Origin of the sequence: Loigolactobacillus backii, assembly GCF_001663675.1 — a bacterium.
Taxonomy (GTDB): Bacteria; Bacillota; Bacilli; order Lactobacillales; family Lactobacillaceae; genus Loigolactobacillus; species Loigolactobacillus backii.
In genome coordinates, this window is record NZ_CP014873.1 from 1,614,805 (window position 1) to 1,730,147 (window position 115,343).

Consider the following 115,343-nt stretch of genomic DNA (forward strand, 5'->3'; position numbering starts at 1 on the left):
TGCGCCAATTGTTGCCTGTACAACATCAGCGATTACAGGTTACAACCTTGCGCTTATGGCTGTTTAAAGTAGCGGGTAAGCTGGTGACCAGCGGCCGGCAACTTTATCTAAAATTAAGCCGCCACCACGTCTATCAGGATTTGTTTTATCAACTGTTAGCTCGAATCCAAGCGCTACAGTGGGGCTAAACTGGTGCAAAAAATCAAAAAAAGTCGGTTCGGCCAAGGGGCAAGTATGCTCAAAATTGAGGATCAAAAATTTATCCAGCCCCATAATTTGGTAGCCTTTAGCAAAAACAGTACATCTTGGTTTGACTACGCCATAGCAGCACGAGAATTGGTCCAAAATTGTGCGGTATGCCGATATTAAACCTCGTATGAATAATTCGGGCTAAAATGTCGTAATTATTTGTTGATAATGTGTTTTCATAAATTACAAGTTTATTCATAATACTTTTTTTACAGAATTGGCTAAATTAGTAATAAAACTGAAACATGATTGCCATTTTAAAATGTTATAGTTAAATCATTGAATTAACAGTAATGGACTAAAGGTATATTTGGAGGAGTCATTTTGATGATTAGTCACCCAACAGTAAAACAAAGTAAGTCGAGGTATTTGACGACTAAGGGAATTATATTATTTTCCTTTGGATTAGGGATCCTGTCTTTTAATCCACAGCGTGTGAATGCTGCGGAAACAACACAAAAACCTGATCAAACTACGCAATCTTCTATTACAGCAGATACACCTTCACAAATTAACGAGGTTACTCTACAGACAAATAATGGCACCACGGCAATAACATCTGATTCTAATGTAACTGCAACAAAGGCTAATAGTGTGGCAGTTGCATCTCAATCCGCAGCCAGTGAGGGTAGTTTAGCGGCTGGTGGAAGTGTTACGGCCCAAAATAGTAGCACTGCTGCTCAAGTTGTAACAAATACCAGTAGTTACGCAGGCATACCTCAAGCCGCTCCGGCCAGCGCCGCTAATGAAAGTAGTTTGTCGGCCGAAAGTGGGAGTGTTACTAGTCAAACTGGTAGTACAACTGCCCAAATCACAACAAATAATAGCAGTTCTACAGATGGTGTTACAGCACCTCAATCTACCGTGGCTACGGGTAACGAAGTGTCCAGCACTGCCTCTCAGGCCGCAACTTCGGCAACTAATGTATCCGACTCAACTACGCAAGTGGCCAATGATAATACAATGACAACTGAACAAAAAGATTTGTCCGATGGCGTTGAAAATAGTGCTAAGGGTACTTCTTTTGAAACTGAGCAAACGGCAGATGAAACTACGAATGATTTGAGTTCGGCCGATACGGCAAATATCCAAAATTTCAATGGTGATGATGATACGGCTTTTGTCAATGCAAAATCTGCCGCTCAGGCCAATTACATAGAAACGGGTAGGCCGCAAGTGTTATCGCGCACAGATGCTACTGCAACAAATGTATCAGCGGTTAAGACAGGATGGGCAAAAGAACAAAATAACTGGGTATTTAAAGATAATCAGGGGAAAAATAAAACTGGCTGGTTTAAACAAGAAGCCACTTGGTATTATTTTAATAAGTCAGGTATTATGCAGACTGGTTGGAAGAATATTGACACCGCCTGGTATCACTTAGCAAATTGGGGTGGTATGAATACTGGCTGGTATAAGGAAAACCAAACTTGGTATCACTTAGCAAATTGGGGTGGTATGAATACTGGCTGGTATAAGGAAAACCAAACTTGGTATCACTTAGCAAATTGGGGTGGTATGAATACTGGCTGGTATAAGGAAAACCAAACTTGGTATCACTTAGCAAATTGGGGTGGTATGAATACTGGCTGGTATAAGGAAAACCAAACTTGGTATCACTTAGCGAATTGGGGCGGTATGAATACTGGCTGGTTACAGCAAGGTACAACTTGGTATCACTTAGCAAATTGGGGTGGTATGAATACGAGCTGGTTTAAGTCAGGAAATTATTGGTATTATGCTAATAATTCAGGCGCAATGCAAAGGGGCTGGATTAATAACAATGGTACTTGGTATCATACTGATGGTACAGGTGCCATGCAAACCGGCTGGATTCAAGACAATGGAAATTGGTATTATTTGACCAATTCAGGTGCTATGCAAAAGGGTACGATTCAGGTCGGAGGTCAAGTGTGGGCCGCTGACAGTACAGGTGCTATGCATTTGAGTGTATCTGGGGCACAAATTGTTACTTTAACAAAACAACAATTAGGGAAACCTTATGTTTTAGGTGCGGCTGGTCCCAATGCATTTGACTGTTCTGGCCTAGTCCAGTATGTTTATAAACAATTGGGAATTAATTTACCTCGTACTACCTACCAACAAGAGTATTGTGGTATTCCAGTGAGCCTAAACAACCTGCAACTGGGCGATTTATTATTTTGGGGTAGTCAAGGTAGTTCTTACCATGTTGCCATTTATACAGGTAATGGAAACGTTATTATGGCACCACAACCATCAGAGACGGTTAAAGAGCAGCCAATGTCTTGGTGGATGCCACAGTTTGCACGTAGAATTTTGTAAATTAAACTATTCTGGGTAGGCAAAGAAGTTCGTCTGAACTTAATAATAGAGGTTCAAGTAGAATGTTTTTTACCTACTTTGAATAAGTATCAATGAGGCTAATTATGGAGATCAATTTATTTAGGCTCTTCGTCAACTGTTGTTGGTGAATCCATATTTCGAGTTCTAATCACTTCGTGATTAGGGCTCTTTTTGTTTTGATTTTGAAAACGTATAGTACTCGAGTTCTAAACCTCCAGAAGCTGCGATAGCCAAAACTGGCTCGTTTGATCGCCTTGATTTTATTATTAGAACCTTCCAAAGGACCATTTGAATAGTGTGTGGTAAAGGTGTTACGAATCTCATCATGATGGCTTTCAAGTGTTTTAATCGTGTTCTTCATTTCTTCAGAATACGTTTTGTTATTCCAAAATGCCGCATTGTAGTTATGCCAATCTTGATGTTGGACAGCTGACCGGACGCTGTTTAAGACTTGATAAGTTTGTTCTAGTTCTGAATCCAACGATAACAGCTGATGGACAACATCGGTGGCAGCCATCCAGTAAGGAAAATTAGTCCACTTTTTGAATTGTTCAAAGTTAAGCTGTTCAGTTGGTACTAACAACAGCTTCCAGTAGCGCTTAAGGGCGTGAAATTCGCGAGAAGACGGGGTAAACTTCTTCATCACCTTGATTCTGGTTTTGTTAAACGCCCGATTTAGGGCGTTGATAATATGAAACTTGTCCATGACCACCATGGCATTGGGGAACACGGTCTGCACAAGCTTGGGGTAGGTATAATTCATATCAGTCACAATAATTTTGACGTTTTCTCGGGCAGCTTGATCGAAGCGGTAAAAATACTTCTCTAGTTTATTGATGGTTCGATAAGGGAGTAAGTCGATTAATTCATGGGTTTCGCCATTCATGAACTCAAAGCTCATGGCACCAGTAGCGCTCTTGGTACTCTTCACCTCATCCATTAAGATGATCTCTGGTAAATAGTGCCAATTGGTTTGAAAGTCTCGTTCAGCGCGCATTAACTGGCGGCCCACAAATGAATCTGATGCCGATACTTCATTGGCAATGTGCTTCAAAGAGACCGGTTCACCGAGCTTCTCTAGGCATTCTTTGCGGCTGGTGTTTGAAATTGTACAGTGTTTCGGAACTGCCAATGTTTGTGCAAGAAAGTTGCCGTGACATTCTTTACAGTGGAAATAGCGGCGCTTTAAGGCTAAGATGACGGTGTTGCTCAGAACCTTCGAGAATCTGATAGTGGTATTGCGCCAGCCGTAGTTAATAATCTTTTGATCATTGATAATCCCGCACTTGGGACAAGCCTTCGGCGTGTAATCCAAGTGGCCAGTTAAGCGAATAACCCCGTCTTCTCCAGTTTCACCGTCAGTAATTTTTAGGTTCTCGTCAGCTATTCCTAATAATAATTTTGTAGTATCATGACACATAGGGCATTTCCTTCTTTCTGAAAAATCTTCGTGGTGGTTGACTTGGATGAACGGACAGGAAATGTCCGCTTTTTTATTCTAGCCATAAATAAAAAATCTGTCATCAGTAATAGATGAAAATCTATTACCAACAACAGATATTGTAGAACCTTTATTTATGAATTGATCTTTTTTTGTATCAAAATTTAATTTGAATACCTGTAGAGAAGCAAATGTAGTTGAAAAAATATTGTATTGTTTGTTTAATGCAAATCTGCCATTTTAAAAAAATATTAATTATGTTATTTTGTGTTAATAATTATTATTATATTATTAGAACGCGTGGTGCTAGTTCGTCATAAAATCAAAAAAGCCTAAATTGTATACCAATATCGTCAATTCAATCTTTAATTGAAAACCAAATAGACTACGGGTGAGATTGGTTTCAATCCCAAATTGCTGGGCTAAAATTGAAAAGCGTGACTCTATTGTCCGCCGTAACGCCTTGAGTTGACGCTTATTATGCTGTTTAGCACCTTTCATATTAGAACGATAAGGCGTCCATAAGTTATAGCCTAGGGCCCTAAAACTGGTCTTGAGTTTTTTCCCAACATAACCAACATCGGCCAAAATATTGGGACAAGGACAACCGCTAATTAGCTCAGGCGCTACCTTAGCATCATGAACTGAGGCTGCCGTGATCACATAATTCAGAATATAGCCATTAGCCGTGACGACCATGTGGGTTTTAAACCCATAAAATGGCATTTTCTTGGTGGCATTATAGCCAATGTTGGCCTTCCCAGCAAAAATTCTAACTCTGAAATTACGAACTTTGGCACATAGTGGGTTGGGTAAACTGTCGATAATCGCTAGGTCGCCCGAATGAGTATAATCCTTAGTGATACCTGAGCGAATGGCATTGACTACTGCCAGTAATTGTTGCGCGCGGCGGTTGAAACGTGAACGTGATACCACCATTTGCCGCGGCATAAACGCTGCCATCAGATAATAGAAGCGGCGTTGCGATTGAATTCCCAGTGTGACTTGTAAGCACAGTAAAGCTAAAAGTTTAATATCAGTAATTTTAGTATGTTCAACGTTGCGCCGCTCAATGACGCTACGCGGACAATAACGCTGATAAAGCAATGAACATAACTGGTAAAAGTAATGGAAACTAACTTGTAATTCGTGACGATTTTGCTTAAACTTGAGGTGGTTCAACACAGTTATTACTCCTTTTAAGTTTTGTCACTTATGAGTCTAACTGGGTTGGACTTTTTTGTTAAATTTCTAAATGTTACAAACTAGCACCACACGTATTAACTATTTGTTTGAGGAGGAGTTAGTTGTGAAAATGTTTTATAAGCAAACATTATTTATAGGTTTGGCGACGGTGATCGTCGGTATGGGTTTAGCCGTAGGTCCGGAAATTAAAGGTGGTACTGTAGGAGCTACTTATAATGTTCAAGCTGCAGTACAAAACGGCTATGATAGTAATGGTATTTTTTACCAGTCAGGAAAAAAGGCTAGTGGCTACTTAAATGATGGTAAAAATTGGTATCTATTTAAGAACGGAGTTAAACAATCACAAATTCAAAAATGGTCAGGCTATTATTACTATTTTGATCCCACATCTCATCTTCGATCAGATAATGTTTTTCGCAATGAATGGGGTAATACTTACTATTTTGGCAGTAATGGGCAAGCCGTTTCAGGTTTACAGAAAATTAATGGAAAAGAGTATTATTTCGGTGAAGATGGTACGTTTAATTTAAGAAAGAATACCTTTTTTAAGACCAAATCAGGTAAGACCTATTATGCTGGTGCGGATGGAGCATTATTAACGGATGTTCAAAAAATTAATGGTACTTATTATTATTTCGATCATTCTAATTATCAGATGCATACTAATAGTTATGATAAATCTAATTGGGGCGACTGGTATATGTTTGGTTCAGACGGGAAAATTAAGACTGGCTGGCAAAATTGGGCCGGAAGCACATACTATTTTAGTCCTACAACTTATTTAAAAGTGACAGGAGTACAGGTTATTAGTGGTGTTGCTTATAAGTTTGATAGTACAGGTAAATACCTTGGAAATAATAATGCTCTAAAAGTTGTCAATTTAGCCAAACAATTGACTCAGCAACATATACCATATGTTTGGGGTGGCGCATCGCTTTCAGGTATGGATTGTTCGGGTTTAGTTGCCTATGTTTTTCAGCATGCTATTGGTAAGACGTTACCTCACTACACTGTTTCTTTAGAAAGTGCGGTAAATCAAAAATCAGTTGCTCAGGCACAACCAGGGGACCTATTATTTTGGGGAAATCATGGGCAAACGTATCATGTTGCTATTTATATTGGTAATCATCAATTTGTAGCTGCTCCACAAAGTGGTGAAGATGTTCAAGTACAGACAATTAGCTCATACTTTATGCCTTCATTTGCAGGAACAGTTAAATAGTTTTTATTTATAGGGAGATATTAAATTAGATGGGGTATTTTAATCGAACAACAATTGAACATTACAAAATGTATAAGAAGGGTAAAATTTGGGTATCCGCGTTACTTATTAGCGTTAGTTTATTAGGAGGAATTTGTTCATTAAATATTGGAAATGTACATGCGGCAATTACTGATAAATCGGCTTTATTTTCATCACAACAGGATAAACGGCCACAGGATAAATCTGTTAATGGAGAAGTCCAGTCAAGTAAGATTAATACTAATATGGCTACTACGAGTGGGGCCAATATGGGAACAACAAGTACGGCGGCTGCTACGAGTACGGCTAATACGGGAACAACAAGTACGGCGGCTACTACGAGTGGGGCCAATATGGGAACAACAAGTACGGCGGCTGCTACGAGTACGGCTAATACGGGAACAACAAGTACGGCGGCTGCTACGAGTACGGCTAATACGGGAACAACAAGTACGGCGGCTGCTACGAGTGTGGTCAATACGGGAACAACAAGTACGGCGGCTATTACGAGTACTGTTGATACAGGATATGGAATCCAATCTAATACAACACAAAAAGATGTGAATACGGCCGCTGAAACGTTCTCTAAAGATACACTTATGACTGCACGAACAAGATCGACTATTATTAATGGTTATCAAAATAATACTTATTATCAGAATGGTAAGCTGGCTAATGGGTATTTGAATGATGGTAAAAATTGGTATTTATTTAAAAATGGTATTAAACAGTCACAAATTCAAAAATGGGCTGGATATTATTATTATTTTGATCCCAAGACTAATCTTAGAGTTGATAATGTATTTCGTGATGAGTGGAGTAATACGTATTACTTTGGGAATAATGGGCAAGCCGTTTCTGGTCTGCAGAAAATTGATGGAAAAGAATATTATTTTGGTGATGATAATACGTATACTTTACGAAAAAAAGTATTATTCTCTTCTAACGCCCAAAAATATTATGCTGGTGTAGATGGTGCTTTGTTAACTGGTGTGCAAAAGATTAATGGTACTTATTATTATTTTGATTCTTCTAATTACCGTATGCAAGTTGACAGTTATGATCAAGCCAGCTGGGGTGATTGGTATATGTTTGGTTCGGATGGAAAAGTTGTGACTGGTTGGAAAAAGTGGGCTGGAGGTACTTACTATTTTGATCCAGCAACTTATTTAAAAGTAACAGGCACACAAAATATAAATGGAAAAATTTATTATTTTGGGACTAACGGCGTCATGGAAACGGGGTGGCGTAAAGTTAATAGAACTTCTACTTTTTATACAAGTGACGGTTCTGCTGCTAATGGTTATGTAAATGATGGTAATCATTATTATTTATTTAAGAATGGTGTACCTCAATCTGGAGTACAGTCTTGGGCAGGTACTTATTATTATTTTGATCCTAAAACTTATTTGCGCGTTGATAACGCATATGTACAGTCGCAATGGGGCGATTGGTATATGTTTGGTTCGGATGGAAAAATTGTAACGAGTTGGTATACTTGGAATGGTGCAACTTATTATTTTGATCCTAAAACTTATCTTAAAGTGACAGGCACAAAAGTTATAGCCGGAGTTACTCAACATTTTAGCAACACAGGTAAATTAATTGGCGCTAGAGAAATGAATATTGATCAGGCGGGATTAGGTATTATTGAACGATTTGAAGGTTTGAGTCTTAATGCTTATCGGGACGCTGTTGGTGTCGTTACTATTGGTTATGGGCATACTAATAACGCACCATCTGGAGGCCAATATCCCGTTCACATAGGTGATAAATGGACGCAGACTCATGCGAATGATGTTCTAAAGGCCGATGTACAGTCAGTTGTAAAAGCTGTTAATAAGCTTTTACACGTCAGTGTTTCACAGAATGCCTTTGATGCATTGATTTCATTCACTTATAATTTGGGAATTGGTACTTTAACAGGAAGCACGTTACTCGCATATATTAATAAGAAGGATATGGCGGATGCCGCTAATCAATTTTTGTTATATGTTCATTCTAGTGGGGGAGTTGTGCTTACAGGTTTAGTAAATAGAAGGAATGCAGAGAAAAAATTATTCTTAAGTTAATGTAGTATTACTGTAAGCAGTAAATAACTGACCGACTTCAAAAATAATTTAATTCAAGTTATGATTGCCTCATCAAATAATTGGTGAGGTGATTTTTATTGGATAAACCGGATATTGTTCAAATTAAAATGGATCATTCTGGTTCTCAATCGCGATCTACTATGGCAACAAAAGCCCTGCAAATTAGAGTTGATGCTAATAAATCGGTCGTAGTTTACAATCGAATTAACAACTATATTTTAGAGGCAGTTTTAAAGGCGGTGTTCGCTGGTGATAATTGATCAACGACAGATTCAACAGGTCTTTTTAGTTTGTGGAAAAACCGATTTACGTCGGGGAATCGATGGTTTAGCTGGTGTTATCCAAGATCAATTTGATTTAGATCCATACAATCGCGCCTTATATTTATTCTGTGGAACCAGAAAAGACCGTTTTAAGGCCTTATTTTGGGACGGTGATGGTTTTTTATTACTTTATAAGCGGATCGAAAACGGTCGACTTCAATGGCCGACTGATCAGAATGCACTCCGTAAATTAAATTCTAAACAGTTGACACGATTACTCAGTGGTTGGTCATTAGACGCGACAATTCATCAAACATGTCCGCCTGGACATGAAAGAAGAAAAAATAACTATCCAAATTAGTGTAAGACATGGTAAACTCAATTCAACAAATACGGATTGAGTGGATAAAGCTAATGACACCCGAAGAAGAAATTATAGCGCTACGTAAGCAAGTCGCGGAACTAACTGAAATGGTTGCCTACTTGACTAAAAAAATTTACGGTCAAAAATCAGAACAAATTGATCCTAACCAACTGTCACTACTAGAAGGTAATGACGGTGTTTTTATCACGCCAGAGCAACCTGGCCAACAAAGCGACGCAGATCAAGTACCGGCAAAGAAAAAGCGCAAAAAGACACGGCAAGAAACTCTAAGTCGTGATTTACCAGTAAGAGAAACTGTTATTGATCTACCAACGCAACAATGTGCCTATGGGCACGAGTTGACACCGGTTGGGAAAAAGTTTGTTCGTGAAGAGGTGCATTTCATTCCGGCCAAACTTTATCGAGAACATATTTATACGCAAACCTATAAGTGTTCTGAATGTGAGCTTGAAGCTGGCAGCGCTCATTTGGTGCAAGCCCAAACGCCAGTCGCTTTAATTCCGCATAGTCTCGCCTCGGCTTCGTTAGTCGCGGAGATCATTCATAAAAAGTTTCTATTGGCAACACCACTATACCGACAGTTAGCAGATTGGCAGCGCTTGGGTATTGCGTTATCAGAGGCAACAATCTCAAACTGGATTATCAAAACGAGTCAGTTGGTCGAACCAATTTATAATTTATTACAGCAGCGACTCAGCAACCAACGTTATTTACAGGGTGACGAAACACCGATGCAGGTGTTACGTGAGCCTGGTAAAACAGCAGCCGCTAAATCATATATGTGGGTGGCTAGAACAGTAAAACAAAGTCCGCAGCAAATCATTTTTTATGCTTATGGCAGTACGCGTTCAGGAACCTTTGCGCAAAAGTTATATCGGAACTTTACCGGCATCCTGCAGTGTGATGGCTATACCGGCTATAATCTGTTAGAAAATAGTGTTACGCGTATCGGTTGTTGGGCGCATGTGCGCCGTAAGTTTTACGATGCCACCCAAGCTAATGGTAAGCCAATTAGCAGTGTTCCCTTAGCGCTAATTGACGAGATGTTTGCCTTGGAGCGTCAATGGCAACATTTTTCGCCCCGGGTACGTCGTCGAAGACGCCGTAGTAAAGTGCGTAAATTATTGAAGCGATTCTGGCAGTGGATCGATTCGGCCGACGTATTACCTAAATCACGTTTGGGTAAAGCCGTCACTTACGCGATCGATCAACGATCTACACTAGAGCGGCTAGTCAACGTTGGTATCATGGACTGGAGTAATAATGCGGCGGAGCGCAATATGAAGAGCCTGGTGATTGGTCGAAAGAACTGGCTCTTCAGTACCAGCCAAGCAGGCGCAAGATCAACGGCTATTTGGTTAACTTTAGTGGAAAGTGCTAAAGCTAACGGGCTTGATCCGCGAGGCTATATCACCTATTTATTAAAAACAATGCCCCAACACCCTAGTTTCACCGATTTGGCCCAGCTAGAGGGTTATTTACCATGGAATTATTCTGGGGCAAGACATCAAGATAGAAATAAAGCGTCAAATGAATAGAAGCCAGAAATAGTGGCGTAATGTAAAAGACAAACCGATTTCTCAATTTCGAGAAGCCGGTTTGCCTTTTTTAAACGGTCGATTATTTACTGCTTACGTATTACTAGGGTGTGTCTTCAAATTAAAAAATGTTCGTTACTTGCAGAAAAATCATCTTTTTTCAAAGTTAAGTGGTCCATTTTTCTTGAATTAACTTAATAATGAACACCAAAATTCTAAGAATAGAACTGATTTATCGATTTTGAAGACACGCCCTAGTTTATATTAATTATTTTCAAGTAAATAGCAAAACACTCAAACGAATACTTCATTTTTGAAGTTTTTGTTTGAGTGTTTTATTGTTTCTGTCGATGTAATTTAAATGATAGATTAGATCTTTTGTGCTTTTTAGGTCACTGAGGACGTTTTATTTATTGTTTAGTTAATTGAGTTTTATTAATTATTTGGTTTAAAAATATAGAATTTACTAAAGAAATAATTGGCAATAACAACGATGATATTATCAACGACTTTTGTTAGTAAGGGATTAATATGCCATAAAGAAATGCCAAACCACATAATTATAATATCTAAAATTAGAGATAGACCACGAAAAAAGAAAAATGAGCCCATTTCTTTTAGTAATTCTTTAAAAGAATTAGTTTTTGAAGTAAATACCCAGCGCTTGTTTGTTGTGTAAGCAAATAAAATTGATAAAAACCAAGCAATGATATTAGCAATTTGGTAATTTAAAGTTGTTTTTGAATTCAATAGCCCAAATACAATTATGTTAATTAAAGTGGTTAATCCACCAAAAATTAGATAAGCAATAATATTTTTATACCTATTTAAAATATTGAGACTGAATTGAATTATTCTTTTCATGTATTTACTCCAATAAGTTATTGATTAAAGTTTTTTAGATGTTACTGCTAATAGTATTAACAGAGAAATATTTAAAGTCACTTTATTAGTCCAAATGTTTTTTTATTGTACTGAATTAATTTAAAAACATGTGGCAATTATTTCTGTTTTTAGTTAATCTGGTGAATAGTTGGTCTTTTTGATCACTAAATTAATATTTAATACTTAGGTTAGTCGGCCCGCTACCATGTGTTCATTATTAAAAATAATGGTGCACCTATCCGGTGGGAGTATAGCGTAGTTTTACTACATTTTAATTATATGCGTAACAGTTCATAGGAAAAAATCAGTCATGCTAAAAGCGACTTAGGATCGTTTAAAAGTAAAATAATTATTTACCACTTTGAAAAATTATGAATTATAGTTAAGTTAAATTAATTAGAAAATAACCAGTAAAAAATAAGTTTCAAATGTATTAATAATGCATTAATATAGAAGAAAATATTAGGGCTCTCTTAAATCATTATCTAAGATCACTTGTTCAATTATTTATCTTTAATAAATTTACAGTAATCATGGTCAATTTAGCAATTATGTCATGTATTGTACTGTACTAAAAAGCTATCACAAATTTTGCCGTGCCTTGGTTCTGTATCTAATGCAGTGATTATTTACCAGCGTTTGGATCATTATTAACTTTGTTATTATTGCTGTCAGTAGGGCTATTTTGCATATTGTTTCGTGATTGAGTATCACTACTACTGCTACTCGTGGATTGCGTGCCGGCATTAGAGTTATTATTGACTTTATTATTATTACTATCGCTGGGATTATTCTGCATATCATTGTTACTATTTTGAGTTGAGTGGTCAGACTTGGCAGCCGTTTGGTCTGATTGACTAGCCTGTGATTGTGTACCTGCCGAATTTGTTGCAGCGCTGGAAGAAGTGTCTTCACTTGCTGTATTATGTTGCTGGTCATTCATCGAAGTGCTTTCCGAGGTCTTAGAAACTTGTTCAGAATGACTTTTTTTTGAAAACGTCGATGATTCGTTTTTTGAGCCAGTGGTACTACAAGCTGCTAGGCCAGAGACTGTCAATAAGAGAATCATTAATTTAAGTGCTTTTTTCATTAATTTACCTCCATATTAAAAAATACTCAAATGTTTTAAATATGTTATTTTAGATCATTTAACAACATAGCGGTTAGAGCCGACCAGTCTTGATTACTGTCAGATTGAAGTCTAATTGTTAGCCTGACTACTGCTCTGGTTCGATTGTGATTGCTGATTATAATAGTTAGCGTCGCTGCCACCAATTGAAGGGTACTGTTTCAATAATGGGTAATAAACACCACCAATATCAGCACCTTTCTTCACAGCTTGGTTATAAATGCTAGTGATTGTGTCGTCGGGAATCGTTGCAAGTACATTGCTGTTAGCATGCATTTGTGTTACTAACATTTGTCGAATTTGGTTGGCCGAAAGGTTGTTTGACTGAGATACTGATTGACTATTAGATGTTGCTGATTGGGCAATGTTCTGCTTACTAGTTTGATCTTCGGTTTGACTAGCACTACTGTTAATCACTTGTTGACTTGATGTATTAGATTGTTTTTGTTCAGAAGAAATAGTCGCCGTACTACTAGTATTTGTACTAGCAGTACCGGTACTAGATTTTTGTACGTTCTGTTTATTTTGTGGGTTAGTCTTTTTAATCTTATGCTTATTACTATCGGAAGATTGATTGTTTGCAGGTTCAGTGGTCGTTTGTTTGCTACCGGATTGGGTGCCACAAGCACTTAACGCTAATGTTGCCGTTAAAACAATCCCTAAACTAAAAATTTTTTTCATGAGTAAGCTCCTAAATTAAATTGTAATGCCACACTAATATTTGCTAATAGAATGATATCACTCAAATATACGCTATTTTCGGTGATTTTTCTAGAATACATCTTTAAACAATTTTTTTGTATAAAATAGTGAAAAATTAGTTTTAAACGTGCCTAAAAAGAAGGGGAAAAACCATTCCTGAACATATTAATGGTTATATGATCTTGGATTACAGCCGAAGAAAATTAAGTTGTTTAATCCCTCAATTTCTTTTTCTTTACTTCATTAATATTAGCATATAGTTCTGCCGTTGAATTGTAAAAGTAAAATTATATTTTTTAAATTAAAATTTGTTAAAAATTATAGCGGATAAATTTCTATTAAACATGTCAAAATTGAAATATTTAGAAATATAAATAAAAAGCGTGCGCTAAATAGAAACTTTGGCTCTATACTTTTTCCTGTTGATAGTTTACAAAGTGGTAAACTATTAACAGGATTTTTTGGGCCCTTGAATTTACAATTTAAGGACAGAAAAAGAGCTCACAGCTCTCATCCAAAAAATCCACCCACTACAGTATCATTTGAAAGGATATGAGAAAACCATGAACCCTCTAGACAATCATATAAAATTTGCGCTCAGTATTAAAGACCTAAATGTCATTTTTTTTGATTATGGTTACGAATACAAACAAAACAGACGAATTAAAGTCTATCGCGCAACTGTCAAGACCGGCCTTGAACGTTGCCCCCAGTGTGGCTTTGATCAGTTCAATCATAATGGTCACTACCTTTCCCGGGTGACCTACCTAGCCGCCAACGCCAGTGAGCCGGTTTATCTAGAACTGCATAAAGAGCGCCTGCTTTGTAAAGGCTGTGGGACTAGTGTGATGGCAACAACTGAGCTAGTTGATAAATATTGCAATATCTCTCGGGCGACTCGCCAAAAGATCTTTATGCACTTACAAGATGATCGGACCCAAAAGAGTATTGCTTGTGACAATAATGTCTCACCCAGTACTGTTTGTCGCTACCTAGATAAATATGATGATCTCTTTCGACGGAATTACAACTATCTGCCAGAACATTTAGCGATGGATGAAGTACGCGGTGTTGGCGGTGTCCTACACTTTATTTGTATTAACGGTGCTGGTGATCATGAAATTCAACAGCTTCTACCGGATCGGTTGAAACAAAACATTATCGCTTACTTTAAGCAGTTTCCGCTCAGCGTGCGTCAGCGCGTTAAAACCGTGACCTTAGACCTTAATAGTTACTACCAAGACATTGTTAAAGCCGTATTTCCCAACGCTAAGATCATCGTTGATCGGTTTCACATTGTCGCCATGATGACCAGAGCGTTCAACCAAAGTCGCGTGCAGCTTATGAAACAATATTCTAAACGGACCAAAGAATATCGGATCCTAAAATTCGCTTGGAAACTGTCCTTAAAACATTGTGATGACCTGGAGGCTAAATAATTATTTTATGACCGCCATCTGCGCCAACAAGTAACCCAGCAAGAACGCGTTCAGTTGGGTCTTGAGCTGGATGAAACGTTAGCGAACACCTACACCATCATGCAAGGCATCATGACTTGTCTAAAAAATCACGATAAAGATGGGCTCGTGAACTATTTATATCATAATGAGCAACCCAGCCCCAAAATGAAGGCCACACTAATTACCTTCAAGAAGAACCTAGAGATCATCCTCAATGCCAGTGAATCAAAGTATTCGAACGGTCCCATTGAAGGCATCAATCGCATGATCAAACAGATCCAGCGAACGGCTTTTGGGTTTCGCAACTATCACCATCTAGTTTCACGGATCAAACTACAACAAATGCGCACCAAACCAAACAAAAAAACAGTGTTAGAAGTTGCTTAGCTTCTAACACTGTAAAATTGGCTATCAACAGGATTTGACAGAGAGCCGAAACTTTTAGCACACGCCCAATAAATAGTCGCTTAGTTGACCACACTGCTTGATTGTCCAGCAGTAGGGTTATTATTGACTTTATTGTTTGTACTGTCATTGGCATTATTCTGCATCATGTTAGTCGGCCGTTTAGTCACAGACTGGCCAGCACTGGAATTGTTATTGACCTTATTGTCGTAGCTATCACTGGCACTATTTTGCATCATGTTGCTAGATTGCTTAGTCGCCGCTGGACTAGCACTTGAGTTATTATTAACCTTATTATTGTAACTATCACTAGCATTATTTTGCATCATGTTAGTCGATTGCGAAGTTGCCGCTTGGCCAGCATTTGAATTGTTATTAACCTTGTTATTGTAGCTATCGCCGGTACCATTTTGCATCATATTACTTGGTTGCGAAGTTGTACTGCTACTTTGGGCCTGAGTTGCTGCAGGTTGTGCTGTTTGTGTGGCCGTGCTAGCTTGACTAGCCTGGCTGGTTTTGGTCGATGCAGCTTTAGTTGCGGCCTGATCACTATTTACTGAAGAACTAACGGCTGAATGATCAGCGACTTTAGCCTTTTGCGACCGTTTAGTTGCCGATTGAGTTGTTGAACTAGTTGACTGCCGGCTAGTAACACGACTGATTTTTGTAGCCGGTGCCGATTGCTTAGTTGACGATGCAGTAGAATCACTGCAAGCTGCAAGGGATAAACTCATTAAAATTAGGGCACTTAATTGGATCATTTTTCGCATGATCAACGCCTTCTTTCAATGGTACTATTTAGCGGCTCCTTACAGCTTCACAATAGCTTGTACCGCTCGAAAAGTAAAGCAAATTAACCTAAATTTAACCTGTTTTTTTAGTTCAAAAAACGCCCGCTTTTAGACGGGCATTTCCGGTAAATTTAAGCAGAATTTATGCCAAAAAAATGGTTTAATTTCGGGCGAAGTTTAACAAATCGTTTTTAACTAAATTGGGAATAATTTGCGGAAATAATCAGAAAGGTTTTCAAGCGCGGCTATACCAGATTAATCAAAAAAGAGGCCAACGAAAATATTTTTGGCCACGTTTAGATAGGTTTATGTTTGAAAAACACCTTTATTAGTATTTTCCGGCCTGATTTGGTGTAAACGTATTTGGAAAAGTAGCTTGGAATCTAATATGAATACTTGCTTAAAGAATCGGTAACTATTTTAATAGTATTATTTTTCCGGCCTAATTTGATGAAAAGATATTTAAAAAGTAAGTATCTGAGTTCTTTTCAAATATACGCTAGCCTAAAAAGTAGCCAGAAAGTTGGCGGCAATCCTTTCATAATCATTTGCTTCATTAATTGTGTTGATATTTTCCACGGTATAGGCGTAACGGCCTTCCCGCAAAATAGTTGCGTAAAGCTCATAATAGGGCATTTTTCGCTCACGGGCAATTTTGAGTTCAGCTTCAACGTCATAACTGACTTGGCGAAAATCAATATCGCTAACGCCATGTTCATCAAGGTCCAGTAAGGCATACTGGGCGCGATTGTTATAAAATCTTGGGTTGCTAGGGGCTGCTAAGCCAACTGTACCAGCGTTTAAGATTAGGCGGCCATCACTGCTATACCGAAAAACTTGCCGGTGGGTGTGACCATATAGTGCAATATCACTGTTACTACCAGCAAAAATTGCGTCAAAATTTTCTTGTGGCTTAGTTGGTTGTGTACTCGAGCCGTAAGTTTGTTTAGGCAAAGAATGAAGGACATCGATTTTAAAGCCAGCTACCGTGATTGTTTGCCGCAAGGGTAGGTCGGCCAGCCAGTGATAAGTCTTTGGTTCAAGATGCTGCTGGTCATACTGCGCAAAGATTAGGGCCATCGTTTTCTTGGGACCATGAATTGGCGTATCGCCAGTCGTCAATAAGTCGCGGTAAGTTTGTTCGTGATTGCCTAGTACCCAAGTTTTTGTATTAACCGCGCGTAGTTGATCAACACATTCTTGTGGCGAAGGGCCTCGCATCGTGATGTCGCCAACGGAACAATAGATATCCGCGGCGTGCTTCTTGGCATCGGCGATAACGGCGGCCAGAGCGGTGGCATTGCCGTGACTGTCAGAAATAATTGCAATTTTAGTCAAATAATCAAGTCCTTTGGTTGAATTAACTTTAGCTTAACACAGCTGGTGGTCAGTAGACTTCTGGACTAGAGTAGTTAAAAAGTAGCTGGTCGGCATGGCAGAGGGCTGAGCTTAGTGTATTTGGTCATAGTAAAGCCCCCGGGATTAGATTTTAGTCCAATACCGGGGGTTCACTTCACGGACAAAGGTCCTAGCCTATTATTATTTCTGAGCAATACGCTAGAACGTGTGCCGAAAATTTAGGTCGTGCTTATTTGCCATACTTCAATTGACGCACTTTTCCAAACACGCCTTAATTTAATAGTTAACTAGCGCCCAGTAATTTTTGTTGGGCGGTTATGGAAGAGATTACCCGCCGGCACAATCTTGCTACTGTTCTTGTGGTCCCTGTTGTGGTTGGATTGTTCCCGTAACCACGTCTTCCAAAAACTTGTAAGTACTAGCAACGGTTTCTGGCGCAATCTTGTGTTGGTCATCTTGGTTATTGAATTGGGCAAGCCAAGCCTTAGTGAGGTCCGCCGCAATTTGTTTTTCGTTTGTATCAGCCATTTAGCATCCTTCTTTCAAGTGAGTTTTACGTTCAGGCCAAGTATGAAAATTGTGATAAAATGGCAGAACGTACTTTATCACTTTCTAGTATACCGAAAATAGCAATAATTTGTTTAAAAAAGTGCGTGTTATACTAAAATCAAAAAAAGGAAGCGGCACAATTGACAGTTCAGCTCGGTTTGAAGGCCAGTACTGCGGCAAGCCAAATTAATGATCGGCTCCAGTACCGGCCGGAAGTTTTTGAATTTTTTTTACAAGCAAGTGATTTTACACTAGAAGGTTTAAAACAATTAGCGGCGGCCATTGACCAGGTCAAAGCAGTAACCGGCAAAATTGTTCTGCACCAACCAATGCGTTACCAAGGCAACTATACTGAATTGATTGCGCCAGAAGAACAAATGCCCGAACTTTACCGCTTCATTCAAACCAGTACAGAGGCCATGTTAGCTATTGCAACACAAAAGCGTGTTCAGGTGTTACTGCACGGTTCTTATTTTCGGCAAACGCCCCATTTTATTGCAATGTACGATGATTTTGCGGCGGCCGAGAAGGCAATGTTTGGCCGGCTAGACTACTTTGCCAAAATCGGTGGTGAACGAATTATGTTTGAAAACTCGATTTCACCACTATATTTTTACGGTGATCCAGCAATGGATGACAAAATTTACGCGAAAAACTACCGCTTAGCTTTTGACACTAGTCACTGTTTTATCAAGGCTCACGGCGATAATGCGGTTCTAATGGCGGCGTTAGATCGGTTACACGATCATATTGTCCATTACCATATTGTGGATTCCATGGGCCTAACTCACGATAGTTTACAAGTTGGCAAAGGCGCAATTAACTGGGCGCAGGTTTTGCCCCGCCTTAATCCACGGGCAACTAATATTTATGAAATCAATTTGGCCGATCCCAACGATGCTAAGGAACAAGTGGCGAGTCACGCCTATTTAACGGCCTTAGAAAAAAGTAGTAAATAAGCATGTTAGGTTTCTAACATTTTCATGTTAGGTAAGTGGCACAATAGAATTAAATTAAATCAAAGTAAGAGTCTCCTAAGAATGCCCTCATAGCAACCTAAATCAGTTGCCTTTAAATATGGCTATGTTATGGTGATGCCATAGCCGAATTACTTACGGACATTTTAAAGGAGAGAACGTTATGTTAGCAACGAAGACGGTTTCAGATTATGACCTGTTTCAACAATTTAAGAGTTTTTTAGGGGAACGTCAATCACAAATTAGCCACTACCCCAATCTGACGACTTACGTAAAAAAGGAAAGAACTGCTTTTTCATTCCCACTGCGTCGTAGTCACATGATTCCTAGTCGCTATAATCGGGTTATTCGCCAATTGACTTCCGAAGATATTCACCAAATTGAGCAACAGTTACGTCTTTAATTAGGAAGTGTCTTTAAGCACCTGCTGAGTTATTAAGCAAAATAACTTTTGACACTTTGCTAGGCTGACATTTCGTTAAGCTAAATTATTAAATCAACTTAAGATTAGTCTTGGGAGGCAGTTTACTTCCTGAGGCTGATCTTTTTTCGTTACTTAGTAGGGCAACTTCCAGCTAACATTAAATGTTAATTAGATTAAGATCAGGAAGCAACAAACTGCTGTTAACTAAGCGATTGTAGTGCCCAGCACAGTGGCCTTATTTGAAAATGATGATGTTTGCATAAGTCAAAATGAGGATTCCCTATGAATGATAGCAAAATGGTTGTCAAAAGACCGTAACGGCGTTATTGTAACTCTTGGTAAGAGAAGTTATTTAATTTTAATAAGGAAGTGCGCAGGATGTTTACAGCAACTAAAGTCGTTAATGATTACGAGTTATTACAGCAGTTCAAGAGTTTTTTGGTGGATCATAAGCAACAAATCACTGCTTATCCTGATTTACAAACATACGTTGAAAATGCTCGTAGCAGTTTTTTGTTTACTCCGATTGGAACTGAAAAGATTCCAGCTCATTACAATCACGTGTTAAAGCAACTAACTAGTGACGATTATAAGCAACTTGCAAAAAGATTAAGTCTCTAGTTAGGTGATGGAAACGAACCAAAAGAACGGTAATTTTGATCTAGTTTATTAAATAACTTAGATCATGGCCATTCTTTAGTTCGTTTTTTGTTTAGGGTTGGTTTGAAGAAATTAAGTGGAAAATAGAAAGACGTTTTTGATTTAGTCCAGCCAAGTTGATCAATTAGTAGGCTAGGTGCAAATATTTTTATACTTTGGTCTATACCAAAAATGGCAACGATGGCGTGGTTTTAGTGACTTAATTTGAAATCGGTTTCGCTAGCGACTTGATTTGTCGGTTCATCCCTGGCAAAATACGGTATAATGGGAGCAAATCTTTTATTGGAGGAATTTACATGCGAGTACATAAAGCAGTTATCCCGGCAGCGGGACTTGGAACACGATTTTTACCGGCCACTAAAGCGATGGCAAAGGAAATGTTACCAATCGTTGATAAACCAACCATTCAGTTTATTGTTGAAGAGGCCCAGGCGTCCGGAATTGACGATATCCTAATTATTACTGGTAAGGGCAAGCGGCCAATTGAAGACCACTTTGATTCAGCACCAGAATTGGAACAGAATTTAATTAAAAAGCAAAAAACAGCGATGTTAAAGGCCGTTCAAGAAACGACCAACATGAAGGTTAATTTATTCTTCATTCGCCAGTCGCACCCAAATGGCTTAGGCGACGCCGTGCGTTTGGCTAAATCATTTATTGCTAATGAACCCTTTGTTGTTATGTTAGGCGACGATTTAATGCACGATAAAGTGCCCTTGACAAAACAGCTGATTGACGATTACGAAAAAACACACGCTTCAACTTTGGCCGTTAAACGTGTGCCCCATGAGGACGTTTCGGCTTACGGTGTGATTGATCCGCAAATTGAAGAATTTCCTGGTCTGTACAACGTTAAACGCTTTGTTGAAAAGCCGGCTGTTGATAAAGCTCCCAGCGATTTGGCCATTATTGGCCGCTATTTGTTAACTCCAGAGATTTTTGACATCTTGGATCAGCAAAAACCTGGTGCCGGTGGTGAAATCCAGTTAACCGATGCGATTGACACCTTGAATACAACTCAGCGCGTGTTTGCTCGCGAATTCAAGGGTGAGCGTTATGATGTTGGAAACAAGCTTGGTTACGTTGAAACCAATATTGAGTATGGTTTGCAACATCCTGAGGTCAAAGATGAATTGAAAAAGTATATTATCGCGCTTTCTAAGAAGTTAGAAGCTGAAAAGCAAGCAAAGAAATAAACTAAAAATACCGCACCACCAATTTCATTTTTAAGTGAAATTAGGGGTGCGGTATTTTATGACTTAATTTTACGTTTAGGTTGTTTTTCGGCAGCCGCAGTGACGGCCAGAAGGAAGCCATCAAATTTTTGTCGCTGTTTTGGCGTCATATTTTTAACCTTAGCTGCATAAACAGTTTTTAAATGCTGTTTTCCGTTCATAATCTTCACCTCAAAAAACAGTTTACGCCGTTGAAGGCGAAATTTAAATTAAAGGGACCTATAAATTAAGAAATGGCGTCTTGCATATAAGTGGCTAATTGTTGGCCGTTTTTACCGGCTGATAGGCCAACTAGTAATTTAATACGTGCTTTTTGACCATTGAGGCCTTGGCAAAAAATAACCCCCATTTTTTGTAGTTGCTGGCCACCACCCTCATAGCCGTAGACAGGTTCCGCAACGCCGTTGAAACAGCGGGACACTAAAATAATGGGAATCTTATGGGCAATGAGTTTAGCAAGGGCAGGCAAGGTTTGTGGTGGCAGGTTGCCAGCACCAGTTGCTTCGATCACTAAACCATTGGTACTAGGCAGATCTAACATTGTTAGTAAGTGATCATCCATACCGGCGTATGCCTTTAATAGGTAAACGTGATCAATGACGTGGGTAATTGGGCAAGCCTGTTGTTCCGTTAGTTCTTGAAAAAATTTAACGCCATTTTTCTCCATAATACCAATTGGGCCAAAAGTAGGGGTACGGAAGGTCGCAACGTTAGTAGTGTGCGTTTTCGTCACAAAACGGGCGGTGTGAACTTCATCGTTCATTACGACGAGAACGCCTTTACCCCGGGCATCGTCATCGGCGGCCGTTTTTACCGCGCTTTCCAAATTATAAAGACCATCGGAACCGATTTCGTTGGAGGAACGCATGGCACCGGTGATCACCACGGGAATGGTACTGGGCAAGGTCAGATCCAAAAAATAGGCCGTTTCTTCTAAAGTATCTGTGCCATGAGTGACGACAACACCATCAACCCCGGCCTGTTCGGCCTGATTAATGCGTTGACTCAGCAGTAACATTTCTTTAGGTGTAATGTGGGGCGAAGGAAGGTTGAATAGCTCTTCAGAACTAACATCATATTGACCAGCAAATAATTGATTGTAGGCCATTAGTGGGTTGGAAGCCCCTGGAATGATGGTGCCACTTTCATTTTCGGACATGGCAATGGTGCCGCCGGTGTGTAAAATTAGAATTTTTTTCATTGTAACCTCCTAGAGCGTTTATTTAATCTAAATGATAACTTTATTTTGCATTTAAAAAAAGGGAGTGTGACAAAAGTCGGTTTTGGGTTTACTGCGTAACGTAAGCTAATCCAATAACCGTACTATGGTTATTGGATTAGCTGTAGTTAGGCACGTAAATCCAGACTTTTGGCGCACATTCTAGAGCAATGTTCAGAAACAGTAAGAGGCTAGGACTTTTGTCCCAGCCTCATTTAAAAAAAGACCATCTTCGGGGAAGAAGATGGTCTGGGGAGAGTCTCTTTTCAGTTACGAAAAAGAGTCGAAAAATGAAAAAGGTTTGGTTTGTTTTGGTTACATTCTTGATAATAAGGAACGAAAATGAAATTAAACCGTGATTTTAATCAGAGTTCGCCAAGCTTTTTCTCATTTTTTTTTAACAATAATTAAAAAACTTCGCCTAACTAGTTGGCCTGGTGAATTTGAAGCAGTATAATGAAAAATGTACAAAAAAATAACGGAGTAGGCTAGGAGCGTTAAGTGCTGACGGAACGGAATGTGAACGTCACCCGAAAACCGATATTGGTTGCGATTTCTTTGCCGCATTCGCCGCATATTTTGGGGGAGGTTTCTCAAGGTGTGCGTGAGGGACGCCTCACGTGACGGTTTGCTGAACTAGACACTTGGCTACAAAGCTAAATGCACGATCTCATATTTGTGGCACTCCAAGAGGAGATGTCCAGTTTGAAAGTAGCTTTAACAGGTAAACGGCTCAGTGCGCGCAGTATTGCGATTCTGGGTCTACTAATGGCACTGCAATTAGTGCTTGGTAAGTTTCCCGTGTTTGGAATTTGGTCAGTCCGGGTGGATTTTGTTTTTCTGGCCACGTTTATTATGGGTTGGTGGTTTGGACCCTGGTGGGCAGGACTAGCAGCGGTGATTTGTGATTTAGTTAATACCTTAATACTTGGCGGTTCGGGGACCTATTTTGTCGGTTTTACTATTTCGGCATTCTTAGGCGGCGTCATTTATGGGGTGTTCTTTTACCGGCAAAACATGAGTTGGTGGCGGGTTATTATGGCTACCTTAATTATTATGCTTGTCGTTAACGTCTTTTTAAATACATTGTGGCTAACAATTCTTTATAAAACGCCATTTTGGGGGATTTTACCCATCCGAATTTTAAAGGACTTAATATTAACGCCAATTCAAGTTCTGTTGGTGTATTGGCTGGGAACAAACCGCAATATGTTAAGTTTGCGGGATAGATTGTAAAAAATAAGTGGACCAAAAGGCAATGAAATTCTGAGGATTGGCCTAAGAGAGTGGCTTGGTCGTGAAACGGCCGAAACACTTTTGGTGGTCACCAGCAGTAATTGGCTTTTGGTCCACTTTTGTGATCAAAAAGGACTAGTGAGTATCAAAAAAGACACTTCTCAATTATGAAATTGAGTCTGGCCGCCTTTCAAATCTGCACTAGGCTATATTTAAAAATGCAAAATAGACATATTTTTTTAAGAGCCTTTAGGTAACAACTAATGAAAAAAAGGCTAATTTGTGCTACGATACCAACAAATACTAAAAAGGAAGTTCGAGATGTTAGTTTTAGCAATTGATACATCTAACCGCGCAATGAGTGTTGCACTTGTCCGCGACCAAACTGTTTTAGGTGAAACAACCATTAACGTTCGTAAGACGCACAGTGAAAGTTTAATGCCGGCAGTTGCCCAACTATTTAAGAGTACAAGTCTATTACCAGCGGCCGTTGATCGCTTTGTTGTTGCTCAGGGTCCTGGTTCCTATACTGGAATTCGAATTGCCGTGACTACGGCCAAAACGTTTGCTTGGACATTGCATAAAGAATTAGTCGGAATTTCTAGTTTAGCGGCTTTGGCAGCCAACGTGACAACTTCGGCCGGTTTAATTATTCCGGTCTTTAATGCTCGCCGGGATGCGGCCTTTACTGGGGCTTATCGGTGGCAGAATGGTGAATTAGTTTCAGTTTTGGCCGACCGTCACACACCGATGGCTAGTTGGCTTGCCGAATTGGCTACGCAAACGGCACCGTTGCAGTTTATTGGCGATGACGTTGAGTCGTTTCGGCCACAAATTACGGCTAAGTTAGGGCAACAAGCACAGTTTGTTAGTGGGATTGATAATTTACCACACGCTAGTAAATTGGCGTTACTTGGCCAAACTGCCCAACCAGTGGCGAATATTCATCGGTTTGCACCAAATTATTTACGGATTACCGAGGCAGAGGCGAATTGGTTGAAGCAGCATCCCACAAATGAGGGGCACGAACCGTATGTGGAAGAGATTTAAGGATTGGTACCAACATTCGAATACAAAGCCAACATTGAATTTTCTCGATCAGGCAGTGAACCTTGGTGGGCAAAATTTTAGCATGCGCCGAGCTCAACAAGATGATGTCGACGACTTGTTGGAAGTTGAACGGCAATGTTATGCTGGCACAACGCCTTGGGACCGGGCGGCTTTTTTAAGTGAGTTGAAAAAGACAACCCAGTCACTTTACGTTGTCCTTATTTTTGAGGGCGAAATTGTGGCCTTTATTGGTTGCTGGTTTACTAAAACTGAATCACACGTGACCAATATTGCTGTCGTACCTAAATTTCAAAATTTTGGGATTGGTCGTTTTTTGATGTTAAGTATGATCCAACGGGCGGCGGATCTTCCGTCTGCTAGGTTAACACTAGAAGTACGAGTTTCAAACGAGCCCGCTAAGCATTTATACCATCAGCTGGGTTTTTTGGATCAGAATATCAAACGTTCTTACTACGTTGTTAATCATGAAGATGCGTTGAATATGATGTTGCCTTTAGGCGAGGAGAATTAAGACTGTGGTGTTTTATTTTCCGACAAAGACGGACCTTGTGGCACACGCCGCGAAATTGAGTAAGGCCTGTTTTCAATTGTGTGAAGCAAGTTATCAATTTGGTTCACCGTGGAGTCAAACTAGTTTTCAAGAAAATATGCAAACCGATTATCAATTTTACGGTTTTTTAAAGTTGAATGGGCGGCTAGTGGGGTTTGTTAGTTACACAAAATTATTTGCGGAACTTGAGATCACGAACCTTGCTATTCACCGTGATTTTCAGCGACAAGGTTTGGCCTGGGCATTATGGCAGCGGCTATTAGCGCGGCAGACTGAAGCGTGCCGTTTTTTGTTGGAGGTTCGCGGAACAAATTTGGCGGCGCAGCAGTTATATCAAAAGTTGGGGTTTCAACTTTTGACGCAGCGAAAGGCGTATTACGCTAATCCAACTGAAGATGCGTTGGTTATGGAGAAGTACTGGCAAGGAAGGTAGGAGACAAGACGGTGACTGAAAAGAAACCAGAATTAATTTTAGCGTTTGAATCAAGTTGTGACGAAACCAGTGTGGCGGTGGTTGAAGATGGCGTCAAAATTCGTAGTAATGTGATCGCTTCACAGATTAACAGCCAAAAGCGTTTTGGCGGTGTGGTTCCGGAAGTTGCCAGTCGCCATCACGTTGAACAGGTGACCTTGTGTGCCGAAGAGGCAATGACGCAGGCTGGCGTAACCTACGGGGATTTAACAGCGGTTGCGGTCACTTACGGTCCAGGACTAGTTGGCGCACTGTTGATTGGCGTTTCTGCGGCCAAGGCAGTTGCCTTTGCCCATCAATTACCGTTGATTCCCGTTAACCACATGGCAGGTCATATCTATGCGGCTCGTTTAGTTAAGCCACTGGTTTATCCGCTGATGGCGTTATTAGTGTCAGGCGGCCATACGGAGTTAGTTTACATGCGTGGGGCTGGTGAGTTTGAAATCATTGGTGACACCAGAGATGATGCTGCTGGTGAGGCCTTTGACAAAGTCGGGCGGGTACTCAATTTGGCTTATCCTGCCGGCAAGAAGATTGACGATTTAAGTAAATTAGGGCAGGATACGTTTAACTTTCCTCGGGCAATGATTAAAGACGCTAACTATGATTTTAGTTTTAGTGGCTTGAAGAGTGCTTTTATCAATAAAGTGCACAATGCTGAGCAACGAGGTGAAAAACTATCGAAACCTGATTTGGCGGCTAGCTTTCAGGCTAGTGTGATTGATGTTTTGATCACGAAAACAATGCGAGTTTGTCAAGCCTATGGCGTTGGCCAACTGGTTTTGGCCGGTGGTGTTGCCGCTAATTCGGCTTTACGTAGTGCCTTAACCAGCGCAATCGACCAGGAAGATCCTAACTTGGATTTTGTGGTGCCACCGATTCGTTTGTGTAGCGATAACGGGGCAATGATTGGGGCTGCGGCTCACGTTATGATGGCGCGAGGTGCTCGTGCTGATTTAGATTTAAATGCCGATCCCAGTTTGTCCTTTGCCTACGCTGAAGAAGTGCTAAATTAAAAATAACGACCGCGATTGTGAAGCTTATCCTACTAGCATTTTGCTAGCTTGTGAATAAGCCACCAATAGTGGTCGTTATTTTTGTTGCTGCTTTTTTAAAGATTTTCTAGGGAATACTGGGAAAATACGATTTAGACTAAAAAACGCTAATCACCCGTTAATTCTTCCAAGGCCAAACTTTTTTCTTCCCAATCCGTTTCAACTTGATTTTGTTGTGCAGTGATTGTTTCCAATTGTTGCTGCAATTCAGTTAACTTAGTTGGGGCGGCCAAAACATCAGGTTGCGTCATTGCAACTTGAAGGTCATGACTTTGCTGGTCTAACGTTGTCATTTGTTGCTCCAGTGCCGCAACTTCGCGACTGAGTTTGCGTTCCTTTTTTTGTTGTTCCTTATTGAGCTGATAGTCCTGTTGAGCTGGTGCTGCTGCGTGGCTCACAACTTCAGTTGGGCCCGCATTGGCCATTTTTTCGGCCGTAATTGCCGCTTCCTCGGCCTTTTTATCCACGTAATAATCATAGTTACCAAGATAACGCTTCGTACCTTGGCGGGACAATTCCACCACGTTACTAGCGATGCGGTTCATAAAGTAGCGATCATGTGAAACAAATAAAATAGTCCCATCGTAATGAAGTAATGCCTTTTCTAGAACTTCCTTACTATCAATGTCCAAATGGTTAGTGGGTTCATCGAGAATCAAAAAGTTATTATGGTTCATTGCTAGTTTGACTAACATTAACTGAGCTTTTTCGCCACCAGAAAGGGCAGCAACTGATTTTTCAACATCCTTACCGGTAAAAAGAAAACTGCCCAGAATGCTGCGAATATTGACTTCAGGCATGGTTGAATGCTCATCCCAAATTTCGTTTAGAACGGTTTTATTACGGTGGAGGTTTTCCTGTTCCTGATCGTAATAGCCAATGTCAACGCCTGCACCTAGTTTTGCCTCACCGCGCAAAAACGGAATTTGTTTTAAGATACTTTTTAGCAGTGTTGATTTGCCAACACCATTCGGGCCGGTAATGGCAATTGCTTCATGACGTTTTAGGTGCAGGTCAATGGGGTCCGCCAAAACATGGGTGGCACTGTAACCGATAGCCGCGTTAATGACGTCTAATACTTGGTTACCAGAGGGCTTGTCCTCACTAAAACTAAAGCGGACGGTCTTATTGTCATTTTGCGGTTTTTCCAACCGGACAATTTTGTCTAACTGTTTCCGCCGACTTTGAGCCCGTTTAGTTGTTGAAGCCCGCACAATGTTTTTGTTAACGAAATCTTCGAGCTTGTTAATTTCTGCTTGTTGTTTTTCGTAAGCTTTCCACTCTTGTTCTTGGTAGGCAGCTTTTTCAGCACGGTACTTTGTGTAATTTCCTTTATAGTGGCGGGTGGTATGCTGACTCATGTCGTAGACCTCGTTGGCCACTTTATCAAGAAAGTACTGATCATGGGAAACAATTAACAGGGCACCTGAGTAGCCTTGTAAATAACCTTCTAGCCAAGTTAATGTATCAATGTCCAGATGGTTAGTTGGCTCATCTAAAATCAATAAATCGTGTTTTTCTAAAAGTAGCTTAGCCATGGCCAAACGTGATTTCTGACCACCAGATAACTCATTAATGGGGTGATCATAATAGTCTTCACCAAAGGCAAAGCCGTGTAAAACGGTACGAATTTCGGCCTGATAACCGTAGCCATTTTGGTCGCTAAAGTCGTGTTGCAACTGTTCATAAGATTTTAAGGTAGCTTGGTAAGCTTCCTCGTCGGCTAGTAGTTTGGGATCACCTAATTGTTGTTCTAAAGTGTGCATCCGTTTTTCCATTGCTTGAAGTTTAGCAAAAACGGTTAACATTTCAGCAAAAATCGTTTTGGTTGAGTCAAGGCCGGTATCCTGAGGTAGATAACCAATTGTGACGCCTTTACTTGTGATCACTTGGCCAACATCAGGGGGATTTTGCCCAACTAAGATCTTGAGCAATGTTGATTTGCCGATCCCATTACGGCCAACCAAGGCGACGCGCGCCTGTGATTGAATTTCCAGTTGAACGTGTTCAAACAAAACATCGGCCCCAAAGTGGCGGGCAACGTTTTGTGCTTGCAGTAAGATCAAAGTGGAATCCTTCCTTTCATTTCAGCAATTTATTCAATCTAGTTTACCATATAAGTGGGCGGGACAAAAGGTGGCCGACTTTTACAAAGGAAAAGCAGTACTAGTCATAAGAAAATTAAAGTTGCGGCTTTCACAGACAAAAGAACAAGTTTATGGTGGTTATTAAAGCGTTTTCATGTATTTTCGAGATCTGTTTAGGTTGATAAGTGATCCCTTTCCCAAATAAATTGGTGGTTATTTTAAACAGTCTAATTGCATTTCACAAGTAAATACGGTATTATAACCATTGTCTATTAAGATAAATTCACAAGCTAATTTAAGATGACTAATGGAGGATAAGCAATGGCTGAGGCAAAAATACCAAAGGCAACTGCCAAACGTTTACCGATTTACTATCGCTATTTGAACATTTTGTTCAACGCAGGCACAAACCGAGTTTCATCAACTGAACTTTCAGAAGCAGTACAAGTAGATAGTGCAACAATTCGTCGCGACTTTTCTTACTTTGGGGCGTTAGGAAAACGTGGTTACGGCTATGATGTCGAAGATCTACTCAATTTTTTCAAGAAGACCTTAAATCAAGATCGACTTACCAATGTTGCGTTAGTTGGGGTTGGTAATTTAGGGCACGCATTACTGAACTATAATTTTCAACAAACGAATAGTGTTCGAATCAGTGCAGCCTTCGATATTAATGAAGAGATTGCTAACACAATTCAAAGTGGTGTGCCAGTTTATCCAATGGTAGATATGAAGGAACAATTGCAGATTCAGCAAATCGATGTCGCAATCTTAACCGTGCCAATTAATCACGCGCAGGATGTTGCTGATGAGTTGGTTGCGGCTGGCGTAAAGGGAATCATGAACTTTACGCCAATTCGGCTTTCCGTTCCGGCAACTGTTCGGATCCAAAATGTTGATTTGGCCAACGAGTTACAAACGTTGATCTACTTTTTAGATCATTACGGTAATGAAGGTGGCACTAGCGACACTGCTAAATAAAATAGTTCAAAAAAACAACCAAGATTAGGACTTGGTTGTTTTTTTGCGCAAAATTTAATGAGGCTGGGACAAAAAGTCTTAGCCTCTTACTGTTTCCGAATATTGCTCTAGAACGTGCGCCAAAAGTCTGGATTTACGTGCCTAACTACAGCTAATCCAATAACCATAGTACTGTTATTGGATTAGCTTACGTTACGCAGTAAACCCAAAACCGACTTTTGTCACACTCCCATTAATTTAATTAAAGTAGCCTTAATCTGCGGATATTAACGATAGAGTAACATTAAGATTACAATGCCATTCATCACCATGTGGCTAATCATTGAAGTCGCAATCTTGCCCGTTCGCTGATAGAGGTAACAAAAGACTAGGCCAATGGCTGTGTAAGTTAGTAAATGGTTATCATTGTGAGCGATGGCAAAAAAGACACTGGAGATTAGAGCGGCGCCAAATTTACCAGTGAAGGGAGTAAGGTAGCCAAAAATGGTCCGCCGAAAAACTAGTTCTTCCATAATTGGTGCGGCAACGACGGCCATGATTAGGTAGTAAGGGTAGCTTCGAATAACGGTCAAGATAGCGCTGGTGTTGGCCGAGCTAGTCGTGGTGTGAAAGATAAGCTGATCTAAGTAGCTGGCGGCAAGTTGACCAATCAGAGCCAGAAAAGCACCAAGAATACCCCAGAGAATAATCTGGCTAGTTTTTGTTTGCGCTCCCTTTTCCATTTGCGTTGGTGCAAAAAATTTCTGGTAGATGATGATTAGAATAGCCGCACCCACCACGTAATCAATTGTTTGAAAAAGGTATAAAGCCGTTTTTAAACGAATAATTGAATTAACTAAAGCAGGTAATAAGAAAATAATCAAATAAACGCTAAGGGTACTGACAGCATTTTTTCGTGCGAGCATATAATCCTCCTTTAGAGCGTTGATTTTTGTACGTTAAAATATCTCTTTCTAGCTTAGCGGTTTTAATTAAATTTTTAAAGCTTTTTTGTGCTTAAGACTTGCATTCAAACTAGAACATGTTATTATAAATATTGTGATTAGCACTTAACTGCTAGGAGTGCTAAAGCTCATCAAATGATAAATGGAGGGATTAAACGTGTTAAAACCATTAGGCGATCGCGTCATTGTTTCAGTAGAAGATGAAGAAGAAAAAACAGTTGGTGGTATTGTGTTAGCTTCTAACGCAAAAGAAAAACCAACAACGGGTAAAGTAGTAGCAGCAGGCCCAGGTGCCACAAATCATCATGGTGACGTTGTTCCCTTGACAGTCAAGGTTGACGATAACGTTATGTTTGATAAGTATTCCGGTACCAATGTTTCTTACGACGGCGCCGACTATTTAGTTTTACATGAAAAGGATTTATTAGCAATTGTTGAATAACTTTGCTTAGCGTATTAGTAACTTAGTTAATACGGTTCCTTTAGAATTAAACACAAATATTAAAATTTGTAACTTCCAAAAAACTGCAAAAAATATAGTAGTGAACATAACAAAAACAGATTGTAAGTTCACACTAAATTCATTTATGAGGTGAAAATTAAAATGGCTAAAGAATTAAAATTCTCAGAAGACGCTCGTTCAGCAATGCTTCGTGGCGTTGATAAGTTAGCAGATACCGTTAAAACAACTCTTGGACCAAAAGGCCGGAACGTTGTTTTGGAAAAATCATATGGTTCACCTACAATCACTAACGATGGGGTTACGATTGCAAAGGACATCGAATTAGAAGATCATTTTGAAAATATGGGTGCTAAGTTAGTTTCCGAAGTTGCTTCAAAGACTAACGATAACGCTGGTGATGGTACAACCACCGCAACCGTTTTGACGCAATCAATCGTTCGTGAAGGTATGAAGAACGTCACTGCCGGTGCTAACCCAGTTGGCATTCGTGATGGGATTGAAAAAGCAACCACCGCTGCCGTTAAGGAATTACACAAGATTTCCCATAAAGTTGACGGTAAAAATGATATTGCACAGATTGCTTCTGTTTCTTCATCAAGTAAAACCGTTGGTAAATTAATCGCTGACGCTATGGAAAAAGTCGGTAATGATGGTGTTATCACAATTGAAGAATCAAAAGGGATCGATACTTCCTTAGACGTTGTTGAAGGAATGCAGTTTGACCGTGGCTACTTATCACAGTACATGGTTACCGACAACGATAAAATGGAAGCTGACCTTGATAATCCATACATCTTAGTCACTGATAAGAAAGTTTCTAACATTCAAGAAATCTTACCATTATTACAAAAGATTGTTGAACAAGGCAAGGCTTTATTGATTATTGCTGACGACGTTGATGGCGAAGCATTACCAACACTTGTTTTGAACAAGATTCGTGGTACGTTCAATGTTGTAGCCGTTAAGGCACCTGGTTTTGGTGATCGGCGTAAGGCTCAACTTGAAGATATTGCTACTTTAACTGGTGCTACTTTAATCACATCAGATCTTGGACTTGAATTGAAAGATACAACCATCGATCAATTAGGCCAAGCTGGTAAGGTTACGGTTACTAAAGACAATACAACACTTGTTGAGGGTGCTGGCGACAAAGATGCCTTAGCACAACGTGTTGCTGAAATTAAAACACAGATTGCTGACACAACCTCAGATTTTGATCGTGAAAAATTACAAGAACGCTTAGCTAAATTAGCTGGCGGTGTTGCAGTTGTTCGGGTTGGTGCCGCAACTGAAACTGAATTAAAAGAACAAAAATATCGGATTGAAGATGCTTTAAACGCCACACGTGCCGCCGTTGAAGAAGGCTACGTTGCCGGTGGTGGTACTGCTTTGGTTAACGTTATTAAGGCCGTATCTAGCTTAAAAGCCGAAGGTGATGTTCAAACTGGTATTAATATTGTTCTTCGTGCCCTAGAAGAACCTGTTCGGCAAATTGCTGAAAATGCTGGTGTTGAAGGCTCAGTTATCGTTGAACACCTGAAGCAACAAGATCCAGAAGTTGGTTACAATGCCGCTAATGGCAACTGGGAGAATATGATCGATGCTGGGATTATCGACCCAACAAAGGTAACTCGTTCGGCTCTTCAAAATGCTGCTTCTGTATCATCATTACTATTAACAACCGAAGCAGTTGTTGCTGATAAGCCAGAACCAAAGGCACCTGATGCAGGCGCTGCTGGTGCCGGTGGTGGTATGCCTGGTGGTATGGGCGGCATGATGTAGCCTGATCTGCCAACTTAGGAAGCCATTTTTAAGCACGACTTGGTTCATAACTAATATGGGTCTAGTTTTATAGAATAGACCACGAACTACAAGTAATCGCAGCTAAATTATTCAATTAATGGTTAAACGCCAATCTGAATAAACTGATGAAAACCTTGGTTCTACCATTACGCATTAGGTAATGATCGGAAATAGTAAGAGGCCGCTGACTAAAAAGTCAGTGGCCTCTTTGTTTTGGAATATTCTAAACGTTGATTACGTTCTGAGCTGATTAAAGGTAATAATGACAGAATTGACTTTTGCGCTGTTTTGGGTGCTACTGCCTAGCGTAAAATGTCTAAATCACTAGGAAAAATTAAACAAAATTCGCTGGGGGATATACTTTAATGAATTAACTGGTATTATGAATTAGAACCTAGAAATTATTAGGTTACGACGCGCAATTTTTACCATTAATTTAGCTACGTTGTGCGTGTTGATTCAATTTGTAAATTTAAACAAAATTCGGGCTAGAATACGGAGATTGATAAGCGTACAATAATTCTTGTTTATCATTAGTAAATTAACCTAAATGTAACTATAAATGCCGTTTATGCTGCTTATACGGCTATTGGAAACTGGTAGGACAGGCAGAGCTGGTCTGAGTCATGTTTGGAAATTACTTTAAGTAGTGTTTCCCCGACTAATTCAGTGTAAATGTGTTTGAAAAGACTAGGTTCCTGCGCTTTTTCAAACACTTTCCTAGGCTGAACGCTATGCCTTGTTTTTTTGTTTAGGGAATAACGACAGTGTAGCAAGTTGTTTTACGAGTTGGGATGCGTCTGTGCCGCTCGGAGAATAAGCATTTGATTTATAAAAGGGAGAGCTAAAAGTCATGCAACATATCAAACGATTCTTCATCGGTAAACCATTAAAGTCGTCCGATGAAGGGGGACAACAGCTGAGTAAGGTTAAGGCGTTGGCACTATTGTCTTCTGACGCGTTATCATCAGTTGCTTACGGAACCGAACAGATTGTGACAGTTTTAATCACACTTTCGGCAGCAGCAATTTGGTATTCTTTACCGATTGCGGCCTTTGTACTGATCTTATTAACGTCACTCATTTTATCTTATCGGCAAATTATTCATGCTTATCCACAAGGCGGGGGCGCCTACATTGTTTCTAGTGAAAATTTAGGAACTTATCCCGGCCTGATTGCCGGAGGCTCACTGTTAGTTGATTATATGTTAACCGTGGCTGTTTCCGTTTCTGCTGGGACAGAGGCCATTATCTCGGCGGTGCCGGCGCTCTATGGTAATCAAGTGGGAATTGCAATTATTATTGTGGTGTTAATTACAGCGATGAATTTACGGGGACTGCGTGATTCAGCGTCACTGTTAATGATCCCAGTATATTTATTTGTGGTCGTCATTACCATTATGATTCTTACTGGCTTGGCCAAGATTTCCACTGGTAGTTTGGCCTTTCACGCAACATCATTAGTTGGTGCCGCAGTACCTGGGATCACTGTTGGCCTGATTTTGCGGGCCTTTTCTTCAGGTTCGTCATCCTTGACTGGGGTTGAGGCTATTTCAAATGCGGTTCCGTTTTTCAAAAAGCCTAAGGCCAAAAACGCTGCTGCAACGCTGGCAATTATGGGTATTATTTTAGGTTTCTTCTTTGCCGGAGTAACCTATTTAAACTGGTATTTAGGGATTACCCCCAAATTAAAAGTGACGATTTTATCGCAGGTTGGGGCCGCAATCTTTGGTCATGGCAGTGTCATGTTCTACATTTTACAGTTCTCGACGGCCTTAATTTTGGCGTTGGCGGCCAATACAGGCTTTTCCGCCTTTCCAATTTTGGCCTATAATTTAGCTAAGGATAAATTTATGCCCCACATGTATATGGATCGGGGGGATCGTTTAGGCTATTCAAATGGTATTTTAACGTTGGCGTTAGGTTCAATTGTTTTAATCTTTATTTTCAATGGGAGTACGGAACGTTTGATTCCACTCTACGCAACCGGCGTTTTCGTACCATTTACGTTGAGTCAAACAGGGATGATTCGTAAATGGTGGCACGAACGTTCAAAGGGTTGGATTGGGCGCTCACTGGCCAATTTTGTTGGTGCCTTAATTTCATTTTCAATCTTTATTTTTCTATTGATGTATCACCTAGGCGATGTTTGGCCATACTTTATTATTATGCCAATTGTGTTGTTGGTTTTTTATAAAATTCATGATCATTATCATAAAGTTGCCGCGCAACTCCGGTTGGTGGAACAGGTTAAATTTCATGACTACGCTGGTAGCACAGTGATTGTATTGGTAAGCAATGTGACTCAAGTAACGGTGGGGGCGCTTAATTATGCGCGTTCAATTGGTGATTATGTCATTGCCATGCACGTTTCAATGGACGAAAATCCGGCTAAGGAACACGAGACAGAATCTGAATTCAAAAAAGATTTTCCGGACATTCGTTTCGTTGATATTCATTCGTCTTACCGTTCGGTTTCACGGCCAGTACTGCGTTTTGCGGAAATTATTAGTAAGAACGCCCGGAACCGTAATTACACAATTACAATTTTAGTACCACAATTCATGCCGAAGAAACCCTGGCAGAATATTTTGCATAACCAGACAAGCTTCCGTTTGCGGGCCGCACTGGCCTCCCGGGAAGACATTGTCGTCGCAACCTATAGTTATCATCTAAAACGCTAATGTTTTGCTTAGAATCGACTAAAAAGGGTGCTTTAGCTTTCTGGTAAATTAAAAATGGTACAATGATTGTATGTTGATTGGAAAAGAGGAGTAAGATGCGGATATTATTTGTTGGGGATGTTATGGGATCGCGCGGTCGGGACATGATCAAAGATTACTTACCACAACTAAAAACGAAATTTCGGCCACAAGTGACGATTGTCAATGGTGAAAATGCTGCTGGCGGTCGCGGGATTACGGAGAAAATCTACAAAGGCTTTTTACAGGCCGGTGCGGACGTTGTCACCATGGGTAATCATGTTTGGGATAACCGCGATATTTTTGACTTTATTGACAGTGCCAAAAAAATGGTGCGACCGGCTAATTTCCCTGAAGAAACGACGCCAGGGTTAGGCTTCGTCTACGTACAAGTTAATCAGCTTAAACTAGCTGTGATTAATTTGCAGGGTAACGCGTTAATGGGGCAATCGTTGGCTAATCCATTTCATAAGGCTGATCGATTATTAAAAGAGATTCACCAGCAAACAGATCTAGTGTTTATTGATTTTCACGCGGAGACAACGGCTGAAAAAGAGGCCTTGGCGTGGTATCTAGATGGTCAAATATCCGCGTTAGTTGGAACGCATACTCACGTTCAAACCAATGATGCACGGATCTTGCCAAATGGGACGGCCTATTTGACTGATGCTGGGATGACCGGGGCCTACGATGCTATTTTAGGCGTTAAACCCGCAAAGAGTATCGAACGCTTTTTAACCCAGATGCCAACCCGGTATGAGGTTAAGGAAGATGGTCGCGGTATTTTATCGGGATGCTTTATTGAAATTGATGATACAACTGGTAGGGCAAAACATATTGAACCAGTTTTGATTAATGCAGATCACCCGTTTGGTTTTGAACAATAATGAGGTGAACGTTATGAACTTAACCGACAAAAGCTTGATGGATGATAAAACCCGTCAAGCTTTAGTGCGTTTAACACACTTAATTCAGCAAGAAGAAACAATTAAAAATTATCAATTTGTTGCTAAACAGGTCAACCAAAATGAAAAATTGCGAAAGCTGCAGCAGCAATTAGAAATAGCGCAGAAGAACATTGTTAACGATGCCCATTATGATAAGCCCCAGGCTGCTGCAAAAGCAAAGCAAGAGGCGGATCAATTAAAGCAGGAGTTGGACCAACATCCCTTAACCAAGGCCTATCGGGATGCTTTATTTGAAGCAGATGAGACGTTACGTTTTATTACGGATCATCTGCAGAAAGCAGTTTCAGATTTAACAGAGAAAGAAGGGCATTAATCGTGCCACAGAAAACAAAAGAGACACCAATGATGGAACAATATAATGCCATTAAAAAGGATTATCCAGATGCCTTTTTATTTTATCGAATTGGTGATTTCTACGAATTGTTCAATGACGATGCGATTAAAGGGGCACAACTTTTAGAACTAACTTTAACGGCGCGAAATAAAAGTGCCGCTGATCCGATTCCAATGTGTGGTGTGCCCCACCATGCTGCCCAAAATTACGTTGATATTTTGGTGGATAAAGGTTATAAAGTCGCAATTTGTGAACAGACGGAAGATCCTAGAAAAGCAGTCGGCATGGTCAAACGTGAAGTTATTCAGTTGGTTACGCCAGGAACTAATATGGATCAAAAGGCAGCCACGGCCAAGTCAAATAATTATTTAACGGCCTTAATTGAGGCCAAAAAGGATCACTATGGTTTTGCCTACACTGATCTGTCCACTGGTGAACTCAAAGTTAGCCTCTTAGTTGGCGAAGAAGATGTTGTCAACGAAACAATGAGTTTGCGCACGAAAGAAATTGTGGCCAACCATGAAGTTAGTCCCAAACTTTTGGCTGATCTAACTAAACTAGGAATTCTAATTTCCTATCAGGATAAAATTACGCCGCACGCTGAATTAGCATTTGTGACGCAAAATTTAACGGATATGACGGAAGTTAAAGTTGTAGAACAATTATTGATGTATTTGACGGTGACGCAAAAGCGAACGTTGGCCCATTTACAGGCGGCGGAAGAATATGAGCCGTCACATTTTCTCAAGATGGATCACTACGCCAAGCGCAATTTAGAATTAGTAACTTCAATGCGTAACGAGAACCGCAACGGGACGTTATTGTGGTTATTGGATAGTACTAAAACGGCGATGGGTGGTCGTTTATTAAAGCAGTGGCTTGATCGGCCGTTAATTAATTACGCTGCGATTACCCGCCGCCAAAACAAAGTAGCTAGTTTGCTGGATCATTTTTTTGAACGTTCTAGTTTACAAGAAGAATTAACTAAGGTTTATGATTTAGAACGTTTAGCTGGGCGAGTGGCCTTTGGGAATGTTAACGGGCGTGATTTAATCCAGTTAAAAACATCATTACTGCAAATTCCAAAAGTGAAGGATATTTTGGCGACTATCAATGATGGCACGTTTGATGATGTGATTGATCACTTGGATCCAGTTAGTGACGTAACGGATTTAATCGACCTGGCCATTAACGATGATCCGCCGGTTTCAACGAAGGATGGTAACTTAATTAAGTCCGGCTATAATCAGCAATTAGATGATTATCGTGACGCAATGAAAAATGGTAAACAGTGGATTGCCGAATTGCAGGCCAAAGAGCGAAAAACGACCGGCATCCATAACCTTAAAATTGGCTTTAACCGCATTTTTGGTTATTACATTGAAGTTACCAAGGCCAATTTGGCCACCTTACCAGAAGGTCGTTACGAACGTAAGCAGACGTTGACTAATGCCGAACGATTTAGCACACCGGAGTTAAAGGAAAAGGAAACACTGATTTTGGAGGCGCAAGAAAAATCAACGGCGTTGGAATATGATTTATTTACTGAAGTTCGCGAGAAGGTTAAGGCACAAATCCACCGGCTACAGCAGTTAGCAAAGGGTGTTGCCGAATTAGACGTTTTACAAAGCTTTGCCGTGACCAGCGAAAACTACCATTATGTGCGGCCGACATTAACTAAACAACAACATGACTTGAAAATTGTCGCTGGGCGGCACCCAGTTGTTGAAAAGGTATTGGGCGAACAAAAATATATTCCTAATGACGTGACAATGACGCCGGATAACGCTATTTTATTAATTACCGGGCCAAATATGTCAGGTAAAAGTACTTATATGCGACAATTGGCCTTGATCGTTATCATGGCGCAAATGGGGTGTTTTGTTCCAGCAACCAAGGCAACGTTGCCGATTTTTGACCAGATTTTTACGCGAATTGGGGCGGCTGATGATTTAATTTCAGGGCAAAGTACTTTTATGGTGGAAATGATGGAATCAAATGAGGCTTTGGCCCACGCAACGCAAAATAGCCTGGTTTTATTTGACGAAATTGGCCGGGGAACGGCAACTTATGATGGGATGGCTTTAGCCCAGGCAATTATCGAATATCTGCACGATCACGTTCATGCTAAAACATTATTTTCGACGCATTATCATGAATTGACTGCCTTAGAATCACGTTTACCTGGTTTAAAGAATGTTCACGTTGGTGCCGTTGAAGAAAATGGAACGCTCGTTTTCTTGCATAAAATGTTGCCTGGCGCGGCGGATAAGTCTTACGGGATTCACGTCGCCAAGCTAGCGGGGTTACCTGATAGCCTACTAAAACGGGCGACAACTATTTTAACTAAGCTGGAAAAGCAGCCAACGGTGTTACCCAGCGGTGAACAAACTGATACTGCGGCTGCAGGAACTGATCAGCCTGTTAGTTCTGCGGCGGCCGTTCCTTCAGCGGTTAAGGAAGTTAACGCTGAACAAAAGCCGGGTAGTGCCGTAACTTCTAAGGAGACCGAAAAGCAGTCAGCCGAAGTTGATGAACAATTGGCTTTGTTTAATTACCAAGAGAACAACGTGTCCAAAGCAGAAGGCAAAGTTCTAACTGATTTAAAGGAACTCAATTTAATGGGCATGACACCAATGGACGTCATGAACACGCTTTACAAGTGGCAGCAGAAATTAAAAGATTAGGTGCATAAATTAAGGTTTTGCGTGGTAATGCAAAATGGTCATTAAGTAACTGAGGAGGTAGGATCATGGCCAAAATTCAGGAATTGGCGGAAGTCTTAACCAACCAAATTGCGGCTGGTGAAGTAATTGAACGGCCAGCATCTGTTGTTAAGGAATTAGTGGAAAACGCTTTAGATGCCGGTGGTAATCAAATTGATATTATCGTTGAAGAGGCTGGGCTACGGCGAATTCAGGTCATTGATAATGGGGCCGGCATTCCGGCCGCTGAGGTTACCACGGCGTTTAAGCGCCATGCCACCAGTAAAATTACGTCGCGGGAAGATTTGTTTAAGGTTCGCTCATTAGGTTTTCGTGGTGAGGCCTTACCAAGTATTGCCTCGGTTTCTGACATGACACTGGAAAGCTCGACTGGCGCGGAGATTGGGGAGTACGTTCATTATCGTGGGGGTAAGTTAATTGAGCAAAAACATAGTGCCGTGCGGCAAGGGACAACAGTTAGTGTTAAGGACCTCTTCTTTAATACACCGGCCCGGTTAAAATACGTTAAGTCACCACAAACCGAACTTGCTAATATTGGTGATATTGTTAACCGCTTAGCATTAAGCCACCCCCAAGTTGCTTTTTCGTTAATTCATGAAGGCAACGTCATTTTAAAAACAAGTGGAAGTGGTGGATTACAACGAACGATTGCCGGAATTTATGGTGTCGGGAATGCACGTAAGATGCTAGAAATTTCCGCAAAGGATCTCGATTTTCAATTGACTGGTTTTGTATCACTGCCTGAATTAACCCGATCTTCACGGCGTTATTTGACCGTTTTAATTAATGGTCGGTACATCAAAAATTATCAGTTGAACAAGGCGATCATCGCTGGTTACGGGTCGAAATTAATGGTAGGTCGGTATCCAATTGTTGTGCTGGCGATTAAAATGGACCCGATATTAGTCGATGTTAACGTTCATCCAGCCAAGCAGGAAGTACGTTTGAGCAAAGAGGATGAGCTTTCACAGCTGATTCAAAAAACAATCTATGCTCGGTTGAGTCAGGAAAACTTAATTCCAGACGCAAATCGCAACTTACGCCGGAAGGATCCAGTAAATACTGATCAACTACAAATTGATTTAAATGCGGCCAGTACGCAGTGGCAGCAAGCACCAACAGAACTTGCTGCTCAAAGTTCGGCAGTGGCTGATCAAATTGCTGAGTCAGCACCAACCGTGGCCGCTAAAAAAAGCGCCGGCGCAAAACCGGCGGCCAATGCCAATCAACCCATTTTTGAAGATCCCCAGCGACTGGCCGATTTTGATGCACGCTATCAAAGTGAGCAGGTTGGTGCTGCCTTTGGGACTGAACCTAAAGCGGCCACAATAGCTGTAGAACAGCCAAAACAAGGGCAGCAACCGCGTTTTCCCCATTTGGACTATATTGGCCAAATGCACGGCACCTACTTATTTGCCCAAGGTGAAGATGGTTTCTATATTTTAGATCAACATGCGGCCCAAGAACGAGTAAATTACGAATTTTACCGTAAAGAAATTGGAAGAGTCACGCAAGACCTACAAAGTTTACTTGTACCGCTCGTTTTGGATTATCCGACCAGTGATGCTATTCGAATTCGAGATCGGGCACCGATATTAAAGCAAGTTGGTATCAATTTAGAGTCTTTTGGACAAAATAGTTTCATTTTGCGGAGCCACCCAACCTGGTTTAAGGCTGGGCAAGAAGAGGATACCGCTAAAGAAATGATTGATTATGTTCTAGAAGATAATAAAATCGATGTTGCAGCATTTCGCGAAAAAACAGCGATTATGATGAGTTGTAAGCGTGCAATTAAGGCCAATCATCATTTGGATGACAAGCAGGCACGGGCGCTTTTGCACCGCTTACCACAGTGTGAAAATCCCTTTAATTGTCCACATGGCCGGCCAGTGCTAGTTCACTTCTCGGGAAATGATTTAGAAAAAATGTTTAAGCGAATTCAAGATAGTCATGAAAGCGCGCGTGGTGAAGCTTAGTTAACAGCAATCAAATTAGGTATTTCGCGTTTTTCGTTTACAAAGTGGAATTTAGGTGCTTTTTTGACACCACTCTCAGTTGTAAGAGTTTGCTGAGCAGATTGTAAAATAGTTCTAACAATTGCCCAAATGGCGCTTTAGTTTGTTAAACTGAGTCTAAATTAATCAAGTACAGACAAGAATTTCGGCCGAAGAATGTGCCATGCATTCTTCGGTCGTTTTTTATTTTGTTAAAAGACGACGCTGAATTTGGAGGGATAAAAATGGCCTATATTTCTTTATTAATTGCTGGTTTGTTAGAGGTTGGTTGGGCGACTAGTTTGGAAGCCAGCCATGGTTTTACGCAATTAGGTCCTACTTTGTTAACTGTATTTCTGCTGGTTTGTAGTTTTTATTTTCTTAATTTTGCGTTACGAGCATTTGGTGTTGGTGTCACCTACGCCGTTTTTACGGGAATCGGTACGGCTGGAACCTCGCTAGTTGGGATGGCAATTCTTGGTGAACCAGTATCGGTTGGTAAGTTGTTGGCGCTGGGTATTTTACTGCTTGGAATTATTGGTTTGGAACTTAGTAACGGGAAGGGAGAACGTCCATGAGTTGGTTGATGTTAATTATTGCCGGTTTTTGTGAATTAGGTTTTATTGCCTGGTTGCAGCAAGCCATGGTTACCGGCGGCTGGTATTATCGGTTACTCTCGGTACTCAGTGTTGCCCTTAGCATGCTTTTATTGAGTCAAGCAACGAAAACAATTCCTTTAAGTGTGGCCTACGCAGTGTGGACTGGGATTGGCGCGATAAGTAGTGTACTTTACGGAATTTTTAGACTGCACGAAAAAAGTTCACCCGCCAAATTTTTCTTTGTTAGCTGCATTTTAGTTGGTGTTATTGGTCTAAAGATGGTTGGCTAAAATGAAATCACGGATAAGCCGGTAAAAATTGAGTCAGGTGTGGTACAATGCTATCAGGCAAACATATGTACTCATTTTAAAAAGTAAGGAATTGTGGTTATGTATGATTATTTCGTTGGCTACGTCACGTACGTAAGCCCTTTTTATATTGTGCTTGAAGTTAACGGAGTGGGCTATAAGCTTCAATTAGCCAATCCATTTCGTTTTGAAGTTTCAAAGGAAAAACAACAAAAAATTTACGTTTACCAGGCCATTCGTGATACAGATATCACTTTATTTGGTTTCAGTAATCAAGACGAAAAATTACTATTTGAAAAGTTGATTAAAGTCTCTGGTATTGGACCAAAATCAGCGCTGGCTATTTTAGCAAATAACGATCACGCAGGTTTGATCAACGCAATTAAAACTGATGACGTGGGTTATTTAACTAAGTTTCCTGGTGTCGGTAAAAAAACGGCCCAGCAAATTGTTTTAGATTTAAAGGGTAAGCTGACGGATTTAACTAGTCCAGAAACTATCCCAGGCCAGCAAAGTATGCCGGTCATGGATGAAACGCTTAGTCCGTATTTAAAGGAAACATTGGCGGCTTTATTGGCATTAGGTTATAAAGAACGTGAAGTTAAGGCAATCACTAAGCCGCTAAAAACGTTTAGTGCGGACAGTACTGACGCTTATTTAAGTGAGGCCTTACGGTTATTGATGAAAGGTTAAGGTAAAGGAGGGTTTCGATGGCAGATAAACGCGTGATTTCACCGGAAACAGAAGATAATGGCGAAGAAAGTCTTGAAAAATCATTACGCCCTCAGTATCTAAGTCAGTACATCGGCCAAGATAAGGTTAAAAGTGAGTTACAAGTGTATATTGCAGCGGCCAAAAAGCGTGAAGAGGCGTTAGACCACGTTTTGCTGTACGGACCGCCGGGTTTAGGCAAAACCACTTTGGCAATGGTAATTGCTCATGAAATGCAGGTTAATATTCGAACAACTAGTGGCCCAGCAATTGAGAAACCAGGGGATTTAGTAGCAATTCTAAATGAGTTACAACCTGGAGATATTTTATTTATTGATGAAATCCACCGTTTACCAAAAATTGTTGAAGAAATGCTCTATTCAGCAATGGAAGACTTTTTTGTTGATATTGTTATCGGCCAAGGTCCAACGGCCCATCCGGTTCATTTTCCGTTGCCGCCATTTACTTTGATTGGTGCAACTACGCGGGCAGGCTTGCTATCAGCACCGTTACGGGATCGATTTGGCATTGTTGAACATATGGCGTATTATAAAGAGGCTGATTTGACTGATATTGTGGAACGATCGGCCGATATTTTTGATACCAAGATTGCGTTAGAAGGCGCCCATGAGATTGCCCGTCGTTCGCGGGGGACGCCTCGGGTGGCCAACCGATTGTTAAAGCGGATTCGTGACTTTGCGCAGGTGGCCGATCAAAAATCAATTGATCAGTTAATTGTTGCTAAGGCACTCAAGTTGCTGCAAGTTGATGATCGCGGGTTAGACTACGTTGATCAAAAATTATTACTGACGATGATCAATTATTACGATGGCGGGCCAGTTGGGTTAGGTACAATTGCCGCCAACGTTGGTGAAGAGACGGAAACGATCGAAGAGATGTACGAACCGTACTTATTGCAGATAGGTTTCCTGAAACGAACGCAACGTGGCCGGGTTGTGACGCCGCAAGCATACGCACATTTAGGAATTAAATTTGAACCAAAAAAATAAGCTGACTGATGTAAAGGAAGTAGAATGATGGGATTAACACTTGAAGATTTTGATTATAATTTGCCCCACGAACTTATTGCCCAGACACCATTAAAAGAGCGGGATGCTTCACGCTTACTAGTTTTAGATCATAAAACTGGTGAAATGGCTGATAAACATTTCTATGACATTCTTGATGAATTACACGCCGGGGATGCTGTTGTAATGAATGATACCCGCGTAATGCCCGCTCGGTTATACGGGGTCAAACCGGATACTGGTGGGCACATGGAAGTGTTATTGTTAAACAATACAGACGGTGATAACTGGGAAACGCTGATGAAGCCAGCTAAACGGGCCAAAGTTGGGACGGAGATTGTCTTTGGCGATGGCCAATTAAAAGCAACAGTCACGAAGGAATTGGAACACGGTGGCCGGATGATTGAATTTCACTATGCTGGCATCTTTATGGAAATTCTCGAGCAATTAGGTGAAACACCATTGCCACCGTACATCAAAGAAAAATTAGATGATCCTGAGATGTATCAAACCGTTTACGCCAAGGAAAACGGCTCGGCTGCTGCACCAACTGCCGGATTACACTGGACTAAGGATCTGCTTAAACAGGTTCAGGATAAGGGTGTTAAGTTAATTTATTTGACTTTGCACGTTGGTCTTGGTACGTTTCGGCCAGTTGATGAGGAGAATATTGACGACCATAAAATGCACAGCGAATTTTACCGCCTGACACCGAAAGCGGCTGCTGAATTAAATGAGGTTCGACAAAATGGTGGTCGGATTGTTGCTACGGGGACAACGTCAATTCGGACGCTAGAAACGATTGGAACAAAGTTTAATGGTGCAATTAAGGCCGATTCTGGTTGGACCGATATTTTTATTAAACCTGGTTACAAGTGGCAGGTTGTCGATGCCTTCATTACCAACTTCCATTTGCCAAAATCAACGCTAGTGATGTTGGTGGCTGCTTTTACGGGACGGGATACCATTCTTAACGCCTATGCTCACGCAATTGAAGAGCGTTACCGCTTCTTTAGTTTCGGTGATGCTATGTTTATTAAATAGCTAGCAGATAAAACAGCAAAATTTCAATATTAATTAACGGATGATAAAGAGACCACAGTAAACTTTAGGGTTTACCGTGGTCTCTTTAGTAAATGAAATTGGTTTGAGCCATTTAATGACAAAAAAAACAGGAAATACGCCAGCCAAGATTTTTTGTTTGAGACATGATCAAGGACCATGCGGGGTGTTACAAAAATGTCACTCTAACGCATTAGTAATCAAAACGGCTGTACGAACGTAACAAGCTAATGGAGACTGTTCAAGACAACAATTTATTTTGACAACAATTGATTAGGTTCAATTAGCGAGAAAGTTCGGACTTGGCTTTAGCAATACTTCCCGTCAATCGTATTTTAACACATCTTTAAGCGCTTTCAAATACTTTTTGATTACTTGCCAAATTGTTTTAAAATGATAGAATGTGACAGTTAAGAAGATTTAATGGCATCCTTTTGGCCGTTTAGGTTATAGGTTTATTGCTAAATTGATTTAATAATAAAGGAGTCAAAATTATGGAACCAGCGATCAAATATCGCTTGATTAAAAAAGAGAAGCACACTGGTGCCCGCTTGGGTGAAATTACGACCCCCCACGGTACTTTCCAAACACCAATGTTTATGCCAGTTGGAACTAATGCTTCTGTAAAAACGATGGCCCCTGAAGAGCTGGACACGATGGGCGCCGGAATTATTTTGGCGAATACGTATCACTTATGGTTGCGGCCAGGTGAGGATATTGTCAAAGAGGCGGGCGGCCTGCATCGTTTTATGAATTGGGATAAAGGAATCTTAACTGATTCTGGCGGTTTTCAAGTTTTTTCCCTTGCGAACACACGGAACATCACTGAAGAAGGCGTTCATTTTAAGAACCACCTCAATGGTGCGGCGATGTTTTTGTCACCGGAAAAGGCCATGCAAATCGAAAATGATCTTGGCCCGGACATTATGATGAGTTTAGATGAATGTCCACCATTTTTTGAAAGTTACGAATACGTTAAACATTCGGTTGCGCGAACTAGTCGTTGGGCCGAACGAGGATTGAAGGCCCATCGTAATCCTGAAACCCAGGGCCTGTTTGGAATTGTTCAAGGCGCCGGTTTCAAAGATCTGCGTGAACAAAGTGCCAAAGATTTAGTTAGTCTGGATTTTCCCGGTTATTCAATTGGCGGTTTGTCCGTTGGTGAATCCAAGGCGGAAATGAATCATGTTTTAGATTTTACAGCACCACTGTTACCAGAAAATAAACCGCGCTATTTAATGGGAGTTGGTTCTGCGGATGCTTTGATTGATGGAGCTATTCGAGGGATTGATATGTTTGATTGTGTCTTACCAACGCGAATTGCCCGTAACGGGACAGTTATGACAAGCCATGGTCGGCTAGTCGTTAAAAATGCTCAGTATGCGCATGATTTTGGTCCGCTGGATGATAATTGTCAATGTTATGCTTGTCGTAATTACAGCCGGGCTTATATTCGGCATTTGATCAAGGCTAATGAAATCTTTGGAATTCATTTGACGAGTTACCATAATTTATACTTCTTGTTGCACTTAATGAAACAAGTACGGCAGGCAATTATGGATGATAATTTACTTGAATTTCGGGAAGCATTTTTCGAAAGTTACGGATTTAACCAAGAAAATGCGCGTAATTTTTAGTTTTAACTGGAAGTCCGAAAGTAAGTCTGTTAGGCTTATTAATAGAGTTTCAGAAAAAATATAATGAGGTGTTAAATTTATGAATAACGGTATGAGTTCAATTATTATGATCGTCATTTTGTTTGCTTTAATGTACTTTATGATGATTCGGCCCCAAAAGAAGTCACAAGATAAAAAGAAACAAATGATGTCGGCAATGAAGCCAGGCGATGAGGTTGTTACGATTGGTGGGCTTCATGGTGTTATCAGCAAAATAGATAATACAAAACAAACGGCCGAATTAGATATTGAAGGTGTTTATTTGACCTTTGATCTACGCGCAATTGGGCGTGTTGTTAATCAGTCTACACCGACTAATGTTGAAGAAGCTACACCAACTAGTGATGAAGCAAAGCCGTCTAGTGAAGAGGCCGAGGCCAAAAGCGAAGTACCTTATAACGAAGACGAAGCTAAAAAGGACGACCAAACTAAGTAAGCCGACCTGGTAATAAATAAAAAGAAGCCTTCCGGTAGCATTTTGAGCTACTAAAATCCCGCCATAATTGATAGATGAGTTAACCTAATTTATCTAGTAATTATGGCGGGATATTTGTATCTCTAAAGCAAGCATCAGCCTCAAGAAAATTTAGCTTTCAAAAATTTGATTAAAGTGAAGACACTCAGGCAATCAAGTGGCAAATAGACTTTTTCCAGACAATTTGGAATCGATTGGAGGTCATTTGCTTAAAAGATCTTCAGGTCAATTTCCAATGAAACGTAGCTGGAATGAATTTAGACTGTGTTGGATGATACGTCTCCGTGAGTGAAAACATAGCCGGAACTTATTATTTAATTACAATAATTGTTTAATACACTAAAATGGCCGTGCCTTAGATGAATACTGGAAAGTGACCATTTTAGGTGCAACAAAGGTATGATATTGTTATATTTTTCACTTGACAAGTATGTGTGTAGTGTGTTAAAATATCAATTAGGAGATCTTCTATTTTGAAATTATCACTAAAAATTTCAACTTTTTCCACCAATTAATTTGTAATTTTTATGTTTCATTGCGAAAGTATTCACAAATATTTTTAACCATCTTTTTTGGAAAACATAATGAAAAACTTGTTTTTGTTATGTTGAAAGCGCTTAATATAGCCAAAAAAATTCTATATTAAAAAGCTTTACAAAAAGAATTGAGAGAGGTACTATTTACTTGTGAAATAAATAACAAACAAAAATGATAATTTGGAATGGAGATTCGAGATATGCTTAAACCGACAAATGCACCAAGAGTAACAGAAAAGAAAGAAACTGTTGATGTTGATAAGATGATCGATAACCTAGTTAAAAAATCCCACGTTGCTTTAGATAAAATGGCAAACTTTACGCAAGAGCAAGTTGATAAAGTTTGTGAAGCAATGGCAATTGCGGCACTGGATAACCATATGAAACTAGCCAAAATGGCAGTTGCTGAAACACACCGTGGCGTGGTTGAAGATAAAGCAATTAAGAATATGTACGCAAGTGAGTATATTTGGAATAGTATTCGCCACGATAAAACAGTGGGTATTATTGAAGACAATGATGAAGAACAATTGATGAAAATTGCAGAACCAGTTGGGGTTGTTGCTGGTGTTACACCGGTAACAAACCCAACGTCAACCGTTGTTTTTAAATCATTAATTTCGCTTAAAACGCGGAACACAATTATTTTTGGCTTTCATCCACAGGCCCAAAAATCTTGTGTTGAAACGGCAAAAATTATTCGTGCCGCGGCCGTTGAGGCTGGTGCACCAGAAGACTGTATTCAATGGATTGACCAACCAAGTATTCAGGCAACTGGAGCTTTAATGAATCATGATGGTGTTGCAACTGTTTTAGCAACTGGTGGCCCAAGTATGGTTAAGGCGGCTTATTCGACTGGTAAGCCTGCTTTGGGTGTTGGTCCTGGTAATGGGCCAACTTACATTGAAAAGACGGCCAACATTAAGCAATCAGTAAATGATATTGTTCTTTCAAAGACGTTTGATAACGGGATGGTTTGTGCTTCTGAAAATAGTGCCGTTGTTGACAGTGACGTTTATGAAGAGGTTAAGGCTGAATTCAAGTATTGGAACTGCTACTTTGTTAAAAAGAGTGATCAGAAGGCACTTTCTGACGCAATGTTTGATGAAAAACGTGGCGGTGTTAAAGGACCAATTGCTGGAAAGTCAGCTTACCAAATTGCCGAGTTGGCGGGTATTAAAGTTCCAGAAGACACTAAAGTTTTAATTGCCGAAATTGATGGTGTTGGGCCAAAGTACCCATTATCACGGGAAAAGTTATCACCAGTTTTGTCAATGTACAAAGCCTCCGGTCACGAAGAAGCCTTCAAGTTATGCGAGGAATTACTTGATTTTGGTGGGTTAGGACATACTGCTGGGTTACACACGACTGATGATGATCTAATTACAAAATTTGCACTTAAAATGAAAGCTTGTCGGATTCTTATCAACCAACCATCAGCAGTTGGTGGGATTGGTAACATCTATAACAATATGGTGCCTTCACTAACGCTTGGAACTGGTTCTTACGGTAAGAATTCAATCTCGCATAACGTGACTGACTTTGATTTACTAAACATCAAAACAGTGGCAAAGCGGCGTAACAACATGCAGTGGATCAAGTTACCACCGAAGGTCTACTTTGAGCGTAATTCGGTTCGCTACCTTGAACAAATGGAAGGAATCAACCGAGTATTTCTAGTTTGTGATCCTGGCATGGTGAAATTTGGTTACTCGGATCGGGTATTAGATGTTCTGCGCAAGCGCCGCAATAACGTTGAAGTTGAAGTCTTTTCAGACGTTGAACCTAATCCATCTACGGACACGGTTAATAAAGGCGTTGCCCGGATGGATGCTTTTAAGCCGGACACGGTCATTTCTTTAGGCGGTGGCTCGGCGATGGATGCAGGCAAGTTTATGTGGTTAATGTATGAGCATCCAGAATCTTCCTTCTTTGGTGCTAAGCAAAAGTTCTTGGATATTCGTAAACGAACTTACCGCGTACCAACGCCAAACAAGGCTAAGTACATTGGGATTCCAACAACTTCTGGTACTGGTTCGGAAGTAACGCCGTACGCCGTTATTACGGATTCTAAGACGCACGTTAAGTACCCAATTACGGACTACGCAATGCAGCCAGATGTTGCCATTATTGATTCACAATTTGTTGAAACAGTACCAAAACGTACGACTGCGTGGACTGGCCTGGATGTTATCACCCACGCCACTGAGTCTTACGTTTCTAACATGGCTTCCGACTATACCCGTGGCTGGTCATTACAGGCTTTACAGCTAGCCTTTAAATACTTGAAGGCTTCCTATGATGGTGATCCAGTGGCGCGACAAAAGATGCATGACGCTTCCACGCTAGCTGGGATGGCATTTGCCAACGCCTTTCTGGGAATTACCCATTCAATTGCGCATAAACTTGGTGGTGAATTTAACTTACCCCATGGCCTAGCCATTGCGATTACGTACCCACAGGTGGTACGGTACAATGCTGAGACACCAACTAAGATAGCAATGTGGCCAAAATATGATCACTTTAGTGCCTTGAAGGATTACGCCGACATTGCTCGCTTCTTGGGCTTTGAGGGTAACAATGATGAAGAATTAAAAGAGAGCTTAGTTAAACACTTTATTGACTTAGCACATTCAGTCGATGTGACTCTGGATTTGAAACATAATCGAGTTGAAAAGGATCACTTTGATAAAACTGTTGATGAATTAGCTGAATTGTCCTATGAGGATCAATGTACAACGGCCAATCCACGGGAACCACTTATTAAAGAATTGAAAGAGCTGCTTATCCGTGAGTGGGACGGTAAGGGTGTTGAAGTTAAATAATTAGGGATTGAAAAAGAACGTTTACGTTTTGCGCTTAGGCTGCCCGGAGGTGGGTGGTTAAAGCAATTAGACGTGAACGTTTTTTATTTTGGCTAAAGTAGTAACATAAACGATTTTTGTCTGGAAGGGTCAATAATTCAATTTTAGCCTAGCTTTAGTAGGTAGGCCGATTACACTACTTTTATTGGTATCGAAAAAATTCACAAAAGTTGAATTTATTTGATTGCCGGGAACTTAGTTAATGGTTACAATAGGAGTAGTTTGAGACTTAATATGGAAGTGGTGTCAGGAATGCAAAACGAAAAAGTTGCCTTATTTATTATTTTTGGCGGTTCCGGTGACCTTGCGCGCCGAAAGCTCTACCCCTCTTTATTCCGCCTGTACCAAAAGGGGTATTTAAAGGATCATTTCGCGGTGGTTGGTACTGCTCGGCGGCCGTGGACGAATGAATATTATCATAATATCATTAAAGAATCACTTGCCGATTTAAAACCTGATGATGCTCAGGCAACCGCATTTGCTGATCATTTCTACTATCAATCACATGATGTGACTAATACTGAACATTACGTTGTTTTACGCGATTTGGCGGCAAAATTAGATCAAAAATATCAGTTAAACGGTAATCGAATTTATTATATGGCAATGTCACCACGTTTCTTTGGTGTTATTGTGGGCCATTTAAAGTCAGAGCAAATTCTGACGGATGCTGGGTTTAACCGGTTGATTATTGAAAAACCATTTGGGCATGATTTCCAATCTGCCAAAGAATTGAATAGCGAGATTCGGACTTCATTTTCTGAGGACCAAATTTACCGAATTGATCATTATTTAGGTAAAGAAATGGTTCAAAATATTTCGGCGATTCGTTTTGGTAATAACATTATCGAATCATTATGGAATAATCGTTATATTGATAACATTCAAATCACGTTAAGTGAATCATTAGGTGTTGAGGAGCGGGCCGGCTATTACGAAACTGCTGGTGCCATGCGGGATATGGTTCAAAATCACATTTCACAGATTGCCACGTTACTCGCAATGGAACCACCAGTATCTTTTAGCGCCGAGGACATTCGCAACGAGAAAATTAAAGTGTTACGTTCTTTGCACATTGATACGATTGAAGAAGCTAAACGTAATTTTGTCCGTGGTCAGTATGGTGCAGCAACCATTGATGGTCAACAACTTGATAATTATCGGGATGCTGACCAAGTTGCAACTGATTCCAATACTGAAACCTTTGTGGCGGGTAAGATGGAGTTTGAAAATTTTCGTTGGAGTGGTGTTCCTTTCTTTGTTCGAACGGGCAAGCGTCTGGCGCAAAAAGCAACGCGGGTGGATATTGTTTTCAAACAAGTGCCACAGAATATTTTTAAGGCGGCCAGTGATAATGATGAGTTGGCGCCCAATGTTCTAACTATCTACATTGAACCAACGGAAGGCTTTGGCTTACGGGCTAACGCCAAACAAATCGGTCAAGGTTATGCAACACGGCCAGTTGATCTGGATTTTCGGCATAGTGCCCGCGCGACGGCTAATAGTCCTGAGGCGTACGAGCGTTTGTTATTGGACGCCCTCAACGGTGATTCGACTAACTTTACACATTGGGATGAACTCGCACAGACTTGGCGGTTTGCTGATGTGATTGAACAGGCTTGGGCCCAGGAACCAGCGGCTGATTTTCCTAATTACGTCAGTGGTTCAATGGGACCTAAGGCTGCTGATGAGCTTTTAGCTCGCGATGGCGCCAAATGGGTGTTTGATCCAGCTAGGCCTGAAATCGAAAATTAAATATAATTAGGTACTTGAAGTGGACCAAAAGACAATGAAGTCAGTAGTCATAACTAGGTAAGAACCATTATTTAGGCATGCTGTGTTCGTCTTTTGGCCCACGTTTATTGTTTTAAGGAACGTTTTGAGTTCAAAGAAGGTGAGTGGATGGCAACTGGTGGATTGTTACAAATTCCTTTGGAAAACGATACATCACGCAAAATTATTCACGTGGATATGGATGCGTTTTACGCGTCAATTGAAGAGCGAGAACACCCTGAATTTAGAAATCAGCCTTTAATTATTGCCCGTAATCCTAGTGATACTGGTGGAAAAGGGGTTGTGACAACCGCAAATTATGTTGCCCGCAAGTTTGGCGTCCACTCTGCTATGCCGGCTGCCAAGGCGCTGGCGCTTTGTCCTAAGGCAATTTTCAAGCGGCCTGATTTCACTTTATACCGAAGTGTTTCCGAGCAAGTTCACGAAATTTTTCACCGTTTTACAGATATTATCGAATACGTTTCTTTGGACGAAGCGTACCTTGATGTGACGGTGAATAAAATGAAACAAAATTCGGCGGCCCAGCTGGCCAAAATGATTCAACAAGCAATTTTTGAAGTCACACATTTAACCAGTTCAACCGGAATTTCGTACAATAAATTTCTGGCCAAAATGGCATCTGATTACCGCAAGCCCGCTGGTTGTACGGTGATTATGCCGGAACAGGCCTTAACTTTTTTAGGTGACCTACCAATCGAAAAATTTCATGGTGTCGGTAAAAAGACGGTGCCTAAATTAAACGATATGGCAATTTATACCGGGCGTGATTTACAACAAATACCGGAAATGCAGTTAATTCAGCGTTTTGGTAAAATGGGTTTTCAACTTTACCGGCACGCTCACGGAGTAGATACACGGCCAGTAGAGTACCAGCGGGAGCGCAAGTCAATTGGCAAAGAAGAAACATTTGGTAATCCCCTTGGCGCGGAAGATCAAGTGACTACAGAATTACATTTTTTGGCGCGAAAAGTGGCCGCCAATTTAGTGAAATTACAAAAACACGGTAAGACAGTCGTGTTGAAGGTGCGTAACCGCAACTTTGAAACAACGACCAAACGATTAACAAGTAGCGAGTATGTTTTAGATGAAACAACGATTTATGCTGATGCGCAGCAGCTGTGGGATGAAATTGGCGATTTAAGTGAAGGGGTTCGTTTACTTGGAATTACCGTGACCAATTTAGATCCCATTGGTTTTGAAGAATTACGCTTGCCACTCTTTTAGTGATTTTGTGTTTTTAGTGTAAAACCAGTATACTTTAGGCAGTTAACTATCGGAAAATTAGTGAAGGGAGAAGTCACATCAATGAAATTTAATTGGTACGGGCAGTTATCTTTAAAATTTAAAATAGCGGCGAAACCGATCTCATTGATCACAATTGTAGTTGCCCCTCGGCCAGTGGCTACGCAAACAGGACTAACTGGGCCGACAATTTTTACCCACTTTTTTTTAAAGGTGAGGTACGCTTCACAACTGTTTACGCAACGAACGGCCAGTAATACTGCTTTAATCGGTGTTGCTCGGTCAGTTACGGTGTAGCGCGATGGCACATAAACGTGAACAAGTGATTCGTTTTATTGAAAAGTTGGTCGTTGGCAAAAAAGTTTCCGTTCGTGGTTTATCTCATCAGCTTGGGTTAAGCGAAGGAACTGTTTATCAGGGAATCAAAGAAGCCGAAGAGCGTGGATTAGTCGCGACAATTCCGCGAGTTGGCACGATTCGAATTAATCATACAATCCAAACAATGCAAGACACACTAACTTACCAAGCGCTGTTACAAATCATTAATGGCCAAGTTTTGGCCGGTGAGCAAGGTTTAACTAAAGTGTTGCATCATTTTTTGATTGGTGCAATGACGGCCGACCGAATGTTACCTTATTTAACGGCGAATGCATTAGTTATTGTGGGTAACCGTGAGGATGTTCAGCAGACCGCGTTGCATAATGGGGCCGCCGTGCTGATTACTGGTGGTTTAGCAGTATCACCGGCAATTGTTGATTTGGCTAATCGCAAGGAGTTACCAATTCTTTCAACTAAATTTGACACTTATACTGTTGCGACAATGATCAACCGTGCCTTGGCGGATCAAAGAATTAAACACAAAATTGCTACCGTGGCGGACGTTTATACTGCACTGGAACACACACGTTATTTATACAGCCGGCAAACCGTTGTTGATTATAAGCGCTTAAATCGCGTTTCAACCCATGCACGTTTTCCAGTGATTACCCAAACAAATCAGTTGGTAGGCATTATTGCCGGTAAGGATATTTTTGATAAGGCCGGTAGTTTAACGCTGGATAAAGTAATGACGAAGGCACCGGTAACTGTGAGTTTAACGACTAGCTTGGCCAGTGTTCGGCACATGATGGTTTATGATGGCTATGAGTTACTGCCCGTTGTGGACGCCCAGCTGCACTTGTTAGGGATTATTAGTCGGCAGGATGTTATGGCCAAAATGGACGAGCGAAAAGAAAAGGCCGCGGGTACTTATTTTGACCAAGTTACGAGCTCATTAACGGCACAACAAGGTGGTGCAGCTTACCACACAACGGTTTTACCGCAGATGACCAATCAGATTGGGACAATTTCCTTTGGCGTTCTCAGCGAACTAGTCGCTTCTGCGTGTCAGCGTCATTTACATTATAAAATAAATCGTGCTTCAACAATCGATCAAGTGAGCCTACATTATTTACGACTCATTCAGTTAGACGCACGTTTAACAATTATTCCTTTGATTATGGAGGCAGGACGACACTCTGCCAAAATTGACGTTAATGTCCAACAAAATAATCAGCTGGTAGCAAAAGCAATCGTTACCTGTCAGCTATTAGAGAATCCAAAGTGAGGTATAAAATGAAGCAAGAACAAAAAGCAATTATTGAAAAAATTCAGGCGTATGGTACGATTATTATTCACCGCCACCAAAGTCCTGATCCAGACGCACTTGGTTCCCAAGTTGGATTAGCCAAAATTATTCAAGCAACCTATCCGCAGAAAAAAGTTTACGTTGTGGGCGAGGCCAGCGAAGGATTGACCTGGATGGCACAAATGGACACGGTTGCCACGGAGCAGTATACTGGCGCTTTAGTGATTGTAACCGATACTGCAAATACACCACGGGTTAGCGACGATCGTTATACCAAGGGTGCTGACCTAATTAAGATTGATCATCATCCTAATGATGAACCTTACGGTGATCCAATGTGGGTTGAGCCAGCAGCTTCCAGCAGTTCAGAATTAATTTATGATTTAGCCGTTGCTGGAAAAATGACGGTTCCAGCTGCTGCAGCGCGACTTCTTTATACTGGAATTGTGGGTGATACTGGTCGGTTTATGTATTCAGCGACAACACCGCATACTTTTGAAGTGGCCGCTGCGTTAATTAAACATGATTTTGATTTTACGTTAGTTAACCAAAACTTAGATACAATGTCGGCCGAACAGGCGCACTTATCGGCCTACGTCTTAGAAAACTTAATTATTTTGCCAAGTGGGGCGGCCCACATTACCTTGAGTCAGGAATTATTGAAACGTTTAGGATTAAGTGTTGCCCAAACGTCATCAATTGTGTCATTACCTGGTAAAATTGCGGCAGTTTCCGCCTGGGTTATTTTTGTTGAACAGGTTCCGGAGAATTACCGGGTTCATTTTCGTTCTAAAGGTCCGATCATCAATGAATTAGCTAAAGCCCATCATGGCGGCGGCCATCCACTTGCAAGTGGTGCGCGTGCTCAGGGAGAAGCTGAAACAAAGGAGATTGTGACGGCCTTAGACCAAATTGTCAGTCACCAATAATGAAAGAGGTTTTTATGAGTAAACAATTTACAGATTTTAAATTGCAGCCCTATATTATAGCGGCACTACAAGCAATTCATTTTAAAGAAGCAACACCAATTCAAGAGCGTTTAATTCCAGTCATTGCGTCTGGCAAGAGTGTTGTTGGCCAATCACAAACCGGGAGCGGTAAAACGCACGCCTTTTTGGTACCAATTTTTAATGTACTAGATCCAACTAATCAAGATGTTCAAGTAGTTATTACGACACCTAGTCGAGAACTGGCTGAGCAAATTTTTCAGGCCGCTGAGCAGATTGCAAAATTTAGTCCCCGGCCAATTCGAATTCATAACTACGTTGGTGGAACCGATAAGAAGCGCCAAATTGAGAAATTACACCACCAGCAACCGCAAATTGTGATTGGTACCCCTGGACGAATTCGCGATTTAATTGATAATGAAGCTTTGAAGAGTTACACTGCAACAACTTTTGTCGTCGATGAAGCAGATATGACGTTAGATATGGGCTTTTTAAATGATGTTGATAAAATTGCGGCAACATTCCCGGATAACTTGCAAATGCTAGTTTTCTCGGCAACTATTCCTCAAAAATTGCAACCATTTTTGAAGAAATATTTGAACGCACCAGTTATTGAAGAAATTCCAGCGACGACTGTGATTAGTCCAACCATCGATAACTGGCTTGTGTCCACGCAAGGTAAGAGTAAAAACGAGCTAATTTATCATTTATTAACGGCAATCAACCCTTACCTGGCCTTAGTTTTTGCTAACACTAAGCGCAATGTTGATGATATTGCAGCCTATTTAACCAAACGTGGTTTAAAAGTTGCTAAAATTTCTGGTGATCTAAGTCCCCGTGATCGTAAAAAAACCATGCGGCAAATCCAAAACCTTGATTTTCAATACGTTGTGGCAACTGATTTGGCCTCACGGGGAATTGATATTCCTGGTATTTCTCACGTTATTAATGCTGAAATTCCGGATGATTTGGATTTCTTTATTCACCGTGTTGGAAGAACTGGCCGAAACGGGTTATCAGGAATTGCAATGACCTTGTATGAGCCAGGACAAGAAAATTTGGTAACCGAAATTGAAAAATTGGGAATTGAGTTTGAACCTAAACAGGTTAAAAATGGCGAAATTGTTGATACCTATGACCGAAATCGGCGGGCAAAACGTGAAAAAACTAAGCCGGCATTAGATACACGCCTCGTTGGTTTAGCAAAGAAAGAAAAGAAAAAGCATAAGCCAGGTTACAAGAAACGAATTCGTAAGGCCATTCAAAAGGATGAATGGTTTAAGCGCCGGGTACGGCATCAAAAAGAGGCACGGGATGAACGCACTAAGCGCCGAAATGAACATTAGTCCGTCTTTGAAATTGGGTTAGTGAATTAAACGACAATGCTTTTTTAGAGGCGTTTCGTGGCATTTGCCGGCAGTAGTTGACAGCTGCCTAGTTAAATTCTATAATAATTCCAGAAAATAAATGACAGGATATCTTTTAAATAAACGTTTCTTCAGGAAGGTAAAATTAACTGAGAATTTACCACTAACGTTTTTTAATTGGCTCCCTGGTGAGATTTCGCGACTCGGCGTTATGAGTTCAAGAGGGAACGATTAACATCGTTGCAATCAAGGTGGTACCGCGCAAAAGCGTCCTTGAAGTTGCAGGGGTGTTTTTTATTTGCTCTAAGATAAGAGAGGATGAATTGAGTTGAAGAAGTTAAGTAGTAGTCAGATTCGGCAAATGTACCTCGACTTTTTTAAAGAAAAGGGCCACACAGTTGAACCGTCAGCGTCACTAGTACCAGTGGATGATCCAACGTTACTGTGGATTAATTCAGGCGTTGCAACAATGAAAAAGTATTTTGATGGCCGAGTAGTGCCAGAAAATCCCCGGTTGACTTCATCACAAAAAAGTATTCGAACTAACGATATTGAAAATGTTGGTAAAACAGCACGCCACCAAACGCTGTTTGAGATGCTAGGGAACTTTTCCGTCGGTGATTACTTTAAGAAAGAAGCAATTCCGTGGGCCTGGGAATTTCTAACCAGTCCTAAATGGATGGCGTTTGCCGCGGATAAATTATACATTACCGTTTATCCGGAAGATAAATTGGCCAAGCAAATCTGGAAAGAAACTGGCGTTAAACCAGCTCATATTATTGAAGATGAAGATAACTTCTGGGATATTGGTGAAGGCCCAAGCGGTCCTGATTCGGAGATTTTCTATGATCGTGGCCAAGAATTTAATAACGTTGCTACTGATGATCCAGAAAACTATCCTGGTGGCGAAAATGAACGCTACCTTGAAGTTTGGAATATTGTATTTTCTGAATTTAATCATAAACCTGACGGCAGTTATGAGCCACTACCACATAAAAATATTGATACCGGGATGGGCCTAGAACGCTTGGTTTCTGTTGTTCAGGGTGCTAAAACTAACTTTGAAACGGATTTATTTTTACCAATTATCCACGCAACTGAAAAAATGAGCGACGCCAAGGTTTACGGTAAAGATGAACAGGATGATGTTTCCTTTAAAGTTATTGCTGATCATTCCCGGGCGGTAACCTTTGCCATTGGTGATGGTGCCTTACCTTCAAATGAGGGCCGAGGTTACGTGTTGCGGCGCTTAATTCGCCGGGCAACGGTTCACGGCAAAAAATTGGGGATTAACGAACCATTCTTGTATAAATTGGTTCCTGTTGTTGGCAAAATAATGGAAAGCTATTATCCTGAAATTTTGCAGCAAAGTGATTACATCGCTAAGATTATTAAGTCGGAGGAAGATCGGTTTAATAATACGCTGACTGACGGTCTAAAACTGTTGGATAAAGAAATTACGACGGCCAAAAAACAACAACCAGCCATTTTATCTGGTGCGGCGGCCTTTAAATTATTTGATACTTATGGCTTTCCTTTTGATTTAACAAAAGAATATGCTGGTGATGAAGGTTTGGCCGTTGATGAGGCCGGCTTTAACGCCGAAATGAAGAAGCAAAAAGAGCGTGCCCGGGCTGCTCGCAGTCAGGATAACGGTATGGGCGTACAAAGTGGTCTGTTGTTAGACGTTAAAACCACAAGTAAGTTTATTGGTTGGGATCATTTAAGTAAGGATCAGGCAACTTTGGCGGTCATTGTGGCCAATGATCAGATTGTTGATCAGGTAACAACTGGTACGGCCGAGCTTATTTTTGATGAGACACCATTTTACGCTGAAATGGGCGGTCAAGTTGCTGACCAAGGTGTGATTCAGAATGAGGCTGGGCAAGTAGTTGCTGTGGTCACGGATGTGCAGCACGCACCAAATGGCCAAAATTTGCATACTGTTGATGTTAAAGCACCTTTGAAAAAGGGTGAGCACTATCAATTGAAAGTTGATCAGGATTTCCGGCGTAAAGTTTCGCTAAACCATACGGCAACTCATTTATTAGATCAGGCATTGCGGGATGTTCTAGGCGAACACGTACGACAAGCGGGTTCACTAGTTGAGCCAGATTATTTGCGCTTTGATTTCACTCATTCTGGTCAAACAACGGCTGCAGAATTGGCCCAAATTGAACAAATTATCAACGAAAAAATTTGGGCGGCGCTACCAATTTCTTGGGTAGTTACGGATATTGAATCGGCTAAAAAATTAGGGGCCATTGCGCTCTTTACTGAAAAGTACGGTAAGGAAGTCCGGGTTGTTTCAATTGGCGATTACTCAAAAGAATTTGATGGTGGAACTCACGCCAAGAATACGGCAGAATTGGGCTTGTTTAAGATTACGGGCGAAACGGGAACTGGTGCTGGTATTCGACGAATTGAGGCCGTAACGTCTAAGGCAGCCTACAGCTTTTTAAATGAGCGTGAACAATGGCTGCAGCAAGCGGCAACTGAACTAAAGACAACCCAATTAAAGACGGTCCCCACAAAGGTTGTTCAACTGCAAGAACAGTTAAGGGATGCTAATAAACAGATTGAAAGTTTACAGGCTAAGTCAGCACAACAACAGGCCTCTGACGTTTTCAAAAACGTTCAAGAAATTAACGGAACCAGCATCATTGCTGAACAGGTCAAGGTGTCTGATATGAAACAACTACGTCAGTTGGCCGATGATTGGAAACAAAAGGCGGCCTCAGATGTTCTTGTGTTGGGCACGGTTATTGGGGCCAAAGTGAATTTAATTGCGGCAGTTAGTCCGGCTGGTATCAAAGCTGGATTAAAGGCTGGTGATTTAATTAAGGCCATCGCACCAAAAGTTGGTGGCGGTGGTGGTGGTCGTCCTGATATGGCCCAGGCTGGGGGTAAAAATCCAGCCGGCCTGCAGGATGCCTTAAAGGCAAGTACAGAATTCTTACAAGGTTAACCTATTTTTGAATTAAATTAGGGGACTAAAAAGTTTATCATAGTGTAAAGTTAAAGTGTATTTGAAAAAAAGTTCCAGCACACGCTAGTGCAACATAATCATCATCGGGCAATGCCGTTTAAATTAAATGCTGGTATGTCTTCGCTTAAGATTAGCGAATGAAATTAATTATGCAGACGACGCTGTACTAATGATGATGTTCTTCATTTGGTCGCTTTTATGCCAATTTAATGTCATTTCGATTACGAATGCTGTAACAAAAGCAAATTAAATTGTTTCCTTGCTGAGTTTCTAGTAGAATGTAGCATGGAATAGATGATAGTGAAAAGGGTGGGGTGTTAGTTATGAGTTCATTGGATAAAACGGTTAGTTTTGATTTTGGCCACGAACAACCAAAGAATGTTAAACAGACATTAGAGACGGTTTACAAAGCATTGGACGAAAAGGGATATAACCCGATTAACCAGATTGTTGGTTATTTACTGTCAGGTGATCCGGCCTATATTCCGCGGTATAACGACGCCCGGAATTTAATTCGTAAACACGAACGCGATGAAATTATCGAAGAGTTGGTTCGTAGTTACCTAAAGAAAGAGGCTAATTAATGCGCTATATGGGGTTAGATGTTGGCTCGCGGACTGTGGGTGTGGCCGTCAGCGATTTATTAGGCTGGACTGCTCAGGGTGTTGAAATCATTCGCATTAACGAAGATGAGGGTGAATTTGGGATGGAGCGGCTTAAAGAATTAGTTAAGCAGTACGATGTGACTGATTTTGTAGTCGGTTTACCTAAAAATATGAATAATTCAATTGGACCACGGGCCGAGGCTTCACAAGCGTACGGAGAACTCTTAAAAACAACCTTTGCGTTGCCGGTTTCTTTTATTGATGAGCGGTTAACAACCGTCGAGGCCGAGCGCATGCTAATCGATCAGGCGAATACATCACGTAAGAAGCGCAAAAAAGTAATTGATAAGCTGGCTGCTGTCATGATCTTACAGAACTTTTTAGACCGAGAAGCAATCAAAAAAAACCAATTATAGAAAGAGGTGCCCGGATGGCAAACGAACAAACTCCGAAAAATGAAGATGAACGTCAGATTACGTTAGTTGATGAAAATGGTAACGAGGAGCTTTATGAAATCCTGTTTACATTTGATTCAGACGATTTTGAAAAATCGTACGTTTTACTTTATCCGGCAGGAACTGCAGAAGGCGACGATGTTGACATTCAGGCGTTTTCTTTTAAATCAAATGATAAGGGCGATCCCGCTGAAGGAGATCTATACCCGATTGAGTCCGATAAGGAATGGGACATGGTCGAGGAAGTACTCAATACTTTCTTAGCCGATGATGATAACGATGAAGATTAGTGAGTGTTTACAAAGACTATCAAAGGATTTTGAAAACACGTTGAATATCTTTTGGGAAACAGCTTAAATTAAGAACGGATAGTTCAATCGTTAACTTTATGTGTGCTAATTTAACTAACAGTCAGTTAAAAGCTTAAATTTCCTTAAAACTAGTTATTTAAGGTTAGTCAGCTTTAAAACTGACTGTTTATTTCGTTAATTTCATGCTAAAATTAAGCACGTTGAATTTTACAAAAGCAGGTAGTGTGCGCCATACGCTACTGTGAATTAATTGTGTTAATTAATCGGCTTTTGTTCACGGAGGAGGGCCAATCAGTGGCTGAAAATAAGCGGCGTTTTAAAGTTGTTATCGGTGGTAAGTCGTATATTATCATCGGTGACGCAACAGACGCACACATGCAGACTGTTGCTAAACTGGTTAATAACCAGTTGGGGCAAATTAAGGATGTTGCGGCTGATTTAAGTGATGAACAAGCGGCCGTCTTGCTTGCAATTAATACGGTTTCAGGTCAGCTTAAGTTGCAAGCGCAAATTGATGCCTTAAGGGACCAGTTAAATAATCGGTCGAAGAATGATTAAAGCTAGAAATTAAGAGGAAACTAATGTTAACAATACTTATTTTATTGGTGCTGCTCTACGCATACTATGCTGGTCGCCGGCGTGGATTAATGTTGCAGCTTGTTTATACGGCAGGTTATCTAATCAGTTTTATCTTTGCGCGCCTACTTTATCGATCAATTGCGCCAAAGTTAACGTTATGGGTACCTTACCAATCGGCCGATTTATCAAGCCGATTTGCTTTCTTTAGCCAAAAAACTGGTTTAAAATTAGATAATGCGTTTTATGCGGCCTGTGCCTTTATGTTAGTTTTAGTGATTGGTTGGGTCATCGTGCGCTTTGTGGGCGTATTAGTTAGTCAATTAACTTTTTACCCATTAGAACAGCAAACAAGTATGATTGGTGGCGGTATTTTAAATGTGTTAACTGTCTACGTTGGCATTTTCCTGATTTTGACGTTACTTGCTTTATTACCGATTGCAGGGCTACAAACGGCGTTAGCTCATTCAATCTTGGCGCGGGGGATGGTTAAATTAACCCCTATTCCAGCGATTCACTGGTGGTTACAGGCAATTTAATTAGTTTATTATAAGTAGGACGAAAGGTAGTCTGATTTTGGTGGTTTCTAGCGCGGCTAGTTAACTGTTAATTACCTTTCGTCCTATCTTAATGTCATTAAAGTGAATTATAATGAAGAAATGGTCACTACTGAAAAGGAGTGGGAGTTGTGGATTCAAAGATTCTAGCGACTTTAGAATTTAGTAAAATTAAACAAGCGATCGAACAATATACGGTATCTGCCTTGGGCAAGCAAATGAGTCGTCAGTTAGTGCCTACGGCTGATCAGGCCACGATTCAACGTGCCTTAGACGAAACTAAGGATGCAGCCGATATCTTACGCTTAAAGGGAGCCATTCCAGTCCCGCAGCTAGAAAATATTCGGCCGCACATGAAACGTTTAGTGATTGGCGCAACCTTAAATGGGTTAGAACTTGCCCAAATTGGGCGTGTTTTACGGGCAACTGCAGAAGTTGATCGTTTTTTTACCGATTTACGTGGTGCTGAAATTGATTTGCGGCAGCTTTATCACTGGCAAGACGAATTGGCCACGCTAACTAGTTTAACGCGGCGACTTCGAGTTTCGTTGGAGGATGATGGTCACGTCACTGATGATGCTTCGACCAAATTAAAGGGGATTCGAAATGGTATTCAACAATTAGAAGGCCAGATCCGGGAACGGATGGGAAGTTTTACCCGGGGAAAACAGGCTAAGTATCTAAGTGAGCCAATCATCACCATTCGAAATGAACGCTACGTTATTCCCGTCAAACAAGAATACCGTAGTCATTTTGGTGGCGTTGTTCATGATCAAAGTGCAACTGGGCTAACACTATTTATTGAACCACAAAGTGTGCTGGACCTTAATAATCGTTTAAGACAACGCCAAGTAGAAGAACGCCAAGAGGTACAACGACTTTTAGCAGAATTATCTAACGAATTAGCGCCTTATCAAACGGAGATTATCCAGAATGCCGATATTCTCGGCCATTTGGATTTTGCCAACGCCAAAGCACGTTACGCCAAGGCAATTAAGGCTACTGAACCGCTATTAGACGACGCTAATCACGTTAACCTGCGTCAGGCGCGGCACCCGTTGATTGCGGCGGATAAAGTGGTTGCTAACGACATTTCAATTGGTGAAAATTTTCAAGCTGTTGTCATTACTGGGCCCAATACAGGTGGTAAGACAATTACCTTGAAGACAATTGGATTATTACAATTGATGGCCCAGGCAGGGTTATTTATTCCGGCCAATGAGGAAAGTCATGTTGGTATTTTTGCTGATATATTTGCTGATATCGGTGATGAACAATCCATCGAGCAGAATTTAAGTACTTTTTCTGCTCACATGTCAAATATCGTGACAATTTTAAAGCGAATCGATGGGAAAAGTCTCGTTCTTTTAGATGAAGTGGGTGCCGGAACTGATCCCCAAGAAGGCGCGGCACTAGCAATTTCAATTTTGGATCGCATTGGTACAATTGGCAGTTACGTTATGGCAACTACCCATTATCCGGAATTAAAAGCGTATGGTTATAATCGGCCTAATACAATTAACGCGAGTATGGAGTTTGATGTCGAAACGTTGCAGCCAACCTATCGCTTATTAATGGGGGTACCTGGTCGTTCCAATGCCTTTGATATTGCGTTACGGCTGGGACTTGATCCACTGGTTATTAGCCAATCCAAGAGTCTAATGAGTGATGATAGTCAGGATCTGAACAATATGATCACGGATTTAGAAAATCAGCGTAAGGCCGCCCAGAAGGAATATCATGAGGCACAGGTGACGCTGCAAAAGGCCACTGAGCTGTATGATGATTTAGAAAGTGCCAGTCGGGAGTTCTTTAACGCACGGCAAACGCAGCTGGACAAGGCTAAAGATCAGGCCAACGAAATTGTGAATAAGGCACAAAAAGAAAGTAACCAAATCATTCATGAATTACGCCAGTTACAATTAAGTGGCCAGGCCGGCGTCAAAGAACACCAGTTAATTGCCGCAAAAACGGATTTGGAGAATTTGAAGCAAAATAAGGCCTTGGCTAAAAACAAAGTATTACGTCACGAAAAAAACAAACAGGCCTTAAAGGTTGGCGATGATGTCCTGGTAACAACCTACGGGCAGCACGGCGTATTGTTGCAGCAATTAGATAAAAAATACTGGGAAGTCCAGGTTGGTATCATTAAACTAAAAGTAAAGGTTAGCGATTTAGAAAAGACCAAGGCAGAAGCGCCCCAAAAGCAGAAACAGCATACAACTACGATTCACGCTACTAATCGGGTTAATCCAACACTTGATTTACGGGGCGAACGGTACGAAAATGCGCTGGCAAAAGTTGACCGTTACATTGACTCGGCACTTTTGGCTGGCTACCCACAAGTAACCATCGTGCACGGTAAGGGTACTGGTGTCTTGCGCCAGGGGATTACGAGCTATTTGCAGGGTAACCGGCAAGTTAAGAAATTTGCTTTTGCGCCGGCTAATGCAGGTGGTAATGGTGCAACCGTTGTTACTTTTAAATAGTAGGCTTATTTTTTGTAAGCAAAGTGTTTGTTGTCGGTGAATTTTTCTGCTAAACTATAAATATCGATTGGGTAGATCAGGTTTCTTTAGTTTGAAATCTGGCTATGGCAATCAAATTCTGTAGTAGGTAAATTAAATAGGGGGTCTGCAAAATGGTAAAAGCAATCACTGATAAAGACTTTAGTGAAGAAACTGATAAAGGGGTTGTCCTAACAGATTTTTGGGCAACTTGGTGTGGTCCTTGTCGGATGCAATCACCTGTTGTTGAACAGCTAGCTGAGGATTATGATGGTGAAGTTAAGTTCACTAAAATGGACGTTGATGAAAACCCAAATACCGCTCAAAATTTCGGTATTATGAGTATCCCAACGCTGCTAGTTAAAAAAGACGGCCAAGTTGTTGAAACCTTAGTTGGTTACCATACTAAAGATCAATTAGATAAAATTTTGGCACAGTATACAGCAGCAGAGGCTTAACAAATAAGGGTCTCTGTCAAATCGTATTGGTGGAGATTTTGAACGGCACATTCACTTCGGTGAATGTGCTTTTTGTTTACTCATGAATTAAACTAATCCGGATAAAGAAGTTGTCAATATTTCGAAAACCAAAACAGTTACGCTTTAATGCCTTGATTTTACGATTAAGTCCTTCAATTGGACCGTTGGAAAATGGATAACGACAACTATTTAGAAGGGCTGAACCATTTTTGATAAACGTGTTGATCGTTATGTCCATTTGATTACTAGTGGGTTGGTAGTTAGTAAGTAAGGATTGGAACGCATTAGCATCCTTTTGGTGTATGGCACTTAAGATACCTTGATAGGTTTGATACACAGATCTAAATCTGGGAAAAGCGTCTAGAGCTAAATCAATGGCGTTTTGTTGCGTCATATACTCGTTAATTCCGCGTAAATAAACAGCCTTAGAATCATTAACTTTTATTTCATCAAGATGAAATAAACGCCATTGAGATTTTAAAATATGATAAATTCGTGAATGCTTATCTTGGATAGTACGAATGGTCTGCGTGCGTTCATTATCTAAGGCACGCCCAGCCAGTTGAATAATATGGAAACGATCGATAATCGTGGCCGCATTGGGAAATAAGCGATGAATGAAGCTGCCATATTCAGCATTCATGTCAATCGTCACTGATTGAACTTGGGCACGTTCTTGAACCGAAAAACGAGCTTCAAAGTAGTCAATGATATCTTTACTTAGCCGATCTTTTAAAGTAACAATTCGGCGATGACTAACGGCATCGCAACAATTAAAGGACATCCAGTGATTACAGGAACGAAATTCATCAAAGCAAAGATTCTCTGGGAGATGTTTAACACGATAGGCTGAGTGAATATTGGCATTTAGGATTCGTTGAACACTGCTTGGCGAAATTCCACAAAGTTTAGCAATTTCTTTACTCGTCAACATATCGCGTGCCAAAACGATCACTTGATGTTTGATATTGTGTGTGAAAGTTTCGTTACGATTAACCAACTTAGTTTTAGCACCACAGGTTTTTGAACAATCTTTACATTGGTATCTTTGACGTTTTAAATGCATTTCGTAACGACCACCGGATAAGGTTCCTAAACGCAGGTGACTCATGTGAGTTCCGTTTTTAATTAAGCTTTTATGGCCACAATGTGGGCACTTTAAAAGTTGATAAGACAAAGTTGCATGGACGACATGAATACGTTGGTTTGTGGAACACCGTTCTTTAGAAATACCAGTGACAATTAAGTTTGGGTCTGTTATTTCGAATAAGCATAAGATAGAATTAGTTAGGGACATCTGAATTTCCTCTTTTCGATTTGTTTTGGCGATTAAATCGTAGCACAAAGAGGACAGATGTCCTTTTTTATTTTTCTGATTTTCAAAACAGACAAAAAACCGGTATTAGTTATTCACCAATACCAGAAAGTGTAGACCCACAAATAAGCTTCAATGCTGAGCATGACTATAATCGGACCAACCACAAACTTAGGTTTTGTGGTTGGTCCTTTTTGGTGAAGAATATCGGGCTGGTTTTGAAAGTGGTGATTAATAAATTGACACGCTAATGAATATTTTTGTATTAGACTAGCTTGACTGCAACTGGTGGCCAGCCAGAACTTCAATGCTATAATTAAGTGGATTGACTCTGGAGGTAATGACCGTGATTCGAAAGCAAAAGGGACGCGATTTAAAAGTTTACGCATACTTAAAGCTGGCAATAAAACCGGCAGTGTTATCCGTGACGACAATGATTTCAGCTGATGAAGCAGCCTACTCTGGACCGTATCCTGATTTTAAGGTGGCCCAAACATTGTCGGATTTACTTGAGGGACTCAAACCGCTATTAGGAACAGATCAATGGCTGCAAAACTGTCATGTTTTTTTGGCCGGTGATTATCAGCCGTTACAAATGTTGTTAACCCAAAGAATGCAACAGGAAGCAACTAAATTAAATTTTGAATTAGCGGCAACCTATCGCAATCACTGGCAAAAACTGGCCACCTTAATTGAGCAACAACATTGGGTGGCAACCAAGGTAAGCCAAGATGCATTTGGGTACGCCGTAAAAGGGAACCAAATTTGTCTGACAACCTTGTTCATTCGCCAGGAGAGCATTCAGCAACGAACCGCCGTTACTGTAAAATTACAAACATCGATTGAACAAACAATGAAGGCCTATTTAACCAGATTTTATCAACAAAAAAATCATTTAACACCAACCAATGTGTTACTGCCAAAAGAACTTACTTTGGCAACTGACCGTGAACATAATTGGCAACAGCCTGAACATGGCTTCCAGCGTGGCGCTGTTTTATTGGCAATTAAATTTGCACAGTCGCAGGTGGTAACGGCTAAGTTAGATGGTCAGCAGGCAGTTCGTGATTTAGGAACTGCATTAGGAATACCGGCGCCAACCCGAATTGAGGCCTTTGATAACTCTAATTTGCAGGGCGCGGACCTGGTTTCGGCGATGGTTGTGTTTGAACATGGTCGGCCGTTAAAATCCAATTATCGGAAATACAAGATTAAGACGGTTATTGGCCAGGATGATTATGCGGCAATGCGTGAAGTGATTTACCGGCGTTATTCTCGGTTATTAAAGACCGGCAGCCGCTTGCCCGATCTTATTTTAATTGATGGTGGGCCGGGCCAAGTTACTGCAGCGCAAGGTGTTCTAGAAGATCAACTTGGTTTATTAATTCCTGTGGCCGGAATGGTCAAGGACCAGCATCACCGCACGGATCATTTATTATTTAGCGGACAAATAGTTCCTTTAGAGAAAACTAGTCTGGCGTTTCGCCTGCTTACCCAAATTCAAAATGAAGTTCACCGTTTTGTCATTACCTATTTTCGGCAACGGCATGAAAAGAGCGGCTTTGCTTCATTGTTAGATACTGTTCCTGGCATTGGGCCTAAAAGAAAACAAGTACTTTTACGTCAGTTTGGTGCGATTGAGCAGATTGCAGCTGCGCCAGTTGCCGAATTGGTTAAACTGGGAATACCAACTGCAGTCGCAGAAAATTTAAATAAGGTATTAAGTCAAGCAAATCTTGATTAATTATAAAAAAAGGAGCGGCCTAGGGTTTATAAGTTTAACCCTAAGTTGCTTCCTTTAAGAATAATTGATTAATGGTGACTACCAAACCAGTGGCGTCTTTTATGGTCGTCACGGCGTGAAGGAATAAAACCTGCACGAGGCTCAGTATTATTTTCAGATTTAGTTGTGGCTGCTTCAATGTTAGGTTCAGTCTCTGTTATCTCCGGTGCTGCTTCGATCGGTTCAGAATCACTTTTTGAAAAGGTTAGTGGCTCAGTAGTTTGGTTCGTCAAAGGAGTATCAGTTGTATCCGTGGCAATCGTAATGGTAACCAAACCTTGGCCGCTCTCTTGCTGACCTTCAGCCACCACTGCAGTGATCTGTTGAATTTGTTGGGCAATAAAACCAGTTTCAAGTTGAAAGTCAGCCTTTGCAAAAGCTGCTTGCCTTTTCTCGATAATGGGGCCGGCCAAGGTAAAATGATATTGGCGGTGTCCTTGTTCAGTTAACGTCAAGTCACCCAAGCCGAATTGGCTAAAAAAGTGAGAAAGATCGCTGATATCAGCTAGTGGTAATTGCCGCGCAAGGCTTTTACCAGCCCAGTACAAAATACCTGCTGACTCTTGACCAAGTAAATTTGGCAATAACACGTCACGCAATAATTCGTAATTCAAGGAATTAGCCGGTGTGGAAGATTTTATTAAACTGTCATATAAGTTTTCTGTCATGGGTAACGTCCCCTCTTAAAAGCTCTTAGGTTCATTATACCAAAAAAGAATCGTTCGCACGTTTAATTCATGATAAAAGTGGAAACCTTGCACAATTTTTAAAATGGCGGTAGAGTTTAGGTTCGAGGTTCAATCAAGGACAGAATTTTAAAGTGTAAAAGAGGCAAAATAAATGAGCAATGAACAAGCGATTGGCTTTATGGACTCGGGTGTTGGTGGACTAACCGTTGTTCGTGAAGCAATGCGGCAGTTACCGAACGAACGAGTGGTTTATATCGGTGATACGGCACGTAATCCATACGGCCCCAGACCGCAGGAACAAGTTAAGCAATTTACTTGGGACATGACCAATTTCTTATTGGCCCAAAACGTTAAAATGATTGTAATTGCTTGTAACACAGCAACAGCGGCCGCTTTAGAAGAGATAAAGGATAAGTTAAAGATTCCGGTGATCGGCGTTATTTTACCAGGTAGCCGGGCCGCAATCAAAGCAACTAAAAACCAACGGATTGGTGTCATTGGTACTCAAGGAACAATTAAAAGTGCGGCCTACGCCAAGGCTATTCACCAAAAAGCGGCCCACGTAACCGTTAGTAGTTTAGCGTGCCCTGAATTTGTGTCATTAGTTGAAAGTAATGAATATCGATCAGCCGTTGCCAAAAAGGTGGTGGCGGATGATCTAAGTTATTTTGCGGATAAAAACATTGATACTTTGGTTATGGGCTGTACGCACTACCCGTTACTACGGCCTTTAATTCAAAATTTTGTTGGTGATCAGGTGACTTTAATTGATTCTGGTGCCGAAACGGTGACCCAAGTGTCGATGCTTTTAGATTATTTTGAGATTGCCAACGAGAATAATCAGGTAGCACCGCAACACGCATTTTATACCACGGGTAATCCCAAAATGTTTAACGAAATTGCAGGGGATTGGCTACAATTAGGCGATTTAGATACGCAGCACGTTGACTTTTAATTTGGAGGTTAAAGTTATGTTACAACGACAAAATGATCGGGGAAAGGCTGAGTTACGGCCATTTAAAATGGTACCCAATTATCTGAAAAATCCTGAAGGCTCAGTCTTGATGGTGCTTGGTGATACGCGAATTGTTTGTAACGCCAGTGTTGAAGAACACTTGCCTAAATTCTTGCAGGGACAGGGTAAGGGTTGGATTAGCGGGGAATATAGCATGTTACCCCGAGCAACACAACAACGGACTCGACGTGAAGCAACACGGGGCCACCAAAATGGGCGGACGATTGAGATTCAGCGCTTAATTGGCCGCTCTTTACGGGCAGTAGTTGATTTAGAAAGGCTTGGTGAGCGTTCAATTATCGTCGATTGTGATGTTTTGCAGGCGGATGGTGGGACAAGAACGGCCAGTATTACCGGGGCTTTTTTTGCCTTAAAGTTAGCGATTCAACACTTACTGGATACCCAAGTGCTGGCGGAAGATCCACTGAAGGATGATTTGGCCGCCATTAGTGTTGGGATCGTACCTGAATTAGGACCAGTACTTGACCTTGATTACGATGAAGATTCACAAGCCGAAGTTGACATGAACATTGTGCGGACCGGCAGTGGTGAATTTGTTGAACTGCAAGGAACTGGTGAAGAGGCAACTTTTTCTGGTAGCGAACTAAATGATCTACTTTATTTGGGAACCAAAGGGGTCGAGCAGCTCATTACGGCGCAACGGCACCAGTTTGAAAAATTACTGCACCCTTACGATACGGCTAATTTAGACGAGCAAACAATTGTGGTTGCAACGCGCAATCCTGGTAAGGCCAAAGAATTCAAAGCAATGTTTGCCGCGGCCGATTTAACGGTTAAAACCTTGCTTGATTTTCCAGAAATCCCTGAGGTTAAAGAAACCGGCAAAACATTCGAAGAAAATGCACGTTTGAAGGCCGACTCAATTGCTTTGAAATTAAATCTACCCGTTTTGGCGGATGATTCTGGGTTGATGGTTGATGCATTGCACGGCCGTCCCGGAGTTTATTCGGCGCGTTTTGCTGGTGACCATAATGATGCCGCAAATAACGCTAAATTACTGTATGAATTAAGTGAATTACCCAAGGAAAAACGTACTGCGACTTTTCACACAACGCTTGTTTTTGCCAAGCCTGGTCGTCCCAAAGATGATTTAGTCGTTGATGGCGAAGTTGCCGGTGAGATCTTATCGATTCCGCGTGGGGATAACGGGTTTGGTTACGATCCTTTATTTTACGTGCCAAGTTTGAAAAGGAGTATGGCCGAGTTAACCGAAGTTGAAAAAAATAAAATTTCGCACCGGGGTAATGCTTTACGGAAATTAGAGGATCAGTGGCAAGACTGGTTAGCCAAAGATTAGTGTATTATTTAAATTTGAATGAAGTCGTTATGAAAAGCTGGTTTTACATTTAGTTTTCAGTACAATAAAGGTAATGAATGGAGGCGGTTTTCGTGATTAGTCAGCCAATGCTTACAATGCTTGCAAAAAATCAGGATCATTTTTTAATTCCTGCTGAAAAGGTTGCTAATGTCCAAGTTGATAATAAACTAAACCACGCTTTTTTAGTCCTGACAAAAGTTCGTTATTCCAAAATTCCTGTTTTGGATGCTGATTCAAAATTCATTGGTTTGTTGTCAATGCCAATGATTACGGACACAATGTTAGGGCTGGACGATATTGATGTGAGCCAACTTAGTCAACATTATGTCGGCGAAGTTTGTGAACGCGATGTTGCAACAGTTGAAAATCCCTATGACATTGAGTTAATATTACATTTATTAGTAGATGATCCGTTTTTACCGGTAGTTAGTCGCGAAGGTGACTTTACGGGAATTGTGACGCGGCGTGAAATGATGAAAAGTTTTAACTACGTTGTTCATAATTTTGAGCGGGAACCACAACTAATTAAACAGGGAGAGGTAAATGAAAATTTAACCTTAAAAAAATGAAATAGGAAAGGTGGGTGTCGTTTTGGACGCCAACGAAATTATTCGCTTTATCAGTGAGGCAAAGAAGCAAACACCAGTTAAGGTCTATCTTAAGGGGAATCTGACCGCTTTAAAGGTGCCAGATGAATTAGAAACTTTTTTTGAAACGAAAACGGGGGTACTCTTTGGTGATTGGGCCATTGTTGAACCCTTTTTAAAGGAGAATGCGGCCGCAATTAGCGATTACCACGTTGAAAACAGTGCCCGCAATTCGGCCGTTCCAATGGTTGATTTAAAACAATTTGATGCTCGGATTGAGCCAGGAGCGTTTATTCGCGATCAGGTTGAAATTCATAAAAATGCTGTGATTATGATGGGTGCCGTAATTAATATTGGTGCCGTGATTGGTGAGGGCTCAATGATTGATATGGGCGCTGTACTTGGCGGCAGGGCAACTGTTGGTAAGCGAGCCCATATTGGTGCTGGGGCTGTACTGGCCGGCGTTGTTGAGCCACCTTCAGCCCAACCCGTTATGATTGACGATGATGTTTTAGTTGGTGCTAATGCAGTTGTTTTGGAAGGCGTTCATGTTGGTAAGGGTGCTGTTGTTGCTGCCGGTGCTATTGTCACAAAAGACGTTACGCCAAATACGGTTGTTGCCGGTGTACCGGCTAAGAAGATTAAAGATATTGATGATAAAACCCGAAGTAAGACTGAAATTTTGGATGCCTTACGTAAATTAGATTAGTTAGCGAATTTATAGCTAGAAATTATTTTTATAAGTACGCGGCAATTAAGTTAATTTCGGGTGCCTTTTTAAATACACTTTGGATGAGTGCGCGGAGTGATGGTTCAACTTGGCTTATCGTCTTGGTTGAATCACCATCACCGTAGCGACAAGGTTATTAATGGACTTGACCGTCATTTGAGCCTCGATCGATCTCAATCTGGGTATCGTTGGCTGCTAGTAACCCGTCATAACTTGCAATTACAGCGTAGAACTGAACAATTTTTTGAGACACTCTTTTAAAGGGATGAAATAGTTTGACACTAACGACGAAGGCTCTAACAAAGATATACGAAGATTTACATCAAATTCCCGAGCTTGGTTTGCAGGAACATGAAACACAAGCATACTTACTTAACGTTATTAAGCGTTTGCCACAAACTAATTTAAAAATTAAAACGGTCGAAACGGCAACGCTGGTATTGGTTGCAGGTAGTGTGGCTAAGAAGACAATCGGTTGGCGGACGGACATTGATGCCTTGCCTGTAACTGAAAAAACTGGTTTACCCTTTGCTTCTAAGCATCCCGGAATGATGCACGCCTGTGGTCATGATTTACACATGACGGTTGCACTCGGGCTCTTAGCGTATTTTGCGGAGCACCAGCCAAAAAATAACTTATTTTTCTTGTTCCAACCAGCCGAAGAAAATGCCAGTGGAGGTAAGCGACTATACGACAGCGGTGCACTAGACGATTGGCTGCCTGACGAGATTTATGGATTACATATTAATCCACAGCTACCAGCCGGGGCAATTGGGTGCCGGCAAGGGACCCTTTTCGCGGGAACTTGTGAAATTCACGCTCGCTTTCACGGTAAGAGTGGTCACGCGGCCTACCCGCACTTAGCTAACGATATGGTGGTTGCTGGCGCTTACTTTGTCAGTCAATTACAAACAATTGTGAGTCGTAATGTTAACCCGATTGAAGCCGGTGTGGTCACGCTTGGTCAATTTCACGCGGGAACGATTGGTAACGTCATCAGTGGTGAGGCCAAAATTGATGGAACAATTCGTGCACTAACGCAAAAAATGAATCGCCACATTCAACGGCGTGTCCAAACAATTGCAGAAGGCGTTGCATTGGCCTTTAATTGTGAGGTCGAATTAAAGCTCAACCAAGGTGGTTATTATCCGGTTGAAAATAATCCGATTACAACCAAGGCGCTGATTGATTTCATGCAACAAGAACCAGGCGTCAATTTTATTGAAACTGAACCGGCGATGACCGGCGAGGATTTTGGGTACTTAATCTCTAAAATTAATGGAACCATGTTTTGGCTAGGAGTTGATCAACCATATCAACTACATTCAGAAAAATTAGCGCCAAATGAGGCGGCAATTGAAAAGGGTGTTGCTGCTATCACAGCTTACTTTAAACAACGAGATCAAACTTTAGCGTAGGGAATATTTGAAAAGGCAATTAGATTTTACTCCGCAATTGAAGTGTTATTAGCTTCGCTGACGCGGCCAATCGGACTAAGATAAACCGAAGTTCGAGTTGTCGCAGTAAACTGTCTTTCTAAATACGACCATGCCTAAGCGGGGGCCCTAAACTCATAATTGAGTTTAGGGCCCCTGCTATTTTATTGACGTTCACGTTTGAAATAGTTTAAGCTAATTGTAAGTATAAGTAAAGCGAGGAGGAACTGCCGTGGAAATTAAGCTAGTACCAGCAAAAGTACGGCAACAATTATTTGCGCCTAATTTTCTTGCCCAATTGAAGGCCGACATGATTCTTTTGGAAGTCGGAGCGGGGCAGGGATGGCAAACAACAGCAATTAAGACCTTTAATCAGCTTGGACGTGTGGCTGCTTTTAGGCATAAACAGCGTGAATTTTTAGTGGTCAATAAATATTGGCTTTACCAAGTTCACGTTACAAGTGAAAGTCTATCTGCTTACCAAACTGCCTTGCTGGCGATTGGCCGTGAGTTAAAACAGGCCAAGCAGTTTAAAGCACGGCAGTTTACAATTGATACTCAGGCCCAGACCTCAGTTTACGGTATTTTGAATATTACGGATGATTCATTTTCCGATGGTGGGCAGTATTTCACAACTGAGAAGGCAGTTGCCCGTGCAAAGGAAATGGTTGCCCAGGGTGCTGCTGTGATCGAATTAGGCGGTCAATCAACTCGTCAAAGTTACAATGAGATCAGCGCAGATGAAGAATTACGCCGTATTTTACCGGTATTAAAGGCTATTAGAAACACCATCAATGTGCCAATCGCTGTTGATACTTATAAGTATCAAGTGGTTGCGGGTGTACTGGCCGCCGGCGCAGCAATTATTAATGATGTCAGGCCAGTGACCGCCGAAATTTTAAACGCCGTTGTTCAGGCCAATGCGGGGCTAATTATTATGCATACGCAAAACACAACGCATTACCAAGATTTAATAACGGATATTCACCAGTATTTTGCAAATACGATTCAAACGGCAATTAAGGCCGGCCTGACCCGCCAGCAACTAATGATTGACGTTGGCCTAGGTGGCGATTTCGGTAAAACTTACGAACAGGAATATACATTGCTACACAATTTAGATGCTTTTAATGATTTAGGCGTTGCAACTTTAATAGCACCTTCACGAAAAGGATTCATTGGGAAACTACTGAATTTACCAGTTAGTGAACGATTGGTACCAACAATGGCCTTATTTGCAAATTCAACCAGTTTAGACGTTAATTTTATGCGTGCTCATGACGTTGAAGAAACCCGCCAAACACTAACAATTATTGATAAAGTAAAGCGAAGTTTTGCGTATTAAGTTGTTGGTCGGCTATTAATTTATGACTGTGTTGAAAAGGGGGGCAATGATGGGCCAAATCAAAATAACTAATATGCAATTTTATACGTATAATGGCGTTTTAGAGGAAGAAAACAAGTTAGGTCAACGCTTGGAAGTCGACGTTGCTTTACAGGTTCCTTTTGAAAAAATTGGAACTAAGGATGACTTACGGCAGACGGTAAATTACGCTGCCGTTTACCAAACAATTGCTCAGTCGGTTAAAACACACCAATATCAATTAATTGAAAGCTTGACCAATTATTTAACCCAGGTAATATTGGCCGCATACCCTAAAGTGATGGGGATTAAGCTAGAGCTTCGCAAATATAGTGTGCCAATAGATGGTATTTTTGATCACGTTGCAGTTGTCAGTGAGGTGAAGCGCGATGATGCATGATGTGTATTTGAGTTTAGGTGCTAATCTTGGTGACCGTAAGCAGGCGCTGAGGAAGGCAATTATGGCGTTAAAAAAGGATTCTGAAATCAGCGTTCAGCAAATTTCAAATTTATACCAGACAGCCCCAGTTGGTGGCGTTAAACAGGATGATTTTTATAACTGTGCGCTATATTTGCGAACCTCATTAACACCAACGGCCTTATTAGTAAAACTGCAGCAAATTGAAGCAGCAGGTAAGCGGCAACGAAAAGTTCACTGGGGCCCGCGCACAATTGATTTAGATATTTTATTGTATGACAATTTAAAAATTAAAACACAATCACTGACAATACCACATTCACAAATGCACCGCCGTGCGTTTGTATTAATTCCTTTATTGGAAATTACAACTGGAAAATTACACCAACGGACATTAATTTTATTACAGAATTTAGGCGATCAACAACAAATTGAGAAGATTGGGAGTGTATTCGATGAAGCAAACAGAGTTGAAAAAGATTGAATTAGCCGTTCAAACTATTTTGGAAACAGTTGGCGAAGATATTAAGCGACCAGGTTTAAAAGAGACACCGGCGCGGGTTGCACGAATGTACGCGGAGATTTTTGCCAGCGTGAAGCAGACGGAATTTACGGATTATAAAATGTTTAAAACGGATAGCGAAAATGATCTCGTGATTGTTAAGGAAATTCCTTTTTACTCAATGTGTGAACATCATTTACTCCCTTTTTGGGGAACGGTTAGTGTGGGCTATGTTCCTAAGGCAGGCCAAATTATTGGCCTGAGTAAAATTGCTCGCTTGGTGGATTACGTTGCCAAACGGCCTAGTGTTCAGGAACGGCTAACTTCACAGATTGTGACTGAACTGGATAAAATTTTACGGCCAGGTGGTATTGCGGTGGAAGTTAAGGCGCGCCATATGTGCATGGAAATGCGCGGTATCCAAAAAACAGGAAGTGAAACGGTCACGGCCGCCTTTTCTGGAGGCCTAAAAAATGCGGTAGCTAAAAGTGAATTCCAGCAACGATTGGCATTGTGATTTTGCGGCCGTAAATAGTCAAAGAACTAAGTGGTTGCTGCCACTTTAATAATTGATGTTGCGACATTTGAAAAGGTAGTGATACTCAAATGAAAACAATTATTTTTGCGAGTCATAACCGGAAAAAGCTAGCGGAATTGAGTCAATTAATGCCGGCTAACGTTAATTTGATTTTACCGAAAACAATTAATTTTCCGGCGGAAGGTAACGTTAGTTATTACGCTAATGCTAAGGCTAAAGTAATGACGTTAAGAAATATTAATTTACCAATTTTGGCAGACGATTCCGGAATTGAGTTTAAGGCTCTACCGCAATCTTTTGGTGTTCGAACACGCCGGGACCTGGCCCAAATTCCACCGGCGCAGTGGAATGATTATTTATTAAAAAGATTGGCCGGTGAAACGAATCGGCAAGTTAGCCTACGAAGTGTGCTTGTTTTACGGTTGCCGAATGCATTGTGGTTGAGTGCTGAAGGATGTGTTACCGGTCAATTAGTTAATCTGGCTCGCGGTCATTATAGTGGTGGCTTTGATCAACTATTGGAATTACCAGGCCTAGGTAAAACATTGGCCGAACTACCGGCTGAAAGACGCCGGCAGTATAGTCACCGCGGCCGTGCTGTGGTTAATTTAATGCAGCAGTTGGGCCAACTGAAATGGTAATTGCCACATGGTTCAAAAATAGGCAAAAAAGCAGTACAATGAAGTTGGTAACTAGGATTTAAATTAAATGGGGGTTTTAAAAAAATGGCAAAAGTAGAAAGTTTTACGTTGGATCATACAAAGGTTAAAGCACCGTATGTTCGTTTAATTACCGTTGAAACGGGCAAAAAGGGTGATGAAATCTCTAACTTTGATTTACGTTTGGTTCAACCAAATGAAAACGCAATTCCAACTGCAGGTTTACATACAATTGAACATATGTTAGCCGGATTATTGCGTGACCGAATGTCTGGTGTGATTGATTGTTCGCCATTTGGCTGCCGGACTGGTTTTCATTTAATAACTTGGGGTGAACACTCTACAACCGAAGTTGCTGAAGCTTTGAAGGGCTCACTTGAATTTATTGCTGGACCAGCGACTTGGGATGACGTTCAAGGAACTGATATTACAAGTTGTGGCAATTACCGCGACCATTCATTGTTCTCCGCTAAGGAATGGGCAAAGAAGATTTTGGCAGAAGGTATTAGTTCAGATCCCTTTGACCGTAAAGTCGTAACTAAATCATTGTAGCTTCTTGAATTAACGGCACAATTTAATTTAATATTGTAAAATAAAATTTCCCTCAATTAGTGGACGGCTAAGTCTACTAATTGGGGGAATTTTGAATTACTATTCTTTTTTCTTAGCCATTTTATCAACTTTGAAGGGATTGCCTTGTTCATCAGTAACAAAAATATTATGGGAAGCCTTAAAACTGATACTAAGTTGCTTACCACTGGCAACTTCCTGCACCGCAATTGGACCATCAAATGGTTCGTGTTTGATGACCTTAATTTGAGTTTCTAATTTTAAATTAATATCGCGTAAGTAAATTAGAAGATCATGGTCATCGATAAAACGTTCAATGGTGACCGTTTTACCATCGGGAATATCATCCAAGACAGTATAACTTTCTTCTTGAAAGTTACCATCACGATCAGGAATGACACCACCATGAGGACAGTGGGTTGGGTAGTTGAGAAACTTATCAAGGTGCGCTAGTAGCTCAGCACTAGTTGCGTGTTCCAGAACCTCAGCCTCAGGGTGAATATCTGCTAACGCAAAATCAAGCGTAGAAGCCAGAAAAGTCTCCCATAAACGGTGTTTACGAATTAATAGGATGGCCTGATCGAGGCCCTTTTTTGTTAATGAAATATCATCGTAAGGTTTATGTGAAACAAGGCGTTCTTTTTTTAATTTAGAGATCATCTCTGTCACTGAACCAGCCGCAATACCTAATGCTAAAGCAATTTGTTTATTTGAAACTTCACGTTTAGCACCGCCGAGTTCGAATATTATCTTCAAATAATCTTCTTTAATAGGCGTCATTGACGTTATCACGCTCCTATAGCAAAATTCTAACATTAAAAATTTATTGTTTATAGTATACCGCAATTATAATGAATTAGGCAACGACACTAAACTGAATTGGATGACGAAACTGTAACAAATATTGTAAATCCTGAATTATTCACCATAAGTTCTCCAAGTACAGTGTCACCCCGGTATCATGGGCGGTACTGTGTTTTTTATTTTTCACCTTTTTAGTGCAGAAAAAGAACCTCCGATTTGGTATAGTTGATTCACCACAAGTCAGCTATCCACCCAAAGAAAGAGGTCCTTCTCATGGCAACTTTACCGGGAAAACGAGTTAATTTCAATCCTAAATTACATATTTCGCACACTGGTGGTGAACTTTCCACTGATGCTGGGCTAGTGTTGGTCAAAGAATTAATGGCGCAACTCAATTTCACGACCTTAGCGTATCAATTAGTCCATTTTGATGACCAGCGCCATTACGCTCGTTACAGCAACGTTAGTCTACTAGAACAGGTCGTGCTGCAGTTGATCGCCGGTTACCCGGCCGATCTAGCTGCCACCAGTTTGCGCAATGACCCCACATTTAAATTACTATTGGCACAACCGCAATTGGCCTCACAACCGTCATTATCCCGTTTTTGGCAACGCTGTGACGAGCAGACCATCACCTCATTACAAACGTTGAATCAAGCATTGCTTGACCAAGCGTGGACTGGCGCCAAGCAACAACAGCTGATCCTCGATATTGACTCGACTCACGCCGATACTCATGGTCATCAGGAAAAAACGGCCTTTAATGCGCATTACGGTACCACGGGTTACCATCCGCTGGTCGCTTTTGACGGGCAAACGGGCCACTGTTTAAAGGCTCAATTGCGCCCAGGTAATGTTTATACCAGTACGGATATTGCCCCCTTTATCACACCACTACTACAGCACTATCATCAAGTCAAACCGAACGCTGATATCTTGGTCCGCGGGGATAGTGGCTTTGCGACTCCAGAATTATACGAAACTTGTGAAGCCAACGACACTTTTTACTTGATCCGCCTGAAAGCCAATCGGCGGCTGAACCAACTGGCTGAACGTTTTGTTCAGATCAGTGATGAGCAGAATTGGACTGAGACCGAGGTCCATTATTATCGCGCGTCTTATCAAGCCCGATCATGGTCTAAGCCGCGCCAGATCTATATTAAATCAACTCGACCAGCTGGTGAATTGTTATTTCAACATGAATACCTCGTGTCCAATTTAACGAGTTTTGTCGCCGAAGATGCATTTCACGCCTATCACCAACGGGGTCAAATGGAAAACTATATCAAGGAAGCCAAGGCTGGCTTTTACCTGGATAAAATGACTAGCTCGCAATTTATACCAAATTATGCCCGCATGATGCTCAGTGTCCTCGCTTATAATTTAGTCAGCTTGATGCGCCAATTGTTGCCTGTACAACATCAGCGATTACAGGTTACAACCTTGCGCTTATGGCTGTTTAAAGTAGCGGGTAAGCTGGTGACCAGCGGCCGGCAACTTTATCTAAAATTAAGCCGCCACCACGTCTATCAGGATTTGTTTTATCAACTGTTAGCTCGAATCCAAGCGCTACAGTGGGGCTAAACTGGTGCAAAAAATCAAAAAAAGTCGGTTCGGCCAAGGGGCAAGTATGCTCAAAATTGAGGATCAAAAATTTATCCAGCCCCATAATTTGGTAGCCTTTAGCAAAAACAGTACATCTTGGTTTGACTACGCCATAGCAGCACGAGAATTGGTCCAAAATTGTGCGGTATGCCGATATTAAACCTCGTATGAATAATTCGGGTAAATTAATGACATAGGTGTAAAAACTTTAGAAAAAATTAAAAATATTGTACACTAGATCTTGTGAGTTAAAGAGTAATCAACTCATGGGTTAGTGGTTAGTAGACGTAGATTATTTTAGCCGTTTGTGTCAAATGCAATCATAATTAACTTATTAAATGGTAAACATAACTGTAAAATTATCTTAAAATACGTTATACTAAGCACTAGAAACTTCGGGGAACGTTTACGTTTTTCTGGTTCGAAATTATTGAAGTGAATATGAATAATAACAAGGAGGCTGTTATATGACGAAAGCAAAATCTAAGAATCATTTCTCTACATACGTAGCTGCGGGAGTTGTTGGTCTGGCCGGGGCAGCATTGGTTGGAACTTCACAAGCACAAGCAGCAACTACCAAGGGTAAGGTTAATTTTCAAAATGGCGCAACGACTGTTTGGAATAACCCAAGTCAAGGATTAACTGCTAATCATTATTTAACGAGTGGGCAAACGGTTAATGTCGAAAGCCAGCAGCAAATTGCTGGTGAAACATGGTATAACGTTGGTAATGACCAGTGGGTACCTGCTAAGTACGTTACAGTCGCTCAGCAAGCAGCAACAACTGCTAAAAAAGACACCGTTACTTCTAAGTATCAATCTGGCGCAACGACTATTTGGACTTCACCAACTAGTGGTCAGCCAACTGGTAAATATTTAACTTTCAAACAAACAATTAATGTAACCGCACAAAAACAAGTTTATGGATTAACTTGGTATCAAATTGGGACTAACCAGTGGGTACCAAGTGCTTACGTAGCGTTAAATGATCCAGAATTGGCAAACACGCAAGTTGTTACCCAATCAGTTTCTTTAACGGCGACGGCAACTAAGAGCTCAACTGCTGCTAATACAACAGCTGCAGCAACACCAGTTAGTGCGGCAACGACTTCACAGGCTAGTGCAACACCGGCTTCAAGTGCTGAACAATCAACTACAAGTACGACTGCTGCTAGTCAGGCTGCCACACAAGCAACCGCAACTTCAGCGGCTAATTCAAGTCAGACAGCTGCAACCTCGGCTGCCAACGCTAGTCTAGCTCAGGAACAGTCAAGTGCCGCGGCTACTAGTCAGGCTGTTGCCCAATCAGCCGCAACTTCAAGCGCCAATGCTAGTTTGGCAGTTGCTTCAAGTGCTGCCGCAGCAAGTCAGGCTGCGGCTCAGTCAGCTGCAACTTCAGCGGCTAATGTTAGTCAGGCGCAGTCAAGTGCTGCGGCTACTAGTCAGGCTGTTGCCCAATCAGCTGCAACTTCAAGCGCTAATGCAAGTCAGGCCGCTGCGCAGTCGGCTGCAACTTCGGTCGCTAATGCAAGCCAAGCTGCAGCCCAGTCGGCCGCAACTTCAACTGCTAACGCAAGTTCAGCCGCTGCCAGTCAAGCAGCTGCAACCTCGGCTGCTAATGTGAATCAAACTCAGACACAATCAAGTGCTGCAACTGAAGCAACTAACACAGTTCAGACAACACAAAGTAGCCAGGCTAGTACGACACCAGTTTCGACTACACCAAGTCAAAGTGCTGCTAGTACTGCAAGCACAACAACTGATCAATCAGCAGTTCAAAAGGTAATTGCAGCTGCGCAGTCACAAATTGGTGTTCCTTACGTTTGGGGTGGTCATACGGCCAATGTTGGGTTAGATTGTTCTGGCTTAACTAGTTATGCCTTCTCAGCTGCAGGCATCAGTTTACCAGCTTACACAGTTTCACAAGAAAGTGCCGGTCAAAAGGTTTCCATTAGTGCTTTACAACCTGGTGATTTGGTCTTCTGGGGAGCTGCTGGGGCAACTTATCACGTTGCGCTATATATTGGTGGTAACCAGTACATTGCCGCACCACAACCTGGTGAAAACGTTCAAGTACAATCGATTTCTAGTTACTTCGAACCATCATTTGGTGTACGAGTACTTTAGGCAGATAAAAGATCACTCTAGGATTGTCCTAATTCGACAATTCTAAGGGTGATCTTTTTTGTGTCTATATAGGTTTAGATAAACCATTTTTATGGAAGCGTGATGATCGTTAATTGATTCAGTAAAGGAGTGTGGACCAAAAATCGGTTTTGGCCCACGTTCTAGAGTAATTACTCGAAAAATAGTAAGGAGCTGGGACTTTTGTTCCGGCCGTTATTTTTCGGTGGTTTGTGTTTCAGCGGTGTGATTATAGTTACCATAGATGTAAAAGTACTGGTTACTAACGCCGTCAAAAGTTGGGTTCATACTATTTTGATAAGTTTCCGCGTTGGATAAGGTTGTTGCTGAAAGACCAAGCTCTTTACGGATTTTTTTCGATAAACGATTTAATTCCTTAGTTGAAGCAACTTGGTAGGAAGAGCCGGTAATCCAGGCATCTTGGCCTTGAAGTTGGTCAGATTTTATATCGGCGGTAGCCCCGCGGTAGTGGAGGGCAAGCGTTTTGATTTGAGCAAAGGTTAAATTGGTGCGGACATTCTTTTCTAAATCCTTTAAAACCTTGTCGTAATCAAACAGCATCTTTGGCGTAGCGGCTTTTTTCAAAATTGCTCGAATGACTTGTTGTTGCCGAATTTGCCGCCCATAATCACCACGCGGATCCTCATGGCGCATTCTAGTGTATGCAAGTGCCTGTTCACCGTTTAAGTGGTGCATTCCCTTTTTGAACTTTTGGCCGCCAGTCCAAACACTAGTGAAGGAAAACGGAATATTAACGTCAATACCACCGACATCATCAACTAGCGTCTGAAGAGCGCCCATATTAATAGTCATGTAGTAGCTAACGGGAACGTTTAATAGGTGCTGGACGCTATTAACGGCCATTTTAGAGCCACCCAGATCATAGGCAGCATTGATTTTCTGCATAGTACTATTTTTTGAACCACTTAATTCTGCCAGCGTGTCACGGGGAATAGAATTTAGAGTCATTTTCTTAGTATCTGGGTTAATTGTTGCGAGAATAATTGTATCTGAGTTACCACGGTAAGTTCGCCCGGCGGCTCCTGTATCAGCCCCTAATAGTAGAATACTAACGGGCTTGTGTTGTTGAATAGTGGTTGTCGTTGGAATGCCATCCTTAGCGTACATACCTTTAATTGTCTTACCGGTATCGTGGTAAAATTTAACGATAAAAATACCACTGAGAATTAGAATAATTGAAATAATGAGTAATAGAATCTTAATGAATGGGTGGCCTTTTTTTGGTGGCCGCTGTGCCATTCGCGAGGGTGTGTCAGTCTCTTCCATGTCTTCCTCCTATTGCTGCAATCTGTTTCTATTATAGCCGATTTTTTAACGATAGCAATTAGGGTTAGTGGTTTAAAGGATTATTATAAAATTAAGAAAATGGGTTTGACATTAGAAAATGATGGTGTTATTGTTAGAAACAAGTTAAATAATTCAAAGTGTTGAAGAGAAGAGTAGCTGAATTATTTTTGTTAGCGAGCCCTGATTGGTGAAAGTGGGTAAAAATAAATTTGGTGAAGATGGTCTTGGAGCTTGTTAGTTGGTACTGTAAGCAGTGCTAATTATCCGTCTGCAAACGATAACTTGCAAAGGTATAGTCAGTAAGATGTACCTGATAAGGTCATGATTGTGAAATCAAGGCAAATATGGGTGGTAACGCGAAAGCTTTCGTCCTTGTTACGTTAAAGTAACGGGATGAAGGCTTTTTTATTTTATGGAGGCGAGCATATGATGTCCGTAGAGCAAGATTCAAGTAAGCAGTTGGTACTAAATACGACTAATGATTTTAAAGCGAAGACGTTAACAATTCTGGTGTTGAATTTAATGCCAAATAAATTGGAAACCGAGGGACAATTTGTCGATTTATTAAATGATCAGAATCATAATCTGGCCTTAACTTTCCTTTACCCGGAAACGCACCACTTTAAGTCGGCCGACACATTACCTTACTTACAGGAAAGTTACGCCACCTTCTCGCAAATTAAAGCAGGTTATTACGATGGATTAATTATTACCGGAGCACCAGTCGAGACACTTGATTTTTCGTTGGTGGATTACTGGCGTGAATTTGGTGAATTGGTTGATTGGTCAAAGACACACGTTTCGCAAACCTTATTTATTTGTTGGGCGGCGCAAGCAGGATTGTTTCATGATTATGGTATTAAAAAATATCCGGTTCGGCCTAAAATATTTGGTATTTTTGGGCATGAAGTTCGGCAGCAGGCGCCATTAGTTGAAGGATTACCGGAGACTTTTTATTTACCACATTCACGTAACACAACATTAAAGTCCGCCGATATTCTGGCGCACCCGGATTTGCGTTTATTGGTGGATGATTCTGATGTTGGTCCCGTGATCGTTCAGAGCAGGGATGGCCGGCAAACTTTTGTGACCGGACACCCAGAATACAGTACCCAGACATTAGCCAATGAGTACCGCCGTGACTTAAAGGCGGGGATTCCGATTACATTACCGGAAAATTATTTTTACGCTAACGATCCAACACAAAAAATTATCAATCGTTGGCAACCGGCAAGTCAGCAATTGATAAAGAATTGGTTCAAGTCATTTAAATAAAATCATTTCTAAATTAAGTTGATTAATAAAATAAACTGCACACTAATTTAAAGGAGAGAACAATAATGAGCGATAAAAAATTAAGATTTGAAACATTACAAGTCACGGCTGGTCAAACGGTTGATGAAACTGGTGCTCGGGCCGTTCCGATTTATCAAACAACCTCTTATGTTTTTAAAGACGCAAAACAGGCTGCTGGCCGTTTTGCACTTACGGACGCAGGAAACATTTATACCCGGTTAACCAACCCAACAACGGATGTGCTGGAAAAACGGGTAGCGGCATTAGAAAACGGAACTGCTGGTGTTGCGCTGGCTACTGGATCAGCAGCAATCACGGCGGCAATTTTAAATGTTGCTGAGACGGGCGATGAGATTGTTTCGGCAAGTACCATTTATGGTGGAACCTATGATCTTTTCAGTGTCACACTGAAACGGCTTGGAATTACCACTCATTTTGTTAATCCTGATGAACCAGCTAACTTTGAAGCGGCTATTAACGAACACACTAAAGCGCTGTACGTTGAAAGTATTGGTAATCCTGGAATTAATTTAGTTGATTTTGAAGCAATTGGTGCAATTGCGCATAAACACGGTTTAATTTTAATTGTTGACAACACTTTCGGGACGCCATACCTAGTTCGACCATTAGATCACGGTGCTGATGTTGTTGTACATTCGGCAACTAAATTTATTGGCGGCCACGGTACTTCAATGGGTGGCGTTATTGTAGAGAATGGCAAGTTTGATTATGCCGCTAGTGGTCGCTATCCTGGTTTTACCACGCCTGATCCTGCCTATAATGGCCTAGTTTGGACGGATGTTGCACCGGCTACGTTTACAACTAAGGCACGTGCGCAACCATTACGTGATACAGGTGCTGCAATTAGTCCGTTTAACTCGTTTTTATTAATTCAAGGTCTGGAATCACTCTCTCTGCGCGTAGAGCGGCACGTAAGTAATAGTCGCAAGATCGTTGAATTTTTAAAAAACCATCCTAAAGTGGCCTGGATTAACTACCCTGAATTACCTGATAGTCCTTATAAGTCGTTGGCAGATAAGTATTTCAAAAATGGCGTTGGTTCAATCTTTACGATTGGCTTAACTGGCGGTGAAAAGGCCGGTAAAAACTTTATTGAAAAGCTCAATCTGTTCTCACTTTTGGCCAATGTTGGTGATGCTCATTCATTAGTGATTCATCCGGCTTCAACAACTCACGCTCAGTTAAGTGAAGCGGAATTAAAGCAGGCCGGGATTACACCAGATCTGATTCGGCTTTCAATTGGGATTGAAAACGTTGATGATTTAATTGCTGATCTTGACCAGGCGCTAGCGCAAGTTTAAAGGAGAAATATAGATCGAATAGGTGGCCGGATAAGGTTACTTATTCGGTCTATATTTTTGCTGAAAATAGTTCAAAAAAATAGAAACCAAGTTGGTTATTGCAATTAAGCAAACCAATTGATTTCTATCTTCTAACTACTTTAACGATGAATCTTCATTAATTAAGCGTGTAATTTTATTGATTTCAGCGTGGGCGTTTTCGGCAGAATCTCGTGGAATGATGAACTGAGACTGCATTTTATGCGGATCTAAATTTAGCGGAACCGTTATTACGGATAAAAACGACTGCTCATTAACAACTTGGTTAATTGGTTCTTGTGCCGTTAATGCAGCAATTTTCTCTGGGTGTGCCTTTAGTGGAATTAGATAATCAGCCAGAACACGGTAAGCATAGTATTCGGCCTCTTCATAAAGCTCTCCTTGGGCGCTTAACTTAGGAATATTTAGAAAATCAATTAAATATTGTTCATCACGTTTAGTGGTTCGAGTGGTAAAGCGGTAATCTTTGCTGTCTGTCATCATGCTTCTCCTTTAATCGTCACAAAAATAACCGCTAATTTTCTTAAATGTGATTTTAGGTAACATTAAGTTAAATTAACAGTTTTTTCATCTATATCTAATGTATGCCATTTAAGTGTTATCTGCAATCTATTTGGCAAAATATTTAACGGACGAAACTTTAGTACTGAGAAGTGGGATAACGTAAGTAGGTTAATGGTATTGGTGCTCCAATTCATAAACTAGTTCTGGATCGTCACCAGTTCGCTGATTTTTATTTAATTGATTGAGGTTTGTCATGTCAACATCACTTAGTGTGAAGTCGTAAATCGCGGCATTTTGAGCAATGCGGGCCGGATTCTTTGACTTAGGAATAAAAGATAGACCCCGTTGTAAATGCCAGCGTAAAATGATTTGTGCTGGCGTTTTAGCGTATTTAGTGGCCAATTGTCCGATGACCGGGTCCTTTAAAACAGTTCCACGGCCCAAGGGACTCCAAGCCTGAGTAATAATGTGATTTGTCTTCCCGTAACTGACCAACGCTTCCTGCGATAAGTAAGGGTGGTTTTCAATTTGATTAACAACTGGCATTTCGTTAGCTTGAGTTGCTAGGTAATCTAAGTGAGTTTGGTGAAAATTAGAGACACCAATTTCACGAACCGTTCCTTCTTGTTTTAGGTGCTCAAGCGCCCGCCAAGTTGCAAAAAAACTAGAGTGAATTGGCCAGTGAACTAAGAGTAGATCGACGTAATCAGTGTCTAGACGTTGCAAAGAATCGTCAAAAGAGGCCAACGTTTCATCATAGCCCTGATTTTTTTCGGCAACTTTAGTGGTAATAAATAACTCACTACGGGGCACGTTAGTCTGTTTTAGCGCTTTACCTAACATTGTCTCGTTAGCGTAGGCCTGTGCGGTATCAAACAAACGGTAACCAGAATCAATTGCCTGGTTGATTGCCGCATTCATTATTTTCTGATCGTCTAACTTATAGACACCGAATCCTTCGATTGGCATTTTATAACCGTCAGGAAATGAATACTGGTCCATAATTGATTTTGTCATAGTATTAGCTCCTTCAAATTTGAATTCAATCTAAGTCTAGAACATTTTGGACTTAAAGCAAACTTAGCTTGCCTTTTTTTCTTGCGGTTTATCGAAGAAAAAGGTTAATAAACCACCGGCAATTAGGGCAACTAATACCATCAAACAATTGCCAATTGTAAATTGCCAAGTAGGGGTAATTCCGCGTTGAACCAAGATAAGAATGGCGGCCAAAACGACCCCCCAAACGATGGCGTAAATCTGCGCTTCAAATTTCTTTAGTAAGTAGGTCATTAATCGGGCCATAATAAATAGTCCTAGAACGGCACCAATTGTAAATGGCACCAAAAGTAAAATTGTACTAAGTACGGACGCTGCGGCGTGGAAATCAGCCTTGAAAAGGGCGATGAAAAAATCAATGACTTGGCCCATTGCGTTGTAAATTGTACCGTATTGGCCGATAACCATTAACATAATAGCACCTGAAATACCGGGGATCATCATTAAGGCAACAACGAAGAAACCAGCAAACAGCATTGTTCCAAAGGCCATTGGCGAATTTAGACTGGCTAAGGCAATGTGATTTTCGGCCTGACTATTTGTGGACAACTGCGTTAATCCGTAAATAAAGCCGAAACCAATCAATGGCCAAAATAACTGATACCAATGAAATTTTAACGGCTTAACTTTGCGCCACATAAACGGAATTAGACCTAGCATTAATCCAATAAATAGGGCGTAACTAGGTAGTGGAAACTGGACTGTCAACCAGAGAACTCCCTTTGTTGCCGCTATGATGCCGATTAGAGCACCAACGGCAATCGGGGTTAGAAAACGAAGACTGGCAAGTGGTTGGCGTCTTAATTGATTGATCTTGGCCATAATTGGTTCGTAAAGCCCGACAACAACGGCAAAAATACTACCGGACAGACCAGGAATAACGAGCGCTAACCCAATAAAAAAACCTTTAATTGCATTTAACATAGCTGACCCCCTCAATTTTTTGATCTTATTATGCTTAATTGCAAGCGTTTCTCTAAGTATACGAAATTCCTAGGGGGATTGTCACCTTATTTGGTGGTTTGATTGAACGTCAATGGCGAAGTAGGTACTTCAATTCCGGCCGTGGTTAAGGCTTGCATATAGGCCGCCAAGTAATCGCTTTGGATGCGGCCCTGCGCACCATTCTTAGTGTAAAGGACAACACGTAAGGCTAGATTACCGTTGCCAAGGTCTACAATTCCGAAAATATCGGGACCACTTTCAATGTCAGGGTACTTGGGGGTTAGTTCTTGGTTAACCTTATTTAAAATAGCCGTTACTTTTTCTGAATCCGTTTTTGGAAAAAGTCGGACATCAAGCTGAACGCGCATGTTGTTACGGGAAAGATTACTAACAATATTAATGTTGCTATTGGGAATGTAATTCAAAGTACCATCGAAGCTTTTAACTTGGGTAACCCGCAAGCCGAGTGCAGTAACGATACCTTCAATACTACCAATGATCACGTGGTCACCTACATCGAGTTGTTGCTCCAATAAAATAAAGAAGCCGGAAAGAATGTCCTTTACTAAGTTTTGTGCACCTAGACCAAGTGCCACACTGAGAATACCAGCGCTAGCAATCAACGTTCCAACGGGCACACCAAGGACACTTAAAACGGCGTAGAGATAGAAAAAAAAGATTACGTATTTAACGGTATTATTAACTAAAATAAAAATCGTTTGGGAACGGCCCTCACTAATGTTACGGTTAACCTTATAAGTATTGAAGCTGCGATCAATTAATAACCGCGCTATTTTATTAATTAACCAGAATAATAGTGAAAATAGAATGATTTCTAAAACTGTACCGAAAATTTTGTTAAGAATATCGATCCATTGAATACTTTCAATGAAGCGGGTTAATAAATTTGCCTGATGATTGACACTTTTATTAAGCGCAGCCTCTGTTAGTTGCATTGTTGCTAGCATAATGTCACCCTTTTTTTATAATATAAATAAGTGTAACAAAGGCGACTTTAAAATAGCAAATCGCTACTCTTTGATTGAAGAAAGCGTTAAATGATGCTATCCTAAAATTATTAAGTAAAAGACTTGTGGTCAGAAGTCAAGTAGGTGATACGTAAAATATTGATAGTTCTAATTGTGAGGAGAGTATACTTCCCCCAGCCCAGTGAAGTACAAAAATTCACTGGTTAGAAACTTGCAATGTTAGCGATGTTCGTCGCGCTAGACCAATTTAGGAGGCGTGTACAGTTTATGTTCAGTTAGTAGATTAATAATTAACCGAACCAGCTTCCTAGCGGTCAACACACAAGCTCGACGATGTTGATACTTTGGTACCTCCCGGAACTTCTTCTGGTAGTACCTGGCATAAGTGGGATCATAGCGCCTTACTGAGTTGGCAGCTTCAACTAAGTAATAACGTAGGTATTGGTTACCACTTTTGGTTCGCGGCGTTAATTGTCGCTCATGATTTCCTGATTGACTGCGTTGCCATGATAAGCCAGCGTAGCCGGCGAGACTAGCATCATTGGGGAAACGGTCAATTTGGCCGATTTCAGCCAGTAATCCGGCCGCATACACTGGTCCAATTCCCGGAATACTTTGGAGTGAGTCTGCACCTGAAATGACCGAGCACAGATCAGAAATGCTTTTATTTAACAGCTTTAGCTGTTGATTAAGCATCCGCAACTGATTAGCGTACATGGCCAATACTTGATCAACGGAATCGGCAACCGTCTTGCTAAGCCGATAAGAACTTCTAATGGCTTTCTTCAGTGCTTTGGCAACACTTTTGGCATCGCCAAACCGGCCATGAGATAAATGATTTAGCTCATCAGTTAAGGCTGACAAGGGTATCTGAACCAGGTCATCTAGGGAATACTTCTCATCACTCAGAATGCTAAGCATGGTTGACCCAAAGACTGAGGTAGGCAAGACCGTATCGATGGTGTTCACCTTGTAGTACAGGTTATTTAAAAAGTGATTTTTACAATCATTGATCTGATGGACTAAGTGGTATCGTTCCCGGGTCAAGCGTTGTAAAGCGATGTGCTTTTCATCGCGGGTAACCGGAACTTGATACCGGCCGATCCGTAAGAAATCGGCAATGTGAAAGGCATCAACGGTATCGGTCTTATCATCATCAAATAACTTACTGTAACGGTGCGTCACTTTAGGATTCAAGGTGACCACAGTCACGTTTAACTGATTAAGGCGATCATCTTGTTCAAAGAACAAGGTTGGGTGGAAATTATAAACTGAGGTTGCTTCCATGCCGATAATAATTTGGTCAGCTTGCTGAGACCGCTTTAAAATCTCATCACGAATATGACCGGCCCCCTTCGGGGTGTTTGTTACTTCACCTTGGAAACACACTTGCTTATTTGAATCCATTCCACAATAATCAAGCTTCAATTTTGAAACATCAATACCAACATTCAAGTTCATTGATTCAGACCTCCTTTCCGTTCTTATTTTGGATAGGCTTGGGTGCTGTGTGATACTCCCTAATTATGAATCTTCAGAACATCCTCGCAATTTATGAGTAGACAAGTCATCCAATGACTAGCTGCTTGATAGAACGCGAGCTATCAAAATCATCAGCTAACACTACAGCTTGTGGTTTGAACTTAAACAATTCATCTGGGCGGCATTCTTAAAATGTAGATAAACTACAGGAGGCGAAAGCCTATACCAGTTGGATCCGAATCCAATGAACAATTAGAGAATATCACACAGCATCCAAACAGCGAAGCTGGTCAATACTTGAATACATTTTTAATAATACGAGGAGGCTATGATATGACTGGTGGTGAAGCTGCTGCTTTAATTGCTGCAATTGCATTTCTGATTCTTGTTTTCTTTATTGTGCTCGTTTTGATTCGAGTAACAAAAATTATGCGGGAAGTTCAGGCAACTGTGGCCGAGGCAAACCGCACAGTAACAACAGTAACAAGTGACGTTGATGCACTTTCAAAGGAAGTTGAAGGTCTGTTAACCAAAGCAAATGTCTTACTTGAAGATGTAAATGGTAAGGTGGCGAACTTGGACCCCGTCTTTCAGGCCGCTGGTGATCTTGGTGAGAGTGTTTCGGACGTTAATGAGGCCAGTCATCATTTGGTGGAACGGATAACTGATATTGGCAATTCAACGGCCAAAGCTTCAACTCTGGGCCGAGTGGGGGTAGGAGCGTTACGTTTCTACCAAAATCATCGCCGCAAAAAAGCAACAACTGATAATACGCAAAGGAGTGATTCATAATGGCTAAAGGAAAATTTCTATTTGGTTTTCTACTTGGAGGTGCCACTGCATTTGCAGCAACACGTCTGTTAGCACCGGAATCAAGTGACGAATTAAAGGACAATTTAGCACGAAAGGTCAACCAGTTACGTGATAAGGCAGCTGATTACGCTGACTTTGTGGACGATGCTGCTAATGACTTTACTGACGCCGCTGGGGAAACAACGGATACGTTAAAGGATGCTGCCAGTGATGTTAAATCTGATTTAAAAGATTCAGCGGCTGATTTAAAAGATAATGTTGCCGATGATGCGGATTATGCAGATATTAACATTGATGGGCACAGTGCTTTTGGTGAGGCCAAAGATAATATCACGTCGGCAGCAAGTAGTGCTGCTGATGAGGCTGAGGACAAATTAAATACAGCAACTGATGATTCAGATAGTTCATCAAGTGATTCTGCTGAAAATTAGTTTTAGCTATTATTTTGAAAACACCTTCATTAAAATATTCAGAAAATAAAGCGAAGAGGCCAGGACAAAAGTCCTGGCCTCTTACTATTTTCGATCATTACTCTAGAACGTGCGCCAAAAGTCTGGATACACGTGCCTAGCTACAGTTAATCCAATAACTGTACTATGGTTGTTGGATTAGCTGTAGCTAGGCAGTAAACTCAAAACCGACTTTTGTCCCACTCCCTTCCTACGCTTAGTGATTTAGAACCTAGCTATTTCTAAATAATCCCTAGGCCAATCTTAATCACCATTAGTGTAGCGTTATTAGTTAATGTACTGTAATTCCTTTGGTGTATGAGTAAACGGCTTGGCCCCGGTTTCAGTGACGTGGACACAATCCTCAATTCGAACACCAGCAACACCAGGAATGTAGATACCAGGTTCAATCGAGAAACACATACCAGGCTGTAATTCCATATTGTTGCCGGCCATAATTGAAGGAAATTCATGTGTTGAAGTGCCAATTCCATGACCAAGGCGGTGAATAAAGTAATCACCGTACCCAGCTTTGGTAATCACATCACGAGCAATTTGGTCTAATTCCGCTGCTGTAAGACCAGGTTTAACGGCAGCCTGGGCCGTTAACTGTGCTTCTAAACAGACTTTATGAACATCAAGTGCTTTGTCACTAGGTTTACCAAAAGCAATGGTTCTAGTTGCATCACTCATATAGCCTTTATTAACGGTACCTAAATCAAATAAAACTAATTCATTTGGTGCAAGTTTTGTTTCTTTAGGTTCGCCGTGAGGATCAGAAGCGTTAGTTCCAGCCTGAACAATTGTACCAAAGCTCATTTTCATCACGCCTTGTTGCATTAACGCGTATTCAATTTCGGCGACAATCTGTTGTTCGGTTCGGCCGGCCTGAACAGCCTTAAAGCCAACACTGAAAGCATAATCGGCTTGCTTACCAGCCTCGTCCATTAGGGCAATTTCGGCGGGCGTTTTGATCAATTTAGCCTTTTCAATAAAACGACTAGCATCTCCCGGGAAAGTTGCTTCCGGAAAATACTTCAGAATTGTTTCGTAACGGCCCACTGGCAGATCATCTTTTTCAATTGCCCAACGCTGGGAATTTGGTTGGCGTTTTTTGATCTGTTCAGCAATGATGGCAAAGGGGTCCTCGTGATCTAAGTAACCATAATCACCATATTTCCAGCCAGCACCCTTGACTGCTTCAACTTCTAACTGAGGTCCAAAATAGAAGGGATCTTGATCTGGAAAGACTAAGAGTGCTTGCACACGTTCTTCTGGTTCAGCATAAAATCCGGAGAAATAGGCAACGCTTGTTGGGTTGCTAATGAAAGCTACATCTAAATTATTTTCTTGTAGCCAATGACTTAAACTCTGTAAGTGGTCCATAGAATCATCCTTTCTTAACTAAAATTAGTATAGCATATTCAACACCTCTCGTTACCAGATACACATTAATGATCGGTTTAAATAATTTATGAAAACGATCATGTAAATTTTATGAAAAAAGGCTTTAAAACGCTTGCATTTGTTTTCAAACTTTGTTAAGTTGGTAAAGGTGAATTTATGAAAACAAATGAAAGCGAAGAGAGGGACTTATAAATGGAAAAACAAACAATTACAATTTATGATGTTGCCCGTGAGGCAAGCGTCTCGATGGCAACCGTTTCGCGAGTTGTTAACGGTAACCCAAACGTTAAGCCGGCAACACGTAAGAAGGTTTTAGAAGTTATTGATCGTTTAGATTACCGGCCTAATGCCGTTGCTCGGGGTTTAGCTAGCAAAAAAACAACGACGGTTGGGGTTATTATTCCTGATGTAACTAATATTTATTTTTCATCATTAGCACGGGGAATTGATGACGTTGCAACGATGTATAAGTACAATATTATTTTGGCTAACTCTGATGAAAACGGCCAAAAAGAATTACAAGTGTTAAATACGTTGTTAGCTAAGCAAGTGGACGGCATTATTTTCATGGGTAATCAGATCTCGACTAATATGCGTTCAGAATTTGCTCGTTCAAAAACGCCAATTGTTTTGGCCGGTTCAGTTGATTCTGATGAAGAAATTGCCAGCGTTAATATTGACTACATTGCTGCCGTTGAAGAAGCAGTTAGTACTTTAATCCGCCACGGTAATAAGAGAGTTGCCTTTGTTACCGGCAATATGGATCAACCAATTAATGGATTATACCGGTTAAATGGTTATAAAAAGGCTTTAGCAAAGGCTGGTTTACCATTTGATGAAAAGCTAGTGTTTGAAACTGAATATAGTTATAAGGCTGGCGAAGCAATCTGGCCTGAAATTAAGGCTACTGATGCGACGGCCGCAGTAGTCGGTGACGATGAACTGGCAATTGGTTTACTCAATGGTGCCGGTGATGATAATGCTAAATTCCCAGATGATTTTGAGATCATTACAAGTAATGATTCCAAGTTGACTGAGATGTCACGCCCAAAGATGAGCTCAATCACACAACCTTTATATGATATTGGTGCAGTTGCAATGCGTTTGTTGACTAAGTTAATGAACAAAGAAGAAATTGAAAACCAAACAATTCTTTTACCTTACGGAATTGTGGAACGTGGTACTACTAAATAATAGTTAATTGTTTTTTGGATAAAAAATAAGCGGCTGAAGTGAACCCCCGGTATTGGACTAAAATCTAATATTGGGGTTCACTTCAGGTTAGGGCAAAAGTCCTGGCTGCTTATTTTTTTTGAGCATTACTCTAGGACGTGCGCCAAACACGACTACAGCTAATCCGAGAACTATAAGTGCGGTTATTGAATTGGCCTACGTTACGCAGTAAATCAAAAACCGACTTTTGTCCCACGCCCATATATTCTTACACTTTAATAATTTTGCTATCATTTTGGTAAAATTATTAAGGTGTATACTAAAAGCGTAAGAATAAATGGAGGCGATCTCATGCGAAATTTTGCACGATCGGCAGGATATTCGATCTTTTTTGTTATTTTTTACGCAGTTGTTTTAGTCGCAGTTATTTTTCAGGGAGTGTACAATATTTTGTGTAAATAGTAATTGAAAAGGGAAGACCTTCCCCGTATGATTAAATCGCCAAACATAATCAACGGAGGCCTTCCCCATGGATCAGTTTAACAAAGAAATCGCCCAAACACTACTAGCTCAAGGAAATTTAAAGGAGGTTTTTCGTACTCAATTGGAGAAAACAGTCAACAGCCTGCTTCAAGCTGAACTGACCGCAATTTTAGGCTACGATCCATATGATCGCAGTGGCTTCAACAGCGGTAATTCCAGAAACGGACAGTACTTTCGCCAAATAGCTTCCGAGTATGGAAAACTAAATATTTGTGTGCCCCGTGACCGTAATGGTGAATTCAAAGCAGCACTTATTCCATCCTATACGCGCCGGGTTGATGCCCTAGAAGAAATGGTTCTCAAGCTCTACGAAAAAGGGATCACAACACGTGAAATTGCCGATCTCATTGAGAAAATGTATGGATCGCACTACTGCGCAACCACAATCTCAAACATGACCCAGGTCGTCGAAGGGCAAGTTGCGGCTTTTCATAAGCGTCATTTTACTGAGTCAAGCTTCGTTTGTCTCTTCATCGATGCGACTTATCTTCCGCTCAGACGAAAGACGGTTGAACGTGAGGCGGTCCATATCGCGATTGGCATTACAGCAAGCGGTGAGAAACAGATCCTTGATTACCAAATCGCTCCAACTGAGAATGGTGAAGTTTGGTCAGAATTATTAGGTGGACTTGTAAAAAGAGGTATCAGCAACGTCCAACTAGTCATCGCTGACGGAATGGTGGGCCTTGAATCAGCACTTGAAAGAAGCTACCCACAGGCAAAGTTTCAGCGTTGCCTCGTTCATATGAGTCGTAATATTTTCAAAAAAGTACGTGTTAGTGACCGACAGGCCGTTATGTCTGAATTCAAGCAGATCCATCAAGCAACGACCAAATCTGAGGCACAAGCGATTCTGGCCACCTTTATTACACACTGGGCACCTAGCTATTCTAGAATGACGAAGCACTTAGCGGAGACCAAAAATCTGCTTACTTTCTTTGATTTCCCGACAAGTATTAGAGCCTCGATCTACTCAACCAATCTTATTGAATCTTTCAACAAATCAATTAAGCGAAAAACCAAAGTGAAAGAACAATTTCCAAATGAAGCTGCGTTGGATCGTTTCCTAGTCACACAGATGTTGGCCTACAACGATAAGAACTTTGGTAAGTCTCATCGTGGTTTCAAACAATGCCAAGATACATTAGAATCAATGTTTTGAAATTGGTTATTTAATCGTGCGAATAAGAGTTACTCATTTACACAAAATTATTGACACTCTCATTTTTCAAGCCAATATGTTAGCAATGCTATTGATGGCAATTGGAATGCTACTAAACGCAATTATTAATCTGGGTGCGCACTACCAAACTAAAAAGTAGACCAAATTAAATGAGCAACATAAAAAGGCGGGCAACTTACTAATCAATTTCTGGTTAGTAAGTTACCCACTTTTTTATAATAGATTATTCACTTGTTGTTCCGATACCAATGTTTTGGCGTTTATTAATTGACGTTGAACTACTACTTGGAATAACTTCGCCACCAAGTAGGGCAGCATCCGGGTCACCACCATTAAAATAGTTTTTCCAGAAAGCGTTATAAGCTTTTTGGGAGCCGCCGATCGCAAATCGATATTTAACCGGATCAGGTGACCAGCCGGCGTAAAGTGACTTGGTTTTACTTCCGCTAATGGCCTGGCGTGATCCTTGATAACTTATTCGTCCTGGTAAGCGGCCAGTTGACTTAGTAACAGAAACTTCTGTCACTCCAGAAGGGCGAGTGCGCCGTTGGGTAGTTCCAAGAATGCTACTATCCGTGGTATTAATCGCATTAGCCAAGTTGGTCCAGTAAGCATTGCTAACTTCACCAGAAGTATCCGTCAGGTTATACGAGTTTCCGTAGAAATTATCGTAACCAGTCCAAGTTGCTAATGTAACCTTTGGCGTGCTACCGACGAACCAACTATCCCGGTTATCATTTGAAGTACCAGTTTTACCCACAAGATTGCTGGTATTAAACGTTGCCGCACCAGAAATTTGACTGGCAGTTCCCTGGGTAACAACGGAACGCATCATGTTTGACATTACATAAGCCGTTGCAGGCGAGAAAACCTGGGTTGTTTTTGGTTTATGTTGATAAACAGTCTTTCCGTTATTGTCAGTAATTTTTGAAACAACGTAAGCATCAGTGTGTTTACCACTATTTGAAAGTGTGGTATAGGCGCTGGCCTCATCGGCAACACTAACCCCGTACTGGGTTCCACCAAGGGCCAAGCCAAGTTCCTTGTAGTCTTTACTGGTTAATTTAATCCCCATTTTTTCCATGTAGGGTTTTACGGAGCCGTGTTTACGTACTTGATTGTAGAGGTTGACGGCAGGAATATTGTAAGAATATTTAAGGGCATCTCGGGAACTAACAAAACGATTTTGAATTGTTTGACCATAATCAGTTGGCTTATAGCCATTATAATTAACCTTGAAATCAGCGATCTTAGTCCCTGATCCAATAAGCTTACGCTGAATGGCAGGACCGTAAACTAATAGCGGTTTAATTGATGAACCAGGGGAACGTTTAGTATCAAAGGCGTGATTAATTTGGGTGACGGAGAAATCACGTCCGCCAACGAAACCAAGGACTGCGCCGGTGTGATTATTAAGCAACACGCTACCATTTTGTGCAGGTTCTTTAACGTGAATTGTTTTGCCAGTCTGCGGGTCAGTTGACGTATCTTCATGCGTTGGACCAAAGGTGTTGCCTTGTTCTTGGACCACGTTTTGCATACTATCGTAGACAGATTTATTGATCGTGGTGTAAACATGATAGCCACGTTCGGTCAACAATTGGGAAGCCTGCTGATAATACTGTTGATAGAGGTTGTTATCTTGATTGACCTCAGTTGCGGTCAGACCATCTTTTTTGTAAAGTTGCTTCATTAAAATATTTCGTGCGTCTTTAGTAACTAAGTTATAAACGTAACCGTATTTTTGGGTCGGTTCTGGATTCGGCTGCTTACTAAGAAAGTCTTTTTTGAGATCGTACTTTTCAGCGGTTTGCCACTGTTGTTTGGTAATTTTATTGTCACGGTACATTCTGAATAAAACGACGTTCTTACGGTCTAACCCAAGTGAAAGATCCTTTTTCAAGGAACCATTATTCTTGTAAGGGGTGTAGACTGAAGGACTTTGTGGCAGTCCGGCAATAAAGGCGGCCTGGGCTAGATTTAGGTCGCTGGCTGGTTTGCCAAACAAACCCTCGGCTGCCTCTTGAACGCCAGCAACGTTCTGGCCCTTATTATTTCGACCAAAGGTAGCCGCATTTAAGTAAGCCTGTAAAATTTCTGATTTTGAAAAGTATTTGTCAACCCGTAGAGCAAGTAAAATTTCACTGGCCTTACGTTTAAATGTTGTTTCAGAATTCAATAATTGCATTTTAACTAATTGTTGGGTCAAGGTTGACCCACCAGTTTGCGTACCAATTCCGGTTAAACTGGAAAAAAGGGCACGTACGACTGATTTAGGAACGACCCCATGATGTTGATAGAAGTATTGATCTTCCGTTGATGTAATCGCCTTAGTTAAATTTGGTGAAATTTGGTTAATTGAAACTGGCGTGCTAGTGATATTTGTTTGTAATTCACCTAATTTAACGTTCTTAGCAAAATATAAATTTGAGGGTGCGTAGTCACTATTAATTGCCGTTTTCATTGTGTTATAACTTGGTATTGTATCTTTATTGAGCAATGACGCAAAATAACCTAGGCCAATTCCTACCGTTAATGTGCCAACAATCAATAAAAATGAAGCAATATGTAAGAATAAACTCTTTAAGACACTTATCGTGATGTTTAAATAATAAAAGAAAGCTTCACGTGGGGTTGCATTTTCTTTGAACGTGATCTTTGGAAAACGCAAAAATTCAATAATACCATGCCCTAAACGACTAAAAAAGCCACGCATACCCTTCGTATGGTTACCCGAGCGTGTGCGTCGGTCAGACCTTGAGTTATGGTCTTTCAACTTCATCCCACCTTAATAAATCAAAATACTCCTATGTATTATAACAGATTGCTTTTTAAATGCAGTGCAAAATTTAAGAAGTTAACAAAAACGAAAACTTTTTGCTGAAAATAGGGCTGGTAGCGAAATACAAAAAATGGCATGATAGTAAAAAGTGTTATTAGCAGCATAAACTAGATGTTGCATTCACGTAAAATAGACATTAGATTACTGAGGAGACCTGATCGCGATGTACACAACTTTACTATTTGACCTAGATGATACGTTACTTGATTTTAAAGCGGCTGAAAAGCAGGCACTAAGGAGCCTTTTCCAGGAATTACAGCTACCATTAACGCAAACAATTCAGCAACGCTATGCTACATTAAATACTGGCTTATGGCAAGAGTATGAATTAGGAAAAATCACTCGGGGAACACTGCTAAAAACGCGGTTCACACGTTTATTTAGGCAACTGGGCCAGAAAATTGACGGTGTTGCCTGTGAAAAAAGGTACCGAACTTATTTAAGCGGCGGACACGCGTTAGTCCCACATGCCAGTGAGGTTTGCGGAATCTTGAAACAAAATTTTCATTTGGAAGTTGCCACAAATGGAATTGCTAAGATGCAGCTGCGGCGATTAGCGGATTCAGGCTTGGCTAATTATTTTGAACGTGTTTTTGTTTCTGAGGAGGCAGGCTTTCAAAAGCCGCAGCCAGGATTTTTTAATTATATTGCGCAAGAATTACCGTATTTTGATAAGGACAAGACACTAATAATTGGGGATTCGTTGACGTCAGACATTACTGGTGGCAATCGCTTTGGGATTGATACTTGTTGGTTTAATCCTAATTTGCTTACCAATCAAACAAGCATCACACCAACATTTCAAATCAGGCAACTACCCGATTTGGTCAAATTACTGGAACAATAAAAATAAACACGAAATAAGTAGTAAATTTCACTAGTGATCTAGTCCGTGAAATTACTATTTGTTTCGTGTTTTAGTTTAGAATTTTAAAGACGTAGTGGTTAAATGGTTCTTAACGATAACGACTAATGGCACAAGCAGTCTGTCCCTCTGGCATTTGTTCACTGGGAATAATTACTACTTTACCACCAAAGTTTAACGTATAATCACTTAGGTCAAAGAGTAGATTATGGCGTTGGCCGATGGAAGTACTTTGATCTAGTCCATCCGCCGTCATAATTCCGGCCGCAAAGCCATCTTGTGCCAGCAGCAAAGTATCAATTTGTCCGGCTTTAGCGGCCAGAACCAAATCTTGCGAGGTTGTAAGAATCTTTCGCTGGGGAATTGCATTTTGGTAGCGATCTAATGTGATTGCGACAATTGCAGCGGCCCACTGTTGGTGTAACGGTTCAGTTTGTTTTTGAATTTGCTCTTTACTGAGATTAGCGGGGGATGCCGTAATCCTTAGGTGCTGTGCCAAGGCGCTATTTTTACTTAGTTGACGGAATAACGCTTGATTTTCGCTTAAACCGAACAGAATTAAACGTTTTGAATCAACGTGGTCGATGAGATAATCATCAATTGCCTGGTAATAATTGCGATGGTCAATCTCAGTTTCTTCATCCTTTGCGTTATGGCCGTGATAGCTAACACTACCAGCACCATCGCCGTTTGTCCGGAAATTAAGGTCACCACCCTTGATTTCATCACCTAAGGCCTTTTTAAGTGTTGTTGGTGCGTCTTCCGGGAATATGATTTCGTTGAAGCGTTGACCTTGGTATTTAAAGAGCCGGAAACTATCTTGGTTTAGACAGAGCAATGTATAGTCAAACTGACGCTGACTGTTATTGATAATAGGCATCAGATCTGGGAAACGGCTCACACTGACCCGCTGTGTGACTGCTGCGTTTAAACGGGTAACCATCATTTCATTTTGATTGACGATAATTCCTAGACTGACCGACAACTGATCGCGCCAAAACGTTGCATCACTTAATAATGGGGTTAATTGTGCTTCAAAAGCTGACCAATTTGTTTCGGGAAATAGGGTGGTAAACTGTTCTTTAGCTTCCTTTAACAAATTCTTATAGGTGATTTGCGATTTTTCTGCCTCATTTCGTAGTGGCAGTGTATTCAGATAAATCGAGACAAACGGGCCATGCTGAAGATCGTTAAGTAATGTTTTCAAGTCAATGTAATGTGTTGTAACCATAAAATAGTCCTCCTTTGGTGATGAAAGTATTGCCAATTTAGGCTACCTTAAGGTTAACAAGTTATTGGGATAAAAGCGATAAATATGCTAATGGCTTTTCTAATCGGAAATCTGGAAATAGCGAATTCGTTTGTAAAGTAACGCACCAAGCCATCCGGCCGCGGCGGCCTTAATGATTGCGGGCACAATAAAGGGCATGAAGCCGGCATTAAAGGCGGCGGTAGCAGAAAGGTGACCGCTAAATGCTAACCAAATAGTTCCCATGATTAAAGTTGCGAATGCGCCTAATAGGTTAGCGGTTATGGCGTGAAAATAGTGATAACCAAAATGTTGCAGGTAGCTGCCGGTAATCCAGCCAGTTAATAGAAAGCCAAATAAAAAGCCCCCAGTTGGTCCAAATAACGCGCCGATGCCTGATGCCATGCCGGCAAAAACGGGTAATCCAATTAGGCCAAGTAGAAGGTAGATTGTGATTGCCCAGCAACTATATTTTCTTTTAAGTACTGTGGCACAGAGTCCAACGGCAAATGTTTGCCCAGTTAAGGGGACTAATCCAAGTGGGACAATTAATTGCGAAAAAATAGCAATAATGATGGCAAATTCTGCTGCTAAAATAAATCCTTTTAATTGTGTGTGGGTCATGTGTTGATCTCCTTTTATTGATAGTAAACTTTAGTGACTTCTCCTGAACTAATTGCCCGTTGACCAGTAGTCGTTTGTAGAAGGAGTTCACCATGATTGTTAATACCAGTTACTAGTCCGCTAAGTTGCTCATTACCTTGTTTGAGCGTTACTTGCTTACCGATTAAAAGTGAATTTTCGCGATAATCAGTTAGAAATTGGCCTGCAGAATAAGCAGGGTAAATAGAAAAAAACTGCGTTAGAATTTCGGCGATTAACTGATTACGTGTTGTTGTTGGTTTTGTTGTGAAAAGGGCCCCAACTTTGTTTTGTAAGTTATTGTCTAGTGGTGTTTCTGGTGCCGCAAAATCCAGGCCGATTCCGATAATAACGTCAGTAATATGTTGGGTTTCAAAGTCGGTGACTGCTTCCGACAAAATACCGCAGATCTTTTTATCCCTTAAATAAAGATCATTCACCCACTTTATTTTAGTTTTAATGCCAGTTGTCAGTTTAATTGCGCGAAAAACAGCAACGGCGGTGGCAGTTGTTAGTAAACCAACGTCGGTTAACTGAGTTGTCGGTTTGAGAAGTAAACTAAGGTAAATCCCGGAGTTCTTTGGAGAAATAAATGGCCGACCGTAACGCCCATAGCCACGTGTCTGTTGATTGGTAATTAAAACTTGGGGCACATCATTACGCTGGGCCGCAAGTTCTTTTGCCTTTTGATTAGTGGAAGCAAGAGTGGGGTAAACGCTTAATGGTAGTGTTTGTAGTTCGTTGGGTAAAAAATGCTGAATAGCAGTTTTGCTAAGCAGATCATTTTCCACGTAACGGTAACCAAATTGGGCCTTGCTTTCAATTAAGTAGCCGTCCTTTTTAAGTTGCTGAATGGCCTTCCAAATTGCAGTTCGTGAAAGGTTAAGCCGTTGCGCTAAAATTTCCCCGGAAACAAATTGATCACCGGTTGCAATAAGTTCTTGAAGCAGATGTTCTTTAGTTGACATTTTTATCAGTCCTTCAATTCTTGTTAACCATATTAAATTAATGGTTAACAGAATAATAACTTAATTAATTATAAAATGCTAGCTAAAATGATAGAGAAATATCATTTTATTTCCGTGGGCGTATTAAGTTTAGATTACGAATGGGTCAAAAGTAATTTTTTGATTAGAAAGCATGTTAAGCTTAATGTATTAAAAGGGAGGTAATGTTGTGACCTGGGAGCATTTTTTGGAACATCGTGTTGACGACCAAAAAGGTGATGGGCACAGTGTGACCGTTGACGTGCCAAACGCTAAAGAACAGTTGACACTAAAGATTGACGCTGATGTGTACGCGACGTTGGCAAAAGAGAACGGTAAGCTGGAGCAACTGGTGAAGCACTTATTAAGTCGTCACCGGAAGCAAACTACGAAAGAGACCATTGTAATCAATAAGCGTAATCTTCGAATTTTCCTTTAGGCTTAGAATATGTTTGGAAAAGCAGGGAAGACCATAATCGCTATTGATTAACAAGAGTGCCGCAGACAAGTAATATCTTCGTTGCGGCATTTTTTCTCGTTTGGAATACGTTTGTCAAAAAAGTACCATCTATCGGTTAGACAACATTCTTTAATGAATCACTTAATTAACTTAGCCAATTGTAAATTGCTAAGCTTTTTTTTATAATTAAATTAATTTAATGATTGTGGAGGTAAGGGATGAATAATGAATCGGCACAAAAAATGTGGGCGGCTTTTGTAGCGGAGCATCCAGAAATTACGGCTACCTATGATGTTTGGTCTTTCGGCAGTACAGCCGAATCTGCCGATCAGTTGGCACGGTTAGTGATTGCGCATCAAAAAACGGCGACGACTTCAAATTATGCACTGTATCAGTTAACTAATGAACCAGTGCCAACCGTGGGGCGCTACAGTGTTATTTTAAATGGTCATCAGCAAGCAGTTGCCATTATTCGAACAACGGCCGTTCAGGTACTCCCTTTTGGGGATGTTGGCGTTGACCAGGCCTATGCGGAAGGTGAAGGCGATCAAACGATAGCCTACTGGCGAAATATTCACCGTAAAGTATTTACTGATGAGTTGGCCGCCGTTCAAAAAACGTTTACGGATCAATCACTAGTTTTGCTGGAACAATTTGCGTTACTTTTTCATGATTAGGCGTATTTCAAAAGTTATTCAGCTATTTGCGCTTTTGAATTTGTTTCTAAATTATTTTTTGATTTTTTCGGGTGAATTACATAATAAAAATAACAACTGCTAGCAATGATAAACGGAGTGGGTTAGAATAATACTAATTTAGATTATTTTTGTACCAATGCAAAAATAGACATTAGCGTAATTAGGAGGATATTTAATGCATTATGAAAGTAAGGTCTTCACGACTTATGCTCAAGAGCTTGAGCACCGTTTAAACAAGGTATTGGCTGATATTAGCGACAATGATCATGAGTTGGTGGATGTTAAGTTAACACCGATTAAAAATGATGATAGCATTGATACCGATATGATTTTGGTTGTTGTTATTTCTCGTTAACATTTAAAAAAGCTTACTACAAAAAATTAATTTTTGTAGGGCTATACTCCTACTTAAGTAGACAAGCAAATAATCAAAGCTTGTACACTTAGGAAGGAGTTTTTTATGGGAAGAAAAGGTTCCCGCTATACATTGAAGGAAAAACTGGCGTGTATTAGCTTAGTGGAGCAGGGAATTACTCCTAACGCAGTTGGCACTCAGTACAATATTAAAGGTGAACAGATCCAGCAATGGGTTCAACGTTATCACAAAGATGGCGAAGCGGGATTAAAGCGAGCTTGGCCGCACCGTTATCCAACCGAGCTAAAGCTGGAAATCGTTCAAAAATATCTAACAAGACACACGTCATATCCACAATTGGCCAGAGAATATCAAATTCCTAACGTGGCAGTTATATATCAGTGGGTAACCCGGTATACTAGTGGTAAATCATTAGAAACTACTAGGGAGAAAAACGATATGAGAGATGGTCGTAAAACAACTCAACTTGAACGAATTGAGATCGCACAATGGGTGATTGCCAATGATCTAGACTACGTCGGTGCTATAAAGAAATTTAACGTCTCATATGGACAAGCCTATACCTGGGTTAGAAAGTTCAAACGAGATGGTTCGATGGGCCTAGAGGATCGTCGTGGTAAGGCGAAAGAAGATCATGGTCAATTAACTGAGAACGAGAAATTAATGCTTGAAAACAAACGGCTTCAGGCCCGCGTAATGCGGCTCTCAACGGAGCTAGCCGTGCGGGAAAAAATCCAAGAATTAGAGAGAAGGAATGTCCTCAAACAGAAAAATATCAAGTTATTAAAGAACTCACACAAGAAGTGAATTCAGATAACGATCAACCTTATAATATCGGCTATTTGTGTACCTATACGGGAATTTCACGATCAAGTTACTATAAGTGGTTAAATCACGGTCTAAGTCAGCGTCAGATCGACGATCAAGCTGTTGTAAAGTATATGATCGAGCTAGAGAAACAACACAACTATATCTACGGTGTTGAGAGTCTAACAATGTATGTTAATAAGAATACCAAGTATCATGTTGGACACAATAAAGTGCGACGATTAATGGTCGAAAATGAAATCAAAGCATCTATCAGGGTTAAGAAACATGATCGACATGAGGAACATAAAGAGCAACTCTCGGCTAACCTTCTGTATGATGCAGATAAGGGTCATAATTTTCATCCAGATGAGGCTAACCATATTTGGGTAACTGATTGTAGCGAATTAAGATATGGTCTTAGAAATCAGTATCGGCTTCGCCTAAGCGCCATTAAGGATCTATATGATCATAGTATTATTGCTTGGCAGGTAGCCGAAACTGAGACATCGGTGTTAGTTACCGATACGATCAGGTTGGCTTTAGAGAACACAAATGCAATTAAACCAGCCATTTTACACAGCGATCAGGGTTCTAGCTACACCTCTGGTGAATACAACACTTTCCTAGCAGGTCATGGCATCAATCATAGTATGTCACGAGCGGGTACCCCTGGCGATAACAGTCCTATAGAATCCTTTTGGAGTCACATGAAGGACGAATTTTTTGCGTTCAGAACGGCGCAATCAAAGAGTGAATTACTTGCTCAGATCAATGAGTTTATTCGCTGGTATAACTTTGAGCGGCTTCAAGTAACATTAAACGGCATGACGCCGATAGAATATCGAAATCATGCCGTTCAAGAATGTGCATAAACACTTTAATTATTTGATTGTCCTCTTGACAGGAGCCGAGCCTAGTAAGCTTTTTTTGGTTAGTTTTGAATCCATCAAGGCAACCTAGGTGTATTTAGAAAGGCCAATTTTTCAGGTTGGTTTAGGTCGTAACTTTCGAAAAAAACGGCCACAACTCATATCAAAAAAATGGGAAGTAGTCTTACTTTGCCAGCTCGTAAATGGCCTCGGCGTAGATGGCAGTTGTCCGTAAAAGGTCAGCCAGGGGCATATATTCATTAGGTTGGTGCATGACATTCTCACGATTAGGGAATAAGGCACCAAAGGCAACGCCACGTTTGAGTAGCCGACCGTAAGTGCCACCACCAACGATCTGTTCATGTCCCTTTTCACCAGTTTGTTTTTCGTAAACTTTTAGTAGTGTTTGGACTAGCGGATCGTTAGCAGGAACGTAGTGCGGTGTCATTGCGTGGCTTAATTGTTCAATTTTAACGTTAGGGCCCAGCGTTTTGGTTAAGGCGGCAATAATGGTAGTGACATCCGTTCCTTTAGGATAACGAACGTTAAGCGTGATTGTTGCCGGTTGGTTAGTTACGTAGGTAAAAAGATCAGGACTAGCCGTTAAATCACCCATGACATCGTCAGTGTAAGCAATTTTAAGTAACTTACCCCGGGAATCATTATGAAAATAGTGAGCGATTGTTTGCAAATATTGTTTGCCGTTAGCATCGAAATCATAGTTGGCCAAAAAATTGGCCAGGTAAGTAGCGGCATTAATGCCATCTTTGGGTTCTTGCGAGTGGGCAACTTTACCATCGAGGGTGAGTGTTACTTGTTCACCAGTTTGTTGATAATTGCCGCTAATCGGATTAGCAGCCAAATAGGTTTCAAAGGCAGCCTTTAAAGTTGCGGGGGCTCCAGAAATCACTGCGGTGGCCGATTGGGGAACCATATTTGTTCGGAGGCCACTGGTAAAGCTGGTTAAAGTTAAAGCGGCCGATTTTATTTCACGGTTAGGTGCAAAAGTTAATTCAAAATTTGTAATTCCTTTTTCGCCATTAATAATTGGAAATTCGGCGTCAGGTGAAAAACCAAAATCAGGCATTTTTTCTGTTTCCTGATAACGATTTAGACCGTACCAACCAGATTCTTCATCCGTTCCAAAAATAAAATGAACTTGTTTGGTTAATGGCAACTTAAGGTCCCGAATAATTTTTAGAGCGTAATAGGCGGCTAGGGAAGGGCCCTTATCATCACTGGTCCCGCGACCGTATAAACGACCATCTTTATTAGTTAGTTTAAAGGGATCGCTTTGCCAGCCATCACCAGCGGGAACAACGTCCATATGACCGAAAATTCCTAGAATTTCTTTACCTGTGCCGTATTCAATTCGACCAGCAACGTTAGCGATATTTTTTGTTTTGAAGTTGTCACGCTTGGCAATAGTCAGTATTTTTAGTAAGGCATCCCGCGGGCCAGGTCCTAAAGGTGCCATTTCAGTTGCCTGTGTATCATCGCGAGCACTATTGATTGCAACGATGTCACTTAAGTCTTGTAGTAAATCTGTTTGCCGTTTTGCTACTTCTTCGTTCCAGTTAATTGGCATTGTGCCACCTGCTTTCTAAAAAGATTAATTCAGTATAGCCTGAATTACCTAAACTGCCAATTAAAATGTACCTTGGATTAGAATTGCGGTAGGATTATTTAGGAAGTCCGATCAAAAAATTAAAAATATATTTTACGGAGAATATGTAATTGGGCGCCTTTTACTAGTGGCAGCGGGATATTTTTTAAAATAGAAGTGCCACAGTCAATTAATAAAAGCAGATGAGGAATGTTGACATGACAGATGAGCAGATTCAAAAGTTAACCCAAGCAACTAAGTATATGCACCAAGTATTAGATCAAGACACCACTGGTCATAGCAGTGATCACATTGAACGTGTGGTGCGGTTAACTCGCCGTTTATGTCAGGATGAAGAGGTACCGGATTATCTTGCCTTGATGGCCGCAACTTTACATGACGTAGTGGATGATAAATTATTTACTAGTGTTTCAGAAGCACGCCAGGCACTCCAACAATTTTTGGATAAAATTGCTATTAACGCAAAGGAACAGGCCGAACTATGGCAAATTATTGATCATATGTCTTACCGGAAAAATATTGATCAGAAACAACAGTTATCAATTGCCGGCCGAATTGTGCAGGATGCTGATCGGTTGGATGCGATTGGCGCGATTGGCATTGCCCGGACATTTTATTTTGGTGGCCATTTTGGTGAAAAAATGTACGATCCGCAATTGGCTCCTCGAACTAAGTTAGCGGCTAGTGATTATAAAAGTGGCGAAAGTACAGTTATTAATCATTTTTATGAAAAGCTATTACGGCTTCAAGATCAGTTGAACACAGCTGCGGCAAAGAAAATTGCGTTAAAACGCCAAACACGAATGCTTAATTTTTTGACAGATTTTAAGGCAGAATGGGCGGCAGAGGATTAGGAAGTGTTGAAAAAGCGTCTAGGTTCTATTTTGTGATTTAATTTGTCTCGGTCACCACAAGAACTAGCAAGGTAAAGTTTGTCAGGTTACAACATGGCAAACACAAAAGCGTACTTTTTCAAACGCGATCTAGACGTGAAGCCTGATTAAAGGGGTAAAACGGTTTTTTTACCGGTTAACTAAAAATGAAAAAGCGCTGTAACAGGTCATTATTCCTTGTTGCAGCGCCTTTTTCATTTTTCCGTTACGTGCTGAATCATCTGACCAAAAATAGTAATGACATGTTTATCGGCCAAAGAGTAGAAAATGATTTTACCTTCCCGACGATTTTTAACAAGGCCGGCCTGTTTCAAAATATGCAGCTGGTGCGAAATTGAAGACTGCGATTTTGCCAGCAGGGCCACAATGGCAGAAACAGGTAGTTCTTCTTCAAATAAAGTGTACAGAATTCGAACGCGCGTCTGGTCACCGAAGACTTTAAAGAGGGTTGTCATTTTTTCTAAAACATCATCGGCAGGAACAACAAGGTGTCCTTGCGGTAGTGGTTTATCGACCATTACAGTGATCCTCCTAGGGGTTTAACCATATTATACCAAGTGACTTGGCCATGGGTTGAAGTTGCAACACCGGCATTAGTAAAACCGGCCGTCTCGTAAAAAGTAATTAAGCGTTCTTCGCAGGTTAAGGTGATTGTTTGGCGCCCATGTGCTGAAGCATCCTTTTCCAGGGCCTTTAAGAGCGCTCGAGCGATTCCTTGTTGGCGAAAACTAGGCGCAACGGCCAGGCCTAAGACACTTTGGTAACCACCAATTGTCGGATTCGGCTGCGTTTGGTCAAATAAATCATCACTAATGTAAGGTTGATCAATAACTGGACCGTTAATAAAACCCACAACTTGGGATTGGACTTCGGCAACAAAAAAGGTGTCACTAATAGTGGCAATTCGATTTTCAAAGGCTGCCTTAGTTGCGGCCTTAGCAGGACTAAAGCCAGCGTGTTCGATATCTAATAATGCCGGTAGATCAGTGGAACGAACGTGACGAATTTTCATAGTTAAACTCCTTAATAATTTAAATGTGGTGGCGATTAAATTCATTTAGAATCCTAGTAAAATAGCCGTTACTAACGGTTGGTCTGGTCGCCTGATTTAGAGCGGGCGACTGAAGTAAGTCAATTGATGTTAGGCGCTTAGCTGCCGGTAGATTAAAGTAGTCGGCCCGTTGTGGGGCAGATTGATTGGTTAAATTGACTAAAACTTGGTTACTTTGTAGCCAACCTTGTTGGTTAATTTGAAACCAAAGCTTATGCTTAACTACTTTAACGGCAGTGATTTTACCACTACCACCGAATAATCGTTGACTCGTCGTTGGTGCTAACGGATTATTCCACAATCGTGGGCGGTACTGGTTTGGTTTTAATTGGACGTTTAAACCGAGGTAAGGACGTGCTAATTGGTAATTAGCACCAAAATTCAAATTTACGGCATTTACCCACCGACCATCAGTTAATTCGGCCTGGGAATAACCTGCCTTAGTAACGATGGTACTAATTTGAAGTGGTTCACCGACTGTCACCGAGTTACTTGCTTGCTGGTGAACGTAAGGATTAGTCCAGGTGGCTGCAGAATAAGTCGTTGTGACAGTGGCAGTTTTATTGACAACATGTTGGTGACTGCCTTTTTTTGCCTGTGCGTAGTCAGCAACAGTTGCTGGATAATTGGTTACAACACCATCTACGTTGTTAAGGGTAATTGCTGGAATTACGCTGGCCGGTTCCGTCATTTCGCTCCAAACGTAGATTTTTTTGTTTAAATGGTGTATTTGTTTGATAATGTCTGGCGTCACCACAGTATCCTCGAGACTAACACCAGTCACAAATTGTAAATCGGCCATTGAAATATCCGTTAGGTCATTGGCAAGTAGTAACCGCGGAACATTTGGAAGTAGGACGCTCATTTTTTGCAAACTATCCGCAGAAAACGAATGAATAATGACGCGATCTTGCATGTGGTACTGGTTAATTAAAGCCGCTAATTTGGCCTCCATATCAATTGGTTTTTGTTTATTTTTTTTTGTTTCTAGGATAAATTTAGTTTCTGGTTGGTTGGCGTAATGTTCGAAAAGCTGCTGTAATGAATGAATTGGTTCACCGTTTGTTTCATGAGCCTGCTGAATTTCATTAAAAGGTGTTTTGGAGATGGCCATATTTTGACCGGTAACCCGCTTTAGATTACTATCGTGTGAAACGACTAAGACACCGTCGGAACTTTCTCGTAAATCAAGTTCGCAGTAACTTGCACCGGCAGCAAAGCCATCATCAAAACTCTGAAAAGTTTCTTCAGGGGCGGCTAATGGGTCACCGCGGTGAGCAACAACCGTGAAGCCACTTAAGACTAATTGGCAACACAATAGACTAATGATGCCAAGAACGCGCCAACTTAATTTTTTTAACACAACGAAAGTCACTCATTCCTATCTAAAATGAAATTCTTATTAGCTTCTAGTATAGCCGATTTTAGCCAGTTTGTAAGCTTCACGGTGCGGCTTAATTAAAACTTCAAAATGAGTTGTTGGTTCCCCCAAAAATATCTTGTATACTAGGAATATTGTTTATCGCTAATCTTGGTCGGCTTTGGAGGTGGATGATTTAAGCGGGCCCGTTAAATCATTGAAAGAAGGGTAAAGGATTGTTCTATTTAATCGTCAATATTATTGGGATTTTTGTTTTTTTGTGTGTTGCCTTTTTATTTTCTAAAAATAAGAAACAGATCAATTGGCGCTCAATCATTATTATGTTAGTTATTAATCTTGTGTTGGCCTGGTTCTTAACTAGTTTTTCAGTTGGAACGGCAATCGTTAAAGGAGCTGCGGATGGCTTTAACTGGCTAGTCGATGTTGCCTACACCGGAATTGCATTTGCACTTCCCAGCTGGGTTCATATGAAAAATATGGATTTTGTAACGAGTGCCTTGTTACCAATCCTGATGATTGTACCGTTATTTGATATTTTAACCTATATCGGCGTTTTGCCGTTTATTATTAAATGGATTGGCCGTGGCTTAGCTAAGATTACGGGTCAACCAAAATTTGAATCTTTTTTTGCTGTTGAAATGATGTTTTTGGGTAATACTGAAGCTTTGGCCGTTTCTAGTTTGCAGTTAAAGCAAATGAAGGGCCAGCGTGATTTGACTTTGGCTATGATGTCCATGAGTTGTGTGACTGCCTCAATTCTAGGCGCCTACACCAAAATGATGCCGGGTCAATTTATTCTAACGGCAGTCCCGATTAATATTATTAATGCCATTATTATAACTAGTTTATTAAATCCAGTAAAAGTGACACCCGAAGAAGATACGATCGCTAAAATGACTGGGAGTGCGGCCGAGGTGCCAGCGGAAGTTGGAAGTGAAGTACCAGCGAGCACACCCAAAAAACGGGAACCTTTTTTCTCTTTCTTAGGCGATTCTATTCTAGGTGCTGGTCGGTTGGTCCTCATTATTGCTGCTAACGTAATCGCTTTTGTTGCCTTGGCGGCCTTAATTGATAAATTACTTAAATTAGTTAATCCGTGGCTAACCTTAGAACATATCCTAGGAATTGTAATGTTCCCGTTTGCCTGGTTAACCGGATTAAATGTGCAAGATGCCTTTAAATTTGCGCAGTATATGGGGACTAAACTTGTGACCAATGAGTTCGTTGTCATGGGAAAAGTATCCCCAGTTATTAATCAATTTCAGCCCCACTTTAGAGCAATGCTAACGGTCTTTTTGACGTCATTTGCTAATTTTTCTACCATTGGAATGGTCATTGGTGCCTTTAAAGGAATTGTTAATAAGGAAAAGAATGACTTAATTTCATCAAACGTGGGCTACTTATTATTGTCAGGAATCTTGGTTTCTCTACTATCATCAGCAATTGTTGGTGTTTTCGTTTGGTGATTTTTATTTTGGGCACACCTGAATTTGGGATTAGTCGATAAAAGCACGGGTAAATTTATTTTTAAATACTTTCTAGGTATATTATTATAGAGAACAAGTTCAACTTCAAAATGAGTTGAATTGTGTTCCCTATTTTTTAGTCACTTTTTAAGTTATTATGCCGAAATTGAAAAGGCTTACTAGCTATGCTATGCTTTTGCTGGAAGTTCGTTTTTAGATGAAATGGGGGAATAAAATGGCAAAAAAGAAGCTTATTTTAGATTTGGATACTGGGATTGATGATGCGTTAGCTATTGCCTACGCAGTTGCCAGTGAGGAAGCCGACTTAATTGGCGTTACGAGTACGTATGGCAATGTTGTGACTAAGCAAGCGGCGGCCAATAGTTTACGTATTTTAGATTTATTGGGCCAATCCAATGTGCCAGTTTACTTAGGACTACCACATCCATCTACTAGTAATCATTTTGATGTTATGGCGGTTTCC

At 40.9% G+C, this 115,343-nt stretch carries 105 protein-coding genes, 1 pseudogene and 1 riboswitch (2 of these 107 only partly in view); of the genes and pseudogenes, 76 read left to right on the top strand and 30 right to left on the bottom strand.

Going from position 1 to position 115,343, the window contains the following annotated elements; genetic code table 11:
- Positions 1-188, top strand: partial view of an IS1380 family transposase gene (locus AYR53_RS07155; RefSeq protein ID WP_068279064.1) — the 3' end only. 1,123 nt of this gene lie to the left of the window's left edge; 188 of the gene's 1,311 nt are visible here — the last part of the coding sequence; the start codon falls outside the window, past its left edge; it ends in the stop codon at positions 186-188.
- Positions 189-576: 388 nt separating this feature from the next.
- Positions 577-2,553 (top strand): NlpC/P60 family protein, encoded by a 1,977-nt coding sequence (locus AYR53_RS07160; RefSeq protein ID WP_068280935.1) that lies wholly within the window; start codon positions 577-579, stop codon positions 2,551-2,553.
- 169 nt (positions 2,554-2,722) lie between these two features.
- Here the strand turns inward: AYR53_RS07160 and AYR53_RS07165 are convergent, their stop codons facing one another.
- Both AYR53_RS07165 and AYR53_RS07170 read right to left on the bottom strand, forming a co-directional pair.
- The gene (locus tag AYR53_RS07165) at positions 2,723-3,994 is read right to left on the bottom strand and encodes an ISL3 family transposase (RefSeq protein WP_068279055.1); all 1,272 of its coding nucleotides are present in this window, start codon (positions 3,992-3,994) and stop codon (positions 2,723-2,725) included.
- A gap of 327 nt (positions 3,995-4,321) precedes the next feature.
- Positions 4,322-5,200, bottom strand: coding sequence for an IS982 family transposase (locus AYR53_RS07170; protein WP_068280932.1), 879 nt, complete (start codon positions 5,198-5,200; stop codon positions 4,322-4,324).
- A 124-nt stretch (positions 5,201-5,324) separates the two neighbouring features.
- Between AYR53_RS07170 and AYR53_RS13310 the strand changes: the two genes are divergently transcribed.
- From AYR53_RS13310 to tnpC, 5 genes are all read left to right on the top strand, one after another.
- Positions 5,325-6,443, top strand: a complete 1,119-nt coding sequence (locus AYR53_RS13310; protein ID WP_125982720.1) for a C40 family peptidase — start codon at positions 5,325-5,327, stop codon at positions 6,441-6,443.
- Between the two features lie 29 nt (positions 6,444-6,472).
- The gene (locus AYR53_RS14000; protein ID WP_068280930.1) at positions 6,473-8,536 is read left to right on the top strand and encodes a glycoside hydrolase family protein; all 2,064 of its coding nucleotides are present in this window, start codon (positions 6,473-6,475) and stop codon (positions 8,534-8,536) included.
- A gap of 98 nt (positions 8,537-8,634) precedes the next feature.
- Complete coding sequence (locus AYR53_RS07185) at positions 8,635-8,817, top strand: hypothetical protein (protein ID WP_068222411.1); 183 nt, start codon at positions 8,635-8,637, stop codon at positions 8,815-8,817.
- Complete coding sequence (gene tnpB / locus AYR53_RS07190) at positions 8,807-9,181, top strand: IS66 family insertion sequence element accessory protein TnpB (RefSeq protein ID WP_068222408.1); 375 nt, start codon at positions 8,807-8,809, stop codon at positions 9,179-9,181. Before AYR53_RS07185 ends, tnpB begins: the two co-directional genes overlap by 11 nt.
- 53 nt (positions 9,182-9,234) lie before the next feature.
- Positions 9,235-10,743, top strand: a complete 1,509-nt coding sequence (gene tnpC / locus AYR53_RS07195; protein ID WP_068222405.1) for an IS66 family transposase — start codon at positions 9,235-9,237, stop codon at positions 10,741-10,743.
- Between the two features lie 435 nt (positions 10,744-11,178).
- Here tnpC and AYR53_RS07200 read toward each other — a convergent pair whose 3' ends face one another.
- From AYR53_RS07200 to AYR53_RS07210, 3 genes are all read right to left on the bottom strand, one after another.
- Entirely contained in the window at positions 11,179-11,607 is a 429-nt protein-coding gene (locus AYR53_RS07200; RefSeq protein WP_068280921.1) for a GtrA family protein, read from the bottom strand.
- A gap of 646 nt (positions 11,608-12,253) precedes the next feature.
- A complete protein-coding gene (locus AYR53_RS07205; protein WP_068280917.1) occupies positions 12,254-12,718 on the bottom strand; it encodes a hypothetical protein in 465 nt (154 codons plus the stop codon).
- Between the two features lie 111 nt (positions 12,719-12,829).
- On the bottom strand, positions 12,830-13,438 hold the full coding sequence (locus AYR53_RS07210) for a hypothetical protein (protein WP_068280914.1): 609 nt from the start codon (positions 13,436-13,438) through the stop codon (positions 12,830-12,832).
- Positions 13,439-14,022: 584 nt separating this feature from the next.
- On the opposite strand from AYR53_RS07210, the pseudogene AYR53_RS07215 reads away from it, so the two are divergent.
- Positions 14,023-15,306 (top strand): annotated as a pseudogene (locus AYR53_RS07215) (ISL3 family transposase).
- Between the two features lie 80 nt (positions 15,307-15,386).
- On the opposite strand, the gene AYR53_RS07220 reads toward AYR53_RS07215, so the two are convergent.
- The 3 genes from AYR53_RS07220 to AYR53_RS07230 form a co-directional block, all read right to left on the bottom strand.
- Positions 15,387-16,094, bottom strand: a complete 708-nt coding sequence (locus AYR53_RS07220; RefSeq protein ID WP_068280911.1) for a hypothetical protein — start codon at positions 16,092-16,094, stop codon at positions 15,387-15,389.
- Between the two features lie 525 nt (positions 16,095-16,619).
- The gene (locus tag AYR53_RS07225; protein WP_068280909.1) at positions 16,620-17,453 is read right to left on the bottom strand and encodes a metallophosphoesterase family protein; all 834 of its coding nucleotides are present in this window, start codon (positions 17,451-17,453) and stop codon (positions 16,620-16,622) included.
- 369 nt (positions 17,454-17,822) lie between these two features.
- A complete protein-coding gene (locus AYR53_RS07230) occupies positions 17,823-18,002 on the bottom strand; it encodes a hypothetical protein (RefSeq protein WP_068280906.1) in 180 nt (59 codons plus the stop codon).
- Between the two features lie 161 nt (positions 18,003-18,163).
- Here AYR53_RS07230 and AYR53_RS07235 point away from each other — a divergent pair, with 161 nt between their 5' ends.
- The 4 genes from AYR53_RS07235 to galU all read left to right on the top strand — a co-directional run bounded on the left by AYR53_RS07235 (position 18,164) and on the right by galU (position 21,280).
- A complete protein-coding gene (locus tag AYR53_RS07235) occupies positions 18,164-18,982 on the top strand; it encodes a sugar phosphate isomerase/epimerase family protein (protein ID WP_068280902.1) in 819 nt (272 codons plus the stop codon).
- A gap of 181 nt (positions 18,983-19,163) precedes the next feature.
- Entirely contained in the window at positions 19,164-19,403 is a 240-nt protein-coding gene (locus tag AYR53_RS07240; protein WP_068223259.1) for a hypothetical protein, read from the top strand.
- A 399-nt stretch (positions 19,404-19,802) separates the two neighbouring features.
- Entirely contained in the window at positions 19,803-20,045 is a 243-nt protein-coding gene (locus AYR53_RS07245) for a hypothetical protein (protein ID WP_068223262.1), read from the top strand.
- A 335-nt stretch (positions 20,046-20,380) separates the two neighbouring features.
- Positions 20,381-21,280: a UTP--glucose-1-phosphate uridylyltransferase GalU gene (galU, locus tag AYR53_RS07250; RefSeq protein ID WP_068223266.1), complete on the top strand. Its 900-nt coding sequence runs from the start codon at positions 20,381-20,383 to the stop codon at positions 21,278-21,280.
- A 56-nt stretch (positions 21,281-21,336) separates the two neighbouring features.
- Here galU and AYR53_RS13520 read toward each other — a convergent pair whose 3' ends face one another.
- Positions 21,337-21,480 (bottom strand): hypothetical protein, encoded by a 144-nt coding sequence (locus tag AYR53_RS13520; protein ID WP_156519986.1) that lies wholly within the window; start codon positions 21,478-21,480, stop codon positions 21,337-21,339.
- Positions 21,481-21,545: 65 nt separating this feature from the next.
- Entirely contained in the window at positions 21,546-22,520 is a 975-nt protein-coding gene (locus AYR53_RS07255) for an asparaginase (RefSeq protein WP_068223268.1), read from the bottom strand.
- A 495-nt stretch (positions 22,521-23,015) separates the two neighbouring features.
- Positions 23,016-23,113, top strand: a riboswitch (THF riboswitch).
- Positions 23,114-23,243: 130 nt separating this feature from the next.
- Between AYR53_RS07255 and AYR53_RS07260 the strand changes: the two genes are divergently transcribed.
- The 5 genes from AYR53_RS07260 to tsaD all read left to right on the top strand — a co-directional run bounded on the left by AYR53_RS07260 (position 23,244) and on the right by tsaD (position 26,883).
- Positions 23,244-23,774: a folate family ECF transporter S component gene (locus tag AYR53_RS07260; protein ID WP_225359715.1), complete on the top strand. Its 531-nt coding sequence runs from the start codon at positions 23,244-23,246 to the stop codon at positions 23,772-23,774.
- A gap of 321 nt (positions 23,775-24,095) precedes the next feature.
- The gene (tsaB, locus tag AYR53_RS07265; RefSeq protein WP_068223276.1) at positions 24,096-24,824 is read left to right on the top strand and encodes a tRNA (adenosine(37)-N6)-threonylcarbamoyltransferase complex dimerization subunit type 1 TsaB; all 729 of its coding nucleotides are present in this window, start codon (positions 24,096-24,098) and stop codon (positions 24,822-24,824) included.
- Positions 24,808-25,356: a ribosomal protein S18-alanine N-acetyltransferase gene (gene rimI / locus AYR53_RS07270; RefSeq protein ID WP_068223279.1), complete on the top strand. Its 549-nt coding sequence runs from the start codon at positions 24,808-24,810 to the stop codon at positions 25,354-25,356. Before tsaB ends, rimI (AYR53_RS07270) begins: the two co-directional genes overlap by 17 nt.
- 4 nt (positions 25,357-25,360) lie before the next feature.
- On the top strand, positions 25,361-25,828 hold the full coding sequence (rimI, locus tag AYR53_RS07275; RefSeq protein WP_158234209.1) for a ribosomal protein S18-alanine N-acetyltransferase: 468 nt from the start codon (positions 25,361-25,363) through the stop codon (positions 25,826-25,828).
- A gap of 11 nt (positions 25,829-25,839) precedes the next feature.
- On the top strand, positions 25,840-26,883 hold the full coding sequence (gene tsaD, locus AYR53_RS07280) for a tRNA (adenosine(37)-N6)-threonylcarbamoyltransferase complex transferase subunit TsaD (RefSeq protein WP_068280899.1): 1,044 nt from the start codon (positions 25,840-25,842) through the stop codon (positions 26,881-26,883).
- Between the two features lie 146 nt (positions 26,884-27,029).
- Here tsaD and AYR53_RS07285 read toward each other — a convergent pair whose 3' ends face one another.
- A complete protein-coding gene (locus tag AYR53_RS07285; RefSeq protein ID WP_068223284.1) occupies positions 27,030-28,988 on the bottom strand; it encodes an ABC-F family ATP-binding cassette domain-containing protein in 1,959 nt (652 codons plus the stop codon).
- A 342-nt stretch (positions 28,989-29,330) separates the two neighbouring features.
- Here AYR53_RS07285 and AYR53_RS07290 point away from each other — a divergent pair, with 342 nt between their 5' ends.
- The gene (locus tag AYR53_RS07290; RefSeq protein ID WP_068223287.1) at positions 29,331-29,990 is read left to right on the top strand and encodes a redox-sensing transcriptional repressor Rex; all 660 of its coding nucleotides are present in this window, start codon (positions 29,331-29,333) and stop codon (positions 29,988-29,990) included.
- A 266-nt stretch (positions 29,991-30,256) separates the two neighbouring features.
- Here the strand turns inward: AYR53_RS07290 and AYR53_RS07295 are convergent, their stop codons facing one another.
- Positions 30,257-30,895: a CPBP family intramembrane glutamic endopeptidase gene (locus AYR53_RS07295; protein WP_068223290.1), complete on the bottom strand. Its 639-nt coding sequence runs from the start codon at positions 30,893-30,895 to the stop codon at positions 30,257-30,259.
- 196 nt (positions 30,896-31,091) lie between these two features.
- Here AYR53_RS07295 and groES point away from each other — a divergent pair, with 196 nt between their 5' ends.
- From groES to trxA, 29 genes are all read left to right on the top strand, one after another.
- Entirely contained in the window at positions 31,092-31,376 is a 285-nt protein-coding gene (gene groES / locus AYR53_RS07300; protein WP_068223293.1) for a co-chaperone GroES, read from the top strand.
- Between the two features lie 162 nt (positions 31,377-31,538).
- Positions 31,539-33,179, top strand: coding sequence for a chaperonin GroEL (gene groL, locus AYR53_RS07305; protein WP_068280896.1), 1,641 nt, complete (start codon positions 31,539-31,541; stop codon positions 33,177-33,179).
- A gap of 874 nt (positions 33,180-34,053) precedes the next feature.
- Positions 34,054-35,883, top strand: coding sequence for an APC family permease (locus AYR53_RS07310; RefSeq protein ID WP_068223299.1), 1,830 nt, complete (start codon positions 34,054-34,056; stop codon positions 35,881-35,883).
- 95 nt (positions 35,884-35,978) lie between these two features.
- On the top strand, positions 35,979-36,788 hold the full coding sequence (locus tag AYR53_RS07315) for a TIGR00282 family metallophosphoesterase (protein ID WP_068223302.1): 810 nt from the start codon (positions 35,979-35,981) through the stop codon (positions 36,786-36,788).
- Between the two features lie 13 nt (positions 36,789-36,801).
- Positions 36,802-37,182 (top strand): YlbF family regulator, encoded by a 381-nt coding sequence (locus tag AYR53_RS07320; RefSeq protein ID WP_068223305.1) that lies wholly within the window; start codon positions 36,802-36,804, stop codon positions 37,180-37,182.
- A gap of 2 nt (positions 37,183-37,184) precedes the next feature.
- Complete coding sequence (gene mutS / locus AYR53_RS07325) at positions 37,185-39,890, top strand: DNA mismatch repair protein MutS (RefSeq protein WP_068223308.1); 2,706 nt, start codon at positions 37,185-37,187, stop codon at positions 39,888-39,890.
- Positions 39,891-39,955: 65 nt separating this feature from the next.
- Positions 39,956-41,905, top strand: a complete 1,950-nt coding sequence (gene mutL / locus AYR53_RS07330) for a DNA mismatch repair endonuclease MutL (protein WP_068223312.1) — start codon at positions 39,956-39,958, stop codon at positions 41,903-41,905.
- A 263-nt stretch (positions 41,906-42,168) separates the two neighbouring features.
- Complete coding sequence (locus tag AYR53_RS07335) at positions 42,169-42,501, top strand: DMT family transporter (RefSeq protein WP_068223316.1); 333 nt, start codon at positions 42,169-42,171, stop codon at positions 42,499-42,501.
- On the top strand, positions 42,498-42,812 hold the full coding sequence (locus tag AYR53_RS07340; RefSeq protein WP_068223319.1) for a DMT family transporter: 315 nt from the start codon (positions 42,498-42,500) through the stop codon (positions 42,810-42,812). The genes AYR53_RS07335 and AYR53_RS07340 overlap by 4 nt, the downstream gene beginning before the upstream one ends.
- Positions 42,813-42,911: 99 nt before the next feature.
- A complete protein-coding gene (ruvA, locus tag AYR53_RS07345; protein WP_068223321.1) occupies positions 42,912-43,523 on the top strand; it encodes a Holliday junction branch migration protein RuvA in 612 nt (203 codons plus the stop codon).
- Positions 43,524-43,540: 17 nt separating this feature from the next.
- Complete coding sequence (gene ruvB / locus AYR53_RS07350; RefSeq protein WP_068223324.1) at positions 43,541-44,551, top strand: Holliday junction branch migration DNA helicase RuvB; 1,011 nt, start codon at positions 43,541-43,543, stop codon at positions 44,549-44,551.
- 27 nt (positions 44,552-44,578) lie between these two features.
- Positions 44,579-45,613, top strand: coding sequence for a tRNA preQ1(34) S-adenosylmethionine ribosyltransferase-isomerase QueA (gene queA, locus AYR53_RS07355; RefSeq protein ID WP_068223326.1), 1,035 nt, complete (start codon positions 44,579-44,581; stop codon positions 45,611-45,613).
- Between the two features lie 512 nt (positions 45,614-46,125).
- Complete coding sequence (gene tgt / locus AYR53_RS07360; RefSeq protein ID WP_068223330.1) at positions 46,126-47,268, top strand: tRNA guanosine(34) transglycosylase Tgt; 1,143 nt, start codon at positions 46,126-46,128, stop codon at positions 47,266-47,268.
- A 79-nt stretch (positions 47,269-47,347) separates the two neighbouring features.
- Positions 47,348-47,743, top strand: a complete 396-nt coding sequence (gene yajC, locus AYR53_RS07365) for a preprotein translocase subunit YajC (protein ID WP_068280891.1) — start codon at positions 47,348-47,350, stop codon at positions 47,741-47,743.
- A 775-nt stretch (positions 47,744-48,518) separates the two neighbouring features.
- Entirely contained in the window at positions 48,519-51,143 is a 2,625-nt protein-coding gene (adhE, locus tag AYR53_RS07370) for a bifunctional acetaldehyde-CoA/alcohol dehydrogenase (RefSeq protein ID WP_068280888.1), read from the top strand.
- A gap of 291 nt (positions 51,144-51,434) precedes the next feature.
- Positions 51,435-52,937 carry a glucose-6-phosphate dehydrogenase gene (gene zwf, locus AYR53_RS07375; RefSeq protein ID WP_068223338.1) on the top strand — a complete coding sequence of 501 codons (1,503 nt, stop codon included), beginning with the start codon at positions 51,435-51,437 and terminating at the stop codon, positions 52,935-52,937.
- Between the two features lie 147 nt (positions 52,938-53,084).
- Positions 53,085-54,200 (top strand): DNA polymerase IV, encoded by a 1,116-nt coding sequence (gene dinB / locus AYR53_RS07380; RefSeq protein WP_068223341.1) that lies wholly within the window; start codon positions 53,085-53,087, stop codon positions 54,198-54,200.
- Positions 54,201-54,281: 81 nt separating this feature from the next.
- Complete coding sequence (locus tag AYR53_RS07385; RefSeq protein ID WP_068223344.1) at positions 54,282-54,515, top strand: hypothetical protein; 234 nt, start codon at positions 54,282-54,284, stop codon at positions 54,513-54,515.
- A 4-nt stretch (positions 54,516-54,519) separates the two neighbouring features.
- Entirely contained in the window at positions 54,520-55,824 is a 1,305-nt protein-coding gene (locus AYR53_RS07390; RefSeq protein WP_068280882.1) for a DRTGG domain-containing protein, read from the top strand.
- A gap of 8 nt (positions 55,825-55,832) precedes the next feature.
- Positions 55,833-56,774: a DHH family phosphoesterase gene (locus AYR53_RS07395; protein WP_068223350.1), complete on the top strand. Its 942-nt coding sequence runs from the start codon at positions 55,833-55,835 to the stop codon at positions 56,772-56,774.
- A gap of 14 nt (positions 56,775-56,788) precedes the next feature.
- Positions 56,789-58,138, top strand: a complete 1,350-nt coding sequence (locus tag AYR53_RS07400; protein ID WP_125636141.1) for a DEAD/DEAH box helicase — start codon at positions 56,789-56,791, stop codon at positions 58,136-58,138.
- 349 nt (positions 58,139-58,487) lie between these two features.
- The gene (alaS, locus tag AYR53_RS07405) at positions 58,488-61,127 is read left to right on the top strand and encodes an alanine--tRNA ligase (RefSeq protein ID WP_068223356.1); all 2,640 of its coding nucleotides are present in this window, start codon (positions 58,488-58,490) and stop codon (positions 61,125-61,127) included.
- A 344-nt stretch (positions 61,128-61,471) separates the two neighbouring features.
- Positions 61,472-61,732, top strand: a complete 261-nt coding sequence (locus AYR53_RS07410; protein WP_068223359.1) for an IreB family regulatory phosphoprotein — start codon at positions 61,472-61,474, stop codon at positions 61,730-61,732.
- The gene (ruvX, locus tag AYR53_RS07415) at positions 61,732-62,169 is read left to right on the top strand and encodes a Holliday junction resolvase RuvX (protein WP_068223362.1); all 438 of its coding nucleotides are present in this window, start codon (positions 61,732-61,734) and stop codon (positions 62,167-62,169) included. Before AYR53_RS07410 ends, ruvX begins: the two co-directional genes overlap by 1 nt.
- Positions 62,170-62,183: 14 nt before the next feature.
- Positions 62,184-62,498 carry a DUF1292 domain-containing protein gene (locus AYR53_RS07420; RefSeq protein ID WP_068223365.1) on the top strand — a complete coding sequence of 105 codons (315 nt, stop codon included), beginning with the start codon at positions 62,184-62,186 and terminating at the stop codon, positions 62,496-62,498.
- A gap of 315 nt (positions 62,499-62,813) precedes the next feature.
- Positions 62,814-63,077: a cell division protein ZapA gene (locus AYR53_RS07425; protein WP_068223368.1), complete on the top strand. Its 264-nt coding sequence runs from the start codon at positions 62,814-62,816 to the stop codon at positions 63,075-63,077.
- Between the two features lie 23 nt (positions 63,078-63,100).
- On the top strand, positions 63,101-63,634 hold the full coding sequence (locus AYR53_RS07430) for a CvpA family protein (protein ID WP_068223370.1): 534 nt from the start codon (positions 63,101-63,103) through the stop codon (positions 63,632-63,634).
- Between the two features lie 149 nt (positions 63,635-63,783).
- The gene (locus AYR53_RS07435) at positions 63,784-66,141 is read left to right on the top strand and encodes an endonuclease MutS2 (protein WP_068280880.1); all 2,358 of its coding nucleotides are present in this window, start codon (positions 63,784-63,786) and stop codon (positions 66,139-66,141) included.
- Positions 66,142-66,293: 152 nt separating this feature from the next.
- Positions 66,294-66,617: a thioredoxin gene (gene trxA, locus AYR53_RS07440; RefSeq protein WP_068223376.1), complete on the top strand. Its 324-nt coding sequence runs from the start codon at positions 66,294-66,296 to the stop codon at positions 66,615-66,617.
- A 76-nt stretch (positions 66,618-66,693) separates the two neighbouring features.
- Here the strand turns inward: trxA and AYR53_RS07445 are convergent, their stop codons facing one another.
- On the bottom strand, positions 66,694-67,935 hold the full coding sequence (locus AYR53_RS07445; protein ID WP_068280879.1) for an ISL3 family transposase: 1,242 nt from the start codon (positions 67,933-67,935) through the stop codon (positions 66,694-66,696).
- Between the two features lie 364 nt (positions 67,936-68,299).
- Between AYR53_RS07445 and AYR53_RS07450 the strand changes: the two genes are divergently transcribed.
- A complete protein-coding gene (locus AYR53_RS07450) occupies positions 68,300-69,697 on the top strand; it encodes a helix-hairpin-helix domain-containing protein (RefSeq protein WP_068223379.1) in 1,398 nt (465 codons plus the stop codon).
- A gap of 68 nt (positions 69,698-69,765) precedes the next feature.
- On the opposite strand, the gene AYR53_RS07455 is transcribed toward AYR53_RS07450, so the two are convergent.
- On the bottom strand, positions 69,766-70,404 hold the full coding sequence (locus AYR53_RS07455) for a YslB family protein (protein ID WP_068223382.1): 639 nt from the start codon (positions 70,402-70,404) through the stop codon (positions 69,766-69,768).
- A gap of 172 nt (positions 70,405-70,576) precedes the next feature.
- Here AYR53_RS07455 and racE point away from each other — a divergent pair, with 172 nt between their 5' ends.
- The 11 genes from racE to AYR53_RS07510 all read left to right on the top strand — a co-directional run bounded on the left by racE (position 70,577) and on the right by AYR53_RS07510 (position 79,564).
- The gene (gene racE, locus AYR53_RS07460; RefSeq protein WP_068223384.1) at positions 70,577-71,380 is read left to right on the top strand and encodes a glutamate racemase; all 804 of its coding nucleotides are present in this window, start codon (positions 70,577-70,579) and stop codon (positions 71,378-71,380) included.
- Positions 71,381-71,396: 16 nt separating this feature from the next.
- Positions 71,397-72,758: a ribonuclease PH gene (gene rph / locus AYR53_RS07465; protein WP_068223387.1), complete on the top strand. Its 1,362-nt coding sequence runs from the start codon at positions 71,397-71,399 to the stop codon at positions 72,756-72,758.
- Between the two features lie 92 nt (positions 72,759-72,850).
- Complete coding sequence (gene cbpB, locus AYR53_RS07470; protein ID WP_068223390.1) at positions 72,851-73,348, top strand: cyclic-di-AMP-binding protein CbpB; 498 nt, start codon at positions 72,851-72,853, stop codon at positions 73,346-73,348.
- 22 nt (positions 73,349-73,370) lie between these two features.
- Positions 73,371-74,075: a 2,3,4,5-tetrahydropyridine-2,6-dicarboxylate N-acetyltransferase gene (gene dapD, locus AYR53_RS07475; RefSeq protein WP_068280878.1), complete on the top strand. Its 705-nt coding sequence runs from the start codon at positions 73,371-73,373 to the stop codon at positions 74,073-74,075.
- A gap of 296 nt (positions 74,076-74,371) precedes the next feature.
- A complete protein-coding gene (locus tag AYR53_RS07480) occupies positions 74,372-75,514 on the top strand; it encodes an N-acetyldiaminopimelate deacetylase (RefSeq protein ID WP_068223396.1) in 1,143 nt (380 codons plus the stop codon).
- A 250-nt stretch (positions 75,515-75,764) separates the two neighbouring features.
- Complete coding sequence (gene folP / locus AYR53_RS07485) at positions 75,765-76,877, top strand: dihydropteroate synthase (RefSeq protein ID WP_238595659.1); 1,113 nt, start codon at positions 75,765-75,767, stop codon at positions 76,875-76,877.
- 49 nt (positions 76,878-76,926) lie between these two features.
- On the top strand, positions 76,927-77,295 hold the full coding sequence (gene folB, locus AYR53_RS07490; protein ID WP_068223399.1) for a dihydroneopterin aldolase: 369 nt from the start codon (positions 76,927-76,929) through the stop codon (positions 77,293-77,295).
- Positions 77,285-77,797, top strand: a complete 513-nt coding sequence (gene folK, locus AYR53_RS07495) for a 2-amino-4-hydroxy-6-hydroxymethyldihydropteridine diphosphokinase (RefSeq protein WP_225359716.1) — start codon at positions 77,285-77,287, stop codon at positions 77,795-77,797. The genes folB and folK overlap by 11 nt, the downstream gene beginning before the upstream one ends.
- Positions 77,769-78,332: a GTP cyclohydrolase I FolE gene (folE, locus tag AYR53_RS07500; RefSeq protein WP_068223402.1), complete on the top strand. Its 564-nt coding sequence runs from the start codon at positions 77,769-77,771 to the stop codon at positions 78,330-78,332. Before folK ends, folE begins: the two co-directional genes overlap by 29 nt.
- Positions 78,333-78,421: 89 nt before the next feature.
- Entirely contained in the window at positions 78,422-78,994 is a 573-nt protein-coding gene (locus AYR53_RS07505) for a non-canonical purine NTP pyrophosphatase (RefSeq protein ID WP_068223405.1), read from the top strand.
- 84 nt (positions 78,995-79,078) lie between these two features.
- A complete protein-coding gene (locus AYR53_RS07510; protein WP_068223408.1) occupies positions 79,079-79,564 on the top strand; it encodes an S-ribosylhomocysteine lyase in 486 nt (161 codons plus the stop codon).
- 99 nt (positions 79,565-79,663) lie between these two features.
- Here the strand turns inward: AYR53_RS07510 and AYR53_RS07515 are convergent, their stop codons facing one another.
- Complete coding sequence (locus tag AYR53_RS07515; protein WP_068223411.1) at positions 79,664-80,362, bottom strand: metal-dependent transcriptional regulator; 699 nt, start codon at positions 80,360-80,362, stop codon at positions 79,664-79,666.
- A gap of 297 nt (positions 80,363-80,659) precedes the next feature.
- Here AYR53_RS07515 and AYR53_RS07520 point away from each other — a divergent pair, with 297 nt between their 5' ends.
- Together AYR53_RS07520 and AYR53_RS07525 are read left to right on the top strand one after the other, a co-directional pair.
- A complete protein-coding gene (locus tag AYR53_RS07520; protein WP_068279064.1) occupies positions 80,660-81,970 on the top strand; it encodes an IS1380 family transposase in 1,311 nt (436 codons plus the stop codon).
- Positions 81,971-82,458: 488 nt separating this feature from the next.
- On the top strand, positions 82,459-84,117 hold the full coding sequence (locus AYR53_RS07525; protein WP_068223414.1) for a C40 family peptidase: 1,659 nt from the start codon (positions 82,459-82,461) through the stop codon (positions 84,115-84,117).
- A 213-nt stretch (positions 84,118-84,330) separates the two neighbouring features.
- On the opposite strand, the gene AYR53_RS07530 is transcribed toward AYR53_RS07525, so the two are convergent.
- The gene (locus AYR53_RS07530; protein ID WP_100077715.1) at positions 84,331-85,422 is read right to left on the bottom strand and encodes an LCP family protein; all 1,092 of its coding nucleotides are present in this window, start codon (positions 85,420-85,422) and stop codon (positions 84,331-84,333) included.
- A gap of 447 nt (positions 85,423-85,869) precedes the next feature.
- On the opposite strand from AYR53_RS07530, the gene AYR53_RS07535 reads away from it, so the two are divergent.
- Both AYR53_RS07535 and AYR53_RS07540 read left to right on the top strand, forming a co-directional pair.
- Positions 85,870-86,718 (top strand): homoserine O-succinyltransferase, encoded by an 849-nt coding sequence (locus tag AYR53_RS07535; RefSeq protein ID WP_225359777.1) that lies wholly within the window; start codon positions 85,870-85,872, stop codon positions 86,716-86,718.
- Positions 86,719-86,783: 65 nt separating this feature from the next.
- Positions 86,784-88,061 (top strand): O-acetylhomoserine aminocarboxypropyltransferase/cysteine synthase family protein, encoded by a 1,278-nt coding sequence (locus AYR53_RS07540; protein WP_068223417.1) that lies wholly within the window; start codon positions 86,784-86,786, stop codon positions 88,059-88,061.
- Between the two features lie 135 nt (positions 88,062-88,196).
- On the opposite strand, the gene AYR53_RS07545 is transcribed toward AYR53_RS07540, so the two are convergent.
- From AYR53_RS07545 to AYR53_RS07565, 5 genes are all read right to left on the bottom strand, one after another.
- The gene (locus tag AYR53_RS07545; protein ID WP_225359776.1) at positions 88,197-88,580 is read right to left on the bottom strand and encodes a hypothetical protein; all 384 of its coding nucleotides are present in this window, start codon (positions 88,578-88,580) and stop codon (positions 88,197-88,199) included.
- A 192-nt stretch (positions 88,581-88,772) separates the two neighbouring features.
- Positions 88,773-89,621, bottom strand: coding sequence for an aldo/keto reductase (locus tag AYR53_RS07550; protein WP_068223424.1), 849 nt, complete (start codon positions 89,619-89,621; stop codon positions 88,773-88,775).
- A 63-nt stretch (positions 89,622-89,684) separates the two neighbouring features.
- Positions 89,685-90,584, bottom strand: a complete 900-nt coding sequence (locus AYR53_RS07555) for a DUF368 domain-containing protein (protein WP_068223427.1) — start codon at positions 90,582-90,584, stop codon at positions 89,685-89,687.
- 86 nt (positions 90,585-90,670) lie between these two features.
- Positions 90,671-91,573 (bottom strand): mechanosensitive ion channel family protein, encoded by a 903-nt coding sequence (locus tag AYR53_RS07560; protein WP_068223431.1) that lies wholly within the window; start codon positions 91,571-91,573, stop codon positions 90,671-90,673.
- Between the two features lie 258 nt (positions 91,574-91,831).
- The gene (locus AYR53_RS07565; protein WP_068222268.1) at positions 91,832-93,055 is read right to left on the bottom strand and encodes an IS110 family RNA-guided transposase; all 1,224 of its coding nucleotides are present in this window, start codon (positions 93,053-93,055) and stop codon (positions 91,832-91,834) included.
- Positions 93,056-93,409: 354 nt separating this feature from the next.
- On the opposite strand from AYR53_RS07565, the gene AYR53_RS07570 reads away from it, so the two are divergent.
- Positions 93,410-93,868: a DUF948 domain-containing protein gene (locus AYR53_RS07570; RefSeq protein WP_068223433.1), complete on the top strand. Its 459-nt coding sequence runs from the start codon at positions 93,410-93,412 to the stop codon at positions 93,866-93,868.
- Positions 93,868-94,320, top strand: a complete 453-nt coding sequence (locus tag AYR53_RS07575; protein WP_068223436.1) for a YtxH domain-containing protein — start codon at positions 93,868-93,870, stop codon at positions 94,318-94,320. The genes AYR53_RS07570 and AYR53_RS07575 overlap by 1 nt, the downstream gene beginning before the upstream one ends.
- 306 nt (positions 94,321-94,626) lie before the next feature.
- Here AYR53_RS07575 and AYR53_RS07580 read toward each other — a convergent pair whose 3' ends face one another.
- Entirely contained in the window at positions 94,627-95,724 is a 1,098-nt protein-coding gene (locus AYR53_RS07580) for a M24 family metallopeptidase (protein WP_068280875.1), read from the bottom strand.
- Positions 95,725-95,937: 213 nt separating this feature from the next.
- Between AYR53_RS07580 and ccpA the strand changes: the two genes are divergently transcribed.
- On the top strand, positions 95,938-96,939 hold the full coding sequence (ccpA, locus tag AYR53_RS07585; RefSeq protein ID WP_068280872.1) for a catabolite control protein A: 1,002 nt from the start codon (positions 95,938-95,940) through the stop codon (positions 96,937-96,939).
- A gap of 508 nt (positions 96,940-97,447) precedes the next feature.
- Positions 97,448-98,623 carry an IS256 family transposase gene (locus AYR53_RS07590; protein ID WP_068223443.1) on the top strand — a complete coding sequence of 392 codons (1,176 nt, stop codon included), beginning with the start codon at positions 97,448-97,450 and terminating at the stop codon, positions 98,621-98,623.
- 244 nt (positions 98,624-98,867) lie between these two features.
- Here the strand turns inward: AYR53_RS07590 and AYR53_RS07595 are convergent, their stop codons facing one another.
- Positions 98,868-101,426, bottom strand: coding sequence for a transglycosylase domain-containing protein (locus AYR53_RS07595; RefSeq protein WP_068280869.1), 2,559 nt, complete (start codon positions 101,424-101,426; stop codon positions 98,868-98,870).
- Between the two features lie 223 nt (positions 101,427-101,649).
- On the opposite strand from AYR53_RS07595, the gene AYR53_RS07600 reads away from it, so the two are divergent.
- On the top strand, positions 101,650-102,333 hold the full coding sequence (locus tag AYR53_RS07600) for a YjjG family noncanonical pyrimidine nucleotidase (RefSeq protein ID WP_068223449.1): 684 nt from the start codon (positions 101,650-101,652) through the stop codon (positions 102,331-102,333).
- Between the two features lie 109 nt (positions 102,334-102,442).
- Here AYR53_RS07600 and AYR53_RS07605 read toward each other — a convergent pair whose 3' ends face one another.
- From AYR53_RS07605 to AYR53_RS07615, 3 genes are all read right to left on the bottom strand, one after another.
- Complete coding sequence (locus AYR53_RS07605; protein ID WP_068223452.1) at positions 102,443-103,582, bottom strand: baeRF6 domain-containing protein; 1,140 nt, start codon at positions 103,580-103,582, stop codon at positions 102,443-102,445.
- A 99-nt stretch (positions 103,583-103,681) separates the two neighbouring features.
- Entirely contained in the window at positions 103,682-104,224 is a 543-nt protein-coding gene (locus AYR53_RS07610; RefSeq protein ID WP_068223455.1) for a biotin transporter BioY, read from the bottom strand.
- Between the two features lie 14 nt (positions 104,225-104,238).
- Positions 104,239-105,210: a biotin--[acetyl-CoA-carboxylase] ligase gene (locus tag AYR53_RS07615; protein ID WP_068280868.1), complete on the bottom strand. Its 972-nt coding sequence runs from the start codon at positions 105,208-105,210 to the stop codon at positions 104,239-104,241.
- 208 nt (positions 105,211-105,418) lie between these two features.
- Here AYR53_RS07615 and AYR53_RS07620 point away from each other — a divergent pair, with 208 nt between their 5' ends.
- The 5 genes from AYR53_RS07620 to AYR53_RS07640 all read left to right on the top strand — a co-directional run bounded on the left by AYR53_RS07620 (position 105,419) and on the right by AYR53_RS07640 (position 108,444).
- Positions 105,419-105,667: a hypothetical protein gene (locus AYR53_RS07620; RefSeq protein ID WP_068223461.1), complete on the top strand. Its 249-nt coding sequence runs from the start codon at positions 105,419-105,421 to the stop codon at positions 105,665-105,667.
- A 239-nt stretch (positions 105,668-105,906) separates the two neighbouring features.
- Positions 105,907-106,365, top strand: a complete 459-nt coding sequence (locus tag AYR53_RS07625) for an ASCH domain-containing protein (protein ID WP_068223464.1) — start codon at positions 105,907-105,909, stop codon at positions 106,363-106,365.
- 196 nt (positions 106,366-106,561) lie between these two features.
- Complete coding sequence (locus AYR53_RS07630) at positions 106,562-106,741, top strand: hypothetical protein (RefSeq protein WP_068280865.1); 180 nt, start codon at positions 106,562-106,564, stop codon at positions 106,739-106,741.
- Positions 106,742-106,846: 105 nt separating this feature from the next.
- Complete coding sequence (locus AYR53_RS07635) at positions 106,847-107,569, top strand: helix-turn-helix domain-containing protein (protein WP_057823861.1); 723 nt, start codon at positions 106,847-106,849, stop codon at positions 107,567-107,569.
- Entirely contained in the window at positions 107,566-108,444 is an 879-nt protein-coding gene (locus AYR53_RS07640; RefSeq protein WP_238595646.1) for an IS3 family transposase, read from the top strand. Before AYR53_RS07635 ends, AYR53_RS07640 begins: the two co-directional genes overlap by 4 nt.
- A 181-nt stretch (positions 108,445-108,625) precedes the next feature.
- Here the strand turns inward: AYR53_RS07640 and pepV are convergent, their stop codons facing one another.
- Positions 108,626-110,029 (bottom strand): dipeptidase PepV, encoded by a 1,404-nt coding sequence (gene pepV, locus AYR53_RS07645; RefSeq protein ID WP_068223470.1) that lies wholly within the window; start codon positions 110,027-110,029, stop codon positions 108,626-108,628.
- Between the two features lie 236 nt (positions 110,030-110,265).
- Between pepV and AYR53_RS07650 the strand changes: the two genes are divergently transcribed.
- Entirely contained in the window at positions 110,266-110,922 is a 657-nt protein-coding gene (locus AYR53_RS07650; RefSeq protein ID WP_068223475.1) for an HD domain-containing protein, read from the top strand.
- A 233-nt stretch (positions 110,923-111,155) separates the two neighbouring features.
- On the opposite strand, the gene AYR53_RS07655 is transcribed toward AYR53_RS07650, so the two are convergent.
- Genes AYR53_RS07655 through AYR53_RS07665 form a run of 3 tightly spaced genes read right to left on the bottom strand, consistent with a single transcriptional unit; the run spans position 111,156 to position 113,375 of the window.
- Positions 111,156-111,479 carry an ArsR/SmtB family transcription factor gene (locus tag AYR53_RS07655; protein WP_068223477.1) on the bottom strand — a complete coding sequence of 108 codons (324 nt, stop codon included), beginning with the start codon at positions 111,477-111,479 and terminating at the stop codon, positions 111,156-111,158.
- Positions 111,479-111,973 carry a GNAT family N-acetyltransferase gene (locus AYR53_RS07660; protein ID WP_068223480.1) on the bottom strand — a complete coding sequence of 165 codons (495 nt, stop codon included), beginning with the start codon at positions 111,971-111,973 and terminating at the stop codon, positions 111,479-111,481. Before AYR53_RS07660 ends, AYR53_RS07655 begins: the two co-directional genes overlap by 1 nt.
- A gap of 19 nt (positions 111,974-111,992) precedes the next feature.
- Positions 111,993-113,375 (bottom strand): glycerophosphodiester phosphodiesterase, encoded by a 1,383-nt coding sequence (locus tag AYR53_RS07665; RefSeq protein WP_068280862.1) that lies wholly within the window; start codon positions 113,373-113,375, stop codon positions 111,993-111,995.
- Positions 113,376-113,608: 233 nt separating this feature from the next.
- Between AYR53_RS07665 and AYR53_RS07670 the strand changes: the two genes are divergently transcribed.
- Positions 113,609-114,859 carry a NupC/NupG family nucleoside CNT transporter gene (locus tag AYR53_RS07670; protein ID WP_068223486.1) on the top strand — a complete coding sequence of 417 codons (1,251 nt, stop codon included), beginning with the start codon at positions 113,609-113,611 and terminating at the stop codon, positions 114,857-114,859.
- Between the two features lie 235 nt (positions 114,860-115,094).
- Positions 115,095-115,343 carry the 5' end (the start) of a nucleoside hydrolase gene (locus tag AYR53_RS07675; RefSeq protein ID WP_068223489.1) on the top strand. It continues 708 nt past the right edge of the window, so 249 of the gene's 957 nt are visible here — the first part of the coding sequence; the start codon lies at positions 115,095-115,097; its stop codon lies off the right edge, out of view.

Excerpts from the sequence above, each read along its gene's own strand:
- AYR53_RS07160 (WP_068280935.1), top strand. The coding sequence starts at position 577 with ATGATTAGTCACCCAACAGTAAAACAAAGTAAGTCGAGGTATTTGACG.
- AYR53_RS07165 (WP_068279055.1), bottom strand. The coding sequence starts at position 3,994 with ATGTGTCATGATACTACAAAATTATTATTAGGAATAGCTGACGAGAAC.
- AYR53_RS14000 (WP_068280930.1), top strand. The coding sequence starts at position 6,473 with ATGGGGTATTTTAATCGAACAACAATTGAACATTACAAAATGTATAAG.
- tnpC (WP_068222405.1), top strand. The coding sequence starts at position 9,235 with ATGACACCCGAAGAAGAAATTATAGCGCTACGTAAGCAAGTCGCGGAA.
- AYR53_RS07200 (WP_068280921.1), bottom strand. The coding sequence starts at position 11,607 with ATGAAAAGAATAATTCAATTCAGTCTCAATATTTTAAATAGGTATAAA.
- AYR53_RS07205 (WP_068280917.1), bottom strand. The coding sequence starts at position 12,718 with ATGAAAAAAGCACTTAAATTAATGATTCTCTTATTGACAGTCTCTGGC.
- AYR53_RS07210 (WP_068280914.1), bottom strand. The coding sequence starts at position 13,438 with ATGAAAAAAATTTTTAGTTTAGGGATTGTTTTAACGGCAACATTAGCG.
- AYR53_RS07220 (WP_068280911.1), bottom strand. The coding sequence starts at position 16,094 with ATGCGAAAAATGATCCAATTAAGTGCCCTAATTTTAATGAGTTTATCC.
- AYR53_RS07230 (WP_068280906.1), bottom strand. The coding sequence starts at position 18,002 with ATGGCTGATACAAACGAAAAACAAATTGCGGCGGACCTCACTAAGGCT.
- AYR53_RS07240 (WP_068223259.1), top strand. The coding sequence starts at position 19,164 with ATGTTAGCAACGAAGACGGTTTCAGATTATGACCTGTTTCAACAATTT.
- AYR53_RS07245 (WP_068223262.1), top strand. The coding sequence starts at position 19,803 with ATGTTTACAGCAACTAAAGTCGTTAATGATTACGAGTTATTACAGCAG.
- galU (WP_068223266.1), top strand. The coding sequence starts at position 20,381 with ATGCGAGTACATAAAGCAGTTATCCCGGCAGCGGGACTTGGAACACGA.
- AYR53_RS13520 (WP_156519986.1), bottom strand. The coding sequence starts at position 21,480 with ATGAACGGAAAACAGCATTTAAAAACTGTTTATGCAGCTAAGGTTAAA.
- AYR53_RS07255 (WP_068223268.1), bottom strand. The coding sequence starts at position 22,520 with ATGAAAAAAATTCTAATTTTACACACCGGCGGCACCATTGCCATGTCC.
- tsaB (WP_068223276.1), top strand. The coding sequence starts at position 24,096 with ATGTTAGTTTTAGCAATTGATACATCTAACCGCGCAATGAGTGTTGCA.
- rimI (WP_068223279.1), top strand. The coding sequence starts at position 24,808 with ATGTGGAAGAGATTTAAGGATTGGTACCAACATTCGAATACAAAGCCA.
- AYR53_RS07290 (WP_068223287.1), top strand. The coding sequence starts at position 29,331 with ATGGCTGAGGCAAAAATACCAAAGGCAACTGCCAAACGTTTACCGATT.
- AYR53_RS07295 (WP_068223290.1), bottom strand. The coding sequence starts at position 30,895 with ATGCTCGCACGAAAAAATGCTGTCAGTACCCTTAGCGTTTATTTGATT.
- groL (WP_068280896.1), top strand. The coding sequence starts at position 31,539 with ATGGCTAAAGAATTAAAATTCTCAGAAGACGCTCGTTCAGCAATGCTT.
- AYR53_RS07310 (WP_068223299.1), top strand. The coding sequence starts at position 34,054 with ATGCAACATATCAAACGATTCTTCATCGGTAAACCATTAAAGTCGTCC.
- AYR53_RS07315 (WP_068223302.1), top strand. The coding sequence starts at position 35,979 with ATGCGGATATTATTTGTTGGGGATGTTATGGGATCGCGCGGTCGGGAC.
- AYR53_RS07320 (WP_068223305.1), top strand. The coding sequence starts at position 36,802 with ATGAACTTAACCGACAAAAGCTTGATGGATGATAAAACCCGTCAAGCT.
- mutL (WP_068223312.1), top strand. The coding sequence starts at position 39,956 with ATGGCCAAAATTCAGGAATTGGCGGAAGTCTTAACCAACCAAATTGCG.
- AYR53_RS07335 (WP_068223316.1), top strand. The coding sequence starts at position 42,169 with ATGGCCTATATTTCTTTATTAATTGCTGGTTTGTTAGAGGTTGGTTGG.
- AYR53_RS07340 (WP_068223319.1), top strand. The coding sequence starts at position 42,498 with ATGAGTTGGTTGATGTTAATTATTGCCGGTTTTTGTGAATTAGGTTTT.
- ruvA (WP_068223321.1), top strand. The coding sequence starts at position 42,912 with ATGTATGATTATTTCGTTGGCTACGTCACGTACGTAAGCCCTTTTTAT.
- ruvB (WP_068223324.1), top strand. The coding sequence starts at position 43,541 with ATGGCAGATAAACGCGTGATTTCACCGGAAACAGAAGATAATGGCGAA.
- queA (WP_068223326.1), top strand. The coding sequence starts at position 44,579 with ATGGGATTAACACTTGAAGATTTTGATTATAATTTGCCCCACGAACTT.
- tgt (WP_068223330.1), top strand. The coding sequence starts at position 46,126 with ATGGAACCAGCGATCAAATATCGCTTGATTAAAAAAGAGAAGCACACT.
- yajC (WP_068280891.1), top strand. The coding sequence starts at position 47,348 with ATGAATAACGGTATGAGTTCAATTATTATGATCGTCATTTTGTTTGCT.
- adhE (WP_068280888.1), top strand. The coding sequence starts at position 48,519 with ATGCTTAAACCGACAAATGCACCAAGAGTAACAGAAAAGAAAGAAACT.
- zwf (WP_068223338.1), top strand. The coding sequence starts at position 51,435 with ATGCAAAACGAAAAAGTTGCCTTATTTATTATTTTTGGCGGTTCCGGT.
- dinB (WP_068223341.1), top strand. The coding sequence starts at position 53,085 with ATGGCAACTGGTGGATTGTTACAAATTCCTTTGGAAAACGATACATCA.
- AYR53_RS07385 (WP_068223344.1), top strand. The coding sequence starts at position 54,282 with ATGAAATTTAATTGGTACGGGCAGTTATCTTTAAAATTTAAAATAGCG.
- AYR53_RS07390 (WP_068280882.1), top strand. The coding sequence starts at position 54,520 with ATGGCACATAAACGTGAACAAGTGATTCGTTTTATTGAAAAGTTGGTC.
- AYR53_RS07395 (WP_068223350.1), top strand. The coding sequence starts at position 55,833 with ATGAAGCAAGAACAAAAAGCAATTATTGAAAAAATTCAGGCGTATGGT.
- AYR53_RS07400 (WP_125636141.1), top strand. The coding sequence starts at position 56,789 with ATGAGTAAACAATTTACAGATTTTAAATTGCAGCCCTATATTATAGCG.
- AYR53_RS07410 (WP_068223359.1), top strand. The coding sequence starts at position 61,472 with ATGAGTTCATTGGATAAAACGGTTAGTTTTGATTTTGGCCACGAACAA.
- ruvX (WP_068223362.1), top strand. The coding sequence starts at position 61,732 with ATGCGCTATATGGGGTTAGATGTTGGCTCGCGGACTGTGGGTGTGGCC.
- AYR53_RS07420 (WP_068223365.1), top strand. The coding sequence starts at position 62,184 with ATGGCAAACGAACAAACTCCGAAAAATGAAGATGAACGTCAGATTACG.
- AYR53_RS07430 (WP_068223370.1), top strand. The coding sequence starts at position 63,101 with ATGTTAACAATACTTATTTTATTGGTGCTGCTCTACGCATACTATGCT.
- trxA (WP_068223376.1), top strand. The coding sequence starts at position 66,294 with ATGGTAAAAGCAATCACTGATAAAGACTTTAGTGAAGAAACTGATAAA.
- AYR53_RS07445 (WP_068280879.1), bottom strand. The coding sequence starts at position 67,935 with ATGTCCCTAACTAATTCTATCTTATGCTTATTCGAAATAACAGACCCA.
- AYR53_RS07455 (WP_068223382.1), bottom strand. The coding sequence starts at position 70,404 with ATGACAGAAAACTTATATGACAGTTTAATAAAATCTTCCACACCGGCT.
- racE (WP_068223384.1), top strand. The coding sequence starts at position 70,577 with ATGAGCAATGAACAAGCGATTGGCTTTATGGACTCGGGTGTTGGTGGA.
- rph (WP_068223387.1), top strand. The coding sequence starts at position 71,397 with ATGTTACAACGACAAAATGATCGGGGAAAGGCTGAGTTACGGCCATTT.
- folB (WP_068223399.1), top strand. The coding sequence starts at position 76,927 with ATGGGCCAAATCAAAATAACTAATATGCAATTTTATACGTATAATGGC.
- folK (WP_225359716.1), top strand. The coding sequence starts at position 77,285 with ATGATGCATGATGTGTATTTGAGTTTAGGTGCTAATCTTGGTGACCGT.
- folE (WP_068223402.1), top strand. The coding sequence starts at position 77,769 with ATGAAGCAAACAGAGTTGAAAAAGATTGAATTAGCCGTTCAAACTATT.
- AYR53_RS07505 (WP_068223405.1), top strand. The coding sequence starts at position 78,422 with ATGAAAACAATTATTTTTGCGAGTCATAACCGGAAAAAGCTAGCGGAA.
- AYR53_RS07510 (WP_068223408.1), top strand. The coding sequence starts at position 79,079 with ATGGCAAAAGTAGAAAGTTTTACGTTGGATCATACAAAGGTTAAAGCA.
- AYR53_RS07515 (WP_068223411.1), bottom strand. The coding sequence starts at position 80,362 with ATGACGCCTATTAAAGAAGATTATTTGAAGATAATATTCGAACTCGGC.
- AYR53_RS07520 (WP_068279064.1), top strand. The coding sequence starts at position 80,660 with ATGGCAACTTTACCGGGAAAACGAGTTAATTTCAATCCTAAATTACAT.
- AYR53_RS07525 (WP_068223414.1), top strand. The coding sequence starts at position 82,459 with ATGACGAAAGCAAAATCTAAGAATCATTTCTCTACATACGTAGCTGCG.
- AYR53_RS07530 (WP_100077715.1), bottom strand. The coding sequence starts at position 85,422 with ATGGAAGAGACTGACACACCCTCGCGAATGGCACAGCGGCCACCAAAA.
- AYR53_RS07535 (WP_225359777.1), top strand. The coding sequence starts at position 85,870 with ATGATGTCCGTAGAGCAAGATTCAAGTAAGCAGTTGGTACTAAATACG.
- AYR53_RS07540 (WP_068223417.1), top strand. The coding sequence starts at position 86,784 with ATGAGCGATAAAAAATTAAGATTTGAAACATTACAAGTCACGGCTGGT.
- AYR53_RS07545 (WP_225359776.1), bottom strand. The coding sequence starts at position 88,580 with ATGACAGACAGCAAAGATTACCGCTTTACCACTCGAACCACTAAACGT.
- AYR53_RS07550 (WP_068223424.1), bottom strand. The coding sequence starts at position 89,621 with ATGACAAAATCAATTATGGACCAGTATTCATTTCCTGACGGTTATAAA.
- AYR53_RS07555 (WP_068223427.1), bottom strand. The coding sequence starts at position 90,584 with ATGTTAAATGCAATTAAAGGTTTTTTTATTGGGTTAGCGCTCGTTATT.
- AYR53_RS07560 (WP_068223431.1), bottom strand. The coding sequence starts at position 91,573 with ATGCTAGCAACAATGCAACTAACAGAGGCTGCGCTTAATAAAAGTGTC.
- AYR53_RS07565 (WP_068222268.1), bottom strand. The coding sequence starts at position 93,055 with ATGAACTTGAATGTTGGTATTGATGTTTCAAAATTGAAGCTTGATTAT.
- AYR53_RS07570 (WP_068223433.1), top strand. The coding sequence starts at position 93,410 with ATGACTGGTGGTGAAGCTGCTGCTTTAATTGCTGCAATTGCATTTCTG.
- AYR53_RS07575 (WP_068223436.1), top strand. The coding sequence starts at position 93,868 with ATGGCTAAAGGAAAATTTCTATTTGGTTTTCTACTTGGAGGTGCCACT.
- AYR53_RS07580 (WP_068280875.1), bottom strand. The coding sequence starts at position 95,724 with ATGGACCACTTACAGAGTTTAAGTCATTGGCTACAAGAAAATAATTTA.
- ccpA (WP_068280872.1), top strand. The coding sequence starts at position 95,938 with ATGGAAAAACAAACAATTACAATTTATGATGTTGCCCGTGAGGCAAGC.
- AYR53_RS07590 (WP_068223443.1), top strand. The coding sequence starts at position 97,448 with ATGGATCAGTTTAACAAAGAAATCGCCCAAACACTACTAGCTCAAGGA.
- AYR53_RS07595 (WP_068280869.1), bottom strand. The coding sequence starts at position 101,426 with ATGAAGTTGAAAGACCATAACTCAAGGTCTGACCGACGCACACGCTCG.
- AYR53_RS07600 (WP_068223449.1), top strand. The coding sequence starts at position 101,650 with ATGTACACAACTTTACTATTTGACCTAGATGATACGTTACTTGATTTT.
- AYR53_RS07605 (WP_068223452.1), bottom strand. The coding sequence starts at position 103,582 with ATGGTTACAACACATTACATTGACTTGAAAACATTACTTAACGATCTT.
- AYR53_RS07610 (WP_068223455.1), bottom strand. The coding sequence starts at position 104,224 with ATGACCCACACACAATTAAAAGGATTTATTTTAGCAGCAGAATTTGCC.
- AYR53_RS07615 (WP_068280868.1), bottom strand. The coding sequence starts at position 105,210 with ATGTCAACTAAAGAACATCTGCTTCAAGAACTTATTGCAACCGGTGAT.
- AYR53_RS07625 (WP_068223464.1), top strand. The coding sequence starts at position 105,907 with ATGAATAATGAATCGGCACAAAAAATGTGGGCGGCTTTTGTAGCGGAG.
- AYR53_RS07630 (WP_068280865.1), top strand. The coding sequence starts at position 106,562 with ATGCATTATGAAAGTAAGGTCTTCACGACTTATGCTCAAGAGCTTGAG.
- AYR53_RS07635 (WP_057823861.1), top strand. The coding sequence starts at position 106,847 with ATGGGAAGAAAAGGTTCCCGCTATACATTGAAGGAAAAACTGGCGTGT.
- pepV (WP_068223470.1), bottom strand. The coding sequence starts at position 110,029 with ATGCCAATTAACTGGAACGAAGAAGTAGCAAAACGGCAAACAGATTTA.
- AYR53_RS07650 (WP_068223475.1), top strand. The coding sequence starts at position 110,266 with ATGACAGATGAGCAGATTCAAAAGTTAACCCAAGCAACTAAGTATATG.
- AYR53_RS07655 (WP_068223477.1), bottom strand. The coding sequence starts at position 111,479 with ATGGTCGATAAACCACTACCGCAAGGACACCTTGTTGTTCCTGCCGAT.
- AYR53_RS07660 (WP_068223480.1), bottom strand. The coding sequence starts at position 111,973 with ATGAAAATTCGTCACGTTCGTTCCACTGATCTACCGGCATTATTAGAT.